The sequence below is a fragment of the Moraxella catarrhalis genome (assembly GCF_001656295.1).
GTDB classification, from domain to species: domain Bacteria; phylum Pseudomonadota; class Gammaproteobacteria; order Pseudomonadales; family Moraxellaceae; genus Moraxella; species Moraxella veridica.
In genome coordinates this window covers 1-110,331 of sequence record NZ_LXHE01000014.1, presented here as the reverse complement: position 1 = coordinate 110,331, position 110,331 = coordinate 1, and the positions used below count along the sequence as shown (strand labels likewise).

Annotated in this window: 140 protein-coding genes, 2 tRNA genes, 1 other RNA gene and 1 pseudogene (1 of these 144 only partly in view); 82 read left to right on the top strand and 62 right to left on the bottom strand. The window is 44.5% G+C overall.

From position 1 onward, the window contains the following. The 3 genes and pseudogenes from AO382_RS06675 to AO382_RS06665 all read right to left on the bottom strand — a co-directional run. Positions 1-968, bottom strand: a pseudogene (locus AO382_RS06675) (calcium/sodium antiporter); it reaches 38 nt to the left of the window's first position. A gap of 37 nt (positions 969-1,005) precedes the next feature. Beyond that, positions 1,006-1,587: an aminoacyl-tRNA hydrolase gene (pth, locus tag AO382_RS06670; RefSeq protein WP_064619273.1), complete on the bottom strand. Its 582-nt coding sequence runs from the start codon at positions 1,585-1,587 to the stop codon at positions 1,006-1,008. Between the two features lie 99 nt (positions 1,588-1,686). Continuing rightward, complete coding sequence (locus AO382_RS06665) at positions 1,687-2,352, bottom strand: 50S ribosomal protein L25/general stress protein Ctc (protein WP_064619270.1); 666 nt, start codon at positions 2,350-2,352, stop codon at positions 1,687-1,689. 437 nt (positions 2,353-2,789) lie between these two features. Between AO382_RS06665 and AO382_RS11460 the strand changes: the two genes are divergently transcribed. The 3 genes from AO382_RS11460 (at position 2,790) to rpsU (ending at position 4,944) form a co-directional block, all read left to right on the top strand. Beyond that, entirely contained in the window at positions 2,790-2,909 is a 120-nt protein-coding gene (locus AO382_RS11460; protein ID WP_155733943.1) for a hypothetical protein, read from the top strand. Further along, positions 2,878-4,320, top strand: a complete 1,443-nt coding sequence (gene putP / locus AO382_RS06660) for a sodium/proline symporter PutP (protein ID WP_400260292.1) — start codon at positions 2,878-2,880, stop codon at positions 4,318-4,320. The genes AO382_RS11460 and putP overlap by 32 nt, the downstream gene beginning before the upstream one ends. A 408-nt stretch (positions 4,321-4,728) precedes the next feature. Beyond that, on the top strand, positions 4,729-4,944 hold the full coding sequence (rpsU, locus tag AO382_RS06655) for a 30S ribosomal protein S21 (protein WP_003657016.1): 216 nt from the start codon (positions 4,729-4,731) through the stop codon (positions 4,942-4,944). Between the two features lie 154 nt (positions 4,945-5,098). On the opposite strand, the gene minE is transcribed toward rpsU, so the two are convergent. The 5 genes from minE to AO382_RS06630 all read right to left on the bottom strand — a co-directional run bounded on the left by minE (position 5,099) and on the right by AO382_RS06630 (position 9,456). Further along, positions 5,099-5,374, bottom strand: a complete 276-nt coding sequence (minE, locus tag AO382_RS06650; protein WP_064619264.1) for a cell division topological specificity factor MinE — start codon at positions 5,372-5,374, stop codon at positions 5,099-5,101. 2 nt (positions 5,375-5,376) lie between these two features. Next, positions 5,377-6,192, bottom strand: coding sequence for a septum site-determining protein MinD (gene minD, locus AO382_RS06645; RefSeq protein WP_064619261.1), 816 nt, complete (start codon positions 6,190-6,192; stop codon positions 5,377-5,379). 154 nt (positions 6,193-6,346) lie between these two features. After that, positions 6,347-7,141, bottom strand: a complete 795-nt coding sequence (minC, locus tag AO382_RS06640; protein WP_064619257.1) for a septum site-determining protein MinC — start codon at positions 7,139-7,141, stop codon at positions 6,347-6,349. 76 nt (positions 7,142-7,217) lie between these two features. Continuing rightward, positions 7,218-8,324 (bottom strand): hypothetical protein, encoded by a 1,107-nt coding sequence (locus tag AO382_RS06635; protein WP_201030221.1) that lies wholly within the window; start codon positions 8,322-8,324, stop codon positions 7,218-7,220. Between the two features lie 175 nt (positions 8,325-8,499). Continuing rightward, a complete protein-coding gene (locus AO382_RS06630) occupies positions 8,500-9,456 on the bottom strand; it encodes an acyltransferase (RefSeq protein ID WP_064619254.1) in 957 nt (318 codons plus the stop codon). A gap of 401 nt (positions 9,457-9,857) precedes the next feature. Between AO382_RS06630 and AO382_RS06625 the strand changes: the two genes are divergently transcribed. Both AO382_RS06625 and AO382_RS06620 read left to right on the top strand, forming a co-directional pair. Beyond that, entirely contained in the window at positions 9,858-10,532 is a 675-nt protein-coding gene (locus AO382_RS06625) for an OmpA family protein (protein ID WP_064619252.1), read from the top strand. 598 nt (positions 10,533-11,130) lie between these two features. Further along, a complete protein-coding gene (locus AO382_RS06620; protein WP_064619249.1) occupies positions 11,131-11,655 on the top strand; it encodes a c-type cytochrome in 525 nt (174 codons plus the stop codon). A gap of 268 nt (positions 11,656-11,923) precedes the next feature. On the opposite strand, the gene AO382_RS06615 is transcribed toward AO382_RS06620, so the two are convergent. From AO382_RS06615 to gatC, 8 genes are all read right to left on the bottom strand, one after another. Beyond that, positions 11,924-12,000: transfer RNA gene (locus AO382_RS06615), tRNA-Pro, on the bottom strand. Positions 12,001-12,209: 209 nt separating this feature from the next. After that, a complete protein-coding gene (gene gatB / locus AO382_RS06610) occupies positions 12,210-13,682 on the bottom strand; it encodes an Asp-tRNA(Asn)/Glu-tRNA(Gln) amidotransferase subunit GatB (protein ID WP_064619246.1) in 1,473 nt (490 codons plus the stop codon). 96 nt (positions 13,683-13,778) lie between these two features. Next, a complete protein-coding gene (locus AO382_RS06605) occupies positions 13,779-14,093 on the bottom strand; it encodes a type II toxin-antitoxin system VapC family toxin (protein WP_064619243.1) in 315 nt (104 codons plus the stop codon). Further along, complete coding sequence (locus AO382_RS06600) at positions 14,090-14,326, bottom strand: hypothetical protein (protein ID WP_064619240.1); 237 nt, start codon at positions 14,324-14,326, stop codon at positions 14,090-14,092. Before AO382_RS06600 ends, AO382_RS06605 begins: the two co-directional genes overlap by 4 nt. Beyond that, on the bottom strand, positions 14,301-14,831 hold the full coding sequence (locus tag AO382_RS06595) for a GNAT family N-acetyltransferase (protein WP_258865256.1): 531 nt from the start codon (positions 14,829-14,831) through the stop codon (positions 14,301-14,303). Before AO382_RS06595 ends, AO382_RS06600 begins: the two co-directional genes overlap by 26 nt. 175 nt (positions 14,832-15,006) lie before the next feature. Continuing rightward, positions 15,007-16,482, bottom strand: a complete 1,476-nt coding sequence (gatA, locus tag AO382_RS06590; RefSeq protein ID WP_064619237.1) for an Asp-tRNA(Asn)/Glu-tRNA(Gln) amidotransferase subunit GatA — start codon at positions 16,480-16,482, stop codon at positions 15,007-15,009. Positions 16,483-16,519: 37 nt separating this feature from the next. Then, positions 16,520-17,122 carry a hypothetical protein gene (locus AO382_RS06585; protein WP_064619233.1) on the bottom strand — a complete coding sequence of 201 codons (603 nt, stop codon included), beginning with the start codon at positions 17,120-17,122 and terminating at the stop codon, positions 16,520-16,522. Positions 17,123-17,124: 2 nt separating this feature from the next. Then, positions 17,125-17,412, bottom strand: a complete 288-nt coding sequence (gene gatC, locus AO382_RS06580; protein WP_064610384.1) for an Asp-tRNA(Asn)/Glu-tRNA(Gln) amidotransferase subunit GatC — start codon at positions 17,410-17,412, stop codon at positions 17,125-17,127. On the opposite strand from gatC, the gene AO382_RS10680 reads away from it, so the two are divergent. The 31 genes from AO382_RS10680 (at position 17,411) to rplQ (ending at position 34,309) form a co-directional block, all read left to right on the top strand. After that, a complete protein-coding gene (locus tag AO382_RS10680; RefSeq protein WP_154806260.1) occupies positions 17,411-17,551 on the top strand; it encodes a hypothetical protein in 141 nt (46 codons plus the stop codon). The two genes, gatC and AO382_RS10680, sit on opposite strands and share 2 nt — an antisense overlap. Positions 17,552-17,738: 187 nt before the next feature. Further along, on the top strand, positions 17,739-18,350 hold the full coding sequence (locus AO382_RS06575; protein WP_064619229.1) for a Maf family protein: 612 nt from the start codon (positions 17,739-17,741) through the stop codon (positions 18,348-18,350). Between the two features lie 188 nt (positions 18,351-18,538). Further along, positions 18,539-20,167, top strand: a complete 1,629-nt coding sequence (locus AO382_RS06570; RefSeq protein WP_064619226.1) for an Rne/Rng family ribonuclease — start codon at positions 18,539-18,541, stop codon at positions 20,165-20,167. A gap of 403 nt (positions 20,168-20,570) precedes the next feature. Further along, positions 20,571-20,882, top strand: a complete 312-nt coding sequence (rpsJ, locus tag AO382_RS06565) for a 30S ribosomal protein S10 (protein WP_003656991.1) — start codon at positions 20,571-20,573, stop codon at positions 20,880-20,882. 52 nt (positions 20,883-20,934) lie between these two features. Then, complete coding sequence (rplC, locus tag AO382_RS06560; RefSeq protein WP_003656990.1) at positions 20,935-21,573, top strand: 50S ribosomal protein L3; 639 nt, start codon at positions 20,935-20,937, stop codon at positions 21,571-21,573. 14 nt (positions 21,574-21,587) lie between these two features. After that, positions 21,588-22,190 carry a 50S ribosomal protein L4 gene (rplD, locus tag AO382_RS06555; protein ID WP_049236811.1) on the top strand — a complete coding sequence of 201 codons (603 nt, stop codon included), beginning with the start codon at positions 21,588-21,590 and terminating at the stop codon, positions 22,188-22,190. Then, positions 22,187-22,516: a 50S ribosomal protein L23 gene (gene rplW, locus AO382_RS06550; RefSeq protein ID WP_003656987.1), complete on the top strand. Its 330-nt coding sequence runs from the start codon at positions 22,187-22,189 to the stop codon at positions 22,514-22,516. Before rplD ends, rplW begins: the two co-directional genes overlap by 4 nt. 10 nt (positions 22,517-22,526) lie before the next feature. Next, the gene (gene rplB / locus AO382_RS06545; RefSeq protein WP_003656985.1) at positions 22,527-23,354 is read left to right on the top strand and encodes a 50S ribosomal protein L2; all 828 of its coding nucleotides are present in this window, start codon (positions 22,527-22,529) and stop codon (positions 23,352-23,354) included. 12 nt (positions 23,355-23,366) lie between these two features. After that, the gene (gene rpsS, locus AO382_RS06540; RefSeq protein ID WP_003656984.1) at positions 23,367-23,642 is read left to right on the top strand and encodes a 30S ribosomal protein S19; all 276 of its coding nucleotides are present in this window, start codon (positions 23,367-23,369) and stop codon (positions 23,640-23,642) included. Between the two features lie 9 nt (positions 23,643-23,651). After that, positions 23,652-23,981, top strand: a complete 330-nt coding sequence (gene rplV, locus AO382_RS06535; RefSeq protein ID WP_003656983.1) for a 50S ribosomal protein L22 — start codon at positions 23,652-23,654, stop codon at positions 23,979-23,981. 2 nt (positions 23,982-23,983) lie between these two features. Next, positions 23,984-24,706: a 30S ribosomal protein S3 gene (rpsC, locus tag AO382_RS06530; protein WP_064619223.1), complete on the top strand. Its 723-nt coding sequence runs from the start codon at positions 23,984-23,986 to the stop codon at positions 24,704-24,706. 3 nt (positions 24,707-24,709) lie between these two features. Further along, the gene (gene rplP / locus AO382_RS06525) at positions 24,710-25,123 is read left to right on the top strand and encodes a 50S ribosomal protein L16 (RefSeq protein ID WP_049236817.1); all 414 of its coding nucleotides are present in this window, start codon (positions 24,710-24,712) and stop codon (positions 25,121-25,123) included. Beyond that, positions 25,123-25,320, top strand: coding sequence for a 50S ribosomal protein L29 (gene rpmC, locus AO382_RS06520; RefSeq protein WP_049236819.1), 198 nt, complete (start codon positions 25,123-25,125; stop codon positions 25,318-25,320). Before rplP ends, rpmC begins: the two co-directional genes overlap by 1 nt. Continuing rightward, complete coding sequence (gene rpsQ / locus AO382_RS06515; RefSeq protein ID WP_064610278.1) at positions 25,317-25,589, top strand: 30S ribosomal protein S17; 273 nt, start codon at positions 25,317-25,319, stop codon at positions 25,587-25,589. Before rpmC ends, rpsQ begins: the two co-directional genes overlap by 4 nt. Positions 25,590-25,703: 114 nt before the next feature. Next, positions 25,704-26,072 carry a 50S ribosomal protein L14 gene (rplN, locus tag AO382_RS06510; protein ID WP_003656976.1) on the top strand — a complete coding sequence of 123 codons (369 nt, stop codon included), beginning with the start codon at positions 25,704-25,706 and terminating at the stop codon, positions 26,070-26,072. Between the two features lie 17 nt (positions 26,073-26,089). Beyond that, the gene (gene rplX / locus AO382_RS06505) at positions 26,090-26,407 is read left to right on the top strand and encodes a 50S ribosomal protein L24 (RefSeq protein ID WP_003658625.1); all 318 of its coding nucleotides are present in this window, start codon (positions 26,090-26,092) and stop codon (positions 26,405-26,407) included. Between the two features lie 20 nt (positions 26,408-26,427). Beyond that, complete coding sequence (rplE, locus tag AO382_RS06500) at positions 26,428-26,964, top strand: 50S ribosomal protein L5 (RefSeq protein WP_003656974.1); 537 nt, start codon at positions 26,428-26,430, stop codon at positions 26,962-26,964. An 11-nt stretch (positions 26,965-26,975) separates the two neighbouring features. Continuing rightward, a complete protein-coding gene (rpsN, locus tag AO382_RS06495) occupies positions 26,976-27,281 on the top strand; it encodes a 30S ribosomal protein S14 (protein ID WP_003656973.1) in 306 nt (101 codons plus the stop codon). 14 nt (positions 27,282-27,295) lie between these two features. Then, positions 27,296-27,694: a 30S ribosomal protein S8 gene (rpsH, locus tag AO382_RS06490; RefSeq protein ID WP_064619220.1), complete on the top strand. Its 399-nt coding sequence runs from the start codon at positions 27,296-27,298 to the stop codon at positions 27,692-27,694. A 151-nt stretch (positions 27,695-27,845) separates the two neighbouring features. After that, complete coding sequence (gene rplF / locus AO382_RS06485; protein ID WP_064610280.1) at positions 27,846-28,379, top strand: 50S ribosomal protein L6; 534 nt, start codon at positions 27,846-27,848, stop codon at positions 28,377-28,379. Between the two features lie 11 nt (positions 28,380-28,390). Beyond that, positions 28,391-28,741, top strand: coding sequence for a 50S ribosomal protein L18 (rplR, locus tag AO382_RS06480; protein WP_003656970.1), 351 nt, complete (start codon positions 28,391-28,393; stop codon positions 28,739-28,741). Between the two features lie 2 nt (positions 28,742-28,743). Then, a complete protein-coding gene (rpsE, locus tag AO382_RS06475; protein ID WP_003656969.1) occupies positions 28,744-29,241 on the top strand; it encodes a 30S ribosomal protein S5 in 498 nt (165 codons plus the stop codon). A 17-nt stretch (positions 29,242-29,258) separates the two neighbouring features. Next, the gene (gene rpmD, locus AO382_RS06470) at positions 29,259-29,438 is read left to right on the top strand and encodes a 50S ribosomal protein L30 (protein WP_003656968.1); all 180 of its coding nucleotides are present in this window, start codon (positions 29,259-29,261) and stop codon (positions 29,436-29,438) included. Then, the gene (gene rplO / locus AO382_RS06465) at positions 29,438-29,878 is read left to right on the top strand and encodes a 50S ribosomal protein L15 (RefSeq protein ID WP_064610282.1); all 441 of its coding nucleotides are present in this window, start codon (positions 29,438-29,440) and stop codon (positions 29,876-29,878) included. Before rpmD ends, rplO begins: the two co-directional genes overlap by 1 nt. 3 nt (positions 29,879-29,881) lie before the next feature. Beyond that, positions 29,882-31,207 carry a preprotein translocase subunit SecY gene (secY, locus tag AO382_RS06460; protein WP_064619218.1) on the top strand — a complete coding sequence of 442 codons (1,326 nt, stop codon included), beginning with the start codon at positions 29,882-29,884 and terminating at the stop codon, positions 31,205-31,207. 25 nt (positions 31,208-31,232) lie between these two features. Continuing rightward, positions 31,233-31,349 carry a 50S ribosomal protein L36 gene (gene rpmJ, locus AO382_RS06455; protein ID WP_049236838.1) on the top strand — a complete coding sequence of 39 codons (117 nt, stop codon included), beginning with the start codon at positions 31,233-31,235 and terminating at the stop codon, positions 31,347-31,349. A gap of 129 nt (positions 31,350-31,478) precedes the next feature. Continuing rightward, positions 31,479-31,835 carry a 30S ribosomal protein S13 gene (rpsM, locus tag AO382_RS06450; protein WP_049236841.1) on the top strand — a complete coding sequence of 119 codons (357 nt, stop codon included), beginning with the start codon at positions 31,479-31,481 and terminating at the stop codon, positions 31,833-31,835. Positions 31,836-31,855: 20 nt separating this feature from the next. Next, positions 31,856-32,248 carry a 30S ribosomal protein S11 gene (rpsK, locus tag AO382_RS06445; RefSeq protein ID WP_003656963.1) on the top strand — a complete coding sequence of 131 codons (393 nt, stop codon included), beginning with the start codon at positions 31,856-31,858 and terminating at the stop codon, positions 32,246-32,248. A 12-nt stretch (positions 32,249-32,260) separates the two neighbouring features. After that, positions 32,261-32,902 carry a 30S ribosomal protein S4 gene (rpsD, locus tag AO382_RS06440; protein ID WP_049236843.1) on the top strand — a complete coding sequence of 214 codons (642 nt, stop codon included), beginning with the start codon at positions 32,261-32,263 and terminating at the stop codon, positions 32,900-32,902. 24 nt (positions 32,903-32,926) lie between these two features. After that, positions 32,927-33,931, top strand: coding sequence for a DNA-directed RNA polymerase subunit alpha (locus tag AO382_RS06435; RefSeq protein ID WP_064619214.1), 1,005 nt, complete (start codon positions 32,927-32,929; stop codon positions 33,929-33,931). 18 nt (positions 33,932-33,949) lie between these two features. After that, positions 33,950-34,309 (top strand): 50S ribosomal protein L17, encoded by a 360-nt coding sequence (rplQ, locus tag AO382_RS06430; protein WP_003658620.1) that lies wholly within the window; start codon positions 33,950-33,952, stop codon positions 34,307-34,309. Positions 34,310-34,405: 96 nt separating this feature from the next. On the opposite strand, the gene AO382_RS06425 is transcribed toward rplQ, so the two are convergent. Then, entirely contained in the window at positions 34,406-34,969 is a 564-nt protein-coding gene (locus AO382_RS06425) for a Sua5/YciO/YrdC/YwlC family protein (RefSeq protein WP_064619212.1), read from the bottom strand. Positions 34,970-34,978: 9 nt separating this feature from the next. Continuing rightward, complete coding sequence (locus tag AO382_RS06420; RefSeq protein WP_064619209.1) at positions 34,979-35,719, bottom strand: elongation factor P hydroxylase; 741 nt, start codon at positions 35,717-35,719, stop codon at positions 34,979-34,981. Between the two features lie 138 nt (positions 35,720-35,857). Between AO382_RS06420 and AO382_RS06415 the strand changes: the two genes are divergently transcribed. From AO382_RS06415 to lysM, 6 genes are all read left to right on the top strand, one after another. Beyond that, complete coding sequence (locus tag AO382_RS06415; RefSeq protein WP_064619206.1) at positions 35,858-36,397, top strand: YceD family protein; 540 nt, start codon at positions 35,858-35,860, stop codon at positions 36,395-36,397. 238 nt (positions 36,398-36,635) lie between these two features. Next, positions 36,636-36,818, top strand: coding sequence for a 50S ribosomal protein L32 (rpmF, locus tag AO382_RS06410; protein ID WP_049236855.1), 183 nt, complete (start codon positions 36,636-36,638; stop codon positions 36,816-36,818). Between the two features lie 204 nt (positions 36,819-37,022). Next, entirely contained in the window at positions 37,023-37,979 is a 957-nt protein-coding gene (fabD, locus tag AO382_RS06400) for an ACP S-malonyltransferase (protein WP_064619203.1), read from the top strand. Then, positions 37,976-38,704: a 3-oxoacyl-ACP reductase FabG gene (gene fabG / locus AO382_RS06395; RefSeq protein WP_064619200.1), complete on the top strand. Its 729-nt coding sequence runs from the start codon at positions 37,976-37,978 to the stop codon at positions 38,702-38,704. Before fabD ends, fabG begins: the two co-directional genes overlap by 4 nt. Before the next feature lie 188 nt (positions 38,705-38,892). Continuing rightward, the gene (acpP, locus tag AO382_RS06390; protein ID WP_049236863.1) at positions 38,893-39,129 is read left to right on the top strand and encodes an acyl carrier protein; all 237 of its coding nucleotides are present in this window, start codon (positions 38,893-38,895) and stop codon (positions 39,127-39,129) included. A 229-nt stretch (positions 39,130-39,358) separates the two neighbouring features. Continuing rightward, complete coding sequence (gene lysM, locus AO382_RS06385; RefSeq protein WP_064619197.1) at positions 39,359-39,853, top strand: peptidoglycan-binding protein LysM; 495 nt, start codon at positions 39,359-39,361, stop codon at positions 39,851-39,853. A 164-nt stretch (positions 39,854-40,017) separates the two neighbouring features. On the opposite strand, the gene AO382_RS11455 is transcribed toward lysM, so the two are convergent. The 4 genes from AO382_RS11455 to AO382_RS06375 all read right to left on the bottom strand — a co-directional run bounded on the left by AO382_RS11455 (position 40,018) and on the right by AO382_RS06375 (position 41,554). Next, a complete protein-coding gene (locus AO382_RS11455; protein ID WP_400260269.1) occupies positions 40,018-40,401 on the bottom strand; it encodes a hypothetical protein in 384 nt (127 codons plus the stop codon). Beyond that, positions 40,352-40,582: a 4Fe-4S double cluster binding domain-containing protein gene (locus AO382_RS11450; RefSeq protein ID WP_400260268.1), complete on the bottom strand. Its 231-nt coding sequence runs from the start codon at positions 40,580-40,582 to the stop codon at positions 40,352-40,354. The genes AO382_RS11455 and AO382_RS11450 overlap by 50 nt, the downstream gene beginning before the upstream one ends. Positions 40,583-40,611: 29 nt before the next feature. Then, the gene (locus AO382_RS11445; RefSeq protein ID WP_400260267.1) at positions 40,612-41,058 is read right to left on the bottom strand and encodes a QueG-associated DUF1730 domain-containing protein; all 447 of its coding nucleotides are present in this window, start codon (positions 41,056-41,058) and stop codon (positions 40,612-40,614) included. Between the two features lie 118 nt (positions 41,059-41,176). Further along, a complete protein-coding gene (locus AO382_RS06375) occupies positions 41,177-41,554 on the bottom strand; it encodes a hypothetical protein (protein ID WP_064619393.1) in 378 nt (125 codons plus the stop codon). 629 nt (positions 41,555-42,183) lie between these two features. Here AO382_RS06375 and AO382_RS06370 point away from each other — a divergent pair. The 7 genes from AO382_RS06370 to AO382_RS06340 all read left to right on the top strand — a co-directional run bounded on the left by AO382_RS06370 (position 42,184) and on the right by AO382_RS06340 (position 49,097). Beyond that, positions 42,184-43,911, top strand: a complete 1,728-nt coding sequence (locus AO382_RS06370; protein WP_201030223.1) for an acetolactate synthase 3 large subunit — start codon at positions 42,184-42,186, stop codon at positions 43,909-43,911. Beyond that, complete coding sequence (ilvN, locus tag AO382_RS06365; protein ID WP_049236872.1) at positions 43,911-44,426, top strand: acetolactate synthase small subunit; 516 nt, start codon at positions 43,911-43,913, stop codon at positions 44,424-44,426. The genes AO382_RS06370 and ilvN overlap by 1 nt, the downstream gene beginning before the upstream one ends. A 163-nt stretch (positions 44,427-44,589) precedes the next feature. After that, the gene (gene ilvC / locus AO382_RS06360) at positions 44,590-45,612 is read left to right on the top strand and encodes a ketol-acid reductoisomerase (RefSeq protein WP_064619192.1); all 1,023 of its coding nucleotides are present in this window, start codon (positions 44,590-44,592) and stop codon (positions 45,610-45,612) included. Between the two features lie 112 nt (positions 45,613-45,724). Beyond that, a complete protein-coding gene (locus tag AO382_RS06355; RefSeq protein WP_064619189.1) occupies positions 45,725-46,135 on the top strand; it encodes a hypothetical protein in 411 nt (136 codons plus the stop codon). A 349-nt stretch (positions 46,136-46,484) separates the two neighbouring features. Beyond that, a complete protein-coding gene (locus AO382_RS06350) occupies positions 46,485-46,697 on the top strand; it encodes a cold-shock protein (RefSeq protein ID WP_003656932.1) in 213 nt (70 codons plus the stop codon). A 110-nt stretch (positions 46,698-46,807) separates the two neighbouring features. Then, on the top strand, positions 46,808-48,592 hold the full coding sequence (locus AO382_RS06345; RefSeq protein WP_064619186.1) for a DUF2157 domain-containing protein: 1,785 nt from the start codon (positions 46,808-46,810) through the stop codon (positions 48,590-48,592). After that, positions 48,579-49,097 carry a GDYXXLXY domain-containing protein gene (locus AO382_RS06340; protein ID WP_064619184.1) on the top strand — a complete coding sequence of 173 codons (519 nt, stop codon included), beginning with the start codon at positions 48,579-48,581 and terminating at the stop codon, positions 49,095-49,097. Before AO382_RS06345 ends, AO382_RS06340 begins: the two co-directional genes overlap by 14 nt. On the opposite strand, the gene ruvC is transcribed toward AO382_RS06340, so the two are convergent. Next, positions 49,094-49,684 (bottom strand): crossover junction endodeoxyribonuclease RuvC, encoded by a 591-nt coding sequence (gene ruvC, locus AO382_RS06335; RefSeq protein WP_064619180.1) that lies wholly within the window; start codon positions 49,682-49,684, stop codon positions 49,094-49,096. The two genes, AO382_RS06340 and ruvC, sit on opposite strands and share 4 nt — an antisense overlap. 170 nt (positions 49,685-49,854) lie before the next feature. On the opposite strand from ruvC, the gene AO382_RS06330 reads away from it, so the two are divergent. After that, entirely contained in the window at positions 49,855-50,436 is a 582-nt protein-coding gene (locus AO382_RS06330) for an FxsA family protein (RefSeq protein WP_064619390.1), read from the top strand. A 23-nt stretch (positions 50,437-50,459) separates the two neighbouring features. Here AO382_RS06330 and AO382_RS06325 read toward each other — a convergent pair whose 3' ends face one another. The 3 genes from AO382_RS06325 to murD all read right to left on the bottom strand — a co-directional run bounded on the left by AO382_RS06325 (position 50,460) and on the right by murD (position 54,730). Beyond that, a complete protein-coding gene (locus AO382_RS06325) occupies positions 50,460-51,854 on the bottom strand; it encodes an MATE family efflux transporter (protein WP_064619177.1) in 1,395 nt (464 codons plus the stop codon). A 126-nt stretch (positions 51,855-51,980) separates the two neighbouring features. Then, positions 51,981-53,156, bottom strand: coding sequence for an FtsW/RodA/SpoVE family cell cycle protein (locus tag AO382_RS06320; RefSeq protein WP_064619174.1), 1,176 nt, complete (start codon positions 53,154-53,156; stop codon positions 51,981-51,983). A gap of 173 nt (positions 53,157-53,329) precedes the next feature. Continuing rightward, the gene (murD, locus tag AO382_RS06315; protein ID WP_064619172.1) at positions 53,330-54,730 is read right to left on the bottom strand and encodes a UDP-N-acetylmuramoyl-L-alanine--D-glutamate ligase; all 1,401 of its coding nucleotides are present in this window, start codon (positions 54,728-54,730) and stop codon (positions 53,330-53,332) included. A gap of 198 nt (positions 54,731-54,928) precedes the next feature. Between murD and glnK the strand changes: the two genes are divergently transcribed. Then, positions 54,929-55,267, top strand: coding sequence for a P-II family nitrogen regulator (glnK, locus tag AO382_RS06310; RefSeq protein WP_064619169.1), 339 nt, complete (start codon positions 54,929-54,931; stop codon positions 55,265-55,267). 130 nt (positions 55,268-55,397) lie between these two features. Here glnK and AO382_RS06305 read toward each other — a convergent pair whose 3' ends face one another. The 3 genes from AO382_RS06305 to AO382_RS06295 all read right to left on the bottom strand — a co-directional run bounded on the left by AO382_RS06305 (position 55,398) and on the right by AO382_RS06295 (position 57,292). Next, the gene (locus AO382_RS06305; protein ID WP_064619164.1) at positions 55,398-55,763 is read right to left on the bottom strand and encodes a hypothetical protein; all 366 of its coding nucleotides are present in this window, start codon (positions 55,761-55,763) and stop codon (positions 55,398-55,400) included. Between the two features lie 199 nt (positions 55,764-55,962). Continuing rightward, positions 55,963-56,211 carry a hypothetical protein gene (locus AO382_RS06300; protein WP_064619387.1) on the bottom strand — a complete coding sequence of 83 codons (249 nt, stop codon included), beginning with the start codon at positions 56,209-56,211 and terminating at the stop codon, positions 55,963-55,965. A 28-nt stretch (positions 56,212-56,239) separates the two neighbouring features. Next, positions 56,240-57,292: a DNA/RNA non-specific endonuclease gene (locus AO382_RS06295; protein WP_064619161.1), complete on the bottom strand. Its 1,053-nt coding sequence runs from the start codon at positions 57,290-57,292 to the stop codon at positions 56,240-56,242. A gap of 97 nt (positions 57,293-57,389) precedes the next feature. Between AO382_RS06295 and mutY the strand changes: the two genes are divergently transcribed. Next, complete coding sequence (gene mutY / locus AO382_RS06290; RefSeq protein WP_064619158.1) at positions 57,390-58,622, top strand: A/G-specific adenine glycosylase; 1,233 nt, start codon at positions 57,390-57,392, stop codon at positions 58,620-58,622. Between the two features lie 30 nt (positions 58,623-58,652). Here the strand turns inward: mutY and AO382_RS06285 are convergent, their stop codons facing one another. Next, the gene (locus AO382_RS06285) at positions 58,653-59,642 is read right to left on the bottom strand and encodes a polyprenyl synthetase family protein (protein WP_064619155.1); all 990 of its coding nucleotides are present in this window, start codon (positions 59,640-59,642) and stop codon (positions 58,653-58,655) included. Positions 59,643-59,849: 207 nt separating this feature from the next. Between AO382_RS06285 and AO382_RS06280 the strand changes: the two genes are divergently transcribed. Then, a tRNA-Phe gene (locus AO382_RS06280) sits at positions 59,850-59,925 on the top strand. Between the two features lie 53 nt (positions 59,926-59,978). Here the strand turns inward: AO382_RS06280 and AO382_RS06275 are convergent. Next, complete coding sequence (locus tag AO382_RS06275; RefSeq protein ID WP_064619153.1) at positions 59,979-60,935, bottom strand: D-2-hydroxyacid dehydrogenase; 957 nt, start codon at positions 60,933-60,935, stop codon at positions 59,979-59,981. A 209-nt stretch (positions 60,936-61,144) separates the two neighbouring features. Here AO382_RS06275 and rapA point away from each other — a divergent pair, with 209 nt between their 5' ends. Both rapA and AO382_RS06260 read left to right on the top strand, forming a co-directional pair. Further along, positions 61,145-64,009, top strand: a complete 2,865-nt coding sequence (rapA, locus tag AO382_RS06265; RefSeq protein WP_064619150.1) for an RNA polymerase-associated protein RapA — start codon at positions 61,145-61,147, stop codon at positions 64,007-64,009. 86 nt (positions 64,010-64,095) lie between these two features. Beyond that, the gene (locus AO382_RS06260; protein WP_064619147.1) at positions 64,096-65,610 is read left to right on the top strand and encodes a YifB family Mg chelatase-like AAA ATPase; all 1,515 of its coding nucleotides are present in this window, start codon (positions 64,096-64,098) and stop codon (positions 65,608-65,610) included. Between the two features lie 101 nt (positions 65,611-65,711). On the opposite strand, the gene AO382_RS06255 is transcribed toward AO382_RS06260, so the two are convergent. Next, positions 65,712-67,862, bottom strand: coding sequence for an NADPH-dependent 2,4-dienoyl-CoA reductase (locus AO382_RS06255; protein ID WP_064619145.1), 2,151 nt, complete (start codon positions 67,860-67,862; stop codon positions 65,712-65,714). A 264-nt stretch (positions 67,863-68,126) separates the two neighbouring features. Between AO382_RS06255 and AO382_RS06250 the strand changes: the two genes are divergently transcribed. From AO382_RS06250 to AO382_RS06225, 6 genes are all read left to right on the top strand, one after another. Continuing rightward, positions 68,127-68,456, top strand: a complete 330-nt coding sequence (locus AO382_RS06250; protein WP_064619142.1) for a TIGR01244 family sulfur transferase — start codon at positions 68,127-68,129, stop codon at positions 68,454-68,456. Between the two features lie 148 nt (positions 68,457-68,604). After that, on the top strand, positions 68,605-69,393 hold the full coding sequence (map, locus tag AO382_RS06245; protein WP_064619139.1) for a type I methionyl aminopeptidase: 789 nt from the start codon (positions 68,605-68,607) through the stop codon (positions 69,391-69,393). 119 nt (positions 69,394-69,512) lie between these two features. Then, a complete protein-coding gene (gene glnD, locus AO382_RS06240; RefSeq protein ID WP_064619137.1) occupies positions 69,513-72,263 on the top strand; it encodes a [protein-PII] uridylyltransferase in 2,751 nt (916 codons plus the stop codon). A gap of 117 nt (positions 72,264-72,380) precedes the next feature. Beyond that, complete coding sequence (locus AO382_RS06235) at positions 72,381-73,223, top strand: WG repeat-containing protein (protein ID WP_064619135.1); 843 nt, start codon at positions 72,381-72,383, stop codon at positions 73,221-73,223. A 28-nt stretch (positions 73,224-73,251) separates the two neighbouring features. Next, positions 73,252-73,610: a transfer-messenger RNA gene (gene ssrA / locus AO382_RS06230) on the top strand. 193 nt (positions 73,611-73,803) lie between these two features. Then, positions 73,804-74,964 carry a tyrosine-type recombinase/integrase gene (locus tag AO382_RS06225; RefSeq protein ID WP_064619132.1) on the top strand — a complete coding sequence of 387 codons (1,161 nt, stop codon included), beginning with the start codon at positions 73,804-73,806 and terminating at the stop codon, positions 74,962-74,964. A gap of 36 nt (positions 74,965-75,000) precedes the next feature. Here the strand turns inward: AO382_RS06225 and AO382_RS06220 are convergent, their stop codons facing one another. The 8 genes from AO382_RS06220 to AO382_RS06190 all read right to left on the bottom strand — a co-directional run bounded on the left by AO382_RS06220 (position 75,001) and on the right by AO382_RS06190 (position 77,880). Next, positions 75,001-75,183 (bottom strand): hypothetical protein, encoded by a 183-nt coding sequence (locus AO382_RS06220; protein ID WP_064619130.1) that lies wholly within the window; start codon positions 75,181-75,183, stop codon positions 75,001-75,003. A 136-nt stretch (positions 75,184-75,319) separates the two neighbouring features. Next, positions 75,320-75,877 (bottom strand): hypothetical protein, encoded by a 558-nt coding sequence (locus tag AO382_RS06215; RefSeq protein ID WP_064619128.1) that lies wholly within the window; start codon positions 75,875-75,877, stop codon positions 75,320-75,322. Continuing rightward, complete coding sequence (locus AO382_RS06210; protein ID WP_064619126.1) at positions 75,874-76,269, bottom strand: DUF551 domain-containing protein; 396 nt, start codon at positions 76,267-76,269, stop codon at positions 75,874-75,876. Before AO382_RS06210 ends, AO382_RS06215 begins: the two co-directional genes overlap by 4 nt. 210 nt (positions 76,270-76,479) lie before the next feature. Continuing rightward, positions 76,480-76,962, bottom strand: a complete 483-nt coding sequence (locus AO382_RS06205) for a hypothetical protein (RefSeq protein WP_064619123.1) — start codon at positions 76,960-76,962, stop codon at positions 76,480-76,482. Beyond that, the gene (locus AO382_RS06200) at positions 76,959-77,177 is read right to left on the bottom strand and encodes a hypothetical protein (RefSeq protein ID WP_147286449.1); all 219 of its coding nucleotides are present in this window, start codon (positions 77,175-77,177) and stop codon (positions 76,959-76,961) included. Before AO382_RS06200 ends, AO382_RS06205 begins: the two co-directional genes overlap by 4 nt. After that, entirely contained in the window at positions 77,174-77,305 is a 132-nt protein-coding gene (locus AO382_RS11295) for a hypothetical protein (protein ID WP_258865250.1), read from the bottom strand. Before AO382_RS11295 ends, AO382_RS06200 begins: the two co-directional genes overlap by 4 nt. Before the next feature lie 51 nt (positions 77,306-77,356). After that, positions 77,357-77,689 (bottom strand): hypothetical protein, encoded by a 333-nt coding sequence (locus AO382_RS06195; RefSeq protein WP_064619120.1) that lies wholly within the window; start codon positions 77,687-77,689, stop codon positions 77,357-77,359. Further along, complete coding sequence (locus AO382_RS06190; protein ID WP_064619117.1) at positions 77,686-77,880, bottom strand: hypothetical protein; 195 nt, start codon at positions 77,878-77,880, stop codon at positions 77,686-77,688. Before AO382_RS06190 ends, AO382_RS06195 begins: the two co-directional genes overlap by 4 nt. Before the next feature lie 140 nt (positions 77,881-78,020). On the opposite strand from AO382_RS06190, the gene AO382_RS06185 reads away from it, so the two are divergent. Then, positions 78,021-78,710 carry a WYL domain-containing protein gene (locus tag AO382_RS06185; RefSeq protein ID WP_064619114.1) on the top strand — a complete coding sequence of 230 codons (690 nt, stop codon included), beginning with the start codon at positions 78,021-78,023 and terminating at the stop codon, positions 78,708-78,710. Positions 78,711-78,743: 33 nt separating this feature from the next. Here AO382_RS06185 and AO382_RS06180 read toward each other — a convergent pair whose 3' ends face one another. Next, a complete protein-coding gene (locus tag AO382_RS06180) occupies positions 78,744-79,505 on the bottom strand; it encodes a helix-turn-helix transcriptional regulator (protein ID WP_064619112.1) in 762 nt (253 codons plus the stop codon). Positions 79,506-79,622: 117 nt separating this feature from the next. On the opposite strand from AO382_RS06180, the gene AO382_RS06175 reads away from it, so the two are divergent. Genes AO382_RS06175 through AO382_RS06140 form a run of 9 tightly spaced genes read left to right on the top strand, consistent with a single transcriptional unit; the run spans position 79,623 to position 82,956 of the window. Next, positions 79,623-79,817 (top strand): helix-turn-helix domain-containing protein, encoded by a 195-nt coding sequence (locus AO382_RS06175; protein WP_064619110.1) that lies wholly within the window; start codon positions 79,623-79,625, stop codon positions 79,815-79,817. Beyond that, the gene (locus tag AO382_RS06170) at positions 79,814-80,038 is read left to right on the top strand and encodes a ribbon-helix-helix domain-containing protein (protein ID WP_064619106.1); all 225 of its coding nucleotides are present in this window, start codon (positions 79,814-79,816) and stop codon (positions 80,036-80,038) included. The genes AO382_RS06175 and AO382_RS06170 overlap by 4 nt, the downstream gene beginning before the upstream one ends. 25 nt (positions 80,039-80,063) lie before the next feature. Further along, the gene (locus tag AO382_RS06165; RefSeq protein WP_064619103.1) at positions 80,064-80,288 is read left to right on the top strand and encodes a helix-turn-helix domain-containing protein; all 225 of its coding nucleotides are present in this window, start codon (positions 80,064-80,066) and stop codon (positions 80,286-80,288) included. Continuing rightward, complete coding sequence (locus AO382_RS06160) at positions 80,285-80,707, top strand: hypothetical protein (protein ID WP_064619100.1); 423 nt, start codon at positions 80,285-80,287, stop codon at positions 80,705-80,707. The genes AO382_RS06165 and AO382_RS06160 overlap by 4 nt, the downstream gene beginning before the upstream one ends. Next, positions 80,704-81,738, top strand: a complete 1,035-nt coding sequence (locus AO382_RS06155) for a hypothetical protein (RefSeq protein WP_064619097.1) — start codon at positions 80,704-80,706, stop codon at positions 81,736-81,738. The genes AO382_RS06160 and AO382_RS06155 overlap by 4 nt, the downstream gene beginning before the upstream one ends. After that, positions 81,722-82,273 carry a hypothetical protein gene (locus AO382_RS10805; RefSeq protein ID WP_064619095.1) on the top strand — a complete coding sequence of 184 codons (552 nt, stop codon included), beginning with the start codon at positions 81,722-81,724 and terminating at the stop codon, positions 82,271-82,273. Before AO382_RS06155 ends, AO382_RS10805 begins: the two co-directional genes overlap by 17 nt. Continuing rightward, positions 82,270-82,437, top strand: a complete 168-nt coding sequence (locus tag AO382_RS10675) for a hypothetical protein (RefSeq protein ID WP_154806259.1) — start codon at positions 82,270-82,272, stop codon at positions 82,435-82,437. Before AO382_RS10805 ends, AO382_RS10675 begins: the two co-directional genes overlap by 4 nt. Positions 82,438-82,447: 10 nt before the next feature. After that, positions 82,448-82,711, top strand: coding sequence for a hypothetical protein (locus AO382_RS06145; RefSeq protein WP_064619092.1), 264 nt, complete (start codon positions 82,448-82,450; stop codon positions 82,709-82,711). A 32-nt stretch (positions 82,712-82,743) separates the two neighbouring features. Further along, the gene (locus tag AO382_RS06140; protein ID WP_064619089.1) at positions 82,744-82,956 is read left to right on the top strand and encodes a hypothetical protein; all 213 of its coding nucleotides are present in this window, start codon (positions 82,744-82,746) and stop codon (positions 82,954-82,956) included. Between the two features lie 105 nt (positions 82,957-83,061). Here AO382_RS06140 and AO382_RS06135 read toward each other — a convergent pair whose 3' ends face one another. From AO382_RS06135 to AO382_RS06115, 6 genes are all read right to left on the bottom strand, one after another. Beyond that, entirely contained in the window at positions 83,062-83,259 is a 198-nt protein-coding gene (locus AO382_RS06135) for a hypothetical protein (RefSeq protein WP_064619086.1), read from the bottom strand. A gap of 328 nt (positions 83,260-83,587) precedes the next feature. Continuing rightward, positions 83,588-84,469, bottom strand: coding sequence for a hypothetical protein (locus AO382_RS06130; RefSeq protein ID WP_064619082.1), 882 nt, complete (start codon positions 84,467-84,469; stop codon positions 83,588-83,590). Between the two features lie 96 nt (positions 84,470-84,565). Then, on the bottom strand, positions 84,566-84,793 hold the full coding sequence (locus AO382_RS11440) for an ogr/Delta-like zinc finger family protein (RefSeq protein ID WP_081261382.1): 228 nt from the start codon (positions 84,791-84,793) through the stop codon (positions 84,566-84,568). A gap of 54 nt (positions 84,794-84,847) precedes the next feature. Then, positions 84,848-86,098 carry a contractile injection system protein, VgrG/Pvc8 family gene (locus AO382_RS06125; RefSeq protein WP_162270578.1) on the bottom strand — a complete coding sequence of 417 codons (1,251 nt, stop codon included), beginning with the start codon at positions 86,096-86,098 and terminating at the stop codon, positions 84,848-84,850. Beyond that, positions 86,082-86,612 (bottom strand): phage tail protein, encoded by a 531-nt coding sequence (locus AO382_RS06120; protein ID WP_227513647.1) that lies wholly within the window; start codon positions 86,610-86,612, stop codon positions 86,082-86,084. Before AO382_RS06120 ends, AO382_RS06125 begins: the two co-directional genes overlap by 17 nt. A gap of 29 nt (positions 86,613-86,641) precedes the next feature. Then, complete coding sequence (locus tag AO382_RS06115) at positions 86,642-90,373, bottom strand: phage tail tape measure protein (RefSeq protein ID WP_064619076.1); 3,732 nt, start codon at positions 90,371-90,373, stop codon at positions 86,642-86,644. Positions 90,374-90,421: 48 nt separating this feature from the next. Here AO382_RS06115 and AO382_RS06110 point away from each other — a divergent pair, with 48 nt between their 5' ends. Continuing rightward, positions 90,422-90,643, top strand: a complete 222-nt coding sequence (locus tag AO382_RS06110) for a hypothetical protein (RefSeq protein ID WP_064619074.1) — start codon at positions 90,422-90,424, stop codon at positions 90,641-90,643. Between the two features lie 142 nt (positions 90,644-90,785). On the opposite strand, the gene AO382_RS06105 is transcribed toward AO382_RS06110, so the two are convergent. The 4 genes from AO382_RS06105 to AO382_RS06090 form a co-directional block, all read right to left on the bottom strand. Further along, positions 90,786-90,905 (bottom strand): GpE family phage tail protein, encoded by a 120-nt coding sequence (locus tag AO382_RS06105; protein WP_064619071.1) that lies wholly within the window; start codon positions 90,903-90,905, stop codon positions 90,786-90,788. A 5-nt stretch (positions 90,906-90,910) separates the two neighbouring features. Then, on the bottom strand, positions 90,911-91,216 hold the full coding sequence (locus AO382_RS06100) for a phage tail assembly protein (RefSeq protein ID WP_064619069.1): 306 nt from the start codon (positions 91,214-91,216) through the stop codon (positions 90,911-90,913). A 238-nt stretch (positions 91,217-91,454) separates the two neighbouring features. Then, positions 91,455-91,970, bottom strand: coding sequence for a phage major tail tube protein (locus AO382_RS06095; protein ID WP_064619066.1), 516 nt, complete (start codon positions 91,968-91,970; stop codon positions 91,455-91,457). A gap of 202 nt (positions 91,971-92,172) precedes the next feature. After that, the gene (locus AO382_RS06090; RefSeq protein ID WP_064619064.1) at positions 92,173-93,339 is read right to left on the bottom strand and encodes a phage tail sheath protein; all 1,167 of its coding nucleotides are present in this window, start codon (positions 93,337-93,339) and stop codon (positions 92,173-92,175) included. A gap of 154 nt (positions 93,340-93,493) precedes the next feature. Here AO382_RS06090 and AO382_RS06085 point away from each other — a divergent pair, with 154 nt between their 5' ends. From AO382_RS06085 to AO382_RS06050, 8 genes are read left to right on the top strand one after another with little or no spacing between them, the layout of a single operon-like run. Continuing rightward, positions 93,494-94,135, top strand: coding sequence for a phage baseplate assembly protein V (locus AO382_RS06085; RefSeq protein ID WP_064619061.1), 642 nt, complete (start codon positions 93,494-93,496; stop codon positions 94,133-94,135). Then, on the top strand, positions 94,132-94,464 hold the full coding sequence (locus AO382_RS06080) for a GPW/gp25 family protein (protein WP_064619058.1): 333 nt from the start codon (positions 94,132-94,134) through the stop codon (positions 94,462-94,464). Before AO382_RS06085 ends, AO382_RS06080 begins: the two co-directional genes overlap by 4 nt. 1 nt (position 94,465) lies before the next feature. Next, entirely contained in the window at positions 94,466-95,353 is an 888-nt protein-coding gene (locus AO382_RS06075; protein ID WP_064619056.1) for a baseplate J/gp47 family protein, read from the top strand. Further along, positions 95,354-95,902 (top strand): phage tail protein I, encoded by a 549-nt coding sequence (locus tag AO382_RS06070; RefSeq protein ID WP_227513641.1) that lies wholly within the window; start codon positions 95,354-95,356, stop codon positions 95,900-95,902. Continuing rightward, positions 95,899-98,286 carry a phage tail protein gene (locus AO382_RS06065; RefSeq protein ID WP_064619053.1) on the top strand — a complete coding sequence of 796 codons (2,388 nt, stop codon included), beginning with the start codon at positions 95,899-95,901 and terminating at the stop codon, positions 98,284-98,286. Before AO382_RS06070 ends, AO382_RS06065 begins: the two co-directional genes overlap by 4 nt. Beyond that, positions 98,286-98,816, top strand: a complete 531-nt coding sequence (locus AO382_RS06060; RefSeq protein ID WP_081261380.1) for a DUF4376 domain-containing protein — start codon at positions 98,286-98,288, stop codon at positions 98,814-98,816. The genes AO382_RS06065 and AO382_RS06060 overlap by 1 nt, the downstream gene beginning before the upstream one ends. Beyond that, on the top strand, positions 98,806-99,249 hold the full coding sequence (locus tag AO382_RS06055) for a hypothetical protein (RefSeq protein WP_064619050.1): 444 nt from the start codon (positions 98,806-98,808) through the stop codon (positions 99,247-99,249). Before AO382_RS06060 ends, AO382_RS06055 begins: the two co-directional genes overlap by 11 nt. Position 99,250: 1 nt before the next feature. After that, positions 99,251-99,727: a D-Ala-D-Ala carboxypeptidase family metallohydrolase gene (locus AO382_RS06050; RefSeq protein WP_064619047.1), complete on the top strand. Its 477-nt coding sequence runs from the start codon at positions 99,251-99,253 to the stop codon at positions 99,725-99,727. 67 nt (positions 99,728-99,794) lie between these two features. Here AO382_RS06050 and AO382_RS06045 read toward each other — a convergent pair whose 3' ends face one another. The 10 genes from AO382_RS06045 to AO382_RS06000 form a co-directional block, all read right to left on the bottom strand. Next, a complete protein-coding gene (locus AO382_RS06045; RefSeq protein WP_064619044.1) occupies positions 99,795-100,259 on the bottom strand; it encodes a phage virion morphogenesis protein in 465 nt (154 codons plus the stop codon). Positions 100,260-100,267: 8 nt separating this feature from the next. Continuing rightward, the gene (locus tag AO382_RS06040) at positions 100,268-100,798 is read right to left on the bottom strand and encodes a phage tail protein (protein WP_064619041.1); all 531 of its coding nucleotides are present in this window, start codon (positions 100,796-100,798) and stop codon (positions 100,268-100,270) included. Continuing rightward, on the bottom strand, positions 100,785-101,597 hold the full coding sequence (locus AO382_RS06035) for an N-acetylmuramidase domain-containing protein (protein ID WP_064619038.1): 813 nt from the start codon (positions 101,595-101,597) through the stop codon (positions 100,785-100,787). Before AO382_RS06035 ends, AO382_RS06040 begins: the two co-directional genes overlap by 14 nt. Next, a complete protein-coding gene (locus AO382_RS06030; RefSeq protein ID WP_064619036.1) occupies positions 101,598-101,852 on the bottom strand; it encodes a phage holin family protein in 255 nt (84 codons plus the stop codon). It abuts the gene before it with no gap. Next, a complete protein-coding gene (locus AO382_RS06025) occupies positions 101,852-102,205 on the bottom strand; it encodes a putative holin (protein WP_064619032.1) in 354 nt (117 codons plus the stop codon). The genes AO382_RS06030 and AO382_RS06025 overlap by 1 nt, the downstream gene beginning before the upstream one ends. A gap of 10 nt (positions 102,206-102,215) precedes the next feature. Further along, positions 102,216-102,422, bottom strand: coding sequence for a tail protein X (locus AO382_RS06020; protein WP_064619029.1), 207 nt, complete (start codon positions 102,420-102,422; stop codon positions 102,216-102,218). Next, positions 102,422-102,835 (bottom strand): head completion/stabilization protein, encoded by a 414-nt coding sequence (locus AO382_RS06015; RefSeq protein ID WP_064619026.1) that lies wholly within the window; start codon positions 102,833-102,835, stop codon positions 102,422-102,424. Before AO382_RS06015 ends, AO382_RS06020 begins: the two co-directional genes overlap by 1 nt. A 112-nt stretch (positions 102,836-102,947) precedes the next feature. Next, positions 102,948-103,625, bottom strand: a complete 678-nt coding sequence (gene gpM / locus AO382_RS06010; RefSeq protein WP_064619024.1) for a phage terminase small subunit — start codon at positions 103,623-103,625, stop codon at positions 102,948-102,950. 11 nt (positions 103,626-103,636) lie between these two features. Beyond that, positions 103,637-104,644 (bottom strand): phage major capsid protein, P2 family, encoded by a 1,008-nt coding sequence (locus tag AO382_RS06005; protein ID WP_064619021.1) that lies wholly within the window; start codon positions 104,642-104,644, stop codon positions 103,637-103,639. 11 nt (positions 104,645-104,655) lie between these two features. Next, positions 104,656-105,486, bottom strand: a complete 831-nt coding sequence (locus tag AO382_RS06000; protein ID WP_064619018.1) for a GPO family capsid scaffolding protein — start codon at positions 105,484-105,486, stop codon at positions 104,656-104,658. Between the two features lie 153 nt (positions 105,487-105,639). Here AO382_RS06000 and AO382_RS05995 point away from each other — a divergent pair, with 153 nt between their 5' ends. Then, entirely contained in the window at positions 105,640-107,403 is a 1,764-nt protein-coding gene (locus tag AO382_RS05995) for a terminase large subunit domain-containing protein (protein WP_064619015.1), read from the top strand. A gap of 124 nt (positions 107,404-107,527) precedes the next feature. Further along, a complete protein-coding gene (locus AO382_RS05990) occupies positions 107,528-108,514 on the top strand; it encodes a phage portal protein (RefSeq protein ID WP_064619004.1) in 987 nt (328 codons plus the stop codon). A gap of 478 nt (positions 108,515-108,992) precedes the next feature. Here AO382_RS05990 and AO382_RS05985 read toward each other — a convergent pair whose 3' ends face one another. Beyond that, on the bottom strand, positions 108,993-110,330 hold the full coding sequence (locus AO382_RS05985; protein ID WP_081261378.1) for an FAD-binding oxidoreductase: 1,338 nt from the start codon (positions 110,328-110,330) through the stop codon (positions 108,993-108,995). Position 110,331: the final 1 nt, after the last annotated feature.

Here is a 110,331-nt window from a genome sequence, read left to right as displayed (position 1 = left end):
CAATAAAGCAGCTGATAAACATGAGCCCAATGCCGCGCCCAATTTGACCGTCTCGCTTGAGTGCCAACGCACAAAGCGCAAATAGCAGTAAAGTCACGCCGCTCACTACCACCGCATCACGGCTGAGCATTGCAGGCTCAACTTGCATTGGCATGATAATCGCCGCCACACCAACGACCCCTAGGGTATTAAATAGGTTTGAGCCAAGCACATTACCCAAAGCCATCTCAAACTCTCCGCGTCTGGCTGCGATCACTGATGACACAAGCTCAGGTAAACTGGTGCCAATGGCGACAATGGTCAAGCCGATCAAATCAGATAAGCCCCATAGCTTGGCAAGCTCAACTGCACCCCAGGCGATGAGGCGTGAGCTGAGCACCAAGACAATCAAGCCAATGATCGGCTTGGCAAGGGATTTGGGGGTGCTGACGGTATTTGGGTCGGGCAGCTCATCTTCGGCAAGTTCATAGGCGTGTTCATCACTGGCAAGAATGGTGCTCTCTGAAGCAGCAGCGGCATGGCGCTTAGCATAGATGATTTGCATAGCGATATTGGCTGCCAATGCCAATAATAAAATCAGTGCATCAATTCGGCTCAAATGCCCATCTATCATCAATCCTAAAGTGATGATGGTGGCGCTAATCAGCCACACAAAGTCTGTTTTGAGCACTTGTTTTTGGATGACGATGGGGGGCTATCAAAGCGGTCACGCCCAGCACCAATAAAATATTGGCGATATTTGACCCAAAGGCATTACCCAAAGCAAGACCTGGGCTGCCAGCAAAGGCAGACAATGCCGAAACCACAATCTTGGGTGCTGAAGTACCCACTCCGATGATGAGCGCACCGATGAGCATTTTTGGCATATGATATTTGGTTGCGATAGCGACCGCGTCATCAATAAAAACGTCAGCGCTATAAATTAAGATAACCAGTCCTACAATGACCGCTAAGATAGATAACAGCATAATACAATCTTTTGATAAAAACTAAAGTCAGTACAGATCAGCTGGGAAGCTTAAAGCCGTTGATCTGATTGCGCGCACGCTCCAGATCACCAGACATAATCTCACCAAGTGACGACACAGCGCAATCGATGGCAGCATCAATGCTGATGCGCTCATCGGTAGGGGGCTTGCCAAGCACATAGCCGCTCACCTGAGATGAATGAGTAGGGCGACCGATACCGATTCGCAAGCGATGAAACTGAGCGCCAATGTGAGGCACGATGTCTTTTAAGCCATTGTGCCCGCCATGACCGCCGCCAGTTTTAAGTTTAATACTGCCTGCAGGGATATCCAGCTCATCATGAGCGATCAAAATGCTGCCTGTATCAATGCCATAAAACTTGGCAAAAGGTACCACGGACTGCCCCGAGCGATTCATAAAAGTTTCAGGTAGTAGCAGTCTAGCCTCTTGTCCGTGGATTAGTCCTCGTCCTACTTGACCATGAAATTTCTTATCAAAAGCCAAGCTGATGCTAAATTTATCGGCAAGCTGTTCAACAAACCAAAACCCTGCGTTATGCCGAGTGTGTTGATATTGTGCGCCCGGATTGCCAAGTCCGACAATGAGTTTGATGGTCATAGTCAATCGACTCCCGCTTTTTTGGTCAATTTGGATGTTCTCATAAATAAAAAACCAGTAAGCAAGTTACTGGTTTTTTGAACGCTCAAAGCAATCAGATTACTCTTCGGTTGCTTCTTCAGCTGGAGCCGCTGCTTCTTCAGCTGGAGCCGCTGCTTCTTCAGCAGTTTCTTCAGTACTTTCAGCCACAGCAGGCGCTTGCATGGTAGCGATGGTGCGGTTTAGGTCAGCTTCATCATGCGTCACCAAAGTCACCTCATTTGGCAGTGTTACATCGCTAAGATGAATAGAATCGCCGATGGCAAGGTTTGCTACATCAACTTCAATGGCTTCTGGTAGGTTGCGTGGTAAGCAATTCACTTCGATATCATTCACCAAGATTGTAAGAATACCACCTTCTTTTTTACCGACAGAGCTGTCTTCATTGATGATATTTACAGGGACATTGAAGTTCATGGTTTGACCGCGAACGATGCGTTGGAAGTCAACATGTAGCGGGAAGCCTTTTGATGGATGACGCTGAAGCGCTTTGATGATCACTTCGTGCTCAGCACCGTCTAAGTTGATGGCGATAACGCTAGAGAAGAAGGCTTCATTAGACAAGGCTTTAACGATTTCGTTAGTTTTTACACAAATCGCGACAGCCTCATCATTACCACCATAGATGATGGCTGGAACTAGATTTTCTTTACGCAGGCGGCGGCTCGCACCTTTACCCTGCTGCGATTCAGCACGCGCAACACCATTTAAAGTAAATTGGCTCATGAAAGATCCTTTTGGATAAGTAAATGTTAGACGAGCTTGCGACCAGCTCGCCAAGTGATGCCCAACTGGGCGTTTTATCATTTTGATCATACTTTGATAATCAAAATAAAAATAAGCCTAATATTATACCTAAGTTTTTTAAATTAACAAATCTTTTTTACAGGATTTTAATGGTTTAATCATAACATTTCTCCAAAGTCATCAAACGATAGAGGAATGATGATAATTTTATGAGAAAGTTTGAATTTGATTGCCGATTATAAACAAAACAAATGGGGCAGTTTGGTCATTTAATTAAAATTAAGTGAATAAATATTGATGGTATTCTGACAAATGATAATCATTTGTTATTTTTATGTTATAATGTGGACGTACATACACATTGTGTATGCATTTATTGATATTTGAACACATACATTTTACCAAAGACTGATACCATGCTTTGTGCTGGTTATCAAAAGGAGATTGACCATGCAATCTGTAGAAACAGGTGTATGGATTTCGTTGGCTGTCTATTTTATTTTGATGATTGCAATCGGAATTTATGCTTATTTTAAACAAAGAAATGACATTGAAGGATATATGCTTGGCGGACGCAATCTAAGTCCTGCTGTAACCGCATTATCTGCAGGTGCGTCTGATATGTCAGGCTGGCTTTTGCTGGGCTTGCCGGGATATATGTACGCTTCAGGCGTGGTGAGTATTTGGATTGCACTGGGTCTGACCATTGGTGCTTGTGCTAATTATCTGATTGTTGCACCGCGTTTGCGTGTTTATACCGAGCTTGCAGATAATGCTGTTACTTTACCAGATTATTTTTCAAATCGTTTTCATGATAAATCGCATCTTTTGCGTATCATGTCGGCGGTGGTCATCATCTTATTTTTTACGGTTTATACAGCAGCAAGCTTGGTGGCTGGTGGCAAACTGTTTGAAAGCTCATTGAATTTATCATATAGCATGGGTTTGTGGGTAACAGCAGGCGTTGTTGTGGCTTATACCTTGTTTGGTGGCTTTTTGGCAGTGTCATTAACTGACTTTGTCCAAGGCGTTATTATGCTGATTGCCATGCTCATTGTACCTGTGGTAGCATTTGGCGAGATTGGTGGTGTGTCTGAGGCGATGGCGATTGCCACACAGACAAATACCGAGGTCTTTAATTGGATGAATGGCGTGACTGTCATGGGTGTTATCTCTTTGATGGCATGGGGCTTTGGCTATTTTGGTCAGCCACACATTATTGTACGCTTTATGGCAATTCGCTCAGTTAAAGATGTTCCGACTGCCATGGTGATTGGCATGGGCTGGATGATTTTAAGCCTAATTGGTGCTTTGATGGTTGGCTTGGCAGGGATTGCTTATGTGGCACGCACAGGCATAGAGCTTAAGGACCCTGAAACCATCTTTTTGGTATTTTCACAAGTGCTGTTTCATCCGCTGATTTCAGGATTTTTGTTGGCGGCAATTTTAGCAGCAATTATGAGTACCATCTCAAGCCAATTGCTGGTGGTTTCAAGTTCACTGACACGAGATATTTATAAGTTATTTTTGGACAAACAAGCCTCAGAGGCACGCCAAGTGCTGATTGGCCGTATTTCGGTTGTTTTAGTTGCGGTCATTGCGATTATGTTGGCAGGCGATAGCAACAGTTCGGTATTGAATTTGGTATCACATGCTTGGGCAGGATTTGGGGCGGCATTTGGCCCATTGGTAATTTTAAGCCTGATGTGGAAGCGTATGAACCGAAATGGTGCTTTGGCTGGCATGATTGTGGGTGCATTGACGGTGATTATTTGGGTGTATGGTGGTTTTGAAATTGGCGGTCAGCCAGCTAATGATGCCATTTATTCAATTTTACCTGGTTTTGCTTTTAGTTTGGTGACAACCATTGCCGTGAGTCTGATGACAGCACCGCCGCCTGTTTATATTGTTCAAAAATTTGAGGACATGAAAAAGGGGCTAAAATAGTCTTTGTCATCATTAAACACTGCTTGATTATTTGATCATCAAGCAGTGTTTAACTTTTTAAACTGTGTATTTTAAACTGTGCGTTAGCTCAATCGGTTTAAATGGTGAAACTGGGTTGAAATTGATCAATGTTGCCTATATTGTAACAGTGTGGATGATGATAAAAATCAGTATTCATGGATAAAAAATTAGACCATATTAAACATGACTGCAATTCATCCTTGTTTTCTTATAAATATTCATGTATAATTTTCGCTGTTTTGTCCGCCTTGATAAAACAGACCATGTCACCAAAGGTGCATGGGTTTATTTTTCCGATCTGAGCTGATGCCCGTCCCAAGACAGCGGAGCTATATAGCGAATAATACAGCCAGATTGATGCCACCCGTCTTGAATATGGAGTAACCTATGCCTTCAGTAAAGGTAAAAGAGAACGAACCAGTTGATATCGCGATCCGTCGTTTTAAGCGTGCTTGTGAAAAAGCAGGTGTTCTAGCAGACGTTCGTAAAAAAGAATTCTTTGAGAAACCAACTCAAGAGCGTAAGCGTAAAAAAGCGGCTGCCGTTAAACGCTATAAGAAAAAAGTTTATCGTGAGCAAGTGCGTCATCAGCGTAAGTACTAATTATTGTACCGCTTGACCCACAAGCCATAAAGATTAAAACCCTAGAAAATTCTAGGGTTTTTATTTGGGCGTTAACCAGATCAAAGCAATTCATCTTAAGTCATATGAAAATAAAAACGCAAAGCACTGGTCTTTGCGTTTTTATTTATTCAGATTACTTGCGATCAGGTAAACTGATATTCATCTCAAGCACGTCTAAGTTATCTTCGTGACGGTGATTGATATTTAGATCATCGATATTGACGCCATTAACGTACTTATTGACGACAGCTAAGATCTCGCGCTTCATCTGCTCGATGCGATCAGCAGTCAAGCGGTTGTTTAGGCGATCGTGACTAGCGACAATGACTTTTAGACGGTCTTTGGCAATATCGGCACTGTTTGGGCCATTTTGATTGCCGAACAACGAACTCCAAAATCCTTTTTTCATGACTAGCCTCCAAATAAGCGTTCAAAGAAGCCTTTTTTCTTCACTTCTAGGTGACGCAGTGGTATGTCTTCACCCAAAAAACGAGAAACGATGTCTTCATAGCATTGACCCGCAGCTGAATCTGTAAAGTGAATGACTGGCTGCCCTTGGTTTGAAGCTTCTAAGACGGCATTACTTTCTGGAATGATACCAATCAAAGGCACGCGTAAAATTTCATCGGCGATGGTATGATAATCCATCATCTCACCTTCGGCGGCGCGCTGTGGATTGTAGCGAGTGATCACCAAATGCTCGCGTACGCTGCCACCTTCTTCTACTTTTTTGGTACGGCTTTGTAGGATACCAATGATACGATCAGAGTCGCGTACCGATGAAACTTCAGGATTGGTAACGATGAGTGCTTCATCAGCATGATACATGGCAAGTTGTGCACCTCGTTCAATGCCTGCAGGGCTGTCACAAATGATAAAATCAAAGTTCATATCATCTGACAGCTCTTTCATGACTTTAGCCACGCCTTCATCGGTCAGAGCGTCTTTGTCGCGCGTTTGCGATGCAGGCAAAATGTACAGATTTTCAAATTGTTTGTCTTTGACTAAGGCTTGTGCAAGCTTGGCATTACCACTGATCACATCGACAAAGTCATAGACGATGCGATTTTCACAACCCATAATTAGATCTAAATTACGCAAGCCGACATCAAAGTCAATGATGACTGTTTTAAAGCCACGCTTAGCAAGTCCTGCACCAAATGATGCACTGGTGGTGGTTTTGCCGACACCGCCCTTACCTGAAGTTACTACAACGATTTTTGCCACAATGGCACTCCTTAAAATAAGATAAAGCAAACAGCGATGATACAATCAGCGCACAAATTTACCCAAATTTAACATATTATTAGCATAGCATATTTAGGAATTTTCATCAATTCATGAGTAATTATTTGGATAAAATTATCCAAAAAATCCGTATTTATAATTGATTGAGTAGGGTGAATACCAATCCTTTTTCTTCATCATATGTGACCTGTACCGCCTGATCGATCATCTCGCTTGGGATGGCGTCTCTTAGGCAATACGTGCCTGCGACCGACACCAAAGATGGGTTAAATTTTTGGCAAAAAATACGCGCATCTTTATCACCCGTTGCACCTGCAACAAGTCGCCCCAAACCACGCCCATAAATGTGTAAACTGTTATCCGTAATGGCTTCTGCACCATCATTGACGCCACCAATGACCGTCAAATCACCCCCTAAGTGTTGTAGGCTTTGACCTGAACGCAGCATGTGCGTATGAATGCCACTGACCAGTGAGCGCTGATTGTCTTGAGCGGTTGATAGAGTAGATCCTTGCTGAATGCTTACAGCGGCAGCTGAGATCGGCTTGTCTGTGCCATGGTCGGGCGCCGATACTGCACTGCTTTGATTGGGATCAATTTTGGGGCTTGATTTGTCTTCGGTATTTGGCAGTCGCTCAATGCGTTTGCCATCAGCAGGAAAGATCGCCAAACGCAAATCGCGCGCTTGATCATCCAAAGGACCGCTCACCACACCGATGGGCTGCACATCCATCAGCCAAAGCATGTCAATCAATGCGTCAAGCTCAAGATCTACCGTGCTATCAATCACAATCGGTAAGCCACTGGCAATGGGATTGTCACTGAGTACTTGCATCAAATCCTTTCGAATCTCAGTCAAATCATCGGTATGGACTTTTAAGCGGCTAAATGTCAGCATCTTGCCAAATAAAGTGACAGCTTGAGTCATAAAATTGCGCCTTGATTGATGGGTGAATTACTTGCCATTGTAGCACTTTTTGAATGACGAAAAAAGTGCACGAGCTTTAAATGGGCAGCTGCTGCTTATGCTTCCATTGCTGGGTCTTGACCTGATCTTCAAAGGAGTTTAGCACCTCATCGACAATCTCTGCGATCAAGGTTTGGACTTCAGGGCGAGAAGTATCGACTTGAGCGACGCCATGCGCCACCGATGACATCAGATGATCCAAAGTGCGGTCATCAAACAAATGCTGATTGATGGCAGTGGTGACATTCTCACCGATCTGTCTGCCGATGGTGTGGATTTGCGACTCTATCATACCGCCAGCGATGGGGATGAGTTTGAGATATTTGCGAAGCTCAGGTGTGTCGTTGAGCGCTTTTTCTACCGCCTGCCCGATATCAATGGCAAGTTTTTCACCGTGATTTGCCAAAAGAGCGGATTGTAATTTGGGCGTCAGCTCATTGCGCAATAAGGTAAGTAAGGCAAGCTCAATTTGTGCACGATTGCGCTCAATGGTTTGGTGGACGACTTTAGCACCGCCAGAGCCATCGCGAGCGATTTGGGCGCGAAAATTATCAATGGCCGTCAAAATCACTCGATCAGACAGCTCCTCAAGTAAAAGATGATAATAAAATTTGGCAGAATCTACCCAGCGTTTGGGAATGACCTGAATACCCAATCGGTGTAATCTTTTGGTAATGACTGCAGCTCGCAAAAGTCGTAACGCACGCAACGCAGGAAATACGCCTAAAACCTCATACCAATGCACAAATGGAAAGAAAAACCAGCGGTAATAAGTTTTTTGATAAACTGCCAAACTCCAGCGTGTCAATAAATCTATTACCCAAAATAATGTAAAAAATCCGCCAAGTGCAGAGATATGCAAGTGATGATCGGTTTGGTAGGTTGTTAAAGCCTGTGATATCGTCAACCAATTGGCAATACTGAGTGCAAAACCACTCATTAAAATATTGTCAATGATCATTAAACTCAAATCGATGAATAATAATATCAACATGACAATATCATAGCCAAGCTTAAGGCGGCTGGGTGGGCGGTCGCTGTGTTTTTGAGTGCCATAAAACGGAATGACATCTTTTGGCAAGTCCGCTTGTTGTGGCGTGCCAAATTCTTCAAAATCTTTGGAGTTATTTGGGGGTACTTTCATGGTTTTGCCTAATCAATTGCATGGGTCATAAAGAGGTGATGCATGTATTTTATCCAAACCAAAACCAAAAACCAACCAAAACAAGCACAACAGGCTTTTCAATGAAGTATTAAAAAGCCCAACCTTGTTAAAATATTGTTTAACATATTGTGGTGGACTTTTGTTTATGGCTCAATTAAGACTGATGAAATTCCGCCAGTCTTTGACTTATTTTTTTATCTTTGGCTTGCCAAATTTCATCAAGCCAATCATAAAGTGCGTGTTTGATGGTTTGATTGGTATCGTATTCACCATGTTTAAGTGCTGTTAATAGCTCATCATTTGGGTGGATAAATTCAATATCTACCGATAGCCGTGTCAGTTTACCTGACCAAAGGTCGCTGTATTTCGGTGCACCATCTGGATAAACCAAAGTCATATCCAAAATACCATCAATCTCATCACCAAGGCTGGATAAAGCCAGTGCAAAACCACCCGCCTTAGGTCTTAGCAGATGCTCATACGGAGAAGATTGCTTGGTGTGTTTCTCAGCCGTAAAGCGTGTACCTTCTAAATAATTTAGTAAGACAAAAGGCTTATTTTTCAAAGATTGGCAGGCTCGTAATGCTTCATCCAAATCACGGCGAGCCAATTGAGGATTTTTGGCAATTTGTGCTTTGGTATGGCGTTTCATCATGGGAAAATCTAAAAAATAAAAGGCTTGACCAACAACTGGGATATAAATCAGTTCATGCTTGGTAAAGAATCGGGTGATGGGCAGTCGACCTTCGCTGATATACTGAATGATGCTGGTATCCACCCAAGATTGGTGATTACAAATTAGCAGATATTTGCCATTGGGATTTAAATTGTTGGGTAAAAAGATACGCCAATCTTTATGGGGTAAGACCTTATCAATCAGCAAATTATTGGTATGAATCCAGCGATTGGCAGCCGTGATGATGGTTTGATCGGCTAATTTTGAGTGAGTGAGTGTCTTAGCCAAGCCCGCCCCAATGACAGGTATACCCAATGCCAAACTATTGGCGGTGATGGCACTTGCGTTGGTGAGTAGTGAAAGTTTCTGGGCAAGTTTAGGTTGCTTGGTGTGCAGTTTTTTAAATAAAGGTAGCGTTTTGCGAGAGTTTATCATGAGTTACCTACATACAGTGATGCATATCATTTGACAGTATCTATAAAAGTTAATAAGAGTTGATTAAATTTGAAAAAAGCTTCATGATTAAGAACAGTTTACCAAAAACTGCTGAAAAATGCACAAAATTAACAAAGGTAATCTATCATTGACTATGTATTTTTGATTAAAAAATAATAAAAAGTGCACATCTGTGCTACAGTTATTATACAAATAAGTAAGAAATTTTGCTCATAATGCTTCATAATATAAGTAAGTAATCAACGACTACTGACATTTTGCATTTAGACGCAAAAATATTTTGTAAGCTTAAAATGTATTTGTAAGCTTAAAATTTAGAATGATTTGAATGATTTCACATTTGGTTTACATTTGGTTAGCCAAAAGCAAAAGGAGTTTTTATGAAAATTAAAGCATTGGGTATTGCACTCTTGGTATCAAGTATGGCTTTGGCAGGTTGTGCAAATACAGGCACAACTGGCAATGGCACAGGATTTGGTGGCGCTAATGTCAATAAGGCGGTGATCGGAGCTGTGGCAGGTGCACTTGGCGGTACGGCTATTTCAAAAGCAACTGGTGGCGAAAAAACAGGTCGTGATGCCATTTTGGGGGCGGCAGTTGGTGCAGCAGCAGGGGCGTATATGGAGCGTCAAGCCAAGCAGATTGAGCAACAAATGCAAGGAACGGGCGTGACTGTAACCCACGATACCGACACAGGTAATATTAATCTAACTATGCCAGGTAATATTACCTTTGCTCATGATGATGATACTTTAAACAGTGCATTTTTGGGTCGTTTAAATCAGCTGGCTAATACGATGAATCAGTATCATGAAACAACGATTGTAATCGCAGGGCATACAGACTCAACGGGACAAGCATCGTATAATCAAGAGCTATCTGAGCGTCGAGCGGATTCAGTGCGTCATTATTTGATTAATCAAGGCGTTGATCCATATCGTATTCAGACAGTGGGGTATGGCATGCGACAACCGATTGCATCGAATGCAACCGAAGCAGGTCGTGCTCAAAATCGCCGTGTTGAGCTGATTATTTTAGCACCGCAGGGTATGTAAAAATGCTTTGCTCGCCTGCCTAAAATAACATAGCGTTAATGAGATACAGATAATCATCATATGACTATATAAGATATGAATGTATAAAATCTGAGTATCGTGGTTGCAAGTTATTTGCGATAAAACCGTCAAATGTGGATTTGACGGTTTTTATTTTTAAGGTTTAAAATATTATCAAAGGTCGGTATGGCTTAATTTGATAATTAAATTTTAATGATTATCCACCAATAATCAAATTTTTTTGATAAAAAATAGTTAAAATAAAAAATTAATCAACCTTATATCAAAACCGTATTGTTTACCGTATTTTTATTTTGATTGACTTTCTAATGGCTATGGATTTCTTATTTTCATTAGGTTGTGGGCTATTATCTTTTGAATGGGATGGTTTTTTGGCTTTATGATTTGGTATGACAATTCCACATGATTTGTTTAAAATATTATTTGTTGTTAATATTAAATATGTTAAAATATTGATGTGATGGTAATAAACTATCACGGATGCATCCAGCACTCATAGTCAGCCTAAAGCAGAGTTGAATTTGGTGATCAAACCAAGTTCGCTGCAAAGTGCAAACCAAACTGTATCGGAGCAAATATGAAACACCAAAAACTAAAAGTACAGCCACTTATTTTTTCTTTGTGTTTGGGTCTTTGGTTGACAGGATGCGGCAGCGATAATTCAACATCCGCGCCTGCACCTGTTAATGAAACCCAGCCAAGTACACCAGCCAGTGAGCCTGCCCCAGTTCAGCCTGAACCCAGTGTTGAAACTCAAGTAACACCTGAGACGGCAGAAACCCAAGACGCCCCTGAAGCGGTGGAGGTGACTGAGCCAGTTGATGTTACTGCAAGTCATGCACCAGTGGAAGCTGCATCTATTGAGGTGGGTAAAGCCCGCTATGAAAAGACTTGTAAAGTATGTCATGATGCAGGCTTGCTTGAAGCACCAAAAATCACTGACAAAGCTGAATGGCAAAAACGCCTAAATGAAAAAGGTTTGGAGACATTACAGGCACACTCTGCCAAAGGATTTAACAAAATGCCAGCCCAAGCGATTGGTGATGTGACAGAATCTGAGGTTTATGCGGCGGTTAATTATATACTTGAGCAAGCCAAATAAACCCCATTGAGTCAATCTAAAATAAGCACATGGTTAATGGTTAATCATGTGCTTTTATGATAATACTGATGGCTGAAGCTTTTTTATTTGCGTATCGGTGAGCATTTTTATCCCTTGTTGGTATCATAAAATCGGATAGTAACCATGATACTAATGATTTGATTGGTTTTAAAGGGGAGTAAATGACGCTATTTGGGATAAGAAAAATACTAAAAGCATTGAAAATAAAAGGGTGTAACGCTGACTGCGACACCCTGAAATTAATATTTGGTCGGAATGATAGGATTTGAACCTACGACCCCTTGCACCCCATGCAAGTGCGCTACCAAGCTGCGCTACATTCCGTAATCTTTTATATTTTAACTGATTTTTGCCAATTTGCAAGATAATTTATAAGTTTTTTGATCTTAAGGTAAAATCATCAAAAAATTGTGCCATATGGTGATTGTATGATGTGCTTATCAAAACAAGTGCCACACCAAAGGATTGTTATTAGCCTTTGGCGTGGCATAAAACGAAACTTAAGTATGATGAAATTAAGCTTAGATTTTAAACTACAGCCCAATCATCTGTTTTAACAACGCATTGACCTGAGCGGGGTTTGCCTTGCCACGGCTTGCTTTCATCACTTGTCCGACCAGTCCATTAAAGGCTTTTTCTTTTCCGCCTTTGTATTCATCCACCATGGTTTGGTTATTGGCAAGCACATCGGCGATGATGGCTTGAATTGCCCCTGTGTCGGTCTCTTGTTTTAGCCCTTTTTCATTGATGATCTCATCAGCACTTTTGTCAGACTCCCACAGATGACCAAACACCTCTTTGGCGATTTTACCGCTGATGGTATCATCCAAAATTCGCACAATCAGCCCTGCCAAACGCTTGGCACTGATGGGTGATTGGTCAATGGTCAGCTCATTTTTATTCAGTGAGCCTGACAGCTCGCCCATGACCCAGTTGGCTGCGATTTTGGCGTTATTTTTGCCAATGATATCAAGTACTTGCAAGAAATAATCCGACAGTTCACGACTGCCATTTAGTACATTGGCATCATAGGCGGTCAAGCCAAATTCACTCACAAATCGCTCTTTGCGTACGCTTGGCAGTTCTGGCATATTGGCACGCACCTTGGCAAGTGTCTCATCTGATATGATGACAGGCAACAGGTCAGGGTCTGGAAAGTAGCGGTAATCGTTGGCTTCTTCTTTGGTACGCATGGCACGAGTTTCATCACGCTCAGGATCATATAGGCGTGTGGCTTGCACGACTTTGCCACCGTCTTCGATGACATCAATTTGCCGTTCAATCTCGGATTTAATGGCACGCTCAATAAAGCGGAACGAGTTTAGGTTTTTAAGTTCACAGCGAGTGCCAAAAGGCGTGTTTGGCTTATGTACCGACACGTTGATGTCCGCACGGAACGAGCCTTCTGCCATGATAGCGTCCGAGATACCAAGCCATGTAACCAGCTCGTGAATGGTCTTGACATAAGCAACCGCTTCGCCCACCGAACGCATGTCAGGTTCAGAGACAATCTCAATGAGTGGGGTGCCTGCACGGTTCAAATCCACACCCGTCATCTGTGGCACAGCGTCATGCACCGATTTGCCAGCGTCTTCTTCTAGGTGGGCTCTTGTGATGCCGATACGTTTGGTGTATTCGTCTTTTTGCCCTGCGTTTACAAGGATGTCAATGTAGCCACGTCCGACAATGGGGTTTGCCATTTGCGTGATTTGATAGCCTTTGGGTAGGTCGGGATAAAAGTAATTTTTGCGGTCAAAAGTGTTATAAGTGCCAAGTTTGGCATTGACACCCATGCCAAATTTTAAGGCACGCTCAATCACGCCTGTATTTAACACAGGCAACGCCCCAGGAAAGCCCAAATCCACAATGGTGGCTTGGGTGTTTGGTTCTTGCCCAAAGGCGGTGGGGGCGTTTGAAAAGATTTTGCTGTCAGTGTTTAATTGGCAGTGGATTTCAATACCAATCACAACTTCATAGCCGTCAATTAGGGGGGCTTGTTGGGTCATAGGGTTTCCTTGGATTTAAATCATTAAAATGGTTATGTCATCATATTGCTTGATTTTATCATCAGCCGTCATTAGGATGAACCGTTCGGTTTTGGCTTAGGTGATGAGCATTCTATCAAAAGGGTCTTTATGGATAAATGGCAAACACCCAACTTCACTGCTGTGTGTGCCGTTTATGGTTAATTCTTGATAGTTTTCTTGCAAAAGCGTTTGATATAATAAATCAGGGTCAATCAATTCATCATTTTTTACTTTACCGCTACTAAGTTTAATGGCAACTTCCCAAATACTGGCAGAACTAAACCATAATTCATTATTTGGATTGGTAATAATGTCTTTGGCTTGCTTGCTCAGTTTGGGGCTATTTTGCAATGCCCATAATAAAATGTGCGTGTCTAATAAATATCTCATACATCAAAATCCGTGATTTCAATGTCATCAAAATTATCAGGCACTTTAATATGGGATAATGCACCCAAACGGTAAGGGCGATTGTTTGGTGAAATTGGCGTATCCATTGTTTTATTTAATAAAAAATAAGGCTCGGAAATTTTTTGAAAAAACTCCGCCAAATTATCCTTACCGACTTGGTTAATTAACTCTTGATAATAAACATCATCAAATTGTAAAGTAATAGTTTGCATGATTACTCCTTAATTCTCGCCATCGTATAAGCATTGACAAATTCGCCATGTCTAAATGCAAATTTTTGATGCTCGCCTTCAATGACAAACCCAAATTTTTGATAAGGGGCAATGGCTTTTTGTTGTCGGTATAAACGGTCAATTCCACTCGCTTCAAATTCAGCCAATTATCCGTCAAATCCAAAATCGTCTGTATCAGCTGACTACCCACGCCTTGCCCTTGATGACTTTCGCTTACAGCAATCACAAAATTGCCGATATGCCGTCTTCTGGGGTTGGTTTCGGTGCGTAAAGAGACATTGCCAACAACATGTTCTGTGTCATTATCACAAACGACCGCCACAAATGAATGAGTGTGTTCTGGGATATTGCCAAGCCACTTTTTCCAATTATCTACCGATTGACTGGGTAAGTGCAAAGTTTGACTATATACGCTTTGATTGGTATAGAGCTTTTGTACGCCTTCTGCGTGTTTTTGTTCGGTACGGCAAATAATCACAGTCATGGGTTGTCCTTAATATTTTGGTGGTGTGATACTATCAATCCGTACTTTAATGAAATTGTCGGATAAATCGTGGATTGGTGGCAGGGTGCGTATGACGCACCAACATACCCTTTATTAAAAGGTGCGTGGAACGGCACCCTACGACTTACCCAGTGATTGATACGGCAATCTCATCTTAGCCCAAATTTGGCGTATCCTGATGAAACTTAGTATTTGCCTGATAAATATGAGCGGTTGTCAATAGCTCACTTTCCGCCCAGTGTTTGCCGATGAGCTGTAAGCCCACTGGCAAGCCGTTTGCCATGCCGACTGGGTGCGACAGTGCCGGCAAGCCTGCTAAGTTGACGCCAATGGTGTAGACATCGCCAAGGTAAATGCTGGCAGGGTCAAGGCTTTCACCCAGTTTATAGGCAACCGTTGGAGCGGTGGGACTTGCGATGATGTCGCATTTTTCAAAGGCTTTTTTGAAATCTTCCACAATCAGACGGCGTACCTTTTGAGCTTTGGTATAATAAGCGTCAAAATACCCTGCCGATAGGGCGTACGTTCCCATGATGATACGGCGTTGCACTTCTGCCCCAAAGCCTTCGGAGCGTGAACGGGTGTATAGGTCGTGCAAGTCTTTGGGATTTTCACAGCGATAGCCAAAACGTACGCCATCATAGCGAGATAGGTTTGAACTGGCTTCGGCGGGGGCGAGCAGATAATAAGTGGCAAGCGTTACGGCAGGGTCGGTAATATCTACTTCTACGATTTCCGCTCCCAGCTCTTCATATTTGGCTAGCGCGGTGCGAATGGATTTTTCTACCTCACTGTCAAGCCCTGCCCCAAAATAAGCTTTTGCCACACCGATTTTTTTGCCTGCCAAAGGTTTGCCGTCTGTGGCTGTTGCCAAAATGTCCGCCACATAATCCTCACTGGGGCGATTGATGGATGTGGCGTCTTTGTTGTCGTAGCCGCTCATCGGGTCAAGCAGGTAGGCACAGTCTAGGGCAGATTTACCAAAGGTGCCGGCTTGGTCTAGACTTGAAGCATAAGCAATCATGCCATAGCGAGACACACGCCCATAAGTGGGCTTAATGCCTGTGATGCCACAAAAACTGGCAGGCTGACGGATTGAGCCGCCGGTGTCTGAGCCTGTCGCCACTGGCACGAAGCCTGCCGCCACTGCCGCCGCCGAACCGCCTGACGAACCGCCTGGCACACGCCCTAAGTCCCAAGGGTTATGCACTGCCCCAAAGTGTGAGCTTTCGTTGTCCGAGCCCATGGCAAACTCGTCCATATTAAGCTTGCCAAGGCTGACAAATCCGCTGTTTGCGATGTTTTGTACCACGGTGGCATCATAAGGTGAGACAAAGTTATACAGCATTTTTGAGCCAGCGGTGGTCAATACGCCTTTGGTGCATAGGTTGTCTTTGTGAGCCATTGGCACGCCCAAAAGCGGTCGGTTGTCGCCGTCTGCTCTTTGCTTGTCGGCAAGTTTGGCTTGGGCTAGGGCATTCTCAAAATCTTTGGTGATAAAGCTGTTGATTTGTCCGTCCAAGCTGTCAATACGATTGATAAAATGCTCGGTCAGCTCTGTGCTTGAAAAAGACTGATTTTTTAGCCCTTGAACCAGTTCATGAACCGATAACTGATGAAATTGTGTCATAAAAACCCTTTAATTAACTCATATTTAACAATAAAAACTAAATCGTCCATTCGTCGGTGATGATTGCCACCAAATAAGGGCGACCTTGATAGGTTTCAAAAACCAGTCGCATACACCGCCAATCCATGCCAGCGCAGGTCTCGCTGCCAGCAGAATAAAATTCCACAAATTCATGCTCAGGATAGACGTCTGCCAAGTTATTTAGACTGTTGCCAGTGCCATAAAATTCGTTTACGCCAACCTTTTCAAAACGTGTATCACGCACCACCCAGTTTGCCAGATAAGTTGGTAAACTTACGATATATAAGTCGCCTGTGCCGTCCTTTTCGCCCCAGGTGAATTGGATTTTGGATTGGTTTAAATATTTATCAAACTCAGCTTGACTAAATACCTTATCTTTGTCAGGATTGACATACGCATATAGACTAAATCGCACGCCCTTAGTAGGGTGGATGTGGGGCGTGATTTTGTCGTATTGCTGATATTGTAGTGCGTATTTGACAGCAAAAGCAGAATCAATAAAGGCAGGCAGATGACCTGTTTGAGTCGAAGATTTGGCAGGCGCCCCAAAGGCGGCGTTGCCGATCATCAAGCCAAAGCTAAGCAATATACTGATGGCGACAGATCTAAGTAGAACCATGATCATTCAATCACTTGGGGCACTAAATACAGCCCATCTTGGGCTTTGGGGGCGATTGCTTGATAAGCTTCTCGGTCAATGTCAGGATTTGGTACATCAGCACGCAAATCGGTGCAGGCTTCGTGAATATTCGCCAAAGGCTTGATGTCGTCGGTATTCACGCTGTCTAAGACGTCCATCATAGCTAGGATTTTATCCAAATTGCCTGCATAGCTTTGTGCGGTTTGTTCATCAAGCGCAAGCCGTGATAAATTTGCACAGCCCAAAATATCTTCGGTGGTGATTGACATGAATACTCCTAAAAATCACACAAATTTTCCCAAAATGATCAGCCAAAATCAAGCAACTAAGCCACGCATTGATGGCTTGGTGGCAGCTTACTTACCGTCGCAGATGCCGCCAAAAGCTGATCATACTGATTGGGTCTGATGTGTCTTATAAAATTAACTGCATGAAGCCTAATAAAATAGCCTAATTGTACCATAGCTTGACACAGGCACAAAACAAACTTTCAAGTCTTAAGGGTTTTTACTTGTAAATATTTATCAGTGAGTCATTTGACCAAGCAAGCCAAAAAGCGGATAATGCGTTTGTTATCTACTATCTTAAACCGATTATGAATGATGTAAAAACTTTGCCCATTGTGTTGGCATCCACATCACCAAGACGCCAAGAGCTGCTTTTGGCGGCGGGCGTTGAATTTATTATGCGCTCAGTTGAGATTGATGAGTCTTGGCAAACTAAAGAGACGCCAACAGACTATATCAATCGTATGGTGCTGACCAAGGCGCAGCAAGCAAGCCTGCATGGCGATTTGCCGAATAAGTGCCTTTTGATCACTGCAGACACCATTGGCGTGATTGATGATTTGGTACTGACTAAGCCTAAAGATCGGGCAGATGCTTATCGTATGTGGCAAATGCTTTCAGAGACATCGCATGAGATTTGGACGGCAGTGTGTGTCAGCGTGATCGAGGCAGGTCAACTGATTGATCAGTCAGTGATTTGTGAGTGCACCAAAGTAACTTTTGTTAAAATCACCCAAGCGATGATGGCAACTTATTGGGCAAGCGGCGAAGCACAGGATAAGGCAGGTGCTTACGCCATTCAGGGCGGTGCGATGGCTTGGGTGCTATCGATTGATGGCAGTTATACCAATGTTGTTGGGCTGCCATTGGCGCAGACGCTTGCTTTGATTGATAAAATGGCTTTACAAACAGTCAATTAGCCCCATTTTGTTCATTGATTGCATTGACCGATAAATTTATATATGACGATGTTTAAATTGCATAGACTGATATCAGATTTATGAAATCAATAAACCCATCTAAGGGGCATTAAACTTGCACATTAAGAAAATATCACTTACCATAAGTATAAGATAAAGATTACCAAATTATAAATAAAGAGTAAATAATGTCAGAAGAATTATTAATTAATTATACACCCATGGAGTCACGCGTGGCGGTGCTGACTGATGGCGTTACCAGTGAAATTTTGATTGAACGCCACCAAAAATTGGGTTTGGTTGGCAATATTTATTTGGGTACTGTGGTGCGAGTTTTGCCGGGTATGCAGGCGGCGTTTGTGGATATTGGACAAGCCAGAACTGCATTTTTACATGCCAATGATATGCAAAAACCCAAGCGTAGTAGCGACAGCTTGGACGAAGCACCACCAGCACCAATTACACAGCTTCGCATAGCACATCAAAGTAACGCTTCTCAAGATGAGCGTGCCGAGCAAAATGGGTATAGCTCAGCCATCGATATCCAAAGACCTGCTTTACCCAAAAAACCTGAGTCACCAAACGCTGAATTAATTCAATATCGCCTAAGAGAAGGCGATAAAATTTTGGTGCAAGTCGTCAAAGATGAACTTGGTACAAAAGGTGCTCGCCTGACGACGAACATCTCTTTACCATCTCGTTATTTGGTGTATTTACCTACAAATGATGAGTATGTTGGGGTATCGATACGCATCGAAGAAACTGAAGAGCGGACACGATTAAAAGATATTCTGACGCAGCTTATGCAAAACGCCAACTTAAAAGGCGGACTGATTGCACGCACTGCCGCTGAGAAGATGAGTGAGTCTAAGCTTAAAGAGGACATTTATTATTTATTACAACTTTGGCAAACCATCATCGCCCGTCAAGCAGCGACACGGTTACATTCCAATAAACGCAGTGAGTTGATTTACCAAGAGCTATCACTGCCGCTTCGGTGTATCCGTGATTTGGTTAATGAAAAAACAACCAAAGTGCTGATTGATAATGAGATGATGTATCATGAGGTAGCACATTTTGCCCAAGAGTTTGTACCTTTCATTGCACCGATGGTGACGCATTATGCAGGCGAGATTCCTTTATTTGATTTATATCGTGTCGAAGAAGATCTGCAAAATGCCCTAAAACGCCGTGTTGAGCTTAAATCAGGTGGCTATTTAATCATTGACCAAACCGAAGCGATGACAACTATTGATGTCAATACAGGTTCTTATGTTGGTGCACGCTGTTTGGAGGATACGGTTTATAAAACCAACCTAGAGGCAACACACGCCATCGCTCGCCAAATTCGTCTGCGAAACCTTGGCGGTATCATTATTCTTGACTTTATCGATATGTCCGAAGAGGTGCACAGAGCCGATGTGCTGGCAAGCTTACAAGAGCAGCTCACCCATGACTATGCCAAAACGAATATCACTCAAGTCAGCGAGCTTGGTTTGGTAGAGATGACACGCAAGCGTACCAGAGAATCACTGCCACAACAGCTATGTGAGCCTTGCCCTGTCTGTGATGGCAAAGGTTATATTAAGACTGCAGAAACGGTATGCTTTGAGATATTTCGTGAAATCATGCGCTATGGACGCACCTTTAATACGCCTAAGCAATTCACCGTCATCGCTCATTCAAGCGTGATTGATATGATGCTATCTAGCGAAGCTGGTACAGTGGCAGACTTAGAATATTTGATTGGCAAACCCATTCGTTTTGAAATTGAAAACTTTTTCACGCCTGAGCAGTACAACATTGCGCTAGACTAAAATTGGTCATTAATTTTCTGAGTTGATTTGGGCTTTTAGAGACTCATTTATCAATCCAAAATTTAAGAAAAATTAGCAAAAAATCTAATAAACGCCTTGCATTCACGAATTTTTCGTGTATAATATGCAAATCATTTGAACTGCGTTGCACTTTTTGTAAAGAATGCAAAAAGTTTACTTCAACAATGAACCTTGTTCAACACAAAGGAAGTACTAAGACAACGCCACAGCCGAAGCATCGTTTTTGGCACTATTGAACAAACACCCCTGCTACCTTGCCTTTTGCATATGGTGGGCAGGGATAGGATTATTTTGCTTTTCATAATTTGAAAGTGAATTTTAACGGTTTAACTGACATCGTTTGATGGAAGTTTATAAAGCACTTAATTAGGAGCTTGTTGGCATGGCTAACCAGAGAATCCGTATCCGACTAAAATCGTTCGACCATCGTCTGATTGACCAGTCGGCACAAGAGATTGTCGATACTGCAAAGCGTACAGGCGCACAAGTTTGCGGTCCTGTACCGTTGCCGACTCGTATTGAGCGGTTCAACGTATTGACATCACCACACGTCAACAAAGACGCTCGTGACCAGTACGAAATTCGCACCCATAAGCGTATGATCGACATCGTGCAACCAACAGATAAGACTGTTGATGCATTGATGAAGCTGGATCTAGCAGCTGGTGTTGATGTTCAGATCGCTTTGGGCTAATGAACATAAGTCTGGTTTGAACTATTAAACTATTAATATAAAGAGGTCTAAAATGGCGATTGGTTTAGTCGGTAAAAAATGCGGCATGACCCGAGTCTTCACTGAAGCAGGCGTTTCTATTCCTGTCACAGTGGTTGAGGTTGATGCCAACCGCATCTCGCAAATCAAAACAGTAGACACCGATGGCTATAACGCAATCCAAATCACTACAGGTGAGCGTCGTGACAGCCGCGTGACTGCTGCTCAAAAAGGACACTTCGCAAAAGCTGGCGTTGCTGCTGGTCGTGGTGTTTGGGAATTCCGTGCAGAAGAAAGCGATCTTGAAGGTCGTGAAATCGGCGGTAATATCCTAGCTGATATCTTTGAAGTTGGTCAGTTGGTCGATGTCACTGGTCAAAGCAAGGGTAAAGGTTTCCAAGGTGGTGTGAAGCGTCACAACTTCCGCACTCAAGACGCAACTCACGGTAACTCTGTTTCTCACCGTGTATTGGGTTCTACAGGTCAAAACCAAACCCCAGGTCGCGTATTCAAAGGCAAAAAAATGCCAGGTCAAATGGGTAACAAACGAGTTACTGTTCAAGGCTTGGAAATTGTTTCTGTTGACGCCGAAAAAGGTGTACTAGTCATCAAAGGTGCTGTTCCAGGTGCTAATGGTGGTGACGTTATCGTACGTCCGTCAGTCAAAGCCTAGTAAAGGGGATTAACGTGAATTTAAAAACTGTTACAGGTGCAGCGGTTGAACTATCAGAGATCACTTTTGGTCGTGAGTTCAACGAAGCCTTGGTTCACCAAGTCGTAACTGCTTACCTAGCTGGTGCTCGTCAAGGCAGCCGCGCTCAAAAGACGCGTGCCGAAGTTTCTGGCGGTGGCAAAAAACCATGGCGTCAAAAAGGCACTGGTCGTGCTCGTGCAGGCTCTATCCGTAGCCCTATTTGGGTTGGTGGTGGTCGTGCATTTGCTGCTAAGCCACAAGATTGGTCTCAAAAAGTAAACCGCAAGATGTATCGCGGCGCAATGCAATGCATTTTGGCGGAATTGGTTCGTCAAGAGCGTTTGGTTTTGGTTGATGACATCGCTGTATCAGCACCAAAAACTAAAGAGCTTATCGCTAAGCTGGCAGAACTGAATGCACCACGTGCATTGATCGTAACTCATGAAGTTGACGAAAACTTGTACTTGGCTGCACGCAATATCCCATATGTGAATGTATTGGGTACTCGTGAAGTTGATCCAGTAAGCTTGGTTTCTTTTGACAAAGTGATTATGACTGTTGAAGCAGCCAAACAATTTGAGGAGACACTTGCATGAGCAACGCAAGACTATATCAGGTACTAAAAGCACCTGTATTTTCAGAAAAATCTCAGCGTCTGGGCGACACTCTTGGTGTGCAAGTTTTCAAAGTTGATAGCACTGCAACCAAGCGCGAAATCAAACAAGCTGTTGAGCTGATGTTTGAAGGTGTTGAAGTTGTCAAAGTAAACACACTTAACACCAAAGGCAAAACTAAGCGTTTTGGCCGTGTTGTTGGTAAGCGTTCTGACGTGAAAAAAGCGTATGTAACCTTAAAAGCTGGTTCAGACGTACAAATCGGTGCTGGTGAAGAAGCCACTGGCGAAACAGCGACTAACGAATAAGGAATAAAAAATGCCTATCGTAAAAGCAAAACCAACCTCACCAGGTCGCCGCTTTGTTGAAAAAGTAGTGCATCCACACCTTTATAAAGGTCGTCCATATGCACCGCTTGTCGAATCAAAAGCTAAAACTGGTGGTCGTAACAATAATGGTCGTATTACCACTCGCCACATCGGTGGTGGCCATAAGCAGCATTATCGCTTAATTGATTTTAAACGCAATAAAGATGGCATTCCAGCTGTAGTTGAGCGTATTGAATACGATCCAAACCGTACTGCACACATTGCTCTACTTAAGTATGCTGATGGTGAGCGTCGCTACATCATCGCACCAAAAAAATTGAGCGTTGGCGATCAAGTTCAATCTGGCGAAGGTTCTCCCATCCGTCCAGGTAACTGCTTACCACTTAAAAATATCCCTGTTGGTACAGTGATTCATAACATTGAACTTAAAATCGGTAAAGGTGCTCAAATTGCTCGCTCTGCTGGTGCAGCGGTTCAATTATTGGGTCGTGATGGCGCATATGTTATCGTACGTTTGCGTTCAGGTGAAACTCGTCGTATCCACGCGAATTGCCGTGCGGTTATTGGTGAAGTGTCTAATACTGAAAATAACCTAAAATCACTGGGTAAAGCAGGTGCAGCACGCTGGCGTGGTGTTCGTCCTACCGTTCGTGGTACAGCGATGAACCCGATTGACCACCCACACGGTGGTGGTGAAGGCCGCAACTTCGGTAAGCACCCAACCAGCCCATGGGGTCAGAAAGCTAAGGGTCTTAAGACTCGTTCTAACAAGCGTACTGACAGTATGATTATCCGTCGCCGCCGTGCCAAGAAATAAAGGAAAAGTTTCATGCCTCGTTCATTGAAAAAAGGTCCATTTATCGATGCGCATTTGTTTGCCAAGGTTGAAAATGCTCTAGAAAGCAACAGCCGCAAACCGATCAAAACTTGGTCACGCCGCTCGATGATTCTACCTCAAATGGTAGGTCTAACCATCTCAGTTCATAATGGTCGCACTCATGTGCCAGTTATTGTAAGTGAACAGATGGTTGGTCATAAACTCGGTGAATTCGCCCCGACCCGTTCTTATCGTGGTCATGGCGTTGATAAGAAATCTAAAAGATAAGGTGCTACCATGGAAGTAACTGCAAAATTACGTGGTGCCGCCATTTCGGCACAGAAAGTAAGATTGGTTGCGGACGAAGTTCGTGGTAAGCCAATTGAGCGCGCTTTGGACATTCTAACATTTAGCAACAAAAAAGGTGCTAAATTAGTTAAGAAATGCCTGGATTCAGCCATTGCTAATGCTGAGCATAACAATGGTTTGGACATCGATAAACTACGTGTTACAACCATTTATGTTGATGAAGGTATTACCTTAAAGCGTATCATGCCCCGTGCCAAGGGTCGTGCTGATCGTATCAGCAAACGCACTTGTCACATCACTGTTAAAGTAGGGGAATAATCATGGGTCAAAAAGTACATCCAATTGGTATTCGTTTGGGCGTTATCAAAAAGCACAACGCTAACTGGTATGCCAATCCTAAGCAATATTCAGAGTATTTGCTGAATGACTTCCAAGTTCGTAATTTTTTGCGTAAAAAATTGGAAGGTGCAATGGTTAGCCATATTTACATTGAGCGTCCAACTGGTGCTGCAAAAATCACGATTCATAGTGCACGCCCTGGTATTATCATTGGTAAAAAAGGCGAAGATATCGAAAGCCTACAAAAAGAACTGACTAAGCTAATGGGCGTTCCTGCTCAAGTTAACATCCAAGAGATCACTTCTCCAGATTTGGATGCTCGCTTGGTTGCTGAAGGTATCGCAAGTCAGCTTGAGCGCCGTGTGATGTTCCGCCGTGCGATGAAGCGCGCTGTTCAAAACAGCATGCGTTCAGGTGCTCAAGGTATTAAAGTTGAGCTTTCTGGTCGTTTAGGTGGTGCTGAGATTGCTCGTACAGAGTGGTACCGTGAAGGTCGTGTACCTTTGCATACCTTACGTGCTGACATTGATTATGCATCAGTGCGTGCAGAAACTACTTACGGTACTATCGGTGTTAAAGTTTGGATTTTCCGTGGTGAAGTTTTAGACGGTATGAATAGTGCCTACAACCCAGTTGTTGAAGATAAAACACGCGCACCAAAACGCCGTGGCCGTTCTAATCGCCGCAACACAGACAGAGGTTAAGCTATGTTACAACCAAAACGTACCAAGTTTCGCAAAATGCACAAAGGGCGTAACACTGGACTTGCCCAGCGTGGTAACACAGTTGCTTTTGGTGAAATTGGTCTAAAATCTATCGGTCGTGGTCGCATGACTGCGCGCCAAATTGAAGCTGCGCGTCGTACAATCACTCGTCGCATTAAGCGTGGCGGTAAAATCTGGATCCGTGTATTCCCAGACAAACCAATTACCGAAAAACCATTGGAAGTTCGTATGGGTAAAGGTAAAGGTCCTGTTGAGTACTGGGTTGCAGAAATCAAACCAGGCAAAATGCTTTATGAAATCCAAGGTGTTAGTGAAGAGCTAGCCCGTGAAGCACTTACGCTAGCGGCTGCTAAGCTTCCATTCAAGACTACCATTGTTAAACGGACGGTAATGTAATGAAAACCAACGAATTACGCGAAAAATCTGTAGATGAGTTGGCTCAATTGCTTGACGAAAAGCAACTTGATGCGTTCCGTCTGCGTATGGCTAAAGCCACGGGTCAGTTAGCTAATACTCACGAAATCAAAAACAATCGTCGTACGATTGCCAAGATTTTGACTTTGATTAATGAAAAACAAAGAGGTGATGCATGAGCGATAACACCCAAACCCAAGAAGTTGGCGTTGTAACTGGTAAAGTCGTCAGCAACAAGATGGATAAATCTATCGTTGTGCTGGTCGAGCGCCAAATCCGTCACCCAATGTATGGCAAGCAAGTTCGTCGTTCTACCAAAATTAAAGCGCATGACGAAAACAACGTTTGCCAAGAAGGTGATATCGTACGCATCAAAGAAACTCGTCCATTCTCCAAGACTAAGACTTGGGCTTTGGTGGATGTAGTTGAAACTGCTGTAAAAATTTAAGACATTTGCATTAAAAGTCATTTGAGAGTATAATATATGTCTTTTTAGATGTATATCCGCTACTTTTTTGGCGGCAAATGACTTTTATTGCTTTATTATTATTGGAGTAATGCGATGATTCAGACTGAAACAATGCTGGAAGTTGCAGATAACAGTGGTGCAAGACGCGTTCAGTGCATTAAAGTACTGGGTGGCTCACATCGTCGTTATGCATCTGTTGGCGACATCATCAAAGTAACAGTAAAAGAAGCCATTCCTCGCGGTCGTGTTAAAAAAGGCGACGTGATGAATGCAGTAGTTGTACGTACCAAAAAAGGCGTTCGTCGCCCAGATGGTTCAGTGCTTCGTTTTGACGACAATGCAGCAGTATTGTTGAATAATAACAAAGCACCAATCGCAACACGTATTTTTGGACCTGTTACTCGTGAACTGCGTAGTGAACAATTCATGAAAATTGTTTCATTGGCACCAGAAGTACTGTAATTGTTTAGAGGCTTATTATGGCAAAGTTACGTAAAGGCGACACCGTGGTTGTGATTGCTGGCAAAGATAAAGGCAAGCAAGGCACAATTTTGGCGGTGAAAGCAGACCGTGTAAAAGTTGAAGGCATTAACATTGTAACCAAACACCAAAAACCTAACCAAATGCTAGGCAAGGAAGGCGGTATCGTTAAGCAAGAAGCTTTTTTACATATTTCAAATGTTGCGATTTATAACGCAAACACCCAAAAAGCAGATCGTATTGCTTACCAAGTGAATGAAGATGGCAAAAAAGAGCGTATCTATCGTTCAACTGGTGAAGTAGTGGCGACTGCATAAAAAACTAAGGGTATATAGTAATGGCAAGATTAAAATCGTTATATAATGACAAGCTAAAACAGCAAATCAAAGAAGAGCTGGGTTTAGAAAATGTCATGCAAGTACCAAAAATCACCAAAATCACTCTAAATATGGGTGTTGGTGGTGCAGCACAAGATAAAAAATTACTTGAAGGTGCTTTGGCAGACATGACCGCAATTGCTGGTCAAAAACCTGTTGTAACCAAAGCACGCAAATCAGTTGCAGGCTTTAAAATCCGTGAAGAGTGGCCAATCGGCTGTAAAGTCACACTACGTGGCGAGCAAATGTACGAATTCCTAGATCGCTTAGTTGCCATTGCAATTCCGCGTATCCGTGACTTCCGTGGTTTTTCTGCCAAAGCATTTGATGGTCGTGGTAACTATTCATTAGGCATCAAAGAGCAGATCGTTTTCCCTGAAGTAGACTTTGATAAAATCGATCGTATTCGCGGTTTGGACGTGACTATCACAACCACTGCAGCAAATGATGATCAAGGTCGTGCATTGCTAAAAGCATTTGGCTTCCCATTCAGATAAGGTAAAACGTTATGGCTAAAAAAAGCATGATTAATCGCGAACTTAAACGCGAAAAAACTGTTGCTAAGTATGCTGAAAAGCGTGCTCAGCTAAAAGCTATCATTAGCGATACCAATGCTAGCGAAGAAGAGCGCTTAGATGCAATGTTAGCATTGCAAGCGCTACCACGTAACGCATCTCCAGTGCGTCTACGTAACCGTTGTGGCGTCACTGGTCGTCCTCATGGTTATTTCCGTAAATTTGGTCTTTCACGCAACATGTTGCGTTTACATGTAATGCAAGGCGATGTGCCTGGCGTTCGCAAAGCTAGCTGGTAATAAGGAGTTACGCTATGAGTATGCAAGATCCAGTTGCCGACATGCTAACTCGCATTCGCAACGCACAAGCAAGAAACAAACCATCTGTACAGATGCCAGCTTCTAAATTACGTAAATCAATTGCTGATTTATTAGTGGCTGAAGGCTATCTTACTTCTGCTGAAGTAAGCGAAGCTGAAAATGACAAAAAAGTCTTGGATATTGAATTAAAATATTATCAAGGCAAAGGTGTTATTGAGCAGCTGAAGCGCTATAGCCGCCCAGGTTTGCGTCAATATCGCGGTAAAGATGAACTTCCAAGCGTTCAAAAAGGCCTTGGTGTTGCCATCATCTCAACCAGTCGTGGTATCATGAGCGATCGTGCGGCACGTGAAGCTGGTATTGGTGGTGAAGTAATCGCATTGGTTGCATAATCAACTTAAAGCAATTACTTACAAAAATCTAGAAAATTTAGGTTTACACCTAAATGTAGATATGTTAAACTAGCAGGCTTTAATGCCTGTTAGTTTTTTATGGCTACCATTTACCTGATGGTAGTTTAGTTTTCATTTGAAGGAAATTCCTATGTCTCGTGTGGCTAAAGCCCCAGTAACGCTACCAGAAGGTACCAGCGTTACTTTGAACGATCGGCAGGTTGAAGTCAAAGGTAAGAATGGCACTTTATCTTTGAGCCTGCATGAATTGGTCGAGCTAAAACAAGAAGATGGTGTTGTTACACTATCTCCAGTTGCAGACACTAAAGAAGCGTGGATGCATACTGGTACAGTACGTGCTCTATTGAACAATATGGTTAAAGGTGTGAGCGAAGGTTTTGAGCGTCGCCTGCAACTGATTGGTGTTGGTTATCGTGCACAGGTTGCGGGTAACAAAGTAAACCTAAGTTTAGGTTTTTCTCACCCAATCGAATACACGCTACCTGAAGGTGTCACTGCTGAAAGCCCAAGCCAAACTGAAATTGTGCTGAAGTCAAGCGATAAACAAAAGCTTGGTCAAGCAGCTGCTAAAATTCGTAGCTTCCGTCCACCAGAGCCTTATAAAGGAAAAGGTGTTCGTTATAGCGATGAAGTTGTTCTTCGTAAAGAAGCTAAGAAAAAATAAGGTGAGCCATAATGTTCGATAAAAAATCAGCTCGTCTTCGTCGAGCGAAAAAAACTCGTGCACATATCCGTCATTTGGGCGTTGACCGTTTGACAGTAACCCGCACTCCTCGTCATATTTATGCACAAATCATCTCGCCAACTGGTGGTGTGGTTGTTGCTCAGGCATCTACTTTGGATGCAACTTTGCGCTCAGGTGCAACAGGTAATGTGGAAGCAGCTAAAGCTGTAGGCGCTTTGATTGCAGAGCGTGCAAAAGCTGCTGGCATCACCAAAGTTGCATTCGATCGTAGTGGTTTTAAATATCATGGCCGCGTAAAAGCACTTGCTGATGCTGCTCGCGAAAACGGATTGGAGTTCTAATCATGGCAAAAGTTGAACAAACTGACGGTTTGGTAGAAAAATTAGTTGCCGTTGACCGTGTAGCAAAAGTTGTTAAAGGTGGTCGAATTTTTTCTTTCACTGCATTGACTGTTGTTGGTGATGGTAACGGCCGTGTTGGTTTTGGTCGTGGTAAGGCTCGTGAAGTGCCTGCAGCCATCCAAAAAGCCCTAGAAGCTGCTAAGCGTAATATGATTACTGTAGATTTAGCTGGTCACACACTGCAGCACCCAATCAATGCTCGTCACGGCGCATCAAAAGTTTATATGCAGCCAGCTTCTGAAGGTACTGGCGTTATTGCCGGTGGTGCAATGCGTGCCGTACTTGAAGTTGCAGGTGTACAAAACGTATTGGCAAAATGCTATGGTTCTACCAATGCAGCTAATGTTGTACAAGCAACTTTTAAAGGTTTACGTGACATGACATCGCCAGAGCAAGTTGCCGCAAAGCGTGGCAAATCTGTCGAAGAAATTTTGGGCTAAGAAATAGGTGAGTTACGATGAAAAAAATGAAAGTTACTCAAGTAAAGTCGAGTGCCCATCGTTTGGCAAGTCATAAAGCTTGTTTGAAAGGTTTGGGACTTCGTCGCATCGGTCATACTGTTGAAGTTGAGGATACTCCATCAACTCGTGGTATGGTAAATCGTGTACATTACATGGTTAAAGTGGAGGAAGCGTAATGGGTCTTAAACTGAATGAACTATCACCAGCATTGGGTGCTAAGAAAAAAGCATTCCGTCGTGGTCGTGGTATTGGCTCAGGCTTAGGTAAAACTGGTGGTCGTGGTGTTAAGGGTCAAACCTCGCGTTCTGGCTCAAGTATTCCAGCAGGCTTTGAAGGTGGTCAAATGCCTATCTATCGTCGTTTACCAAAATTTGGTTTTACTTCGAAGATGGCTATGACTACTGCTGAAGTTCGTCTATCTGAACTTAATAAGATTGATGGCGATGTTGTGAGTCTAGATACTCTGAAAGCTGCGAACATCATTCGTGGTGACATGAAACGTGCACGCATTATTTTGTCTGGCGAAGTGAGCCGTGCATTGACCTTTAAAGGCGTAAAAGTTACAAAAGGTGCAAAACAAGCAATCGAAGCTGCCGGTGGTAGTGTCGAGGAGTAATCTATGTCAAGGCAGTCAGCATCTCGTTCTAGCATTCTATTAAATCCTTTTACTTTCATAAGAAAGTATGATGAGTTATGGACGCGCATGCTCTTTTTATTCGGGGCGCTGATTGTTTATCGACTTGGTTCGCATATACCTGTTCCGGGCATGAACCCTGTTAGCTTGGCTAACTTTTTCCAGAGCAATAGCAATACATTTTTAGGTATGTTTAATATGTTTTCTGGAGGGTCATTGGAGCGTATGTCTATTATGGCATTAGGCATTATGCCTTATATTTCTGCTTCGATTGTTGTGCAGATGATGTCTGCCATCGTACCTTCTCTTGAAGCGTTAAAAAAAGAAGGTGAGTCTGGACGCAGAACGTTAAATAAATATACGCGCCAAGGAACTTTAGCGCTTGCCTTTGTGCAAGCGGTTGGTATGTCTACTGGTTTAATCGCAGGTGGGTTGACACTGACAACCGGTTTGAGTTTTTATATTCCGGCAGTGACTTCTTTGGTGGCAGGCTCTATGTTTCTGATGTGGCTTGGTGAGCAAATTACTGAGCGAGGTGTGGGCAATGGTATTTCTATGCTTATTTTAGCAAGTATCATAGCTAGCGCACCAGGTATGATTTCACAGGCTTTCAGTCAAAATTTAAATTTGATTGTTATGCTTTTGTTTGCCGTATTAGGTATTGCAGTGACAGCAGCTATTGTTTTTATTGAGCGTGCACAGCGCCGCGTACCGGTGAATTATGCTCAAAAACAGCAGTTAGGGCGTAAAATTTACGCGCAGCAGCAGTCGCATTTGCCATTAAAAATTAATATGGCTGGCGTAATTCCAGCAATTTTTGCAAGCTCGCTACTGCTGCTTCCAGCCAGTTTGGGTCAATGGACTACTGTCAGCGAAAACCCAACACTGACCCAAGAGATTATTCAAAATATCACTTTGGTACTTCAGCCTGGACAGCCTTTATATTTGCTACTGTTTGGGGTGATGATCATATTTTTCTGTTATTTCTATACGGCATTGATGTTTAATCCTAAAGAAGTTGCAGAAAATTTGAAGCGAAGTGGTGCTTACATTCCAGGAATTCGACCAGGTCAGCAAACCAAGCGATACTTAGATTTTGTTTTAAACCGCCTGACTTTTATTGGTGCAATGTACATGACAATCATCTGTTTGATGCCGATGATCATCCAGTCTGCATTTAATGTACCTGTTCCACTAGGCGGGGCATCTTTATTGATTATGGTAGTTGTTTTGATGGACTTTATTGCTCAATTACAAGCGCATCTAATGACGCATCAATACCATGATCAGACAATCATTAAATCGTCATAATTGTACGATTCTTTAGGAGCGTGACATGAAAGTTCAAGCATCTGTTAAAAAAATCTGTGGCAGCTGTAAAATTGTGCGTCGCAAAGGTAAAGTACTTGTTATTTGCAGTGCAGAGCCACGCCACAAACAACGTCAAGGTTAATTTACAAATTAATACTTGATTTATCATAGCGGATAATGTATTATCCGCTTCTTGCCATGCTATCATTTAGTCAGATAGCGGTTAAACTTAGCAAATACAAATCGTATTTGTGCTAATGGAGAGAAATCAATGGCTCGTATTGCCGGTGTAAATATTCCGGACAACAAACATGCTGTGATTTCGCTAACTTACATTTTTGGTATTGGTCGTACAACTGCTAAGCAAATTCTTGCTGCTGTTGGTATCGATGAAACTACCAAAATTGGTTCGTTAGATGATTCACAACTGGATGCTGTTCGTGCAGAAGTTGCAAACTACACAGTAGAAGGTGATCTTCGTCGTGAAGTTTCAATGAATATCAAACGTTTGGTCGATCTTGGTTGCTATCGCGGTCTTCGTCATCGTCGTGGTCTACCAGTTAATGGTCAACGTACTAAAACAAACGCGCGTACCCGCAAAGGTCCACGCAAAGCAATTAAAAAGTAACTAACTTAGGAAGCTAAAAGATGGCAAAAGACACTCGTAGCCGCAAAAAAGTGGCTCGTCGTTCGGTATCTGAAGGTATCGCCCATATTCATGCGTCTTTTAATAACACCATTGTAACGATTACTGATCGTCAAGGTAATGCATTGGCTTGGGCCACTTCTGGTGGACAAGGCTTCCGCGGTTCACGCAAATCTACACCATTTGCAGCTCAGGTTGCAGCTGAGGTTGCAGGTAAAACTGCTCAAGAAACCTATGGTGTTAAGAATGTTGATGTCTTGGTAAAAGGTCCAGGACCAGGTCGTGAGTCTGCGGTTCGTGCATTAGGTGCATTGGGTTATAAAATTAACAGCATCAGCGATGTCACCCCAATTCCACACAACGGCTGCCGCCCACCTAAGAAGCGCCGCGTTTAAGGAGATAGACTTATGGCCCGTTATATTGGTCCAAAATTAAAACTATCACGTCGTGAAGGTACTGATTTACAATTAAAATCAGGTGTTAAGCCTTTTGATGTGAAGACAAAAAAAGCAGGTCGTGTACCTGGTCAGCATGGCAATAGCCAAAATAAAACTTCTGAATACGCATCGCAGCTTCGTGAAAAGCAAAAAGTTAAGCGCATGTACGGTGTATTAGAGCGTCAGTTTTCTAACTATTATAAAGAAGCAGCGCGTGAGCGTGGTGCGACTGGTGAAAACTTGTTGGTTACCCTTGAGCGCCGCCTAGATAACGTTGTTTATCGTATGGGCTTTGGTGCAACTCGTGCAGAAGCGCGTCAGTTGGTTAGCCACCGTGCAATCATGCTGAAAAAAGCTGGTCGTGATGAATTTGTTCGTGTGAACATTCCTTCAATCCAAGTTCAAGACGGTGATGTGATCGCAGTGCATGAAAAATCAAAAGAGCAACTTCGTATTAAAAATGCAGTTGAGCTTGCGACACAGCGTGGCATTCCAGCATGGTTAGAAGTTGATCACAGTAAACTACAAGGTACTTTCAAATCTGCGCCAGAGCGTAGCGATCTACCAGCTGAAATTAACGAAAGCTTGATCGTTGAGCTATATTCTAAATAATCCGAATTAAATCGAGGTGACACTATGACAAATGCAACTGAGTTTCTAACACCGAGCGCGATCAACGTCGATACGGTCAATGAAACGACTGCAAAGGTCACGCTCGAGCCGTTAGAACGCGGTTTTGGGCATACGCTAGGTAATGCTCTGCGCCGCATTCTACTTTCTTCGTTATCAGGTGCTGCAGTTGTAGAAGCTGAGATTGAAGGTGTTGATCATGAGTATTCAACACTAGAAGGCTTACAAGAAGATGTACTCGATCTTCTTTTAAATCTAAAGTCTTTGGCAATCATTCTGCATGACCAAAATGAAGCATATTTGACTTTGGATAAACAGGGTGCAGGTGTTGTTACTGCTGCCGATCTTGAGTTACCGCACAATGTCGAAATTGCCAATCCTGATTTGGTGCTTGGTACATTGAGTGAGCGTGGTCATCTGAAGATGCGCCTACGTGTAGTGACAGGTCGCGGCTATGAGCCTGCCAATCAGCGTCGTGAAGATGCCAGTTCTAAAATTATTGGCCGCTTAAAGCTTGATGCAAGCTTTAGCCCAATTATTAGAGTGGCTTATGATGTTGAAAATGCTCGTGTTGAACAGCGTACAGATCTTGATAAATTGATTATCGAGCTTGAGACCAACGGCACGATCGACCCAGAAGAAGCTATTCGCAAAGCTGCAACGATTCTACAACAGCAAATCGCTATTTTTGTGGATCTTGAAGCTGAAGAAGCGCCTGAGCCTATCAAAGAAAAAGAAGAGATTGATCCTGTGCTGTTACGCCCAGTGGATGATCTTGAGTTAACGGTTCGTTCGGCAAATTGCTTGAAAGCTGAAAATATTTATTACATCGGTGATTTGGTACAACGCTCAGAAACTGAGTTGTTGAAAACACCAAATCTTGGTAAGAAATCATTGACTGAGATTAAAGATGTGCTTGCATCTAAAAATCTTGAACTTGGTATGCGTTTAGATAACTGGCCGCCAAGTGATTTGCGTGTCGATGATCGTTTTTCTTATCGCAGCCGCTAATTTAAAGGATACTTGACCATGCGACATCGTAAAAGCGGAGTCAAGCTGGGTCGCACCAGCAGCCATCGTAAGGCTATGTTCCAAAACATGACTAATTCATTGTTTGAGCATGAGCTAATTAAAACTACTTTGCCAAAAGCAAAAGAGCTTCGCCGTGTGGCAGAGCCTTTGATTACTTTGGCAAAAGAAGATAGCGTTGCAAATCGCCGTCTAGCATTCAGCCGTATGCGTAATAAAGATATGGTTGGTAAATTGTTTAGCGAGCTTGGCCCTCGTTATCAAACTCGTCCAGGCGGATATCTACGCATTATCAAGTGCGGTTTCCGTGATGGCGATAATGCACCAATGGCATATGTAGAGCTTGTAGATCGCCCATAATGGGAATTCTAATGCTTTATTTAAAACCCTGATGACACCATCAGGGTTTTGTTTTTTGATGAATTGTGTGATTTTATTTTCTTTGAAACGATCATTCTAATCATTTAGCAATGAAATGAGTGGCGATGTTTTTAACGGTATCTCTCCTGCGTGTATAAACCCATCCACCAAATTCTCCATCGTCATTTCAAGTTCATAAATGCTGTCGTATTCCAATTTTTCACCGTTCATATAAATGGGCATGCTAATAAAAGGTGCATCGAGTATTTCTATCAAGCCTAGGGTAATTGGTGTGTGAGCGATATTGATGCAAATCGTTTTATCATTTGGATGGGTAAATTTCTTAGACAACGCTTTGGTTGGACTTAATAAAAAGTGAGTTGTTTTGTCATCAGTGCTTTTTAAAATACGATGGGCAAAATCGCTGATTGTGGCAAAGGTTGATATCTCGCTGATATTGCGGCAAATCAAACAAAATTCAGGTTCATTTTGACTCAGACGGAGTGCTTGAGTAAGCGATTGTTTGGCATCCAGTCTGAGCGCCAAGCGGTAGCCAGTCGGGTCAGGATAGACGACTAACTGATCGCTTTTTATTAGATCGGCAGCCTGAGTTAATAAGCGCATTTGGGGATTGTCAGGATGGATGTAGAATTTTTCCATTGGGTTACCTTACCTGATCGAGGTGTGATAGTTTGGATGGCTTAATGCCAAAAAAATCCATAATAAAACTTGCGCATCTGATGGCAGGGTCTGTGGTTTAGATAAATAAAGCTGGGCTTGATCAAACACATCTTTGCCAAAAGTACTTTTTGAAGTATCAAAATCGGCATTCAAATTGTCTTGAGAGACATAAAAATATCGACCACAAGCCAATGTTAGCAACGCTTCAACGGCTTGCGGCTTGATTTCTACTTGCTCAAACAAAGCTTGCGTGTGTTCATTTCTGCCATCAGATTCATACCAATACCCAAAATCATTGAGCTTACGGCGATTTTTACCGGCGATACACCAATGACTGATCTCATGTAGCGCACTTTGAAAAAAACCATGCGCAAATTCGATGCGGGCAGGGCGCTGATCGTCACTGGGAAAATATTCAGGCTCGCCACTGCCACGCACAAGCATCGTCGGCATCTGCTCAAGATGGGGGTTGTCAAAGAGTAAATTAAATAACTCAATCAGCCAGTCTGTCAAAAGCTGTTCATTTGTTGTGTCATCTTTAATGGCTTGCCACTTTTGATAGAGATTTTGCCATGTTTGAGCACTGAGTTGAGCAGTTGCATGATTGAGCTTTGAGATGGGATTTTGATGAAAATCTTGCCAAAGCTGCTGAATTTTTTGTGCGTGCTCAGCTGAACTTGTAGTTTGACATCGATCAAAATCAGGAGAGAGTTGGTTGAAATTTATCATAAATTAGGGGTTTTAAAATTTTGACTATTATAATGTATTTTTCATCAATTCTGAAACTTAGGATTTTTAAAAGTTGCTTTTGTCTGATGGTGATTTGTGCGATAATGGCAGTGACTTTTTTTGATGTAAGCCAAAATTATGACAACCAACAAATACCCTGAAAATCAAAACTTGCCTACAAATATCATGCTAGAAAAATGGGCGGATATCGGATTTGAATGGCAGGGCAATGTATCGACTGCCGAGATGGCGCGCCTGAAGGAGCAAACAGTTGCTGACTCCACCTTGCAGGTTATTTTTCGTTTGGTTAAGCAAGAAGGCATCGTTTGGCTCAATTATCAAGTGACAGGACAGGTTCAGGTTGCTTGTCAAAGATGCTTAGATCCGCTTGATGTCGATGTCTCAGGTGTGTATCACTTGGCGCTTTTGGAATCTAATGAGGCTGTAGGGCAGATCGGCGATGCTGAATATATTTTAATGGAGGAGCTTGGCACAGGAGCGACTCGAAAGCTGCCCATTAAAGACATTTTAGAAGATGAGCTGCTGCTTGTGTTGCCGCTGTCGCCTAAGCATGATGATTGTGATATGCCCGTTGAAATGGCTGACGAAGAAGAGGTCGTACAGGAACAGGAAAATCCTTTTGCAGCACTGGCGCAATTAAAAGGAAAATTGTCTTAATGCGACGTGCTTTTTGATAAAATTTAGAAAAAAATCCGGATTTTATCAAAAGAATTGTAAATTTATGCGATTAGGCTTTGAAATTCACAAGTTTTTTGAGTATAATACAGCGTTTATTGTGCACGGGTCTATGATGGACGGCGATTGATGCTAAATCGCATTGACACAAATTGACAAAGACGCACGAACCATTTTTCTTTATGGGCAGTTTTTGCCTGACTGATTATTAGGAGCTATCATGGCAGTTCAACAAAACCGCAAGAGCCGCTCACGCCGTGACATGCGTCGTTCACACGACCATATCGCTATCCCTGAGCTAAGCATCGATTCAACGACTGGCGAAAAACATCTTCGCCACCATGCGACCAAAGACGGTTTTTACCGTGGTCGTCAGCTATTCAAGGTAAGCCAAGATAGCTAAACACTAGTTAATAGTGAAAAAACCAAGCCAAGTTTCTAAATGGGCTTGGTTTTTTGTTGCCAAAAATTTTATCGTATTGATTATTTTGGGTAAACAATTGTTTATTTTTATGGTAAAATTGGCAAACTTCACGCCAATCTTTTTGGCATTTCACAGATTCAATGCGGCATCAGTCATGCCGTTAATAGTAAAAACAGGTGAATTATGACAGAAGCCAACACCAGTGTTAAGCGTTTGGCGGTGGTTTTTCCCGGTCAAGGCTCTCAAACTGTCGGTATGATGAATGAGCTTAGTGAAGCTTATGATGTCGTGCGTAAGACATTTGATGAGGCAAGTGATGCGCTAGGCTTTGATCTTTGGGCGATTACTCAGGATGAAGATCGCTTGAATAAGACCGAATACACCCAGCCTGCTTTGTTGACTTCCAGCATTGCCATCTGGCGAATCATTCAGCCCATGTTATCGAACAGATCTTTGGAGCCCATGTATTTGGCTGGGCATTCTTTGGGTGAGTACAGCGCATTGGTGGCAGCTGGCGTATTAAGTCTCGCTGATGCAGTCAAATTGGTACATGAGCGCGGTAAATTGATGACGGAAGCCGTTCAGGGTATGGATACTCAAATGGCTGCAGTGCTGGGCTTGGATGATGAGCAGGTCGAGAGCCTTTGTGAAGAGGTGAGCGGTTCGGCGGGTACGGTAAATGCTGCCAATTTTAACAGCCCAGGTCAGGTGGTCGTGGCAGGGACAACCGTTGGGGTGTCTGGTGTTTTATCGGCTGTTGAGGCACTTGGCAAAAAAGCAGTGCCACTAAAAGTTTCAGTGCCTTCGCACTGCGCCTTGATGAATCCTGCCAGCGATGCATTGGCAGCGCTACTCAACCAAACAGAGTTTGGCGAGGCGGATATTCCTGTCATTCAAAATCGCCATGCCAAAATTCATAAAGAAACGGTGGACATTAAATCTGCGTTGATTGAACAGCTGTCCATGCCTGTTCAGTGGTCCAAAACCATGCAAAAATTGGCAGAGCGTGATATTGATCTGATCATTGAGTGCGGTCCTGGTAATGTTCTGTCGAATTTGGCCAAACGGCAAAAGACACCGATCACCGCCTTGGCAACAGATAAATTGGCGCGCCTTGAAAAACTGGAGAATTTGGCATGAGTAGAAAGATTATATTGGTTACTGGAGCAAGTCGCGGTATTGGCAAGGCAATCGCCAAGCGCTTCGCCAAAGAAGGTCATTTTGTCATTGGCACAGCCACCAGCGAAAAAGGCGCTGAAGCCATCAGTGAGTACTTGAGCGAATCAGGCGGTATTGGGCGCGTGCTCGATGTGTGTAGCAATGAAGATGTTGACAAGCTGTTCGAAGAAATTGATAGCGTCTATGGCGGTATCAATGTACTGGTAAATAACGCTGGCATTACCAAAGATGGCTTGCTGATGCGTATGAAAGATGAAGATTGGGCGAGTGTGATTGACACTAATTTAACTTCTGTTTATCGCATGAGCCGCCGAGCAGTACGCGGTATGATGAAAGCGCGCCAAGGCCGGATTATTAATATTACCTCGGTCGTAGGACAGATGGGTAATGCAGGTCAAGCAAACTACGCTGCCACCAAAGCGGGCGTAGAAGGCTTCAGCCGTGCACTGGCTCGTGAGATCGGCTCTCGTGGCGTGACGGTGAATTGTGTGGCACCAGGATTTGTTGAAACAGACATGACCGAAGAGCTTGATGAGCGTCTCATCAGCTCTATGCTGGATGCGGTTCCGATGGGGCGCATGGCTCAGCCTGAAGAAGTCGCAGCGGCAGTATCATTCTTAGCCAGTGATGATGCTAGCTATATTACAGGTGCGGTCTTGGCGGTCAATGGTGGCATGTACATGTAGATGCACGGATTCTGTCAGTGAGTAATTCATTGACAGAATGCGCATTTGCCATTATCATGATAAAAAGTGAACATATGTACGCATAAATGCTTGCACTTTTTCAGCAAATGCATTATGATACTTGTTAAGTTTCATCCCAACCGATGTAGCGCGGTGCTACACGGCTAACCATTATAAAGGAAATTACCATGAGCGATATCGAAGCTAAAGTAAAAGACGCAGTAGCAGAACAGCTTGGTCTAAGCGTTGAAGAAATTAAAAATGAAGCATCTTTTATGGATGACTTGGGCGCCGACTCTTTGGATTTGGTTGAATTGGTTATGGCATTTGAAAGTAGCTTTGGCATCACCATTCCTGATGAAGATTCAGCCGAGCTGACCACAGTCCAAAAAGCCATCGACTATGTTTCTGCCAAGGTTGCCTAACCAAAGGCATGCTAAGTCTGACAGCAGATGATAGCTATCTCCGAAGATCACTTCTATTTGAAGTGATCTTTTTTTCTTAAGAAAATATTTGGTAGGCTAATTCTACACATTGTAACGCTTTTACTGTCAAATATCACTATGAAGTTTGCTTGCTTTGACTTAAGATAAACTTATGCACAATAATTTGTGCGTGTTTCAAGTGATAAAATTTACAACCAAGGAGAACGTCATGGGTGTTTTTAGTTTTGCAAAAGATATCGGTGATAAATTATTTAATCGTAACAAAAAACAAGAAGCCGCTCAGCCGAACGCTGCCCCAACCGCAGCACCTGCAGAGCCAACTGCTCAAGAGATTGCCAATTTGCTATTGGCTCGTATCCAAGCCCAAAATGTGAACATCAGTGGCTTAAAAGTCAATTATAATGCCGATACGGATACCGCCACGCTATCTGGGACTGCCAAGACTCAAGCGGATCGTGAAAGAGCGCGCCTAGCGGTGGGCAATGTGCAGCATGTCGAGACGGTCGTTGATGACATCGAAGTGGAATCAGCTGAACCTGAATCACGGTTTTATACTGTCAAATCAGGTGACAGCTTGTCAAAAATTGCTAAAGAAATGTATGGCAACGCCAATGATTATATGAAGATTTTTGATGCCAATAAGCCAATGCTGTCACATCCTGATAAGATTTATCCAGGGCAAGTACTTCGCATCCCACAATAACTGATGCTTTGTGTGCTACGAATGACGGGCTTTTAATGTAGTTTTTAATTAAGTGATGTCTTAAAAGCACATCGAATAATTCCAAAAATTCCAAGTGTCAAGAAGATACTTGGAATTTTTATTGGTATTTGAATAAAGTGTATAATAGTTGGTATGCCCAAATTTTATCCGTCCTGTCCGCTAAGCTCACTGATCGCCCAATTAATATGCTCATCAAGCATCCTATCCAAACCCAGTCTTGATTTTAGTGCATGAATTATCCTGTCTAATTCTATGCCTGTGGCTTGGCAATTCCCCAAAGTAATGGCGGTATTTCTTAAAAGATATAAATACCCAGTGCGGCGCAAGGGAGAGCCTTCGGTTTTGGCCAAAAAATCATCTTCGCTCCACGCCCATATTTCGGTGAGCTGAATGTCATCTAGACCATGACGCGGCGCATAATCACTGACTGTGGAGAGTTTGGCATAGCGATTCCAAGGGCGGATTAACTGACAATCATCACAGCCAAAAATACGATTGCCGATGGCTTTTTCTGTATTTGATATCAATACTGCCTTTGTGCTCAATGGTCAGATAAGAGATGCAGGCAGCGGCATCTAAAGTGTACGGCGCGATGATGGCACGCGTTGGGCAAATATCCATGCAGGCTTGGCAGCTGCCGCAGTGTGCCTTGACGGCATGGGTTTCATCATCACCTACAAGATCAAGACTGATGAATAATTCGCCCAAATTAAAAAAAGAGCCTGCTTGGCGATTGATTAATAAAGTGTGCTTGCCCGTCCATCCCAGTCCTGCTGCATCAGCAATAGGGCAGCAATAGGGCGCTCAAAGATGGGCGCTGAATCACTGAACGGGCGAAACACGAAAGGCTTATCGGCGCCAATGCTCAGATGTTGCCACTGGGGCAGCTCATTTTCGATGGCTTTGGCAAGTTTTTTGAGCTGCTGGCGCACGGTTTTGTGGTAGTCTCTTCCGCGAGCGTAGCGTGCGATGATGGCATGATTTGGGCGTGTATTATCCATGACGCTGCGAGGTTTGGGTAGATCATGTAGATAATCCATTCGCACTGTGATGATGGTTTTGGCGCCATCAACGAGCAGGGCAGGATTTGCGCGCTTGTCGTGATTTTCATGCATAAAGTCAAGCGTACCATTAAGACCTTGATCTAGCCATGCCTTGAGCGCCTTTGTTTGCTTGACAAACAAAGGGTGATGAACGCTTAAAAACCCACAGTCGCTAAAGCCAAATTCTGCTGCTTTGGCACAGATCTAGTCCTTAACACCGTCTTTGTCGATCGGTTGTACACAAACTGCCGGAATGCGCTTAGTCATGACAATGATCACTGATGGCGGCTTGGATATGGTGAATTTTTTGTTGAATCAGATCGGGTGTGAGCTTGGTTTGTTGACCGCTCTCGCCAAGTTCGTATATGGTACCCTCTGACTGCAAGGTGCTAAGATTGGTTTTTAGATAATGGCAGGCTTGCACATTGTGATGATTTTTTGGCGCGCTTAAATAATGTACTTTGATGGCTGAAGATGGCTTACCAATGGGCGCTATTTGACTAAAAACTGGCTCCCCAAACGCCCCTTCACTTTGAAAAATCATGGCGCTGTGAGCATGGCTGACACAGATGAGCCCCAGACCCAAAGCGGCTTGGTACACGGTATTTTTAGCTGTTTTTGTTGCTCGATCAGTCACACATACCACCAAAATCATAAACTGGCTGTATTGTATCATTAGGTTGGTGTCAAATTACAGCCATTTCATCGAATTTGGGGCAGATAATATTCAAAGAGCTATAAAATGGCAATTATAGCGCCAATGGATTTGATAATATAGCGCCAATGGATTTGATAAAATTTTTTAAAAAGCTCTAAAAACAGGTTGGCAAGGTGAAAGTTTTCAGGTAAGATAGGTGGCATTATTTTGATGGCGCTTATCGGAGATTTTGATCGGTGTCATCTGAAGTCGGCGTAGCTATTTATCAGGTGCTGCGTTTGTGCATTTGGTGCCATTGGATTACCGTTTGATGACGCACGGTTGCACATTGCAATAGGACTTACCGGTCTGCAAGACGCAAGAAATTTCCCTCTGCTGTTTTGGATTTTTCCAAGTCATCTTGTTGTAAGTTCATCTGCGTATGGCAGTCTATTGCCTGATATGAATCAATCACACGCTTTTCGTCTGAATATTGTCACTATGACAAAAGGATGTAACTTATGACGCAAACTACCCAATCCCCGAATATGACGGGGCATACTCAAACCAAAGATGCTGCTACGCACTTTCGCGAACTCCAAGATACCATCGCACGCGGTGAAACAGCCATGATGTCAGGCGCTGAGATGCTTGTTCAAGCATTGATTGACGAAGGTGTTGAGTACATTTTTGGTTATCCAGGCGGTGCGGTACTGCACATTTATGACGCCTTATTTAAGCAAGATAAAATCGAGCATGTACTGGTCAGGCATGAGCAAGCTGCAGGGCATATGGCTGATGCATACAGCCGCACAACGGGCAAGACAGGCGTTGTTTTGGCGACCTCAGGTCCAGGTGCCACCAACACTGTGACAGCCATTGCAACTGCTTATATGGATTCGATTCCAATGGTCGTATTGGCAGGTCAGGTGCCATCTAGCTTGATTGGCGATGACGCCTTCCAAGAATGTGATATGGTGGGTATCTCACGTCCGATCGTTAAGCACAGTTTCCAAGTTCGTCATGCCGAAGAAATTCCCACAATCATCAAAAAAGCGTTTTATATTGCAGGCTCTGGTCGCCCTGGTCCTGTTGTGGTTGATATTCCAAAAGACATGACCAACCCAAGCGATAAATTTGCTTATATCATGCCAAAGACAGTCAATATCAGATCTTATCAGCCAACCAATAAAGGGCATGGCGGACAAATCAAAAAAGCCATCGAAACGCTACTATCAGCCAAGCGTCCTGTACTTTATTCAGGTGGCGGGGTGGTGCTTGGTAATGCCAGTGAAGAGCTGCGCCAATTAGCCGATTTACTCAAGCTGCCAGTAACCAATACCTTGATGGGGCTGGGTGCTTATCCAGGCTCAGGGGAGCAGTTCATTGGTATGCTTGGTATGCACGGCACGTATGAAGCCAATATGACCATGCATCATGCCGATGTGATCTTGGCGGTAGGTGCGCGTTTTGATGACCGCGTTACCAATAATGTTAAAAAATTCTGCCCAAATGCTACGATCATTCACATCGATGTCGATCCAGCCAGCATCTCAAAGACCATCACCGCACACATTCCGATTGTTGGCGATGTGAAGCTGGTGCTCAATGAAATGCTTGTATTGCTATCAGAGACTGATAAGCGTATTGATGAACACGCACTCAATGACTGGTGGCAACAAATCAACGAATGGCGCAAACGCCACGGTTTACGCTATGGCGAAGATGATATGACTGCCGAAACGCACGCTATCAAGCCTCAGCATGTGGTTGAGACGCTGTATAAGCTGACCAATGGCGAAGCAATCATCACCTCCGACGTCGGTCAGCATCAGATGTTTGCTGCATTGTATTATAAGTATGATGAACCGCGCCAATGGCTAAACTCAGGCGGCTTAGGCACGATGGGTGTGGGTTTACCATACGCCATGGCAGCAAAATTAGCCCGCCCTGAAAAGACTGTGGTGTGTATCACTGGTGAAGGCTCAATCCAAATGAACATCCAAGAGCTGTCCACGTGTCTTCAGTATAATTTGCCAGTTAAAATTTTAAATCTTAATAACGCTCAGCTTGGCATGGTTAAACAGTGGCAGGATATGCTTTATGAAGGTCGCCATGCTCAATCATATATGAAATCTTTACCTGATTTTGTCAAATTGGCAGAAAGCTATGGTCATAAGGGCGTAAAAATTACCAACCCAGCCACCATGGAAGCAGAGTTGGCAGCGGCATTGGCATTAGAAGACCAATTGGTATTCATTGATGTCTATGTGGATAAAGGTGAGCATGTTTATCCGATGCAAGTTGCCGGACAGTCAATGCGTGATATGTGGTTATCAAAAGGGGAGCGTACCTAATGCCAAATCAAGTACATAAACATCTGATTTCTGTCTTAATGGAAAACGAAGCAGGTTCGCTGTCTCGTGTTGTGGGTTTATTTTCTCAGCGTGGCTATAATATTGATACGCTGAATGTGGCAGCAACAGACGACCCAACGATCTCGCGTCTGACTTTGACGACCACCACCACGAATGACAAAATTGAACAAATCACCAAACAGCTACATAAGCTGATTGAAGTGGTGAAAGTTCAAAATTTGTCTGAGCTTTCAGGTGGGAATCATGTTGAGCGTGAGCTGATGCTCATCAAGGTACGTGCGACAGGCTCGTATCGCGAAGAAGTCAAGCGTAATGCTGATATCTTCCGCGCCCAAATTGTCGATGTCAGCGCCAATTTGTACACGATTTTGATCACAGGCGATGCAGGCAAATTGGATGGGTTTATTGATGTGATCGGTCGCGACCGTATTTTGGAAGTGGTACGCTCAGGCGTGATTGGTATCGCGCGTGGTGAGAAGACTTTGGCGGTTTAATCCTATCAACCATGTTTTAGGCAGTTTATTGGTTTAAAAAATGTATTTTTATAAAATGAATTGACTGCCATGAATAATACCGTGATTAATCAGCGATCATTAATTAACCATAAATGAATTATTTTAACCCTGCCAATTTTGGCAAATTTTTAAGGAAATGTATATGAGCCTAAATATCTATTATGACAAAGATTGTGATTTGTCAATCATTCAAAGCAAAAAAGTCGCCATCATTGGCTATGGTTCACAAGGTCATGCGCACGCACTTAACCTAAAAGACAGCGGTGTGGATGTTACCGTCGGACTGCGCGAAGGTTCAAGCTCATGGAAAAAGGCTGAAAATTCTGGTCTTAAAGTAGCTGAGACGAGCGAAGCGGTTGCAGGTGCTGATGTGGTGATGATTTTGACGCCAGATGAGTTTCAGCGCGAGCTGTATAAAGAGGTGATTGAGCCAAATATCAAGCAAGGTGCAACTTTGGCATTTGCGCATGGTTTTGCGATTCACTACAACCAAGTTGAGCCACGCGCTGACTTAGATGTCATCATGGTTGCGCCAAAAGCACCAGGCCATACGGTTCGTTCTGAATTTACCAAAGGCGGCGGTATCCCTGATCTGATCGCTGTATGGCGCGACGCATCAGGCAATGCCAAGCAGCTTGCGCTATCTTATGCAGCAGGTGTGGGCGGCGGTCGCTCAGGTATCATCGAAACAACATTCAAAGATGAAACCGAAACCGATCTATTTGGCGAGCAAGCGGTACTTTGTGGCGGTGCAGTTGAGCTGGTCAAAATGGGCTTTGAGACTTTGGTTGAGGCAGGCTATGCACCTGAGATGGCATATTTTGAGTGCTTACATGAGCTAAAACTGATTGTGGATTTGATGTATGAAGGCGGTATCGCTGACATGAACTACTCAATCAGTAACAACGCTGAATATGGTGAATATGTGACTGGTCCTGAGGTTATCAATGAGCAATCTCGTGCCGCCATGCGTCATGCTTTGAAGCGTATCCAAGATGGTGAATATGCTAAGATGTTTATCGCTGAAGGTCAAACCAATTATCCATCGATGACCGCTCGCCGCCGCAATAACGCTGCACATCCTATCGAAACAACAGGCGAAAAATTGCGTGCGATGATGCCTTGGATTGGCGGTAATAAGATCATCGACAAAGAAAAGAACTGATTGATTTGTTTGGATCAATTTGTAAAACAGCTGCCTGATTGGCAGCTGTTTTTTTGAAATTATCATATGAAACCGCTATAATGAATGCTATTTTGATATTGATAAGTCTTTTATGCCTGATTTTTCTTTAGAAGTTGTATTTATTGCACTAAGCTTGATGATCGCCATCTTTGTGATGATTGAATCAACATTGCTTGAGCGTAACGGTGGCAAGCTACTGCTTAAAAATAGTACATTTATGTTCATCAGTCTATCAACCTCGGCATGGATGATGGTGGCGTGTTTAGCTTGGTATTTTTTGGATCTTGTCGGTTTGGGCTTGGTGGTGGCGATGGTGTATCCGCTGTATGGGCTTTTGGGCTTGGTGTATTCAGCGATGCTGATGCGCGGCATTGAGGTTGATGATCCTGCCGAAGTGGCATTACCCAAACAATACTTAAGCTTTTGTAAATCCTTTGGCTTGGTCTATAGCATCTTATGTTTGACTGCCTTACTTGAAAGTGTGGGCTTAATTCAAATTTAATTTGATTAAATGGTGGATTGAGTGCTTGGATTGCCGTGATTTTTGATGGTGATTACTTTATTAGTCATCAATGATGAAAAATAATTCCCTTTTTTAATAAAATTTGTTATAATGATTGTCATGGTATTTATGTACCCAAAGTTGGCTAATACTGGCCACTTTCCCAACTGCAGATAGACGCAGTGGTATCAAGCATTCTTTAGGCAAGACCAGTAAGTTTCTTATTTGGAAGATTGAATGAAGATGGGGCAACCCGCCTGTTATCCCGATCGTTTTTGTATGTTTTATTGCATGAATAGCATAAGTTGCGTTTTTACGCTTTTCATTCATCCAAATTAGGAAAATTGTTATGTCACAAAAAGTTCTTGGCACTGTAAAATGGTTCAACGAATCAAAAGGTTTTGGTTTTATCGCTCAAGATAATGGCGGTCAAGATGTATTTGCCCATTATAGCGCGATCACTGGCTCAGGTTTCAAAACCTTAGCAGAAGGCCAAAAAGTTGCTTTCATCTTAGGCGAAGGCAAAAAAGGTCCACAAGCTGAAGAAATCGAAAAAGTTTAATCGATCGATTTTATCAAAATACCGCTACTCATACAGTTGAGAGCGGTATTTTTTATGCTTGCTAGTTTTTGCTATAATAAATCTTGATCAATTGATTTTGGAGATGTGGTATGGCGCAGCTCGATTCATGGCGACACTCTCAAAGACCGTCTCAGTCCTCCTTTGATAGCTTATCGCAAGCACTGGTATCAGCTCAGATGCTTGGTGCCTTTAAGCTCTTTGGTGCGGCTTTGGTGGTGGTATCAGTGGTGTATCTGTTTGGAGCGAATTGGTTATTCTTGCCAAAAATCATTAAGCTTACCATGGCGCCAGTGCTGATGCTGCTATTAGCGCTGATCAGTTTGCACACAAGCGGCTTATGGATGAGCGTGCTGCATACTGCTGCAGGCGTGATGAGCGGCTTATCACTTGCTGCGGTGGGTCAAGTCTATCAGACAGGTGCTGACAGCTTTTGGTTATTTGTGATTTGGTCTATCCTACTTGTGCCTTGGCTGTACCGTAAAAACTTGGGCGTCTATTTGCTATTATCAGCCGTATCACAGACAGCACTTTGGTTATATTTTGATCAAAGTAATCATCAAATTCATACCTTGGCGCTGTCATCGGCGGCACTTTTTATCATTCAATATGTGCTTTTCGGTCGTGATAAGGCGTCATTATGGGTGATGAGTATTGGACTGGTTGGCTTATCTTTATTTGCTGCACTAAACTATCATCATCAAGGCACATGGGGGCAGCAGCTGCTTTGGCTTTTCATTGCCATGGTGCCTTTGGGTGTGCTCGTGCTCTCAAAGCGGCAGGTGCCATTGATGGCAACTGTTTTGACGGGCGTTATAACCAGTCTTTTTATATTGGTTTTGGCATATTTTAATGTGCGTAGTTTTTGGGTGTATGCATTGGCTGCACAGCTGTGGTTTGGGCTGTGTGCTTGGGGGCTTTATCGCTATTTTGGGGCGCATAAGAACAAGTATGCAATGCACATACCACTGCTTGCCATTGGGGGCTGGTTATCGTGTTTATTTGTCATTTTTGGATTAATAACTTGGATTGATGATACCTATGCTTTATGGGGCGCTTTGGCGACCATCGTGGGCTTAGGGGTGTTATGGCGTGGCAAGGTGGCTTATTTTCGTCATTTGGGCTACTCGTCTGTGATGATTGGGATGGGCCTGATTACACTTGGGCTATCTGAATCTTTTGAATTGAGCGCCTTAGGAATATTAAGCTTGGTTTGGCTACCCATCCTAGGCGTGTTGTATCGCTTGCGTGTGCATTGGCTGTATTTGCTGCTGCATATCTTGGGGTGGTATGGCGCACTCATGGGCTATGCGCTGTATCTAGATACGATGAGATCCAGTGAGCTATACGGGTCTTGGGGCGTTTGGTCGGCAATGGTGTACGGCTTGGGATTAATGGGATGCGTCTTATTGATGCGTGAAGGCGTGTATTGGCGCACGGTGAGCGGCTTTATCTTGTCAATTGCGGTAGGGTTTGGTGTGATGACCACATTACCCATTGGCATACCACCGTTTTGGTCGGCACTGGGCTTGTTAGCGATCTTGGGTGCTTTATTGATGCGACTGCCGCCATCACAGAGCCTAAAATTAAGCGTGCTTGGGCTTTTGGCTGGCATTGGCTTTGCGCCTATTTTGGCGGTCATCTTGGTGTTTGCTAGTGCGCTTAGCAGGCAAGATCGCCTAATGACGATCTTATCCATCCTTGTGGGGATTGGGCTATTATGGCTGATGTATTACCAGCTTTCTGTGCCATTTCTGGTGAAATTTATCATCATTTTGAGCAGTGGTCTATTGATGACGATCGTGGCAACTGTGTTAGATGAACGATCACAACATGGTGAGCTTGAACAAGCGGGGGTAAAAGATGCAAAAGCTTAAGTGGATGCCGCTCGCCATCGCAGGACTGACCTTAGTTGTGGTGATGGTGATGGTGCTGGGTTATGAAAAGCGGCTTGATCAGGGGCGGATTATTTATGCTAAGCTTGCGCCGCTTGATCCGCGCTCATTGATTCAGGGGGATTATATGAGTCTGGCGTATGAGATGAATGCTAAGGAAGGCGATGCCTATTTTGGCGAAAGAAAGCTTGGCTATGCGTCTTTGTCGCCACAAAATGTGATTACAAGTGTTCAGTGGGAGCCTAGCGCTGATCAAAAAATATGGCTAAAAAATCGCTGGAGACGCTGGCAGCTGCCCGTTGATAGCTTTATGTTTGCAGAAGGGTTGGCGGAGTGCTATGACAGTGCCCAGTTTGCCAAAATCTCTGTCACAGATGACGGTAAAATGATGCTGCTTGATTTGGTGGGCGACTCATTACAGGATCTGGATTGCCAAAGTCAGGCGTCATGGTGGCAGGGCGGATTGGTTAGGGTGCATCTAAATTAACGATTTTTGAGCTTAAGCAGTGATTCTTCGTCTAAGCGCCAGCGACCCTTTTTTTTGTTGCCAGTACGGCTGCTTAGGGTGCTTGCGCCAAATAACTTATGCATCGAGTGTGATGAGTGGGCATGGCAGATGGCACACGCCAAACCATCGGCGGCATCAGCTTGTGGGATAATATCCAATGATAAAATACGACAGACCATGGCAGTGACTTGGTCTTTATCGGCAGCACCATAGCCACAAACGGCTTGTTTGATTTGACGGGCGGTGTATTCGCTGACCTGTAAATCTTGAGCTGTCAATGCAGCGATGGCGGCGCCGCGAGCTTGCCCAAGCTTTAGGGCGGAGTCAGGATTGGACGCCATAAACACTTGCTCAATGGCAGCTTGTATGGGCTTATTACTGTATTTTTGATAATGATTGACAATCCGAGAAACTCCAGCAAAAATCTGAGCAATGCGTTCGGTGATGTCGCTGCTGTTTGTTCGGATGGTACCAGCATCTAAAAAGGTTAATTGATCATTGTTTGTACTGATAATACCATAACCTGTCAAGCGTGAACCAGGGTCAATGCCAATAATAAGTGTCATACAATGATTACCAAAAAATTATCATCAAAATTATTACTAAAAAAATTAGCACTAAAAATAATAAACAATAAAAAATACTTGAAAACTTGCCAAATGTCCTAATTTATTGATATTATAGCGTATTTTATTTATATATTTTCATTTATTTATTAGATTTAAAGGAGATGGGCGTGGGTGCATTGGTGGGTATTGCCCTGATTTGGTTTGTCATTGAAATGCTGCTTTGGTATTTGGTGGCACAATTTATCAGTGGTTGGTATGTGTTTTTTTGGTTCATCATCGCAGCGATCATTGGAATTATGATGATTAAAAAAGCAGCAAAATCGCTTAACCCAATGGCACAGCAAATGAAAGCCATGCAGCGTGGTGTGATACCCAATCCGAGCAATCAACCTGCTGAGTCAACACTGGTTAAATCCATCGCTATGGGTGTGGCAGGGCTGTTGTTGTTACTTCCAGGTCTTTTAACGGATGTTGTGGCTTTGGTATTATTAGTGCCATTTATCCAAACCAGACTTACCGCCGCCGCCAAAAATTATGCCGCCAAAAATCAAGATAAAATGATGCAGATGATGGCGCGACAAATGGGCGGTAAGAACCCTTTTGGGGGCATGGGTCAAAATCCATTTGGTCAAGGCGGGATGAAATCAAACCCTTTTGGCAAAAATAGCGGCTTTGGAACCACTGTGGATGGTGAAGCGAAGACGATTAATAAAGATGTCAAACGTATCAATTCTGCTAATGATGAATAAAAAATAGCCCTAAGTGGGCTATTTTATATGGTGCGAATGCGCGCTTGCGCGATGACTTTTTTACTGTGAATTTCAAGATACCAAAGCAGTAACACTGCCGCCACCCCAAGCGAAATCACCAATGCCGCCCAAAAGCCATAGATTCCCATACCGCCTTGAAATGCCATAAAATAGCCAGGAATCAAGCCGCAGCCCCAAAAAGCAATGATATGAATCACCATCGGAATGGTGGTGACCTTATATCCGCGCAGCACATAACTTGCCACGCATTGGACCGCATCGACCAGCTGAAAAGCCGCGGCATACAAAATAATACCGCCTGCTAAGGCAATGACCGCCATGTCATCGGTGTACATGCTCGCCAAAGGATAACGAAAAACTACCAAAAAAATTGCTGTGCCTACTGAAGCGACCATGGCGGTAACGATTGAGACGCCTGAAATATAGCGAGCACGGCTAAACTCTTCGCGCCCAAGGCTGTATCCAACGCGCACAGTTGCAGCACTGCCTAAACTTTGGGGAATCATGAAAATCAAGCTTGTCAGGCTAATGACCACCTGCTGAGCGGCGACATAATCTTCGGTATTGCCATCAAGTTTTGCAACCAAAAACATGATGCAGGTGAATAAACTAACTTCAATAAAAAATGATAAACCAATGGGAATCCCTAAGCGTGTCATCTCGATCAAGGCTTTGGGGTTGGGTAAGCTGAATTTATCCATCAGACCAAAGTGTTTAAGCTGTTTGTCCTTGACGATCAAAATCCATAAAATGAACGCATTGATCCAAAACACAATCGCTGTCGCCAGTCCGCAGCCTGCGCCGCCAAGTGCAGGCATGCCAAACTTACCGTACACAAAAATCCAGTTCAAAGGGATATTGATAAAAAAACACAGCCAACTGACCCACATGATGACTTTTGGCTTATTAAGGCTAGAAGCATAGGCATGCAAAGCACGATGTACCATTGCCGCAGGCATGGCAAGACCAATAAACCATAAATAACGCTCAGTAATGATAAAAGTGCTCTCACTGACATCAAGCCACAGCCGAAACGGTGTGATGGCAAGCCACATGAGCACCATCCCAAGTATGCCCATGATCAAACCATACCAAAGCCCTTGCCGTCCCATTTCACCAATCTCATGCGACTTTTTGGCACCAAATAGTTGTGCAATCATGGGATTGAGTGAGGTCATCACACCCATTAAGGTGACATAAACAGTAATAAACACACTGCTACCAAGCGCCACTGCCGCCAAATCGCCTTTGCCGGCGCCGCCTGCCATGACGGTGTCAATAAAACTGGTACCTACCTGTGCCACTTGTGCAAGCAAAATCGGCATCCCAAGGTGGATCAGGGCAGATAGCTCTTTTTTGTAGGTGGTGTACTGAAAACGGTTGATGTCTAATAACATATTGACACATCGATAAAAAATAAAAATATCGTCAGATAGGATGAATTATGCTAACAAATCGTAATGACAAATTGATAACATGCCAAGCAAAGGCAGCGAATCGCTCACGCTTGGCAGGGTATATGGTCAATATTTGTCGTTAAGGCGCTGATTGTGAATCTCAAGGCTTTCTTTATCCACTCGAAGCACAAAGCCAATCATAATCAAAAGCACGACCATAGAAGAGCCACCAAAGCTAAAAAACGGCATGGTTAAGCCTTTGGTGGGCGCAAGTCCCATGGTCATACCAGCATTGATGATGACCTGACCAAATATTACCACCGCAAAACCAAAAATGGTATAACTTAAGCGAAGTTGTCGGCGTTTTAATGCTCTTAGGCTAATGACCATAATACTAAGAATAATCAGCATCTCCAAAAATAAAACTGTTGCCACACCCAAAAAGCCAAGTTCCTCTCCTGTGATAGCAAGCAGAAAATCAGTGTGTGCTTCGGGTAGGTGTGATAATTTTTGGACGCTATCCCCATAACCAACACCGCTTAATTGCCCACGACCATAAGCAATCAAACTGCGTGCTAGCTGAAAATCTGAACCTTGAATGTCATCAAAAGCATCGGTAAAAGATAAAATTCGTTCACGGCGGTAAGGTTCAAGCCAAGCTGCGATGCCTCCCAAAACGATCGCCATGAATAAAATCCAAGCGTACTGTAGTGCAGGTGCACCACTGACAAAGATGATGACAATCAAGGTGGCAAATAGTACCAAGACAGTACCAAAATCTGGTTGAAATAGCAGCAGTCCGCCTACTGGTAAATACCATACCAATAGACGCACCCCTGTAAAAACATTGCTCCGTAGCTCTGCAGATCGACGCACGACATAATCTGCTGTCACAAACACCATGACAGCTTTGGCAACTTCACCAGCCTGTAAATTAAATATCCCAAGGTCAAGCCATCGCCGTGATCCATTAATCACATCACCAAACACTGCCGTAAGTATGAGTAGCCCAAAAGCGGTTGCCCACATCAAAAACACCACATTGATATGCGTTCGTTGATAATAAAATCTCAAAGGAATGCGATAAACAACCATTGCAATCATAGTACCGATGACGACATATGCCAACTGATACCAAAAAAACCTCAGTGATGCCAAATCACGAGCAGCAGAAAACGGAATGGATGCTGACGCAATCATCAAAAGGCTGATACAGATGATCAGGCTCAAACTGGTAAGCAATACCGTTCGTGGATTGAGCTTATCAAAAAAACCAAGAAATTTATCGGAGAATTGAGACATGAGTGCTGCTGTGAGTTGGTTTTGTATAAACTGTTTATTATAACGGATTTTTGAATTAAAAATGTGGAAATTTCAAGTGATTTGGTCAGGTTGCTCTGTTGTGGTAATCTGCTTGACAAAAGCGGTGCTTACAATTTATGTACCCAATCAAGCAGGGCGTTTGCATGGATGGGCTAAATGGGTGCATGGGCTAAAGCGTGAACCATGTTAACAAACTTATCGCCCCGTTCATTATAATTTTTAAATTGATCCATACTGGCACAAGCAGGCGACAAAAGCACAGCCCTAGCGGTGCTTTGACTGGCTGCCAATACTGCCTGATCAAGTGTACCAACCTGATATATTTTAGATGCCAAATGTGCGTCACCTTTGAGTAAAGCTTGCTCAATTATAGGGGCATCTTGACCGATTAAATACACACTATCCACCCACTGTGTAACATAGGCTGACAACTCACTAAAATCTTGACCTTTACCAAGCCCACCCAAAATTAATGCCAGTGATGATGTGCCATAAACCGTGCCAAGCCCATCAATTGCTGCCATGGTTGAGCCAATGTTTGTACCTTTTGAATCATTAAAATATGCCTTGCCATCAATATCATCAATATACTCACAGCGATGCGGTAGACCTTTGAAAGTCTTAAGGGTATCAAGCATAGCATCCATGGGGAGATTGGCAGCTGTGCCTAAGGCAAGTGCAGATAAGGCATTAAGTAGGTTATGCTTGCCTTTGATTTTTAATTGATGAATTGGTAAAAGTTTATTATTTTGATGATACAGTGCTATACCATCACCATCATCAAATAAATAAAAATCTGCTGTTTGGTGGGTAAGTGAGCTGTCTGTTGTGATGATGGTGTGATTTGGGGCAATGCTTGTCAGTGTGGTCAAGCATTGCTTAGCTAAATTGGCATCGTCTTGGCAGATGATAGCCGTTTGGCAATTTTCAAAAATACGCAATTTTTGTGCCAAATAATCCGCCATGCCATCGTGCCGATCAAGATGATCAGCGGAGAGATTTAAAATTGTTGCCCCTTGAGCTGCTAAATTTGAGATATGCTCAAGCTGAAAACTTGACAGCTCAAGCACCACCAAATCCATATTTTGAATGGTTAATAATTTAAGTGCAGGCGTGCCAATATTACCGCCGACACCAACAATCATACCTGCCCGTTTTGCCATCTCGCCCACCAATGTTGTAACAGTGCTTTTGGCATTTGAGCCTGTGATGGCGATGATTGGTGTGTTTGTCGCTTGAGCCAAATCTCGTGCTTTGAGTGTATCAATGAACAATTGAACATCGCTAACCACAGGAATGCCTTGAGCTTTGGCGGCGGCAATGCTCGGCGTTCTTGGGTCGATGCCGGGGCTTATGATGATCTGATCGGCTGAGCTTAAGAGTTCACTGTCCAAGCTGCCAAAATGACAATGAACGCCTGTGGGCAGTTTATCTGCCAAGGCGGGATTAGGATTGCCATCGATGATGCTAACTTTGTGACCGTGATTGACCAAAAAATTCACAGCTGACAGTCCAGAGCTGCCCAAACCGACGACGGCATATTTTTTTGACATAATATTTTCTCACAATAATAATCACGACCTATGGGCTATTTTAACAGGTATTGGCGGTAAGTGGTAGCAGGGTCGTGTGCTATATTAGCTGATATCAAAGCGGTGAATTGTTACAAAATGATGTTGTGAATTATTGCCTTGCCTTATATAATGATTTTGTTATGATTAATATACATTGCCAACCGCCAAGGAATATTTATGAAACTGATTTCTGCGATTATCAAGCCTTTTAAACTCGATGATGTGCGAGAAGCACTCTCAGAAATTGGCGTCAATGGTGTCACCGTCACTGAAGTCAAAGGCTTTGGTCGCCAAAAAGGTCATACCGAGATGTATCGTGGGGCGGAATATGTGGTTGATTTTTTACCAAAAATTAAAATTGAGATAGCATGTCGTGATGAGATGGTTGATTCAATTATTGAGTCAATCATTAAAGTTGCAAATACGGGTAAAATTGGCGATGGGAAGATTTTTGTCAGTCCGCTTGAGCGTGTCATTCGCATTCGAACTGGCGAATTTGATGAAAGTGCCTTATAAGGTAAAATTTGTAGCAGAATTGATGACCAATCGCTGACTGAATTAATCGTTGATTGAATTGAAAGCCAAAAAAAGCACTTGATTGATATTCAGTGCTTTTTTATTGGTTTTTTGCTACCACATGGTGTGGTTATTGTCTTACACCTGTTTGTGTGCCAGCGATGCTTTTAATGGTGATAGTATTGCCATTAACAGTAATATTAACAGTGCCTTTGATGGGTAGGGTAGGATGAGCACCTTTGCCTTTATATTTACCCTCACCTTGGCTTGAGATATTTGTCAATACGATGGTACCTTCACGCTTTTTGGCTTTATCGGTTAAGCCTTGTGTCATCACACCTTGATAGCCGTTGCCAGCTTGACTGATGGTAATGATGGCTTTTTCTTCACCTTTTTCGCTCATCTTCCACTTACCAACAATGGCATCATTGGCAAATGCTGAGACTGACAATAAAGCACCTGCACCTAGGGTAAGTAGTTTGGTAGATAGTTTCATATAAGCTCCTTTTATGTATTGATCCGTATTGCAAAACTCCGAAGAATGGTCGATCGACTTTGACTATACAAATTTGGATTGACCACTAATTTGCATTATAGCGAAGCTTAAGACCATTTGTAAATACTTAGTATGAAATTTTTATCATAAGTTGGCAAAGTGATTATCTGTCGCAATCATTTGAGTGACAATCCCTATGCTAAGCAAAAGGATTATCAACTTGTTCAGGTGGTAGCGTATCATGAGCTTGTATCTGATCTAAGGGCTCGTTTTCAAGTGCCGCTACTAACCGATTAGTAAACTCTTGTAAAGCCATCGCTTGAGTTAGACCATCTTGACATTTGGCGATAGAAAGCTCACCGAAGATTTGCACAACATCAAAATGATTTTCGATGGTCAGATCTCCAATAGTCAGTACTTGCTCATCATTCTTAAAAGGATGTATCATGGCGTATTCCTCAATGGTTTTTGTTTTATCAGGCACGGTTTAGTGTTTCAAAGACATAACGCATGGCACTGATGACCAAATCAAACCAGCTGCTTGGCTGATGATCAAGTACCTTTTGTTCTGGGTTTTTATTGCTACTAGGTCTGGGTAAATCGTAGGCAGTTTGGCGAATTTTAGTAGGTAGTGATGGCATGGCATTGATACCCGTCAGGCGGGTCAGCTCGTCTAGACTGATGATTTGATAATTTTCACTACTATCATTTGAAGAAAAATAGACACCAGCCGCCGATAAGCTTGGAATATATACCGCCTTAAAAAAATGACTGGGTACAAGCACTCGTCCGCCAATACGCTCAGAAGTCTTACCCAAAAAAGCAACGCCCGTCACAACATAAACTTCCCCATACTCGATTGCCAGTTGACGAGTCTGTGTTTCGATATGACGCCACAGATGGCGATTGTGTTCGCCATTTTGGGGTGCGATATTGGCTAGGCTAAAGCTGTCATACTGGGATTCGGTGGTTGCCATATCACCATTTGGGGCGATATGACCACGATCATAGCCTGAGCGTCGATAGTCAGACAGCTCAGCACGCTCATCGGCAGGCAGCCTAGGTTCTGCCCGAAAGCTATCAACACGCGCTAAGGTTCTGGCTTGATTGATGCGCGACTTGGTCAGATGAGATGCTGACCATAGCGGCGTGCGTGCGATACCTGAATGTAGGGTGGCGAATCCTTCAAAGCATAAAGCGCGTGCCATGGCGGACAGTCGTTTGCCTTGCTCACCGATCAGGGTTGGCGCTTGTCGATTGGCAAACTGATCCTGACAGTCGCTAAAGCTTGTATCAAATGAACGCACGCTGAAGATCTTATCGTCATGAGCTTGCTGATTGGGATCTTGATATAAGCGGTCGTTGTCTGTGCTTTTGACGATCGTTTGCTTAATGGTCGTGGTAATGTGATTTGTCAGCTGTTCTGCTGAACTGATGGTGCTGTCGTTGGCATGAGCAGAACTTGTCGTACTGATTATAGTAATCAGTAGCCAAGCCGACAGACGCTTTGGGCATTTAAAATGGATCATAGCATTGGTGTGTCATGACTTTTGGGTAGATATAGTCATTGTAATTCATTGATAAGGTTTTTATAATGGCGTTTTTAGATTTTAACAGCTTTTTGATATGACAACAACCAAAACGACAGGCGCTTGTGCGGCAGCTCAGATGAGCGAGCAGGGCGTTTATCCATCTGATGAGCAGCAGCATCACTTTGCTAAGCGGCTACTGTCATGGTTTGAGCGGCATGGTCGCCATGGACTGCCTTGGCAATACCATCATCAGTCATCGGCGGATATTTATGCTGTGTGGGTATCTGAAATTATGCTACAGCAAACACAAGTTGTGACAGTGCTGAAATTTTTTGAGCCGTTTTTGGCACGATTTACAACAGTCCAAGAGCTTGCTGTAGCAGATTGGCAAGAAGTAGCATCTTTTTGGGCAGGACTTGGCTATTATGCTCGGGCAAGGAATCTGCACGCAGGCGCGCAGCAGGTGGCTGATTTCATTGAGACTCACGGTAGATTTCCTGAAACGGTCGATGAATGGCAAACGATCAAAGGGGTAGGGCGATCGACAGCTGGCGCAATCGTTGCGATGGGCGTCAAGAAGTTCGGCGTCATCTGTGATGGTAATGTCAAGCGTGTTTTGACACGCCATCGTGGGATTTTGGGTGATATTACAAAAAGTGTGACCGATAAGCACCTTTGGGAGATTGCCACTGCTCTCACCCCAAAAGAGTACAGCGGACACTATGCCCAAGCGATGATGGATTTGGGTGCAACGATTTGTACGCGTACCCAGCCCAAATGCGATCTATGCCCTGTGTCGGACGACTGTATCGCTTATGCGCTGGGCGCACAAAGCAAAATGCCTGTCAAGAAAAAAGCACCACCCAAGCCGCATCGGCACAGTATTGCATTATCCTTGACACATTGTGGGCTGACTTTATGGCTACACCGCCAAAACGGTGGCGGTATTTGGGATGGGCTTTGGAGTTTACCGATTTTTATGTTGCCTTTGGATGATAATCAAAAGCTTGATAACAAAACCTTAAGTCATGCCATTTTCAAGGCGTGGCAAAGCGATGATAAAGCGCATGATTTGGCGCACAGCCAGCTCATTGAGATTTTGCCCATGCCCACCCAAACCTCAACAGTCTATTTACGCCATACGCTCACGCATGTTCATTGGCACCTTTATGAAATGTCACTGTGTCTTAATCATAGTCAATTTAACCAAATTAATCAAACGCTTACTGCTTTGGGCATCGACTATTTATGGACAGATGTGCCCCATGATTTACCGTTACCTGCTGCCATGCATAAGCTTTTGACGCTTAGCAATAGCTCCGCCTAAGCGGCTGATTTGGGCTGTTGCAATAACGCATCAAAATTTTCTTGTTTGGAGCCAATCTGTGATTTGAAGCAGTAGGTTGTTATTGCCCCAATGCTTAATCTTAACCTGTGCTCTGGCTTCCTCAAACAGCTCATTGGCGTAATCTTGAGCACCGTCTACACCCAGTAATTTGACATAAGTGGATTTTTCAAGTTTTTCATCACTGCCAGCTGGCTTGCCTAAAGTTATCGTATCGGCGGTGATATCCAGCACATCATCTTGCACCTGAAACGCCAGCCCAATCGTGCGAGCATAGAGCTTAAGATCACTTAAAGCTGCTGTTTGTGCGGCGCCTGCACAAATCGCACCCATCATCACTGATGCTTCGATGAGCGCGCCTGTTTTGTCACGATGGATGGCTTCTAGCTCATCTTGGGTAAGTATTTGATTCTCCCCTTTGATATCAAGCATTTGCCCTGATACCATGCGCCGAGCGCGAGTGCTTAAGATTTGAGTGAGCCTGTATGCCACAGCTTCATCGGCAGGTGCCTCTTCATAATATTCAGACAGCACCTCAAAAGCGATGGACTGAAGCGCATCGCCTGCAAGTAGGGCGATATCTTCACCATACACAATATGACAAGTCGGCTGCCCGCGGCGCAGCGCATCATCATCCATACAAGGCAAATCATCATGAATCAAAGAATAGCTGTGAATCAGCTCAACTGCCATCATGGCGCGACATACCATTTGTAATTTTTTGGTCAAATTATTTTTATGATTTTTATGATCGCCTGTTTGAATGAGCATCAAAAAAGTCGATAATGCCAAGAGCGGACGCACACGCTTGCCACCATTACTCATCGCATAGCGGCAGGCTGCGTTCAGTGGCTCAGGCAGGCTTGCCTGCGTTAGAATCAAGTCTAATAACTTGGGCAGGTGTTCGGTTTGCCACTGACGCACCTGATCAAGATGCTTGGCATTTTGGATGAAGGCAGTGGTGTGAGGCGTGCTAAAATCAAATATGAAATCGTTAGACATGATAAATTTAGATATTTTATGATAAATGGGCGACCGATAAGTGCTTTATCATACCTTAAATTGTTAAATTTTGGTATGATTTTGGTGGAGAAATTGCCTAAAAAATCTGAAAATTTGATAAAAATTCCCTATTTTTAAGAAAAATCTGTCATTTTAATGAAAAACACTTGACCACTGCCGCTTTTTTTGGTTTAATACGCCCACTTTGGCGTGATAGCTCAGTCGGTAGAGCAACGGATTGAAAATCCGTGTGTCGGCAGTTCGATCCTGCCTCTCGCCACCATTTTTAAAAGCCTTTCGATAACTCGAAAGGCTTTTTTAATGCGATCAGATAATTTAGGGCGTGTGGGTTGAATGATTGTTGATAAAATCGGTGATTTGATTGGCTAAAATTTCCCAAAGTTTTTCTTGAGCAGCAAGACTGCCCCAAGCGTTATGCGGTGTAAACAGTACGCGTGGATGATCAGCGATACCAAGCAGCGGGTCATTTTTGGCAAATGGTTCAGACTCAAACACATCGGATGCATAACCTAAGATGTGATCATTGATGAGTGCATCAACAATGTTCGCTCCGCATACTACGCCGCCACGAGCGACATTGATAATGAGTGGTTTTTTGTGCATTTTGGCGAGCGTGTCGGTATTGATTAGGTGCTTGGTAGCGTCAGTTAATGGGCAATGTAAACTGATGACATTGCTACTGTTTAGCACAGTTTCAAAATCGGTATATTCTGAACTACGCGGGGTTTTGCCTTGATGTTCGGCGTATAAAACATGCATGCCAAAAGCTTTTGCCAATTCGCCCACACGCCGCCCAATATTGCCTGCACCGATGATGCCTAAGGTTTGTCCATACAAATCAAACAGCGGCTCATTTAATAAACAAAATCGCCCATCTGCCTGCCAAGTGCCATCGGTTGCACGCTGATGATAGTATTTGGCACCACGCATAATCGCAAGCATCATCATCAAGGTGTGTTCAGGTACGCTATTGACCGAATAGCCTGCGACATTTTTAAGTGTTATGCCCAAGTCTTGGCAGGCTTGTTTATCCACATTATCCATACCAGTGGCAGTCAGCTGAATCAGCCTAAGCTTTGGCAGGGCTTTTAAAATATTGCGTGTGATGACCACTTTATTAGTAATCACAATCTGAGCATCGCAGCAACGCTGAATGATAATCTCGTCATCTTGTGGGGTTTGTGAATAGGTTTGATATTCTGTCACACCTTTGGGCGTGGGTAGGCACGCTTGCTTAGAGAATGTGCCAGCATCCAAAAAAACAGCTTTCATGTGTCATCTCCGTTGATTGATTTTATTCATGTGTTGATTTTTAATCATATCATGCGTAATTATATCATGTGTCATGCTTTTTAAATCTTGAAAATATTGCCCAAAAGAGCCATAAAGAAAATTAATGTAAATTCTGCTTATTTCAAGTAAAATAGTAAGTTTGCCAAAAAGCAAGCAATTTTGAAAACAACACATTAACTGAGTATTTTATGAGCGATAATTTTGCCATCGGCCAGCGTTATTTATCCGACAGTGAATCAAGCCTAGGGCTTGGTGTGGTGATTGATGTTGATGACCGCTGTGTCCATATCTTATTTCCCCAAAGCGAAGAAACACGCGTCTATGCCAAGGCATCTGCACTGCTGTCACGAGTGGTGTTTTCGGTGGGTGATGATATTACCGACCAAGAGGGTAACTTGTATCAAGTGGCACGCTGTGAAGAGATTTCAGGGGTGATGCGTTATCATTTGGCATGTGGCAAAAGCTTGATGGAGACACGGCTTGCGGCAAATATTACTTTATCAAAACCACTTGAGCGTCTGCTGGCGGGACGTATTGAAGGAGCGGATTGGTATGAGCTGCGCCAAGATGCACTGCGTATTCAGGCGATGCTTGCGCGTCATCCACTGCGTGGGCTAATTGGAGCTAGAGTTGATATCATTGCCCATCAGTTGTATATCGCCCATGAGGTGGGTAAGCGGCTTTCACCCCGCGTACTACTGGCAGATGAGGTGGGGCTGGGTAAGACCATTGAGGCAGGTCTGATTATACATCAGCAAATCTTGACAGGCAAGGTGAATCGTGTGCTTGTGCTTGTGCCTGACAGCTTGCAATATCAATGGATGATTGAGCTTAAGCGCCGCTTTAACTTAGATTTTGCGTTATTTGATTTGGTGCGCACCGCCGCCATCAAAGAGCATAATCCTGATCAAAATGTCTTTTTGACCGAGCAATTTATCATCGCAGGCATTGATTTATTGCTTGACCATCATGATTTGTATGAGCAAGCATATGCAGCGGGGTTTGATTTACTTGTGGTCGATGAGGCGCATCACCTGCATTGGGACGCCGAACAAGGCGGTAATGATAAGTATGACTTGGTCGCTGATTTTGCTGCCAGTATCGCAGGTGTGCTGCTATTGACCGCGACACCTGAGCAGTTGGGTGTAGAGAGTCATTTTGCGCGTCTGCGCCTGCTTGATCCGCACCGTTTTGATGATTTGGATGATTTTATTGCCGCTCAAGATGCCTTTGAAGATGTGGCGATGGTGGCGTCTTTGTTGATTGATGGTCAGGATTTGAGTGCCAAGCAAATCCGTGCAGTAGCAGGACTTTTGGGCTTTGAAGAAGTGGAGTTGGCTGATATTAATGCCAATGAACGCCTGCGCACGCATGTGATTAATGAGCTTTTGGATCGTCATGGCACAGGGCGTATTTTATTTCGTAATACGCGTGATAGCGTTCAAGGGTTTTTTGGGCGAACCAGTATCCCTTATCCGCTGCCTTTGCCAACGGCATGGCAAAATACACACTACACCCAAGGCAAATTGCGTGAGCAGTTGTGGGGTGAGGAGCAATATCCAGATGGTGCATGGCTTGAGCATGACCCTAAAGTGGCTTGGCTGATTGATTTACTACGCCATGAGCTTAAGCATAAAAAAGTATTACTCATCGCTCGCAGCGGCGCTACCATTGAAAGCTTGGAGGCAGTGCTTCGGTTACATGCAGGCATCAAGACGGCAATTTTTACAGAGCAGATGAGTTTACTTGAGCGTGACCAAGCGGCGGCATATTTTGCTGATGATGCTGGTGCACAGATTCTATTATGTTCTGAGATTGGCTCGGAGGGGCGTAATTTTCAGTTTGCTCAAGATTTGGTATTATTTGATTTACCTGCCAATCCTGATACGCTTGAGCAGCGCATTGGTCGCCTTGATCGTATCGGTCAGATTGCACAGATTCAGCTTCATGTGCCTTTTGTGATGGGTACTGCCCAAGAGCGTCTGTATAATTGGTATGATGGCGCACTGAATATCTTTAATCAAATCAGCCCAACGGCTCAATCTGTCCAAGACGCTTTTATCGCAGAGCTAAAGCCGCTGCTTGAAGGTGCTGACACGCCCCAAAATCGTGAAAATTTAGCCACACTCATCGCTCAAGCGTCTGTCTATCGCCAAGAGCTAGAAGAAGCGCTACAAGCAGGTCGTGACAGATTGCTTGAGTACAACTCATGCCGCCCGAATGTCGCAGCGCGCATTGAGGTCGCCATGCGTGAGCTTGATGATAACAAATTGCTGCCACTGTTTTTGGATCGTTATTTGACGGCGGTGGGCATGGATTATAGTGTGCAGCGTGATGGCTCATGGATTATCCATCCGATTGATGCCTCTGAAGTTGATGTGGAAGGCATCGAAAGCCTGCCTTTGGATGAAGATGGCATGACTTTGACCTTCAGCCGACAGCAGGCGCTTGCTCGTGAGGACATGCATTATATGACCTATGAGCATCCACTGATCCAAGCCATCCTTGAGATGATTTTGACAGGTACTTTTGGTAATACGCAAGTTGGGCTGCTCAAATCAGCGGCGCTACCAAAAGGGATGCTGATGATCGAAAATCAGTTTCGTATTGAGGCGATCTCCGCCAAGTCATTGAATTTATCGGCTTATTTGCCCAAGCAAAGCTTGCGCGTATTTTTGAGTGAACGAGGTGATGATCTAAGTCAAGTCGCCACCAGTGAAAAAATTCTACCACTCATTGACCGCTTGGATAAGGGGCGCGCTCGCCAAGTTGCCAAGGCGCGTGCAGCCGTCATCGACGCCAGAACCCAAGATGCCAAACGCATTGCAGGCGCGCAGCTTGATCAAATCAGCGCCCAAGCCAAAACTGCTTTTGGCGATTATATGAACAAAGAAATTGGGCGATTGGTTCGCCTTCAGGCGATCAATCCTAATGTCCGCGATGATGAGATTTTAGCACTTGAAAAGCTCAAAGCTCAAGGTTTGCAGGCGCTTGATAATTTATCGCTTGTGCCTGACAGCATTCGAGTGTTGGTGACGGTTGCGCCTGACTGAGTTTGGCAGTATGCATTTTTCCTCCCAAAAGCCGCACTGATCGGCGGCTTTTGGGCTTATTCTTTTATTATTAAGCGCTTATTTTTATGTCATTTGCCAAAGTTTTTACGCGTTCGGTTGTTGGATTGCAGGCGCCGCAAGTATTTGTTGAAGTTCATCTCTCCCAAGGGTTGCCAGCCTTAACCATCGTCGGGTTGCCTGAAGCTTCGGTACGCGAGAGTAAAGATCGGGTACGCTCAGCACTGATTAACTCAGGATATGAATTTCCCAATCGCCGCTTGACGATCAATCTTGCGCCTGCCGATCTGCCAAAGGATGGGGCGAGGCTGGATCTGCCGATTGCGATGGGTATTTTGGCGGCCAGCGGTCAGATTGATGATAAGGTCTTGGCAGATTTTGAATTTGTGGGAGAGCTTGCGCTCAATGGCGAGCTTAGACCTGTTTCTGGCGCACTTGCTATTGCTCGCGCCATTAAGTCTGCCCGTCATGATGACAAATCTCGCACGCTGATTATGCCAAGTATGAACGCCTGTGAAGCGGTGAAGGTGGGCGATATGACGGTGCTTGCTGCCGATCATCTGGCGGCGGTTTGTCGTCATTTGGATGTGGTGAGCGGCATCAGCCAAAATCAAGCGGATATCTTGCCGACAGCGACTTTGCCACATCAGCCCCAAGTGACGCAGTACGCGTATGATTTGGCAGATGTCAAAGGGCAGCATCACGCACGCCGAGCGCTTGAGATTGCAGCGGCTGGCGGTCACTCGATACTATTTACAGGGTCACCTGGATCAGGCAAGACTCTGATGGCATCGCGCCTGCCCAGTATTTTGCCGCCCCTGACCGAGGCAGAAGCCTTAGAGGTGGCGAGCATCTACTCGATTGCAGGCGCGGAGTATGCCTTTGGCGAGCGACCTTTTCGTGCCATCCACCACACCATCTCTGCGACCGCTTTGGTTGGTGGCGGCTCAAAACCCAAACCTGGTGAGATTAGCCTAGCCCACAAAGGCGCGATTTTCCTTGATGAGATTCCAGAATTTGATCGTAAAACACTCGAAACCTTGCGCCAGCCCATCGAGTCCAAGCAGATTACCATCTCTCGCGCTAATGCCCAGGTATCATTTCCTGCTGATTTTCAGCTGATCGCTGCCATGAACCCTTGCCCTTGTGGGTATCACGGCGACACCACGAACCGCTGCCGCTGCCGACCTGAGCAAATTAAAAAATATCAAGATAAACTGTCAGGACCTTTGCTAGATCGCATCGATTTACACATTACCGTACCTGCTTTGCCCATCGAGGATTTACAAAGCGCGCCAAAGGGTGAGTCATCAGATGAGGTCCGTCAAAGAGTTGTGGCAGCACGTGATATGGCAGTGGCTCGTCAAGGCAAAGCCAATTATGAGCTGACAGCCAGTGAACTTGATCAAGTCGCTATATTGGGTCAAAAAGAACAGCAAATGCTCAAGATGGCTCAATCCAAGCTCAACTTGTCTGCTCGCAGTTACCACCGCATCTTGCGCGTCGCGCGTACCATTGCAGATTTAGCCGCCAGCGAGCACATCAAAACAGCGCATGTGGCAGAAGCCTTAAGCTATCGATAATTAAATTCAAATAATCACGCTGACATGCTGCCTGATAAAATCTCCCAAGCTATAAAGCTTTGGGAGATTTTAATATGTTAAATGATTGAAAGATAAGGATTTTATAATCTTACAGCCAGCTCAAAACCTTCTCGAATGGCTCGCTTGGCATCGAGTCGAGCAGAAGATTTGGCACCACCAATCACCTGATAGTCTGCCTTGGGCGTGTCGCCAAGCTTTGGCATCAAGTCATTGACGGATTCTTGACCGACGCACAGCACAACCGTATCGACGCGCAGAAGTTGGGATTTGCCATCAATAGTGACCCACAAGCCTTCGTCGGTGACTTTATCATAATTAGCGCCTGCAATCTGAATAACGCCGGCTTGTTTGATGGCGGCTTTGTGCACCCATCCGGTGGTTTTATTTAATGTTTTACCTAGCTTACCTTCACTGCGCTGCAGCAGATACACTTGACGCGCAGGGCTGGCGTAATTGGGCTCAACCAGCGCACCTTTGGGCTGATAATGCGCCTGCTTATCCACGCCCCAATGTGTAAAAAATGCATCGGCATCCATTGCTTTGGGCTTATAAGTTGCATCATTGACAGCATCAGATACACTGCTGCCATGCGTCAAAAATTCAGCCACATCAAAGCCAATACCGCCTGCGCCAAGCACTGCTACACGTTCGCCTGCAACTTTTTGACCGGTCAAAAGCTCGCTATAGCTGATCACTTGTGGCAAATTTGCACCTTCAAGTGTAGGCAGCATGCGTGGAACCACACCTGTAGCAATAATCACATGGTCTGCCGCTTGTTGATCGAGCATGGTTTTATCTACCGCAGTGTTTAGGTGTACAGTGATATTTAGGTGCTTGATTTGTTCGCGGAAATATCGGATCGTCTCAAAGAACTCTTCTTTGCCTGGGATCACTTTAGCCATATTAAACTGACCGCCGATGTGCGCGCGCTGCTCATAGATTGTCACTTCATGCCCACGACTGGCGGCAGTTACAGCCGCTGACAGACCTGCTACCCCTGCACCAACGACGATGATTTTCTTGGGCTTTTTGGTGGGCTTGACGCTGATTTCGCTTTCAAAGCACGCCAAAGGATTGACCAAACAAGAGGCGCGCTGATTGGCAAAGGTGTGATCTAAACACGCTTGATTACAGCCAATGCAGGTGTTGATCAGATGTGCTTGATTGCTTGCAGCTTTATTCACCCAGTCGCTGTCCGCCAAAAAAGGACGCGCCATCTGCACCAAATCTGCCTGACCGCTCGATAAAATCTCTTCGGCAGTCTCAGGCATGTTGATGCGATTGGCGGCAATCACTGGGATGCTGACGGCGTGTTTGACGGCGGCGGTGTAGCGCGTAAACGCAGCTCTAGGTACGCTTGTGACGATGGTGGGAATGCGCGCTTCATGCCAGCCGATGCCAGTATTAATGATACTCACACCTGCCGACTCTAGGGCTTGGGCAAGTGCGATCACATCTTGCATGGTCGCGCCATCTTCGACCAGCTCGATCATCGATAGGCGAAAAGTGATGATAAAATCCACGCCTGCTGCTTTACGCACTGCACGGACCACTTCGACAGCAAATCTCATGCGATTTTCTAAGCTGCCACCGTACTCATCTTTGCGTTTATTGGTGCGTGCGGATAAGAATTGATTGATCAAATACCCTTCAGAACCCATGATTTCAACGCCATCATAGCCTGCTTTCTTGGCAAGTTTGGCGGTATGGGCATAATCAGCGATGGTTGATCGGATGTTGTTTTGGCTCATTTGCCGCGGCTTAAACAGTGAAATGGGCGATTTGATCGGGCTTGGTGCCACCACAAAAGGATGATACCCATAGCGTCCTGAATGTAGAATTTGTAATAAAATCTTAGCGCCATGCTTATGCACCGCTCGGGTCACGCGCGCATGATGTAACACATCGCCCAAGCGATTGAGCGTGCCGCCCACAGGCGTCAGCCATCCTTCACGGTTGGGCGCGATTCCGCCAGTGATGATGAGTCCCACGCCGCCTTTGGCTCGAGCTTCAAAATAAGTAGCCAGCTTGCCATAATTATAAAATCTGTCTTCAAGGCCTGTATGCATCGAACCCATCACAACACGATTTTTGAGTGTGGTAAAGCCCAAATCCAGCGGCTCAAATAAATGTGGATAGTTGCTATCCAGGCTTGATGTTTGGGGATTGGTATCAGGTGCTTTGGTTGGGATGATGTTGGCTAGACGCTGTTTTAAAAATAGTAATGGCATGGCTAATCCCTATCCTGTGGCTTGTCATCCCGCTGACAGATGGGCAGCGAGACTTGCTAAATTTACAAAAAGTGATTTGTAATGATAATAATATCCCCCAAATTTTAGCATATTTTTAAGACAATCAAACAGGATTTTTGGCATTTGACTCATGGGTCATCCGCACCTGCTCGATCCTATGGCGTAAACAGTGAAATGATTTGCCAAATCATCCAAATCAGAGTAAGCTAATATTAAATTTGGTTAAAATTTTAAGGAAAAATTATGAGCGAGCCGATCACCATTTCAGGTCAAATCACCCCCGATGATGTCAAAGCGTTGGCAGATCAAGGCTATAAAACGCTGGTAAACAACCGTCCAGATAACGAAGAACCCAATCAGCCTTTATCGGACGAGATCGCCAAGGCTGCCAAAGAGCATGGCATTGAGTATCGCCAGATTCCATTTTCAGGCGGGATGCTTGAGATGCATCATGTGCAAGAGTTTGCAGATTTTTATAATCAAAGTCAGCGTCCGCTTCATATTTTTTGCCGTACGGGCAACCGCTCAAGTGTGATTTTGCAAGCAGCGCGTGAGCATGATTTGCTTGACTGATCCTGACATCTGATTCTAAGCCCAGTCTGATTGTGCGACTGGGTTTTTTCATTGGCGCAGCCATAGCTGATCATACCAAAGATGGCATCCAAATGACTTTTGCGGTAAAATAGATGACGAACCCATTAAGATACTAAAGCTAACTATGATGAATAAAAATATCCCGATTTTAGATGATGCTGCCATTGAGAAAATGAAAATTGCCGGCAAACTGGCTGCTGATGTCTTGGTGATGCTAGATGAGCACGTCAAAGTTGGCGTCAGCACTGGCGCTCTTGATGACATCGCACACCAATATATTCTTGATCACGGTGCTATTCCTGCCCCACTGAATTATAACGGTTTCCCCAAGTCGATCTGTACTTCAATCAATCATGTGGTCTGCCACGGTATCCCTGATCACGAGCGTTTGTTAAAAGAAGGTGATATCATTAATATTGATATTACGGTCATTAAAGATGGCTACTATGGCGATACTTCTAAGATGTGGATCGTCGGTCAAGGTTCGGTCATGGCTGAGCGCATTTGCCGAGTGGCACAAGAAGCGTTGTATGCAGGCATGAAAGTGGTTAAAAATGGTGCTCATTTGGGTGATATTGGTGCTGCTATTCAAGCGGTGGTTGAGCCTGAGCGTTTTAGCATTGTGCGTGAGTTTTGTGGGCATGGCATCGGTCAGACCTTCCATGCCGAGCCCCAAGTTTTACATTATGGCAAGGCGGGTACAGGCATTGAACTTAAAACAGGCATGGCATTTACCATTGAGCCGATGATTAATCAAGGCGTGTGGCAGACCAAAATCATGAAAGATGGTTGGACGGCTATCACCAAAGACCGTAAGCTATCTGCTCAATGGGAACACACATTGATTGTCACAGATAATGGCTGCCTTGTAACAACAGCACGCCCTGATGAGGATTTAAGCTTTTTAAGCAGTTGATTACAATCATTTATGGTCTATTCATCTTTATTAAGGCAGCTTGGGGCTGCCTTGATTTTTCTTGTGAGTAATGATGGGTTTGTGCTAGGATGACGGATATTTGATACGCTGGATTTATCATGCCAAATTCTACCGCCCAAAAATTTAAGCACTTAGCCAAAACCTGCCACCTAAATATTGCGTTGCCGCCAACCATTCAAGATACATTCATAAGCAGCGAGCTGATTCAAGCCTATCTTAAGAAATTAAATCAAGCCATTGATGATCAAGTCGTCGCTTATGGCATGCATGCGGTTCATCATATCGCCAATCTGCTCAAAGTGCGTACACTTGCCATTGATATCATCTTAAGGCAGTTGTTTGATTTTTATCAATTTCCTAAAGATTTTGCGTTATTTGCGGTGGGCGGCTATGGTCGTAGCGAGCTTTTGCCAGCTTCAGATGTGGATATTTTATTGATTGGTGATGAGATTGGCAAAGCCACCAAGCCGATTGAATCTTTTGTGGCGATGCTTTGGGATATTGGTATCACGCCTGCTTTTTCGGTGCGAAGTGTCGATGAGCTGCGTGTTGCCGTCAGTGACCAAACCATTGCTTCTGCCATGCTTGAGGCAAGAGTTTTGGCAGGTAATGAAGATTTATCTTGGCAACCAATTCAGGCGGTTAAAGAGGTTTGGGATATAGGGTCTTTTTATGATGCCAAAATGGCAGAATCAAAAGCACGCTATTTGGCACATAATGCGACAGAATATAATCTTGAACCAAACATCAAAAACGCACCTGGCGGGCTTAGAGATATCCACATGATTGGATGGCTTGGGCGATTTTATTTTGGTAGCTCAGATATCAAAGTGCTTGCAACCACTGATTTTATCAACGAAAACGAATGTACCATCTTGCAGGCAGGTCAGCGATATCTATGGTGCATTCGCCATCATCTGCATACACTGGCGGGTCGTGGCGAAGATCGATTGTTATTTGATTATCAAAAAGCCATCGCTGAGCGATTTGGCTATTATACACGCACTTTAGATACCACTCATCAAGATGTCACACAAGCTCTAGAGATAATGATGCGTGTGTATTATCAGCATGCCATGAAAATTGCAGCGTTTTCAGAGGTGTTGTGCAAATATTTTTATGAAAATTATTTGTCAGCTGCTGCACGCCTGATTGATATTGATGAGACATTTTATTTGATACAGTCTGGCTCTGACCATCAATCTAGACCTGCTAAAATTGCTATCCGTCGCCCAGATGCTTTTTCGGCAGATCCAGCCAATTTATTAAAAATTTTTTTGGTCATGGGTCAGAAGGGTATTCGTCAGATCGCAGCAAGTACACTGCGGGCAATTTACGCTTCAAGTGATTTGATTGATGAAGAATACCGCAAAAATCCTGTACATCGCCAATTATTTTTAGCCAATTTACAAGAGTTAAATTATCTGTTTCATCGCTTGCGTCTGATGAAGCGTTTTGGGGTCTTGGGTAATTATCTACCCGCCTTCGGTAAAATTATGGGGCTGATGCAGTATGATTTGTTTCACCGCTACACGGTGGATGCACATACCTTATTATTGGTGCGTATTCTGCATCGCTTTGGTGATGATCGTCTTAATAATCAAGATAAATACGGGCTGGTAGCTGAGATTTATCAAAGAATTACCCGCAAGGACATTTTGGTCATTGCAGCGATTTTCCATGATATCGCCAAAGGTCGAGGGGGCGATCATTCTAAGCTTGGGGCGGCTGATGCTTACGAATTTTGTTTGACTCATGGCATGAGTGAGACAGACAGTAAGCTTGTGCGGTGGTTGGTATTAGAGCATTTGACGATGTCGCTGATTGCCCAAAAGCAAGACATCAGCGATCCTGAGGTTATTGCTAAATTTGCCGAATTTACCAGTTCCATCACTCGGCTAAATCATTTGTATGTCTTGACTGTGGCGGATATGAATGCGACCAACGGCCAACTTTGGAATACTTGGCGAGCGACACTGCTTAAGCAGCTGTACACCAGCGTCCACCAAGTACACAGTTTGGGCGTCCATGTTGTTGACAAAGATCGTGTGATTGATGATAGAAAAAATAAAGCACAAGACTTATTGCCAATGGTGGATAATCACCGACTAAAAGCCCTGTGGGATGGTTTTGGGGAAGAGTATTTTTTAAAGCAAAAGCATAGAGATATTGCTTGGCAATCAGCCGAAATCTTGGCGGCAGAACATCGGCTAAAACAAGGCAAGCCAATCATCGCCATCCGAGAGCATAGCGATGTGTCCTTGCGAGGGATGCAGCTGTTGATTTGTGCACCTGATCAGGATAATTTATTTGCCACGACGGTTTGTATTTTGGATCAGTTGGGTCTATCGGTACTTGATGCGACAATTTTATCAGCCGATATTGACGGCACGAGTACAGCAGTGGACTCTTATGTCATTATTGATCGATTGTTGCCAACGGACAGTAGTATACCATTATTATTAAGCCCTGAACGCACCAATCAGATGATATCAGGGCTTGAACAAGGTCTCAAAACTGGTGGCGTGCCAGTACCTTCGAGAGTTTTTGAAGTGGATGGTAAGCTTAAACATTTTATCGTACCGACCCAAGTCTACTTTTCAGAAGCGACATCATTGGCACACCAAGGGCATCATAAAATGCACCTGATCACCAAAGATCGACCATCATTACTTGCCAAAGTCGGTGCAGTATTTAGCGAGCTAAATATTCAAGTACATGGCGCACGCATTACCACTTTGGGCGAGCGAGCGGAAGATATCTTTTATTTAAGTGGTTTGCATGGCGTATCTTTGAATGATGATGCGTTAAATCAGCTAAAATCTGCCATCATTCAGGCGCTTAGCTAAAGCAAGATGATGCTATGCATTTTCATATCATCAAACTCAATCATGGTGATGGTAATTTGATGGTTTTTATGCCAAAATAGCTGTTTAAAAATTTGCGCTCAGATTGAGATTATCGTCATGAATATCAAACCTACCATAACCATACTACCGATCATCGCTTTGATGATGGCTGTGCCTACATTGGCAAATACCATCAGCACGCACAGCTTTGATGACGATGATTTGCCGGCTTGTGCTGCCACGCCGCTGCCAGAGGATACTGAATTTGCCACCATTGATTCTGATTGTGGCTATTCTGAAGGGCTTGCACCCATCGTCAAGGCGGGTAAATATGGCTATGTCGATTCAACAGGTAAGGTCGTGATTCCTGCGATCTATCAAGAGGCTTATCCTTTTAGTGATGGTTTGGCGCTATACCGTCACCGTGATAAATATGGCTACCTAAATAAATCTGGCAAAGTCGCCATCCACCCGCGGTTTACCGACGCTTGGGGATTTTGGGAAGGGCGTGCTAAGATCGAACAGGACGGGAAATATGGCTTCATTGATACTTCTGGTAACATCGTGATACGTCCAAAATATGAGGTCATTGGCGATTGGTTTGAAGAAGGTTTGGTGCTATTTAAACAAAAAGATAAATACGGATTTTTAGACAAATCCGGCAAAGTCGCCATCCGTCCACAGTTTGATTCTGCCAAAGACTTTTCAGAAGGTCTGGCAGCGGTGACGATGAAGTCTGGTCAAACTGATGAATATGGCGAGCCGCTGCATAAGTACGGCTTCATTGATAAGACGGGTAAGGTGGTGATTGATATTAAATACGATTTAGCCTACGATTTTTTGTCAGGTGCTGCTTATGTGGTTGACGGAGATGAGGCGTATTATATTGATAAATCTGGCAACCAAACTGTCATACCACGGTATATTGATCCTAAGATAGACAGCTCTCTTGACAAATAAGTCTTTAGCTGATATAGTGAAGAATCTAGGGGATGTTCTGGCTTCGACGCTGGTAGCGAAACCTAATGATGCATGTCAAGAGCGTGTGACTCTTGTAAATCAACATACATTTAAAATAGTCGCAAACGACGAAACTTACGCACTAGCAGCCTAAGGGCTGCTTGGGTCGGCACAGATTGCCTTTGGTCTGGTTGCTCACCCAGATGCGAACGCACAAAGGATAGCCAAAATTAGCGTTGCGATGATTTTGGCGAAATTCTTAGCAAATCGTCCAATCCATCCTGACTGTCGGTTCGGTGCGGATTAAAGCCATAGACAGAATCTAAGCATGTAGATTCATAGATGTAGTGCTGGCGGACGCGGGTTCGACTCCCGCCATCTCCACCAAATAAAAAAATTAAAGAAAATCAAAGTTAATCAAACTTAGTTAAAAACCCTTGAAATTACTAGATTTCAGGGGTTTTTTAATGTACAATCTTGGCATAACTTAATCATGTAAAATCAATCTTAATCAAGGTTAATCAAATAAAAACGTTACATTTTTGGTACATTAAATGTAACACATAAACAGACTAAGACCATGCTAACAGATTCACAAGTTAAGGCACTCAAACCTAAGGACAAGATGTACAGTCTAGCCGATGGCGAAGGGCTATCTATTGATGTGCTACCAAATGGCAAGAAAAAATGGACGCTGTCATATCGTGCTCACGGCAAGCAAAGCCGTAAGCGCATTGGTGATTATCCAGACATTGGCTGCAAGGATGCGCGTCGCATTGCCCGCGAAGTCAAAAAAGAACTCACAGGCAAAGCCATAAAACAAAAAACGCTCAAAGAAGTTATCGACGAATGGCTTGCGCTACAGACGCCTTATTGGACTAGCGACAAGTACCGAGACACCGTCATTTATCGTTTGAATTATATCAGCGCAAACTTCGGCGATAGACTGCTAGATGACATCACACGTCAAGATGTCTCAGCGAGCGTTAAGGCTATCGTAGCCAAAGGCACACTTGAGACTGCTACGCGTGCGTTGCGTCTACTAAATTCTGTTTTTAATTTTGCGATTTCTAGCGATTACACAGACAAAAACCCCTGCATCTTGGTAAATGAGATCATACCACCACACGATGTGCAGCATTATCCAAGCCTACCAGTGGAAGAGATGCCTGAATTCTTTCGGCGACTTAAATTTTACAGTGCGCATCCATCCACCAAAACGGCTCTCATCTTGGCGTGCTACACAGGTGTGCGTATCAGTGAGCTATTGAACGCACGATTTGACACAGGCGAATTTGATTTTGACAATAAGATTTGGACTATCCCAGCGTTTCGTATGAAGAAACGTAAAGACTTGCTTGTACCGCTGTCTGATGATGTATTAGCCATTTTTAAGACGCTGTATGATACCCGCATCGACGATGGCTATTTATTCAAGAATCGTAATGACCCACGCCGTGCCATGACATCAAACGCAGTATTACAAATCATCAAGCGCCTTGGGTATGAGGGCGAGATGGTCACGCACGGCTTTCGCACACTTTTTTCCACCCACGCAAATAATAGTAGGCGTTTTCGCACAGAGGTTATTGACTTCCAGATCGCACATGTTAACAAGTCCACCAAAGCAGATGCCACCAGCAAGATTTATAATCGTGCCGAATATTGGGATGAGCGTGTTGAGCTGATGGACTGGTATAGTGAGGAAGTCACCGCTTGGCTTGGCGATTTTTGGGATTGATGCGCAAAATAAAGCCCCGATCATTCGGGGCTTATATTATAAAGATAACTCTTGCTTGATTGTGGTTAGGCTCTTGTGAGTGTAGCCTTTGTAGTGGCTTGTCTCACGGTCAGGCGGAAACCGCTTCATGTAGTGTTTTTTAAATGTGTTCACACTCATGCCAAGCTCTTTTGCGAGCTGGCGTAGCGAGTACCAACGGACTTGTGGTTGTTCTGTCATATCATACCCCTATTTCTTTGCTTTCGTCCGCTTGTTATTACGCGGGTTATGTCTTACGTTATTGCTTGGGATTTTAAAATTTCTTTTCTCAAAGTCATTGGCGAATAGTGAAATAAAGACGCCAGCCATATATGGTTTATTTATTCTTGCCATCATAACTCTCTTCAATTTCTTCAAGAATGCGATAATAATCGCTTGCTTTGATTTCTTCTGTGTGTTCGTAAATTTCCACAGGTCTGTTTTCGACTTTAAAAATAATTACATCGTCCGAAAAATCTATACATGGTCTGACAGAGTTCCAGCCGTGATTATTTTTTATAATCAGGGTGTCGAATTCATCATAAGAAAATGGTACCTGCAATTTTCCATAACCATTCAAGAATTCAAATTCTTCCTTGATATTCTTATAAAATGCACGACATGACTTTTTGGGAATGTATTGAATTTCTCCATCTTTGCCAATTTTGGTCTTGTAAAACTGCAAATTAGCCGTCGTTGGGTTTGCGAATGCTTCAAGATTTATACCATAAGTTCTAGAATTATGACCGATGCATTTTTCAAAACCTAAATCTTTAGCAAGATTGTTGGCTCTGTTAAGTACTGCCTGTCTTTTAGCTAATAAGCTCTGAAATTTCTCTAAGACTTGCTCATCTTCGATTTTGTAGTAATAAAACTTTTCTCTAGTTGTATTCATTCTTCAATCTCCTTTGGCAGGCGAGGGATCGGTAACCAGTATTTAACGTCTTCAAATTCAGCACCTATCATATCTTCATGCTCATCAAACAAAGCGATTGATGCGCTATAGCTATTGCCCTCGTCATCTGTATAAGGTGCTTCGTCTGAGATGAGATACGCAAGCATTAAATTCAGATCACCCCTACCGGTTAAATCAACAGCTACAAGTACTCTTTCGTCAAAGGTTGGTAACTCATCTTTAACACTGATCCAGCCCGTATCTTCATGCTTTTTAATAATATTAATAGCAATAGCAATACCAGCAGCCACTGATTCACTTTTCTTAGTATCCATAGCTGAGATATACATATGGTGGGTTTTGAGTTCACTAATCAGTTTTCGTTTGTTCATTGTTAGTTTCCTTTAGTGTTATGCTCATTTAACTCTTCAAAAAACCATTAGCAATAGCAAAGCCAGAGCATATGATGAGACATATAGGAGCGAGAATAAATGTACCTACAAGGTACACAGATAAAGCTGACATAGTCAGCATACCTAATGCACCCAAGAGTGAATGCAGTAAGGCACTAGTAAAATTTGAAACATTAAATCGCATATTACTTACTCATCTTCTAGTTCCAATTTACCCTCTCTATAATCTACAATGATTTTGCCTGTGTAGTTATCTAAAGGTATTACCTGATCATAGTCGTAGTTACCGTACTCACCAAAGAGTAAATTGTCATCATAACCTCTGACAATATCTTTAACTACATTATTAGGCAGTAAGATGTTACAGATAACATAAGTATAGCCATCATCAAGCATCTTTTTAACGATTGCAGCAGGCGTTGGTTTTGGTTCTTCAAACTGTATATGTGGATATAAATTCGTTAAAAGCTCATACTTAACCTGAGTTGCATGGAAGAGACTCTCAGTCACATGTATGTCCGCTCGCTTACCATTTAGCTCAAATACAACAGGACCAAATAACTCTATATCTACATAAATAGTATTTTTACCATGTCTTTTTACTGTTAGAATTTTATCTGACATAAGGGGATAGTAAACTCTATCTCCTTCTTTAAATAATTGATTGTTCATTCTTCAATCTCACTAAATCTTTCAAAAAACTTCTCTTGGCTTGGGTAAAAGGCGTAACTCATACGCACACCGTCATCCGCGAAGACAACAAACATCCCAATTTGCGGTTCGCTGTTTTGGTAGCTAGAATCAAAATCAAAATCTCTAAAATATTCAGTATCAAGCATTGGACGTGCTTTGACGACTCTTGTACCATCTGAGTATTTTTTCATCATTCTTCAATCTCCGTGATTTCATTTTCATTGTCATCAATTAGCTGTGCGCCGTGCCAAACATTGCCAACACCGTCGATGTACTGCACATTGCCGTCTTTATCATCTTTGATGCAGACAATCAGCGCCATGGCGTCCCAATCGTAGCGATCACCAACTAGGCAAGGCGCAAATTTGGCGGTCTATAGTTTGTTTTCGATGACTTGACGTGGTGTTGGTTTTGGCTTAGGTTTTTCATCCTCCAGCTCCTTGATTGCTTTTAACACCACATACTCCTTACCGAAATCCCTTGCAGCATCTGCAAGTTCTTCAAGCATGGCGACCAGACCGTGCCTATCTAGTGTTTTAACCAATTTCTCGATATCGCCATCTTCGCCAGTAACGCCTTTTAAGACATTAATTTTGTTTTCGATTGGAAGACAGTCAATAAGTTTTATCACATTTTCATCGCTCAAGCTGCTTGCGATATCTTCAATATCGATATCTACATAAGTATTGACTGAAATGTAGCTCATCTTGACCCCCATAGGGCTTGCTCATCCATCGACATTAGCTCTGCATTGCGCCACTCTTGGATCAGTGCGTCTTGAGCTTCGTTGTATCGTGTAATGGATCTGTCAATGCCTTGTACCGTTAGTTTGGTGACAAGTACTAAAGCAATCGCTAAGCTAACCATCAATAGCGGTTTGATGATGATCGTATTCATAAGATTCTCCATCGTTTGGGTTGATTATTTTGATGGTTATAAGTTTAACACATTAAACTTTTGTGTCAATAAAAAAGTTTAAGATAATGAACTTTTTTTCTGCTAGCATTAAACAAAGCTGACCAGCCAAGGTATTTGTAATGTTTAAGTTGATTATTATCGCCTTTATCGGATTTTGTCTTTACAAGGCTTATGCACTGCACAAAGCCAAAAAACATCGCCAAGAAAGCAAGCCTGTGGAGCTACCTGTACCAAAGCAAATCAAAACCCCAGAGCAGGAATTGGAAGAAGAGCAAGCCTATCATGACAAAATTCGCAGAGCTGTAAGCGCTAGAACTGGGGTTGCTTTATCTAGAAACACCGCACCAGAATTAAGCGGTGATTTGCCACAGATTGGCTCAATTCAACGCGCACTGTACGAGATGGAACGCCAGCAGGCTGATGAAAAACAGGCAGAGATTGAGCGCAAAACGGCAGCTGAGAGAGAACTGGAAAGAAGTGAATCGGCTCGCCGAGCGCTCAGGGCAGTGAATGAAAAGAAAAAAGCCGACAGCCGTACCAAATATTACGACCCTTGGGATGATGAAATCGACGATGAACTCACCTGCTTCATCCGTTACACAAATGAAATTGGCGAATCCAGCGCCCGCCATATTAAGCCGATTAATGTTAGATTAAATAAAGCAGGAAATTGGACGGTATTTGCTTTTGACCACAGCGTCTCGGAATCAAGAACTTTTAGAATTGACAGAATTGTCTATTTGGAACACAAAGATGATTTATACACAGATTTTGACGAAATATTAAAATTTTTAAAAAGTATCACATAAAACAAAGGGCTTGAATCACTCAAGCCCTTTGTTTTACCAATTCAACATACTTTGGATATTCCACACCCAGCCAATCAATACAAAATTATTATCAATCTGATCTTGATAGCTGATAATACGCTCTGGGTAATCATCTTTGTTTGCGCTAACTATACGGATGGCATTATTTGGCTCCTTATATAGATATTTACATAAGAATAAGCCACCATACTCAAAGACAAAAATGCGGTCATTTTTGATGGTCTGTTTGGTACGATCCACCCATATTGTATCGCCGTCATTAATCACAGGGCTCATAGAGTTATCAAATGCTGTGGCAGCAAACACCATATCAGGTGTTGAGCGGATGCGTTCAATGGTTAGGCGGCTAATCATTAATTTTCGTGATTCGTTCTGCATTGCTTCACCAATTGCACCATTACCACAAGCGAAAGCTAAATCCTTGAAAAAAGGCACAGCAACAACCTCACCATCAAATTGCGTTTCATCATCCCAAGTTGTGATCGGCATAAAATGACCAACATTTGATACTGTTTCAGTGATTGGTACTGTGCCATCTGTTATCATCACGCTTGGTACAACCTCCTTACCTGTTGCCAACCATTGTAATGTTACCCCAAGTCGTTCCGCCAAGCGCTCCATTGTCACCACCGAATCTGGCTCGGTTTTACCACTCACCCAGTTCGACACCGTCCCCTTGCTAGCCTTTACATCATTAACAAGATCGACCTGCTTAATGCCTTTTGCCTTCATCGCATGTACTAAGCGACTTTGGAATGTGTCTAAGTCTTTCATAATCACACCTTGGTTTAAATCATTAAACAAATTTTAATGGATTGGATTGATTTCCGCCTAAACATATGGTTTAATATGTTGTACCTTTTAACCTAATTTGTTTAATTGGATAAACTTATGACTGTTGACGATTTAAAAGAATTCTTCCAAGTGATTTACGACAGCGAGCTGACAAGTAAGCTTGGTGTATCCAAAGGTACCATTAGCAACTGGCGAGCTCAGGGTATTCCATCCGAAAAACAAGCCATGTTACAGGTACAGACCGAAGGCAGATTACAAGCCAAAGTTCCTCCGCTAGGGTCACAAACATGAAAAAAACTCATCAAATCACCGTCCATTTGTCCGAAGAATGTGCCGAAGTCGTTGGTGCATTGGCAGATTTGTCGAATTTGTCGAAGTCTGAATGGTTGCGTCAGCTGATCGAATCAGACTTACATCGCCGCTACTGTCAAGCTCATGATGCCATGAGTTTATTAGCGCCACTACAAAACTATCAGAACTATCAGAAAGATTGGAACAAAGAGCACGGATAGAGCGAATAGATCTTAAGGATTTTTTATGATTCAGACACCCACACCAATACCCAAAGGTCAGTGCGGCATATTGCTTGAGCACCTAAAATCAGCACCCATCACACACCTTGAAGCTGTTAAGATGTATAACATCACAGGGTTTTTGGCGCGTATCAGTGAGCTACGCGCGATGGGCTATGCCATCACAGATACCTATCAGACAAGCCCAAAGGGCGCACGTTACAAAGTCTATCGCATGGGGGCGACATGACATTCAGCAGACCACGCCAGACCCAAGCACAGATTGATGAGGTGAGCGCCTGGATGGCAGCACATCCCGACTGCGTCACCATCTATCAGTCACACGCCCCAAAGCCTCGACCTGCGCATACAGTCAAGCCACCGTCTGCCATGGGCTACGACACTGCGCCGTCCTATCGCAGGAAGTATGACGGCAGAGCGAGGGGTAGCTATACCCTCAGCACAGCTGAGCGCATTTGGTATGACGCACTCAAGCAAGGTGCGGTCATCGCAGAGTGTGACGCCAAGAATGTCTATGGCATCCGTAGACCTGCGTCACTGATGGCTGATATTAATTTTCTACATCCAGAACAACCAATTACCACCACCATCGCCATCTCCAAGTCAGGGCGAAAGGTGCGTGCCTACACGATACAGAGGGCATCATGAGCACACTACTGATTAATGAGCCACCCCTGCAGGTGCTACCATCGCTTGCAGTCGCAATAGGTCTGAATGAAGCTATGGTGCTTCAACAGCTGCACTACTTGCTGGCATTCTCGACTACGACCGCAGGGGGGAGAAAATGGGTGTATAACAGCTATGAGTATTGGCAGAAGCAGCACTTTCCGTTTTGGAGCATCGATACCGTCAAACGCGCCTTTGCCAGTCTAAAAAATCAAGGCTTGGTGCAGTTCGAACAGCTACAAAAAAAATTGCGCAATAAAACCAATTTTTACACGATTAATTACCAAAAATTAGGTGAATTATCCACCGAAATCGAAAAAACCAAGCTCCAAAATGAGCAGGTAGATCAGGAAAACTACCCCGATCCATCAGGGCAAAATGCACTCATCCATCAGTGCAAAATGCCACGATGTCATCAGGGCAAAATGCACTCATCCATCAGTGCAAAATGCACCGATCCATCAGTGCAAAATGCACCGATGTCATCAGTGCAAAATGCCCCGATGTCATCAGTGCAAAATGCCCCACAACAAGAGAATACCAATAGAATACCAAGAGAATACATACAACAGATTGTTAGCGATGCTGAAATTCAAAACCAAGCTGCGCAAATTTCGCAGAAACCCAAAACCCAAAAAACCCACAAATCAAAAACCACATATGAACCGCCACAGGGATTCAAAGCCACAGCTGATCAGGTCGAACGCTGCAGACAGATGGGATTAGATCCAAACGATGAGCTTGTTAAATTTTTGGATTGGCACATATCCAGAGGTAACGGATTTGTTAACTGGGAGAGGGCATTTTCAAGCTGGATTAGAAATGCCAAAAAATATCAAAATCAACCGCAAACGCAGATAAACAAAGGATTCAGATATGACAACCAACAGCCACATCAGCCAAATTTTGACACGCGTACCACGGCAGGATATGCCGCAAAACTTGCACGAGACATGGCAAGCCAAGGACTCATCAGCGAACCCAAGCGAGGCACTAATGGCGGAGATTGGTAAGATGTTCATCGCTTGGAAAGCGTGGTTCAAAAACAAGATGCGTGGCGATGACTGGGGCAGTGAGACCGTCGCACTGTGGGCGCAGTATTTGACCGCCAAATCTATCACCAAGCGTGAATTTATGTTGGCAAAGAACGCCTCATTTGACTGTGATTTTCCGCCCAATAACGCGCGTGAGTTTTTGCAGATGGCACGCATGGCAAAATATCCTGACCCTGCCCAAGCCCTGAATATCGCACTCGATGCCGCTCATCAGCTGGGCTATGAGCCAAGCCTCACCAAGTGGCGCCATAGCGTGGTGTATGAGACAGCTCGGCGTATCGGTAGTTATGCGCTTTTGACAGACCCCAAAGTATCTGACAGATGGCATAAGATCTATGCCAAGGTTTGCCAAGAAGCGGATGACGGTCAAGTATTTAGCATACCCAAATATGCTCAAATTGAGCTAAAAACACCCAGCGCGTCAGCAGAAACGGTGTCAGGCATCATGGATAAACTGATGGCCATCGTCGGCAAAAAGGCGAATCACGCATGACTTACTACCACGACCCAAGCAGCGGACAAATCGCTCAAGTACTCAGCATTGATGCTCACGATATCGCCACCGTCGTGATTGATCAGATCAAGCAAAAGATGCCATGGCATGAGTTTTTACAGCAGTTTTGTTCGATGGCAACATTCAAACCCAGCAGATTTTAAGGAAAATATCATGAAAATCATCACCCACCACCCAAAGCAAAAAACGCCCATCATGCCACGCCGTGGTCAAGTCTGGCAGCCCAAAGATGCCGCCGCCAATGCCGTCGTGGTCGCTAATGTGGGCGATACGCGCGTATATCTGCAGTATGTCGATGCGCTTGATGTGTCGTTTTTAATGGACTTATCAGCTTTCATTCAGCACTACACCAAAAGCCCAAAGGACTACGCCCTACCAGCTGGTCAAATTGAGCAAATTCAGCCATTTTTTGCCTAAGCAAGCAAAAATGGCGCTTTTGCACCTCTGCAATGAAGCGCAAATGCCCCACAATCGCTCAAAATGCGCTCAGCACCCTAGATACCAAAAGGATCGCAGAAGATAGCCTACGGCGCGCGCACGCCCACCAAATGCAATCAAACAGACAGATTAAAAGCCCCCAGGCGGGCGAGGCGATTGCGCGGCATCGCTGTCGCGGTAGTGCTATTTGGCGTTTAGAGCGCGCAGGATCGATATTGAGCTAGTGCAGGTTAAAAGATACACAACTCATCAAAAAAGCGATTGTGGGGCAAATGGTGGGCAATTAGAGCATAAATAAAGCCCATCGGAGCGATGGGCTTTGGATAGTATCAGGATTTGATAGTCTTGGCGTATTCAAGCAATGCCATTTTAATTGCCCCTGCTTTGGATGTGTCATGATGTGCCATGATGGCTTCCAAAGCCTCTAAGACTTCAGGCTCGGTGTGGCTGATAACTAAAGCGATATTGGCTAGGGCTTTGGCTCTGTATGTGTTGGTGGCTTTTTGGTGCGCTGGACTGACAGACATTTGACAAACTCCCGAAGTGTGCTATGATAATCAAAAGGAGCGGTTAGGGTTAGCCCCTAACTCAAGCCCCAAAGTAGCTGCTACTACTTGTCGGGCTGTTGGCTTAGTAAGCGTGATTGCTTATGAGCGCCAACACAATGATAACGATGATCTTAATAAGCGTTGTCATTGTTTTTACTCCTGCAGTTGCCACCACTTACACAGGTCGGTGGCGGTAACCTACAAGGCAAGGCTTACTCCCTTGCCTTGATACTTATATTATATACTAGTATATAATATAAGTCAAGTTTTGAGCATAAAAAAGCCCATCAGAGCGATGGGCTTTTGGTTAATCTATGACGGTTTCAAGGGTGCGAATCACACCTAAAATATCATCTTGATCTGTCCAAGCTTGTCCGTTATGAGCTAAACATTCGATACGATCAACTCGAAAAGATTTAACCCGATTTGCGTTGATATCTACCGCACTCACCACCCAATTGCCTGATTGATTGGCTTTTAGGGCGCGTGGAATGATAGGGCGCGTCGATACCGCACCTTTTGAATCCCTATATTCCATCAAGCATACTTTGTCTTCGCCAAGTTCAAGATCGGCTTTGGCCTCAGGTTTCGGCGGCTGAGGCTTTGGTTTTGGCTTAATGTCGTCCAGCTGCTCTCGAGTCTGTGACAAGTCCATTCTTGTGCTTAGTAATTCTGCCTCAAGTGCAGCAATCCTATCATTGATCGCCTGTTGTTCTTTAGCAAAAGTCTGATCTTGTTCTGCTCTAATTTTTGCCTCTTGCTCGATAAGCATATGAGCTTCAGCGTCCGCCTCTTTGAATTCAGGTATAGACTCTTCTGCAGTTTGCAAAATTATTGGCGGCTGATCGGTTGTGCTATCAATGACAGGCGATGCCTTGCGCGCTTTTCCGATCTTTGCGCTACGGATAATTAGCCAGATTACCGCGCCAACACCTGCAAGCATTCCAATGATATCAATGGCTGATGGTTCAACAATACCGCCGTCAGGCATCAAAAAGCTTGCTATGGCAAAAATAATAATCCACCCTAATGCGGTGTAAAGCAGTACCTGTGGTCGGGTGAAATTGCCGTAAGGATTGCTGCTGGCGGCATTCTTGGGATTGGAAAACGGAAAAAATCGCGGTGCAATTAACCACCAAAACGATAAAATCCACCACCCAAAGAAGAGAAAGTTAAAGAAACTAGACATTGCTCAATCCATGTTAAGTTCAGTGAAATAAACATAACATATCATCAAAGCAACATGTTGGCAACATAAAGCCCGTATTTACACGGGCTTTATTGATTATAAATGGACTTCCTTGCGGCCTCTGTGCCTCTGAGGTAGTTTGATGTTAGAGTCTGGGATACCAGATGGCGACATCTCACCATCATACTCGCACGACATAGTACCAGACCAGCTGCATGACAAGTTGGTACATTGTACCCACATACGTCTTAGCAGCGCGTGCTCTTGACGACTTGAGCGTATGCGTACGCTATTTTTCTTACAGTGCGGACAGATCCAGCGCATTGTCTCCTCCTTTATTGTTTGTGCGAAGATTAACACGTGAATTACAAATGTGCTTCACTTTTTGCGGCTCTGTTTTTTAACCTGCCTAACTTGTCGGGCTTTGGCGGACTTGGCTTTTGGACCGGATGCCTCGGCGCTGTCCGTAGGCTTGGCTTCCGGCTTATCCTTGGGCTCGCCGATACGGATGGGCGGCATAATCTCGCTAATCTCACCGAGCGTACGCTCAAGCTCGATGTCGGTGGTGTAACCATTGTCGTCCAGATTATGTACAACATTAGTTAGCGTCCAATCCATAGCGTCAATGGTGGGCTTAAGTCCATAGACTAGTACAGGCATTTCAGGGATAAGCAAGGCATCACCCATCGCCAAAGAGTATGATAGGTGAGCTATCGCACGCTGTGCCTTGCGATATGCTGATACGGCGGTATCGGTAGCCGATGCTTGGTCACGATGCACATAGCGAATCTCTCGGACGGTATCGGTCTCATCTCCTGCCAGTATAGGGACTTTTTCTTTTTTGGCGGTATCATAAAAATAAGTGCGCACTCCTGTAATGACTTCATGCGTCTCGCTGTAGCGATGCCTATCGCCCAACTTGCGATTGATGATGACATGGGGTAAATCTTTGCCGCTGACGGTCTTGTGCTTGCCAATGGGCGTGAATAATAAAATATCATCCTTGATGCTGGCAGTGGCATCAAATTCTTCAGCAAGCCGTGTTAGTAGATTGATGTCGCTTTCGTTTTGATCTACATGATAGATGAATTTTTCTGACAGCTCATCTGCTATGCGCATCTCTAGACTGTGCTCATGAGCAATCTGGCTTATGATGTCGCCTAGCGTTTTCTGATCAAAAGATCGTTCTTTTTTGGTGGTGAGGCTGGTCTTTAGGTCTGCACTCATGGCTGTAATAGATAGTACATCTGGTGCGCCTGAGTGCTCAATTTCATTGACAATATACATGCCTTTATAGACAAGTCCTGTAGTATGCCAGCCTAGATATAGTTCAATTACCGCCCCTTTTGGCGGTATCTCAAGAGCACCATCATGATCTGATAATGAGACTTCTAGCGTATCAGCCTCAAGCCCTCGGTTGTCTGTAAGTGTCAGACTGATAAGCCTGCTATTAACACCGGTGCTAACATCGATACCATTAATAACCAGTTGCCACCTGGGGTGTGGATAAGCTCTTTCAAGCTCATCTTTGATGCGCCCAGTTGCAACGCTGACAAAATCCAGACCGGCATACAGCATTGTCTTACCCTGCGCCTGCAGTTGTGTGATGCGCTCATAATCCATTTGCATAACCTCCTGTCTGGCCATAGTCCACGCTTTCACCATTGGCTGCTCCAAATGCCGTCTGTGCAGCGCCTACCCAGACATCATCAACCCCATAGCTCTGCAGCGTCTCAGTGAGAGCGGCACCTACCGCCTTGATGGTGTTATTTTTGAGCGTCTTAGGTGTGCTGATCTGACGCAGTTCAATCGTGAATTCAATCTTACGAGGTGTACCATCTTTAAAGAATATGGTTTGAGTCTCTTCAATTTCTTCTATTACATATTGCCCCCAGACGCGGCGATTTCCGCTGATGAGAGGGTAGGCTTTGCCTTTATCTGCCATGTTTGACAGTTCGACCAGGCTCTTAGGTGAGCCCTTAAAGCCTGGCATGATTGAGCCTGACAATGTTAATGTATTATCTCCACGCCCAAGAAACTGGTAAGCGGGTAGGGTGCCTATGCGGCTATTCGACGTATGTCGCCAGCTGGTCTTATGACTTAGGTTTTGGTAGCTCACTTTGTTGAGTGAAAATACAAACATTCCAAGGATCATCATCATAATATGTACTCCTAATATCTATCAGTGAATGATTGGCGTGTGCGCTTGGCTTTTTTGCGCTCGTATTCTTCGATGACAGCACGAACTTGGTCAGCGATATCTCGTGCATCACCGCTTGGTGCATTGATATTAATCGTGATAGTGTCACCAGCATAATGACTGACTGCATTACCTTTTGATGCAGGTGCTAGAGTCTTAACTGGTACAATTCTTTGAGTGTTGACAGGTTGTTGTAATAGTCCAATATTTCGAGTGAAATTGCCAAGTAATGGCATGAATCCACGTGTTAGGCCCATGTCTAGACCTGCTGCCATGTCAGAACCGACCGCCGCCATCTTGCGTGAGGGGCTGTGCGTATCAGACTCAATGCGAGCGGAACGCTCTGCTGCAGCCGCTAGCCGGGCACCTGCAGCAAGGACGCGTCCAATACTTGACTCAATACCTGATGCTAAACCATTGCCAATATCTTGACCAATGACGAAAAATCGTCCCTTGACGCCATTCAGGTAGCTTAATGCCGCACTCATGGCTGACTGCAGTCGTGACAGAATTGGATTGCCGCTCATGGCACTACCCAGGCTGCGCCAACCTTGAGCGGTCACACTGCGCAGTCTAGTGAACCCTGAGCGCATGGTATTGATGACTGTTGCCATGCGAGCGGTGATAGTGCGTGCAATAACAGCCATGCCAGACGCTGTCGTTGCTGCCAATGCGATAAATATACCTGCCATCATCACAGGTAATCCGGCTAGAGTTACAGCGATTACAGCTGGTAGGGCGGCCACCGATGCAGCAACAACAGCGTCAATCCCCATGAATGCCGTGCTGATTATCATCGGCACTGTGGCAAGTATTGTCCCTATCCCTGTAACCATCACGCCAAAAATATTTATCACACCTTGGGCGGCAGTGGAGACGACAGCGATTACTCCCTGCATTGTTGTGCCAATGGTTGCAATGACGTTGATGCCATTAGCTCCCGATAAGCTAGATGTAATTGAGTTCCAGATCTCTGAAGCCTTGGCGGGTAGTGATTGCCTCGCCTCATCAAACTTCGCTTTAGCTGATTCCCACATGCTGCCAGCTTTTTCACTGATGCTCTGGCGCGCCGCCTCAAAACCTGATGCTAAAGATGAGAAGAAACCACCGCTATCACTTGAAGTGCTACCGCCGGCACCTGTATCGCCACCGATGGTAAATAAGCCTTTGAACTCTTCCCACAAACTCTTGGCTTTGTCTTTATACTCGGTGATTTTAGACATTAAGCCATCCCACTTCTCACGAAGTGGGGCGAAAATATCGCCGATTGATAGTGTGCCACTAAATAAGCCTGTTAGCTTATCCCACACCCACTTGCCTACTGCCCAAAGTGTGCGCAGTGGCAGGGTTGCGATCATAAATGACTTAGCCAAAAATCCGCCTACAGTCTGACCCAGACTGCGCGCGCTACCCTCGCCGACCTGAGTGAGGTTAAAGAACTGTCCAAGCCAATCGAGCACAGGCTGAATGGCATTACCAATGGTTTCAAAAATCGGCATGATAGGCTCAGCCGCCGCCTTGATACCATCCCAAACTCCTGCAAAAAATGCCTTGATCGGCTTCCAAAATTTATAAATCAAAAAGGCAGCACCGGCGATCAATGCGATTTTGAGCAGTAATGGTGCAGCCAGTGGTAGAAAGCCTTTAAAGGCCGTTAGCATCAAACCGCCCAATTTGCCGAAGCTTGTCAAAACCAGCATAAGACCCTTACCCAGGCCGCCCGCCAATAGGGGTATTATCTTGGCGATAGCACCGCCAAATACTGCAACTGCCTTGCCGATACCGCCAAGCGAACCGCCAAGCGTCAAAAATGACATTTTAAGCGCGGCAATTGGTATAACCACCGATGAGATAATCACGACCAAAGCCGCTATGACAGTAATAACGCCTGCCAGTACTGCACCAAATTTCACAATTCCATCAAACAACTTTGGATGGCGGTCAATCCAATCGCCCATCTTCTCACCAAGCGAGGTGAGCCACTTTGTCAATGACTCAACCCAAGGGGCGAGTGCTTCACCTGCGCGAGCCATCAAACTCGTGGCGGTACCGCCAGCAGCATCCCATAAGTTACGCAGCGTACCAAGCTGTGCTTGCACACGCTGATTAATGTCTGCTTGGCGTGCCATCTTGGCGACCACTTCATCATAGCCCGCTTGACCCTTTTCAATCATGATATTTAGAGCTTGGGCGACCTCAGCGTCATTGCCAAAAGCATCTGACAATATCTGGATACGTCTTTCGGTATCAATCCCTTTTAGCTGAGAGAGCTGAGCAAACATCTTCTCAAAGCCACCAAACTCCCCTTTGCCATCGGTAAAGTCGAACTTTATATTAACACCTGCATTTTTGAACGCCTCGTTAAAGATATCGGTGTCCATCATTTTTTGAAAAATTTTACGGTATGCGTTCCCTGCACTGTCGCCATTCATCCCTGCTTGGTCTGCCATGACGATGAGCGGTGCGACAGTATCGACAAACTCTTTGCCCTGCTTGCCGATCACGCTCATGCTTGATGATAAATTCTTAAAGCCGCCCAAGATATTGGTTGAATCCGCGCCAAGATAGTACATTTTTTGGACGGTATCCATCAGGCTCATCATATCTTTTTCGGTCGTCTTGGTAGCATCTTGTAGTTTGGCAGCAAACTCCGCCGCTTGGTCAAAAGGCATCTTGAGCAGTACCGCCAAATTACCTGCAGACTCACCCACACCGTCCAAAATCGACTGAAAGCTGATGCCCTGCTGCACTAGAACTGCCATCATTTGCTTAAAGTCTGCCGTTGTACCGGGCAGTCTGTTACCCATTTTCTCGGCAAGCTTTACGATGTTTTTATATTCTTTGGCGACGGTGCCATCGTCACTCATCATGGAGATTCTAAGCGTGGTCTCGGCATCTTGGCTATCGGCATATGCCTTGACCGCTAAGCCTGCACTACCTGCCACTGAGCCAGCTACACGCAAGGCTTCCATGCCATATTCACGGGCTTTTTGGGCTTTTTCGATGATGGCTTTTTGCCGCTCAATCTTTTTGCCCGTTTGTTCTATTTGCTTTTCAAGCTTTTCTTGGGCGGTTTTGGCTTTTGCCACAGCGGTGGCATGGTTACCATAGGCGTTATTGATACGGTTAAGCGTGCCTTGCTGTGACTCGATGGCGACTTCGGTCTTTTTGATGTCTGCTGCCACCTTGGCTTGAGCTTCGGACAGCTTCATGCCACCAAGTCCCACATTATTAAGCTCTTGGCGCATTTTCTTGAGCATCGGCGTATTTTTCTCCACCGTGTTTTGAAGCTTTTTGGCTTCTTTTTCTAGCTCAGAGAGTTGTTTTTTGATTGCACTATCAGCATTGCCGCTTGCCATTTGAGCCTTAAGTGCTTCAATCGATTTTTTGTGTTGGGTAAGCGCAGTACTGGCATCAAGGGTGTCTTTTTTAATTTTCTCGAAGCGATCTAGTTTTAGCTTAAGACTGTCTAATTTTTTTAGTTCATCGCTTAGACGCTCTGTTTCTTTGATGACGCCTTGGGCTTCGTCTTTGAGCTTGTCAAAAGCACTGGTGTCAATATCGGGCAATTTGAATTTTTCTACCGATTTTTTTAGGTCATCAAATTGGTCGCTCAGCTCTTGGGCAGGCTTAATGGCTTTTTCTAGCGCCTGTGATAACTTGTCATTAAGTGATAAATCAACGGATAATTGAAGCTTTGACATATAGCCACCTATGGTTTATGCTAACAGAATAGAAAAGGAACAAATGCTATGGGGCTAGATATCAACGAAATGCGACGCCAGCACGATGCGCTGATGAAATCATTTGACGAGCTTGATAGACTACAAAAAAGCAACGCCGAGCGAGCTGTGCGCCTATCCACTCCATCGCCCCGCCGCTCCCTAGGGTTGTTTGGTTCGCTTGTGGTAATGGCTTGCACCATCTTTATGATGCTTGCTTTGATTGTTTTGGCTGCTGCTATATTCTTATAACTTAATTAATCACCAAGGTTCGCCTATTTGATTTATCAAAAATTTTATTGATTGCGCTGAGTGTTTTGCCAGACCTGCTCATGATCAAGCGACATCCATCATAATCATGCCCAAGCCATCGCTGACTTGGGCATTTTGCGTTTTAAAGTTTGGCTTCTTGCCGCTCAATGGCGAGCTCATGCCACATCATCAGCTCGCCCACCGTCATTTCCCCACAGTCGGCAGGCGTCCAGCCAAAGACCACCGCCAAATTGGCAATCACTTCTTCTACTCGTCTGGGGTAGCCTCGGTCGCCGCATTCGTCAAAAAACCCAAGATCTCACCGCACAGGTGTAAAAAGTCGGTAAACTCGATCGTGTCAAAGGCTTGCTGTGGAATCATCGGGCTGGTGACGCGTGGAATGATTTTTGCGACTTCATCAAGCTGCATATCGATGAGCTTGGTGAGACTGACACCTTTTAGATGGCTCACCAATGGCTTGGTGATAGTGATCTGGGTGATGATGTTATCGCCAAGCTTCACTCCATGTTCAAGGGTGATGGTTTTGGTTGAGGGGGTGACAAGCGCTGTCATGATTAGCTCCTTAAAATTTGATGGCAAAAATAAGCACGCCGAGACCTGCACATACTGCGAAAATCAGCCAAGCCATCGCTTGGATTAAACCTGCCTTATCTGCACCTTGTTCGCTCATTTTTCCACCTATATTGACATTGTTACTGCTTTTTATGTTAAAATTCATCTATGGTTGTCCTTGCATCGAAAGGATAATCTAGAAAAAGCCTAAGCCTGTCCGCTTGGGCTTTTTTGCATATTAAGCACCGATATTCTTGCGATGCTCTGCCAGCATATCTTTGCCGTTGACGTTTTCGACAAGGTTCGGGATGTCAATTTCAATGACCACCTTGCCATTGATAGTCAGTTTGTAATAGCTCCAAATGGTCTTGATGCTGACTTCTGTGTCTTCACCCGATTGGGCAGAGCCGAGGTTAATCTCTTCATGGCGACCACGTACGACGATCTCCACCGCTGTGGTTTCGCCCGTGTCGTCCTGCTGATAAGAGCCTGCAAAACGCAAACCCACCCCTGACACAGTCGGCGTGGCGAACTGCTCAAGCACTTGGCTATCAATACCGCCCAATTTCCACTCAAATTCGTTGGTATCGTCTGATAAGCCTAGATCAACCTTGACGGTGCCGTTCATGCCGCCACCACGCCAATCCTCGAATTTACGGGCGAGCTTTGGTAAAGTGACTTCGCCTGTTTGCCCCATGTATGAATTGCCCTCATTGAACAAATTCATCAGTTTTAATTTTTTTGGTAAAGCCATGATCAGCTCCTGATTTATGATTACTTAGGGTGCATAGAAGTGCTACCACTCCTATGGATTTTGCTTTATAATGCTACTTCCTACCGCATAGGTAGCTTAGAAAATGTATGATCCACCTTCATTGAATAGGCTCATGTTCTCTATCACACAGATAGCTTAAATCCAAAAAACCGCCAAGCCGCACAACTTGGCGGTTTTTTATTTATGCCGTGATTCGGCTTGCAAACTCAGCCAGATAGCTGTCAGTGATACGCTGACGAAGTGTCAAGTTCTCAAGCGGTGGTACCGGCGTGTAGTCATAATCCAGGCGTAGCTGCCCATCTTTAAGCGTCTCTTTGGTGTTGAGCTCTGGATCGTACCAGCAATTAGCGTCGATGATATAGCCTTGAGCCTTTAGGTCACGGAATTTGGCATTGATGCCCTCGATGATGTCGCGGATTAGGCTTGGGTGCATTGGCTTATCCACTGCCCAAAGATGCGCCTCGGCGATGGTGTCTGCCAAGACCTGCGCGGTGCGCGTGTAATTCTCAAATGCAAATAATGGATCTTTGGTACAAGTACGAGAACCCCAGAATCTAAAGCCGTCACGCTGAATCAAGGTAGTGACTTCTTTTTCGTTTAAATAGCCAGCATCGGTAGCGGAGCTCTGTAGCTGCCAGTAGACATCTTTATCAATACCCACAACGCCATTAACCACGACATTGGATAGGGTTTTGTGCCAGCCTTGCTCTTGATCAATTTTGGCACGCAGTCCCAAAGCATAGGCAACCGCGGGTGCTGACTGGGTTTTTTTCGATGTGGTATCAAATGCCAAGAAATCAGGCCAAATCACCATAATCTCACGCCCACCCAGTGCATCACGAAACGCGGTAGCCTCCTCTTTGGTCTTACAGCCGTGTGCCGAAACATAACAAAATGCGCGCAGCTGCTGGGCAGCAGCGCCCAGTGCAGTCGCAACAGCGGCAGTGTCTAGACCTGGCGCACCTAAGATACGGGGCTTGACACCAAATTTGGCTTCGGCAGTCAAAAGCGCCTTAATACCCTTGTATTTACCTTCTTCAACACCGCCGACGACGGCCGCCGTTTGGGCTTCTTCTTCGTCACTGGCTGCCACACGCACCACCACGGTGATGGCATTGGTTTGATCTGCAATGGCTTGTAGTGACTTGGCGAGTGTGCCTTTTTTGCCCGCCTTGCCAACGGCGGCCTGTACATTTGTCAGCAGTACCGCTGTGTCAAGCGGAAAAGTGGTTGTATCTGCATCATCCGCAGTGGCAATCAGTCCGATTACTGCTGTGGCCACGGTCCGAATCGGACGAGTGCCTTCATTAATCTCTAAGACTTTGACGCCGTGATGATAATCTGTCATAGCTCTCTCCTGGTGTTAGGTTGCTAATTAGAATAATTAACAGCACCGCCTTTCGCTATCGTGCTTTGTTGTAAGACGCCAACTCACAACAAACCGAACTTTAATAGCGTTTAATTTTTTATAAAAATGGCGAAAAAGACAAACGGATATAACCATGAGCGATATTATCAGAAGGCTAGAGAACCTGATCCGTATTGGCACTGTCGCCAGTGTCGACCATGCTGCAGCACGCTGTATTGTGGACTGTGGCGGCATCGTCACCGCACCCCTGCCGTGGCTGACACTGCGAGCCGGTACCGACCGCACTTGGGACGCCCCAACTGCAGGTGAGCAGGTGGTGGTGCTCGCTCCTGGTGGTGAAATGATGCAAGCTGTGGTCATCATGGGGCTGTATCAGACCCAAGCACCAGCACCAGCTGCCCAAGCCCACATCAAGACCAGACATTTTGAGGATGGCGCGACCATCACCTACGACACCGCTGCCCATGCTCTGACGGCGATCTTGCCATCAGGTGGCACGGCTGTCATTACAGCAAATGGTGGCACCACCATTAACGCATCAGGCGGAATCACTATCAATGCGTCAGGCGGTGCGACCATCAATGGCAACACCAAAATCAACGGCAATCTGAACATATCAGGATCATTGGCTGGTGGCACAGGTGGCGGTGGCGGTGCGACCATCAATGGCACCATCAAGGCAACAGGCGATATCGTGGCAGGTAGCATCAGCGTCCAAAACCACAAGCACATCGAACAAGGTGATGGTAAACCAACATCGGCGGCGATAGCATGATAAGCAGAAATAACGGCGAAAAAATCGACTATGTCGATCAGATCCGCCAATCAATCACCGATATTTTGACTACGCCGATTGGTAGCCGAGTGATGCGGCGTGAGTACGGCTCACTGTTGCCAGAGCTGATTGATCAGCCATTTAATGATGCTGTGATTTTGATGTGCTACAGCGCCATTTATAGCGCTTTACATGATTGGGAGGACCGCATCGTCATTGAGCAGGTGGGCATTGAGCGCATGAGTCATGGGCAAGTTGTTGTCAATATTGACGCGTCATTTAGTGACTCAGGAGAAGCTGTGACGTTATCGGTAGACCTAGGAAGATGATATGAGTATTGATTTCAAGCAGCTACCTCCACCTCAAATGATTGAGGCTTTAGAGTATGAATCGCTGTTGCAAGTTAGAAAAGACGCGCTGATTTCAAGATTCGATGCGCATGAACAACCAGCCATCCGGGCGCTACTCGACCGAGAAAGCGAGCCTCTGACCAAGTTTATCGAGGAAAACTGTTATCGTGAGATGATCTTACGTCATCGTATTAATCAAGTAGCTAAGTCTACATTGCTGGCTTATGCAAAAGGATCGGACTTGGATAATGTGGCAGCCAATTTTAATGTTGTCCGGCTGATTACAAAACCTGCGACAGATAAAGAACCTGCCGTTTATGAATCTGATGAAGTTTTTCGTCTGCGTGTGCAGCGCGCTTTTGATCGGCTGTCGGTGGCTGGCCCTGAAGCGGCATATAAATATCATTGTTTATCGGCTGATGGACGTGTCGCTGATGTTACGGTGGTTAGCCCGTCACCTGCGGTAGTGACCATCACAATTTTACAAGGGGATAGCGAAAATGGTGCAGCAAGCCAGGAGCTCGTGGATATCGTCACTCAGGCAGTTAGCGCCGAATCGGTACGACCCATTGGCGACCGTGTTACGGTACAGAGCGCTCAGATTATTGACTATGCTGTCGTCGCCAAAATTCATACGAATAATAATCCTGAGTCTGCCACAGCACTTACCACTGCTCAAAATCTAGTGCGTGAATATGTCTATGCGCGCGCACGCATTGGACGATCAGTCAGGCTCTCGGCATTGTATGCCTGTCTGCATATTGACGGTGTAGCGAGAGTTGAGTTGATACAGCCAGCTGCCGACATCGAGATCAGCTCATCACAGGCGGCGTATTGCACCAATATTGAAATATCACTAGGGGGATAGGTGGTCATTATTAATGATTTATTGCCGCCGAATTCGACTGACTTCGAACATCGGGTCACGCTTGAGATGGCAAATAACACAGAACTGGCAGCGCCAATTGATACGCTTTCAAGCCCAAATGATGCACCAGCTGAATTTTTGTCTTTTCTAGCTTGGCAATATTCAGTGGATTCGTGGGATGTCGCTTGGCAGCCAAGCTTACAGCGTGCTTTGATTGGGCAATCGTTTCGCGGTCATCAAATCAAAGGTACCATTACAGCCATTCGTGAGATTCTGAGTAAGTTTGGCTATGAGGCAAAATTTACCGAGTGGTGGCAAACCAAGCCACCTTTGCCTGCTGGTTCATTTACACTTGAGCTATCTACAGCGGGTCGTGAATTGAGCGAGTCTGTTTATCAAGAGATAAATCGGCTGATTAATGATGCCAAACCAGTCAGTCGCCATCTAAAAAATTTACAAATCACTTTAACACCAAAGGCCATCATCTATTTAGGTGTGGCACTACATATGGGTGATGAGACCATTATTTATCCCAAAGAGGCCATATGAGCACCTATTACACAATTATCACCAATATCGGCAAAGAACAGTTTGCTACCGCAAGTCAAAACGCGACCAAAGTCACCATCACCCATCTTGCTTTAGGCGATGGCGGCGGTGTGATACCTACACCCAGTGCCGACCGCACCGCTTTAATTGCCGAAAAGGTGCGCGTGAATGTCAATCAAGTTGAACCACATCATACCAATAGAAACTGGATTGAAATTCACGCTATCATTCCCTCTGGATCAGGCGGTTACACCGTACGAGAAATTGGCTTGTATGCAGGCAATACATTGATTGCGATCGGATCTTTTCCTGCCACTTATAAACCCTCTGCGACCGAAGGTAGTGCTCGTGAAATGAGTATTAGGGTAGTGATTGCTGTCGAGAACGCCAGTGTAATCAATGTCACGCTCGATAATTCGCTAGTATATGTTACAAGAAAATGGGCAGAGGATAATTTTGTTAATCATAATGAAGTCATTAATACACTCTCCGCCACCGATACTAACAAGCCATTATCGGCGGCACAGGGCAAGGCTTTGCAGGATAATAAGGCGGAAAAAACCACAAATATCACAGCAGGCAACGGCCTAACAGGCGGTGGCACGCTACAAGCTAACCGCACACTGACACTGGGCACACCGTCGCAAATCACCGCAACCAGCACCAATGCAGTAACGGCCACCAGTCACACCCATGCCATCGATAAAGCAACAGATGCCCAAGCTGGCGTCGTCATGCTTTCTCACCTAACCGACGGTACAGACAAATCAAAGGCTGCTTCTGAATATGCACTTGGCGAAGTACGACGCCTTGCCAACCAGGCGCAAGTGTCTATTGATGGTATTGCGCTAACTTGGTCTAATATTGAAAATAAACCTGCTACTTATCCACCTGCTACTCACACGCATTCTTGGGACAGTATCACAGGTAAACCAAGCTCATTCAATCCAAGCCATCACACTCACCCTTGGAGCCAAATCACTGGGGTTCCAAGTGCCAGCACGTCAAGTTCAGGCGTCGTCATGCTTTCTCACCTAACCGACGGTACAGACAAATCAAAGGCTGCTTCTGAATATGCACTTGGCGAAGTACGACGCCTTGCCAACCAGGCGCAAGCATCTGCAAATGGCATCAGTTTGACCTGGGACAGTATCACAGGTAAACCTTCATTATTTCCCCCGTCTAGCCATACCCATACTATCAGTCAAATCAGTGGGCTGCAGTCGGAGCTCAACAACAAAGCTAATGCCAATCATATTCATCATTGGAATGACATTACAAATAAGCCAAGCTCATTCAATCCAAGCCATCACACTCACCCTTGGAGCCAAATCACTGGGGTTCCAAGTGCCAGCACGTCAAGTTCAGGCGTTGTATTATTGAGTAACTCTTTGAGCAACTCAAGCACCACCCAAGCAGCGACTGCCAATACGGTTAAGTTACTAAACGACAACAAGCTTGATAAAACCAATGTCATTACAAATGCTTCACAAATCACCACTGGTGATCTAAATAATTATACACGGCCTGGATATTATTATTGCAGCTCAGGCTCGCACGCTACCAATATTCGAAATACACCTGTCAATCGTGCGTTTTCATTGGAGATTACACAAACTGATGGTGTCATACAAACATTTAAAGAAGCCCATAATGCCAATGTTTGGATACGCACTTACAATTCATACTGGGATGAATGGAAAAAATTGGCTGCCACCACCGATAATGTCAGTAGTGCAACTCGCTTACAAAATGCCCGCACCATTTCATTGACTGGGGCGCTATCGGGCTCAGCAAGCTTTGACGGTTCATCAAATATCAGTCTTTACAGTACTATTCGCACAGCCACAACATCGGTTGCGGGTATTGTGCAGCTCAATAACTCCACTGATAGCACATCCACCACCCAAGCAGCGACTGCAAATGCTCTTAAAAGTGCCTATGATCTGGCCTTTGCCGCTGATAATAATGCCAATAGGAGGGTCTCTAGAAATGGCAGTGAGACTATTTATGGCGTTAAAACTTTTGATGCTTCGCCCAAAGCACCTACCCCTCATTTTGCAACTAATGATACTACGGTGGCAACCACAGCGTTTGTCAAATCTCAAATCAGTGTGCTCACTGGGACGATTAATCATGGTGGCACATTGCCACTACCCTCTGGATATAGTGAGTCACAGTGCCGCTTCATGGTATCAGTCAATAAAGATAATCCCGATAAAGCCGCTTGGGATATTAATGAAAATGGTTGGCATTTTCACTATGGCTTTGAGTGTTGGGCTAATGGGCGAGTTGTTCATGTCGGTGCTTATCTTGGGAATTATGGCAGTAGAACTAACTTTGTGGCAGGGGTTGCTAATTATATCGTTATCGGAGTGAGGTAATGTTCTATATCTTTAATGCTTCTGGAAAAAACATCGCAAGTTGTGATTTTGAGCCTGATCGTGAAGATCTGGTAAGTCGTGGCGAATTTGCGATTGAATATCACGACAGTTTTCATGGCGAACTTCAATTTACTAATGGAGAAATCAAAGTCATTGAAGCGGTGCAGTCTATAGAAAGTAAACAAGCTCAAGTTTGGGAAGCCATCAAACAAAAACGCCATGCCAACACCCGCGGGGGCGTATATATCAAATCCGTGGGCAAATGGTTTCATAACGATGACAGCTCTCGCACGCAGTATCTCGCCCTGCAAGTCTTGCCAAACCTGCCTGATAATCTGATGTGGAAAACGATGGATAACGAATTTGTGCCGATGACCAAAGATTTGCTCAATGAGATTGCGATGACGATGCTTGCTGAAGAACAAAGCGACTTCGCCAACGCTGAACGCCACCGCTTGGCGATGATGCAGGTGGATGATCCGCTAGATTATGACTATAGCACAGGATGGAGTCGGACGCATGGACAATAAAGTCTATTTGGCGTGCTATCACGGGCGCGCGGATAAAGTGGGTCATCGTTTGTGTGATGGCATCACGCGCTTTATAACCAAAGGCAAATATAGCCATTGTGAGATCGCTATTAAGGTGCAGGGTAATATTTATCACTGTTACTCATCAAGCATTCGTGATGGTGGCGTGCGGCGTAAGACGATGCTACTTGATGATAAATGGGATATCTTGCCCATAGATATACCGCCTGCGCAAGTAAAACAATATTTTGGCGCGACTACAGGATCGGGCTATGACCTGCTTGGTGCGCTTGGTGTGGTTTTTGGGCTAAGGCAGCATACAAGTAAGTATTTTTGTAGCGAGTGGTGCTATAACGCCATCTTTGGTAAGACAGGCGGTTGGCGGTTTAGCCCAAATGATTTATATGAGATAACTAAAGACGAAAGGGGGTAAAATGCAAATATCAAAAAACTTTCACTTGCTTGAGCTGATTCATTCTGATACAGCGATCGAGCGCGGTATCAAGAACACACCGAGCACGCAGCACAAGGCAAACTTGGTTGAAGCCACGCACCGCCTCTGGCAGCCAGTACGTGATCTACTTGGCGTCGCCATGCGTGTCAATAGCGGCTATCGTAGCCATGCGCTCAATCGCGCAGTGAATGGCTCGCAAACATCTGCGCATAGTCACGGTCTTGCGATTGACTTCGTCGCACCGAAGTTTGGTAACACACGGCAGATTGCTAAATTTCTTGCGTCAGAGCTGCCACGGCGTGGCATTCGCTTTGATCAGCTGATTTTGGAGCATCCAGATGCACTGCGTAGCTGGATACATCTGGGATACAAGCACCCCGACGGACGCCAACGCGGACAGCTACTTACCGCCGTAAAAAAAGGTGGTAAAACCGTGTATTTAAAAGGCTTGCATTAATGCAAAAAAAACCTGCCGTAGTGGCAGGTTTTATTATAAAATCGGAGCTTGTTATCTGTGAAGTAAGTCACAATTTTTCTATGTAATCCATCAGCTCTTCTTGTATCATCTGCCTATCTTCTTGGCTAAATCCAAGCAGCTTGCGCGATGGGAATTGTGCGTGTGATACCGTTTTACCGCCACCGATGCGCGCAGATAAGCCGAAATGATGCACTGCTGCGATACCTGCCACGCGATTTTTAGGCTCGATATAGAAACCATCGGCGGTGTGTTCCGTCCACATATTGGCTACCAGCCTGATTCTTTTCATCATTTTACTGCGCACTTGCTTTCTTGGCTTGCCGTTTCGATAGGTTCTCGGCTTTCGTGGTGCGTAGGATGAGCCGTCAGGATTCTGATTCGCGCCGATTCGTTTAGACTGTGAGCGACGCAATTTCATCGCGAGACGTTTTTTTAACTTGTCTATCTCTGCAGGCGACAAGTTCTCAACCATTCGCTGTAAGTGTTCGCTTAGTACTTCAATGTCACTCATATCTAACCTTATCGCAGATCTACCAATGGCATTTCCATCATCCAGTGCTGTTCTTCTGTACCAGTGGGGAATTGTCCAAGAACATCACCCGTCTTGGCGTCCACGATGCGCATCAGACGCGACTCTGATGGGCGTGTAGCGTGGGGCTCAGGCGGGTAGTCGATAGTTAGCTGTTCGCCGTCATTAACCTTAGCGATCACACGCTCAGTCAGCGGAATGGTGATAGATAGATCGGCGCGGCTGTTATCCAAGATGTCAGCGATAAATTTAACGTTATCGGCAGCCTTGTTTAAGTTTGCGAGTAGCTCAGGCTGATTTAGACGCAGCCACGCATATATCGCAAGAGTCAGCACCGCCATATCTTCTGAAAAATCAGTAATAATGATATTAAGTGTATAGCGATATTCAAAAGATAGCCCATTGGCGTGCGTGTTCACCATGCGCCCCTCATCGACGAATATCAATAGGCGGTCGGGGTTGTCAGCGAGCACTGGCAAGGATGATAGCAGATGATCGCGTAGGTCGTTAGGTTTTTTCATTGTGTAGCATCTCTAAGCGCCGCAGTTCACGCGTAAACTTCACATCATAGCCGAGCTTCTTATAGTTTCGGCCGTTATAGTACAAGAACACTTTGCTCCATTCGCCTTTTTGTAGAGCAGCTAATAGCCCCTTTTTATGCTCGATGAACCGCACGAACGCATCAAGTTGAGCTGCTTCTGACTCGTGCATCTTCATCACAAATTCGCTGATGGAAGCATAGCCGAGCGACTGCCAATTTTCACCCATGATCTGGAATTGCCCCCAGCTTGCAGACATATTTGCGCAATCTGCATCAATGGTGACCGCGATATTTAGACGCACATGTTCCGCTACGCCACCTTTGTAACCACCTGTTGCGGTGTTCACGATATTAGGGCGCAATGTCTTATGTTTATCTGCCACCACTTGTCCGTATTTCGCTTTTAGGTGAGCATACATCTTATGACGCTCGAATAGGATTTTTGGTTTGCCATGAGTATCAAAACCTGCCCCTGCGCTCTCTACAGCAGCAAATGCCTGAATGACAGGGATGGTGACACCGAGTCGCGCAGCTGCTGCCTCATAGTCTGCAGATGATAATAGTTGGCGGACTGGGCTGCTCCGGCCATGTAGCATTGACCAAGTCTTGTCCCCGACGATACCATCAGCGACCAGATTGTGCGACTTTTGAAATGCCAGTACAGATCTTTCGGTCTTAGCACCAAAATCACCATCAATGGCCAGGCTTGCTCCGTGGTCATTGAGTAGCTTCTGCAAGTGGGCGACTTTTTCGCCTTTTTTACCATATTTTAAAAGCATTTATACCTCCCAAAGTCGTGCCACATTACCTTTAGACTGCCATACTAAATAAGCAAAAATGGCTGAAAAAACCAACTCAAATAAGGTGACAGAATGCGAAATAAAGCCAATATATACTGCGTGTGCAAGGCTTGCAGCAATCATCAGCGCCGCAAGCAGCGCATGACGCCGACTGTGACGCTTCTCACCGCGTTCAAACCAAGTCAAGCGCGCACCGATAGCGACATTTAACAAAATGGCGATAAATTCAAACATCACATCCCTCCTTTTAGTCGTTTGATGATGTCAGTCAGCGCAGCAACCTCGACCCACCCCATCATCTTTAGTGAAATTGGTAAGCTAAACATTGCAGCCACCATTGACGCCAACGCCTCCCCATCAATAAAGCTATGCTCAATCACTTCAGGTCCAATATAGTAGCCGCACCCTGTGGATAGTAATAGTGTGCCAAGGCGTGATAGCGGTTTTAGGTCTTTCTTGGTGGTGGCGAATAATGCCGCACCAAGCACAGAGCCTAAGAGCGCATCACCATTCACAAACGGCAAAAATGCTGTTGCGCTCATGATGGCAGCGACGCTTGCTGCGCTCGTAGTAGATGGTTCGGCCATCGTTGTCTCCTTAATCCCATAATTGAATTGTTTGTTTTTTTGGCGCATCAACAATCATCGGTGGTATGATGACTGGCGTGCCAATAGGTAATATCGCACCATGTTCATGAATGCGTGGATTGGCTGACAGTATTAACTCTACTCGTGATGAGCCATAATAGCGGTAGCTGATTGCATCGATGCTGTCATGAAGCCTGCTATATATCACGCGTTGCATCAGATAAGCTCCGCCACAGTCTGGTTACGGCCAATCAGCTTAGATAGTGCCCACTGTTTGTTTCGGCGATATTCATCAATCGTTGCGCTCATATCGCGCGCTCTGGCATCGCCTTTGTTTGTGCTATCATAGTTGCGGTATATCTCGCAGACCTTGGCACCGACGCCATTGGCCACTGCTGAGAAGTACCAAACCTCCTGCGCTTCGCTTAGTGTAAACTTATCGAGTCGTGATAAAAGAATATGCTGCACATCAAGCAGCTCTTCGCCAATGAGTTGCATCAGTCGAGTATCTGTCACAGAGCTGTCTGTACGCAGAAAATCACGCACACGCTTGACGCTTAAAGGTGGAAAAAGCTTATCAGCAATAACCACCGTTGTATTTTCAATCTTGCCATTGGCAATTAGGCTCATATCTCACCCCATAAAATAAAAAACACGGGAACGGCTGACAGGCAGTGATCTATTGATAAATCATAAATCAAACCATCAGCAGACCCGTGTGGTGCGAGGCACGCTAGTGCCGCTAGGCGGCTAATTTCTTGGCGGCTGCTAGGTCTGCTTTGCCACCACATCGGTCATCGTATGATAGCGCTAGGCTTAATGCATCGACCGCAGAGGATGCAGAGACGGCATCACCGTCTTTGGCGCGCGCAAGATAGTGCTTACCGATGGCTAAATAAAGTTTGGCACGAACTGGATCAGGCATATCAATGACGGCATCTGTACCTGAGATAAACTCATGCAGACTCTCTAGTGTCTGAATGTCGACAGGCTGACCGCTTTTGATAAGTTTCAGCTCATTGTCTGCGATTTCTTCTACAATCAGCGTCGTTATTGTACGCTTGAATGCATCAGGCATGATCAAATTGTGTTTGATGGCATAGTATGCAATTGGCAGGGCGTCGCTGTACTGACGCAGGTCAATCAGCCATACCAGCGTATACATCAATACCTCATCTTGCACGCCAGAATCAGACGCTACGACACCTTGAGCATAACTCAGATAGTCAGCGATAATCTGTGATTTGAGCGCGATTTTTAGCTCAGTGCTTTGTACTTGTTTGAGTCTGTGCTTATCATTTGCCAGCTGTCTGAGCATCAGCTCATAGACAGTGGCGTGTTGCATCTCGCCATACTCAGCCGCTTTGGTAGCGGCTTGAGTAGCGGCATGCTTAAGAAAGTGCGCACGGGCCAAATTCATCAGCAACCTCCTTATGCGACCAGCTCAATGTTCTCAGCCATCGCACACAGACCTAGGTCCTCGATAAAGTATCCTTCATTGCTGCTCTCAAAATTCTCAATTTGATCGCGGCGTGGATTGTCAATTACAGTGCGGCGACGTGCGCCTTCTTGTACGTAGATTGACAGGTTGTCAAAAGTGGTGACAAGAATCACACCGTCTGGCATGAATGGTACGGTATACACAGGTAGATTGCCCATGCGTTTTTGACTGATAATGAGATCAGCCGCCAATGCTTCAGAGTTTGGCTGCTCCTTATTTACTAGCGGAAAATATTTATCCGCCGCCATCTTGCGACCTGTCATGACAACCAAGTCAGGGTTTGACTGGTGGACTTCATCAATCATCTCATCAACCAAATTCATAACCAGCGCATCCAGATTGTGATAGTCGCCACCATTGCCGATTCTGATTTTGCCAGATTCGCTACCTTCTTTTAGTACGCGGGCGCTATTTTCTTCACGCTGCTTTTGTAACCAGCCTTTGTTGACATCCTGAAGCTTCGGATTGCTGTCTAAGTTGGTTTTGGAAGCGACAGATTTACCATTAAAGCCGATCATGATGCGATCAAGCGCTTGGCGATGAATGATCGTATTACGAAAGCGGTTATAGAAGTAGGGGAATTTTGCCCATTGGTCAAGCTTTGCGTACTTGATGGCGGTGTCAAAGTCTGTCTTATGACATTCGTATTGACGCTCATCTAGTGCTGTTGGGTCAGTCGGTGTGCGCTCTTCAGAGTCCGTATTTGTGCGCGATGCGATAGGGCGCGCAATGCCCATACCTACCGCCTTGCCTTTCATATCTCGCACCAGATAGATGTTGATTTTTGACAAAAACTCGCTGGATTGCTGAATCTTGGTCTCTAAAGTCTGCTGCACAGAGGGTTCGACGGTGAACTGTTGACTGACGGTTGCCACTTTATTAATCGCAGCCAGCTGACTCATAGCGGCATTGAAAATTTCACGTGTAGTATTTTGCATCTTATTGCTCCTTAGCAATCAATAATCATGGTGTTTTCAGTAGATACCGCATCAGGTCGGGCAGGGTGCTGTGGGATAATATCCAACTGCGCGTTTAGCTTCTCGATCTGAGATGTCAGTGTGGCAAATTGACGCTCAACATCCGCACGATAATCTGCCTGCATCTCATACATCACAGCGGCAACTGCGGTGGCGGTCGCTTCAATGTTGTCAAAGTGTGCCTGCGCTTCGCTTTCTGTATCTTCGGTGTCCACTTGTGTGTCTTCAGGTGGTGTTACCTGCTCTTTTTCACTGAAGAATTCTTTGAGCTTGGCAACGATGCTGTCAGCCAGACTTGCATTACGCTCTGAAAAATCAAATTCAATGTCGATGGCAGCGGTGAATAAGTTGTCTGCTGACTGTTTCTTATGTGCCAGCGGATTGACTTGCGCATTTGCAGCGAACTTAAGCATCTCGGTACCTAGGCTTGCGGGGCTGTCCGTGACTGCCAAGCCCACCAAGTATGCTTTGCCAGTCTTAGCAAAGTTTGTATCAATCTCCACTGATGTGTAGATTTTTTGATTTTTGGCGTTTAATTCTTTGAGCTTGTCATTTGGAAGGATTTGAGCAAATAGTGCTAATTTATCTTCATTACCGACTTTAATCGTTTCAGCTTTGAGCGCCAGCACATCGCCATAAGCACCAAAATCACCGTCTGGCATAAAGCCACGAAAATGCTCGACATTAATACGTGCGCCATAGACATTCGGATCATAGCTTGCCGCCATCTGTTCAATCCACTCGGCGGCGATCTCACGCCCATCGGTCGTTTGGCCGGCGACGGCCACTCTATACCATTTCATAATATCTCCAATTGCAGGGTTTGGCTTAATTTACCCCTTGATTATCCTCTGCGACAATAGCGTCATGTTGTAAGACCTGCTCTTACAACAATGTAAGCGCCAAGCTAACGATAGGCTTTGGCATAATGCAGTATATTTTGATAAATTTTTCTTATGCCAATGTCTGATGTTGCTAATCTTGAGCTGATACTTGATAACCGCCTAAAAGCCAAATTCTTAGGGTGGATGGGTTGGCGCAACGCAGACATAGCCGCCGCCATTGGTGAGAATGAGAACACCATCGCAAGCTGGAAGCACCGCGATAAGTGGGACGAAATTCATGGCACGAACCGCGTCGAACAGGCGTTACAGATGCGTTTGATGACCCTGATTATGAAAGAAAAAAAGACGTCAGGCGACTATAAAGAGCTTGCCGAGTTATTCAAAAATTATAAAGAATTTGCACGCCTAGAGCGTTATCGAGCCGATGGCAATGAGGCAGATCTCAACCCCAAGCTATCAGAGCGTGGCAAGGCAAAAAAACGTAAGGCGAACACCTTCGATGACGAAGCAGTAGAGAAGCTTATTATCGCCTTTGAAGAATCATTATTTGATTATCAGCGAACTTGGTATCAGGCGGGCGGCGAACGCACGCGCGTCATTCTCAAGTCTCGTCAGATTGGGGCGACGTGGTATTTTGCTCGTGAGGCATTGATCGATGCTGTCACGACGGGACGCAATCAGATATTTTTATCAGCGTCAAAAGCCCAAGCGCACATTTTCAAAGAATATATCAAGCAGTTTGCTCACGAAGCCTGTGGGGTAGAGCTCTCAGGTGATCCAATCGTACTATCCAATGGCGCAAGTTTGACATTCTTAGGCACGAACGCGCGCACGGCACAGGGTCATCACGGCAATTTCTATTTTGATGAATTCTTCTGGGTGTATGGCTTTAATGAGCTGAACAAAGTGGCATCAGGTATGGCGATGCACAAAAAATGGCGCAAAACTTATTTTTCTACACCTTCAACCATCACGCACGAAGCTTATACATTCTGGACGGGTTCAAGGTTTAACAAGGGTAAGCCAAAAGAAAAGCACCTAAAAATTGACATTAGTCATGACGCACTCAAGAATGGCAAGCACTGTGAAGACAAGCTATGGCGTCAGATTGTCACCATCATGGATGCTCAAAATGGTGGCTGTGATTTATTTGACATTGACGAGCTGAAGTTTGAATACTCAGCGGCGGATTTTGCCAATCTTTTGATGTGTGAATTCGTTGATGACGGTGAAAGCGTATTTCCGCTAAACATGTTGCAGCCATGTATGGTCGATAGCTGGGAGATGTGGAGCGAAGATTTCAAGCCTCTGCATGCACGCCCATTTGGCAATAAACCTGTATGGGTTGGCTATGATCCTGCAGAATCAGGGGATAGTGCAGGGCTTGTGGTCGTTGCACCGCCAGCGGTGGTAAATGGCAAGTTTCGAGTGCTTGAGCGCCAACAATTTAAGGGCATGGACTTCGCAGCCCAAGCTGCAGTCATCCAAGGCGTCACCCATCGCTACAATGTTGCTTATATTGGTATTGACAGCACTGGGATGGGAACAGGTGTCGCGCAGCTCGTACGAGAGTTCTACCCAGCGCTGACCACTTTTAACTATTCGCCCGAGGTCAAGACACAGTTAGTGCTCAAGGCGTGGGATGTGGTCAAAAATGGGCGACTTGAGTTTGACGCAGGTCATACAGACCTCGCCCAAAGCCTGATGAGTATCAAAAAAACATTAACCGCCAGCCAAAGACAGATGACTTTTGTGTCTGCACGTTCAGAAGATATCGGACATGCTGACCTAGCTTGGGCGCTGATGCACGCACTGCACCATGAGCCGCTTGCTGGCCAAACAACGAACAACACCGGATTTATGGAGATAAGCTGATGAAAACAAGCCAACAATAAACCAAAGCCAAACAAGCTCAAATAGATAAAATAGATATTATTGAATGGCAGCTGTCCGAGCGCGAACGAGAGATTATTAAGAATTTAGCATAGGAATGATGAATATGACAATCACCCCACACGCCCAAGCATTTACTTTTGGCGACCCTGAGCCACTCTCAGGGCGTGAGATTTTCGACTATGTAGAATGTTATTATAATGGTAGATGGTATGAGCCGCCGACGAATCTGCATGCGCTCTCGCGCTGTTACAAGTCAATGCCGTATCTGTCAAGCGGGATTGTTTTTAAGCGCAATTTTTTAGCGAATTTATTTATCCCATCAAAACGCTTGAGTCGCAAGTCATTCGAACAAATTGCGCTTGATTTTACATGGTGTGGTAATGCCTATCTTGAAGAGATTCGCAGCGTCGGTGGTGGTGTCATAGAATACCGTCCAGCACTTGCAAAATATACGCGCCGTGGTCGTGACGGTGAGTTTTGGATGCTCTACAATGACGAACTTGGCAAAAATGAGTACAAATTTAAAAACCGTGTGCATCATGTCAAAGAATGCGACATAAACCAAGAAGTATATGGCGCACCTGAGTACTTTGCGACCTTGCAAAGCGCATGGCTAAATGAATCAGCAACTTTATTTCGACGCAAATACTACAACAATGGTAGTCATGCAGGTTTTATCTTATATGTGAATGATCCTGCCAACGATCCAAACGACATCGATGCACTACGCAAGGCACTCAAAGAATCCAAAGGGCCAGGCAATTTTCGCAATTTATTCTTTTACAGTCCTAACGGTAAAAAAGATGGCATTCAGATTATCCCTGTCTCTGAGATTGCTGCCAAAGATGATTTTGGCACAATCAAGAATATAACACGTGATGATGTGTTAAGCAGCTTGCGCATTCCGCCCCAGCTGATGGGGATTGTACCCGTCAATAGTGGTGGATTTGGTTCGATTAAGGACGCCTCAGAGATGTTTTGGTATAATGAGATATTGCCGATGCAGCGTAGAATATCTGCACTAAACGAACTGACAGGCGAAGAGTTGGTGCGCTTTAAAGATTATGATCTTCTCGAGCACAGTGGTTAAACAGACTGATCTTGTACCGCGATCTATGATAATTAGTTACATTTTCGGTACATTTATTTCTTGAATTTAGAAATATTTTATTAAAAATCAATGTGTTAAAAGATTACTTAAACTCCCGCCATCTCCACCATACCTATTACCAAGCATAACCACACATTAACATAAACCCTAAGCAAATCAAAGGCTTAGGGTTTTTTCATTACCTAATTTTTCACACACAGAATGAATGTTTATGCTATTTTATTCGATATATAGTTTTCACCTAACTTAATTTTTTTGCTATATTATAATTACTTCTGGCTATATTGAATGTCTTGAATTTCTTATTCAAAGATAGCATAGAAACCATTGCAATTGATATTAAGTGTATCTTATCGGCGTGAATGACGACATACAATCATTTGATAAATTTTTTGGTTTATAGGTGGTTATAGCTGTTTTACCTATTTCCCCAATCTGACATGAGTAGGATATTAACTCAATCAAAAATCTTCCCAGGATTGATGATGCCATTGGGGTCAAAGACGGCTTTGATGGCTTTCATATAGTCAATCTCAGTCTGGGTGCGTGTGTAGGTCAGATAAGGTTTTTTGGTCATGCCCACACCATGTTCAGCCGAGATGGAACCTTTGTATTTTTTGACGGTATCAAACACATAGGTATTGACCGTTTGACATTTTTCAAAGAACTCATCTTTGCTTAAATTGGCAGGCTTTAGGATATTTAAATGCAGATTCCCATCACCAATGTGTCCAAACCAGCAGATCTCAAAATCTGGATAATTGTCTTTGACGATCTGTTCGATATCACTGATGAAGTTTGCCAAATGGCTGATCAGTACTGACACATCATTTTTATAAGGGGTGAACACTGAAATGGTTTCAGAAATGCTTTCACGCAATTTCCAAAGCTCCTGAAGCTGACCGACACTTTGGCTCATCACGCCATCAATGATCAAGCCATCTTCGGCGCATTGCTCAAATACGCTCATCGCCAAATCCAGCACTTCTTCTGTCATCGCTTCAAATTCTAGCAATACATAAAAGGGTGCTTGGCTGTCAAAAGGTGCTTTGGTGTGACCTGCTGCGATGACTTTATCAACGGCAATTTGATCAAAAAATTCAAAAGCGGTTAAGCTCAGCGCCTTCCCAAAACGATCCAGCAGCGCCACAACGCTATTAAACTCAGGCACGCCCAGCACCATGGCGGTCAAGTTTACTGGCTGTTTTTCAAGCTTGATCAAAGCTTTGGTGACAAAGCCGAGCGTCCCTTCGGCACCGATGAACAGATGGCGAAGATCATAGCCTGTGGCGTTTTTAAGCATACCGCCGTTTAATTCTAAAATATCACCCTTGCCAGTGACGACGGTCAAGCCCAAAATTTGATTGCGCGTCATGCCATAGCGAATGACTTTGATGCCGCCAGCATTGGTGCCAATATTGCCGCCAATTTGACTTGAGCCAGATGACGCAAAATCCACCGCATAGTACAGATCTTTACTTGCGGCAAACTCTTGCAAAGCCTTGGTCACGACACCTGCTTCGACTTCTACCATACGATCGGCATCATAAAACTGCCCAATGTGATTCATCTTATCAAAACTAACCACCACTTCACCTTTTGATGCCACCGCCGCAGCCGACAGACCTGTGCGACCACCGCTAGGGACCAGGGGCGTGCCATGCTCATTAGCCAATCGGACAATGGTTGCCACCTCTTCGGTACTCTTTGGAAATAGCACCGCCTGGCAATCGGTGCTAAAGTGTACTGTCCAATCGCGTCCCCAGTGCTGCGTAGATTCGGTATCGGTTTTGATG

Bases quoted from the DNA above. Each gene is read 5' to 3' on its own strand.
- pth (WP_064619273.1), bottom strand. From the start codon at position 1,587: ATGACCATCAAACTCATTGTCGGACTTGGCAATCCGGGCGCACAATAT.
- AO382_RS06665 (WP_064619270.1), bottom strand. From the start codon at position 2,352: ATGAGCCAATTTACTTTAAATGGTGTTGCGCGTGCTGAATCGCAGCAG.
- AO382_RS11460 (WP_155733943.1), top strand. From the start codon at position 2,790: ATGCTTTGTGCTGGTTATCAAAAGGAGATTGACCATGCAATCTGTAGA.
- putP (WP_400260292.1), top strand. From the start codon at position 2,878: ATGATTGCAATCGGAATTTATGCTTATTTTAAACAAAGAAATGACATT.
- rpsU (WP_003657016.1), top strand. From the start codon at position 4,729: ATGCCTTCAGTAAAGGTAAAAGAGAACGAACCAGTTGATATCGCGATC.
- minE (WP_064619264.1), bottom strand. From the start codon at position 5,374: ATGAAAAAAGGATTTTGGAGTTCGTTGTTCGGCAATCAAAATGGCCCA.
- minC (WP_064619257.1), bottom strand. From the start codon at position 7,141: ATGACTCAAGCTGTCACTTTATTTGGCAAGATGCTGACATTTAGCCGC.
- AO382_RS06635 (WP_201030221.1), bottom strand. From the start codon at position 8,324: ATGAAAGTACCCCCAAATAACTCCAAAGATTTTGAAGAATTTGGCACG.
- AO382_RS06630 (WP_064619254.1), bottom strand. From the start codon at position 9,456: ATGATAAACTCTCGCAAAACGCTACCTTTATTTAAAAAACTGCACACC.
- AO382_RS06625 (WP_064619252.1), top strand. From the start codon at position 9,858: ATGAAAATTAAAGCATTGGGTATTGCACTCTTGGTATCAAGTATGGCT.
- AO382_RS06620 (WP_064619249.1), top strand. From the start codon at position 11,131: ATGAAACACCAAAAACTAAAAGTACAGCCACTTATTTTTTCTTTGTGT.
- gatB (WP_064619246.1), bottom strand. From the start codon at position 13,682: ATGACCCAACAAGCCCCCCTAATTGACGGCTATGAAGTTGTGATTGGT.
- AO382_RS06605 (WP_064619243.1), bottom strand. From the start codon at position 14,093: ATGAGATATTTATTAGACACGCACATTTTATTATGGGCATTGCAAAAT.
- AO382_RS06600 (WP_064619240.1), bottom strand. From the start codon at position 14,326: ATGCAAACTATTACTTTACAATTTGATGATGTTTATTATCAAGAGTTA.
- AO382_RS06595 (WP_258865256.1), bottom strand. From the start codon at position 14,831: ATGACTGTGATTATTTGCCGTACCGAACAAAAACACGCAGAAGGCGTA.
- gatA (WP_064619237.1), bottom strand. From the start codon at position 16,482: ATGACACAATTTCATCAGTTATCGGTTCATGAACTGGTTCAAGGGCTA.
- AO382_RS06585 (WP_064619233.1), bottom strand. From the start codon at position 17,122: ATGGTTCTACTTAGATCTGTCGCCATCAGTATATTGCTTAGCTTTGGC.
- AO382_RS10680 (WP_154806260.1), top strand. From the start codon at position 17,411: ATGAATACTCCTAAAAATCACACAAATTTTCCCAAAATGATCAGCCAA.
- gatC (WP_064610384.1), bottom strand. From the start codon at position 17,412: ATGTCAATCACCACCGAAGATATTTTGGGCTGTGCAAATTTATCACGG.
- AO382_RS06575 (WP_064619229.1), top strand. From the start codon at position 17,739: ATGAATGATGTAAAAACTTTGCCCATTGTGTTGGCATCCACATCACCA.
- AO382_RS06570 (WP_064619226.1), top strand. From the start codon at position 18,539: ATGTCAGAAGAATTATTAATTAATTATACACCCATGGAGTCACGCGTG.
- rpsJ (WP_003656991.1), top strand. From the start codon at position 20,571: ATGGCTAACCAGAGAATCCGTATCCGACTAAAATCGTTCGACCATCGT.
- rplC (WP_003656990.1), top strand. From the start codon at position 20,935: ATGGCGATTGGTTTAGTCGGTAAAAAATGCGGCATGACCCGAGTCTTC.
- rplW (WP_003656987.1), top strand. From the start codon at position 22,187: ATGAGCAACGCAAGACTATATCAGGTACTAAAAGCACCTGTATTTTCA.
- rplB (WP_003656985.1), top strand. From the start codon at position 22,527: ATGCCTATCGTAAAAGCAAAACCAACCTCACCAGGTCGCCGCTTTGTT.
- rpsS (WP_003656984.1), top strand. From the start codon at position 23,367: ATGCCTCGTTCATTGAAAAAAGGTCCATTTATCGATGCGCATTTGTTT.
- rplV (WP_003656983.1), top strand. From the start codon at position 23,652: ATGGAAGTAACTGCAAAATTACGTGGTGCCGCCATTTCGGCACAGAAA.
- rpsC (WP_064619223.1), top strand. From the start codon at position 23,984: ATGGGTCAAAAAGTACATCCAATTGGTATTCGTTTGGGCGTTATCAAA.
- rplP (WP_049236817.1), top strand. From the start codon at position 24,710: ATGTTACAACCAAAACGTACCAAGTTTCGCAAAATGCACAAAGGGCGT.
- rpmC (WP_049236819.1), top strand. From the start codon at position 25,123: ATGAAAACCAACGAATTACGCGAAAAATCTGTAGATGAGTTGGCTCAA.
- rpsQ (WP_064610278.1), top strand. From the start codon at position 25,317: ATGAGCGATAACACCCAAACCCAAGAAGTTGGCGTTGTAACTGGTAAA.
- rplN (WP_003656976.1), top strand. From the start codon at position 25,704: ATGATTCAGACTGAAACAATGCTGGAAGTTGCAGATAACAGTGGTGCA.
- rplX (WP_003658625.1), top strand. From the start codon at position 26,090: ATGGCAAAGTTACGTAAAGGCGACACCGTGGTTGTGATTGCTGGCAAA.
- rplE (WP_003656974.1), top strand. From the start codon at position 26,428: ATGGCAAGATTAAAATCGTTATATAATGACAAGCTAAAACAGCAAATC.
- rpsN (WP_003656973.1), top strand. From the start codon at position 26,976: ATGGCTAAAAAAAGCATGATTAATCGCGAACTTAAACGCGAAAAAACT.
- rpsH (WP_064619220.1), top strand. From the start codon at position 27,296: ATGAGTATGCAAGATCCAGTTGCCGACATGCTAACTCGCATTCGCAAC.
- rplF (WP_064610280.1), top strand. From the start codon at position 27,846: ATGTCTCGTGTGGCTAAAGCCCCAGTAACGCTACCAGAAGGTACCAGC.
- rplR (WP_003656970.1), top strand. From the start codon at position 28,391: ATGTTCGATAAAAAATCAGCTCGTCTTCGTCGAGCGAAAAAAACTCGT.
- rpsE (WP_003656969.1), top strand. From the start codon at position 28,744: ATGGCAAAAGTTGAACAAACTGACGGTTTGGTAGAAAAATTAGTTGCC.
- rpmD (WP_003656968.1), top strand. From the start codon at position 29,259: ATGAAAAAAATGAAAGTTACTCAAGTAAAGTCGAGTGCCCATCGTTTG.
- rplO (WP_064610282.1), top strand. From the start codon at position 29,438: ATGGGTCTTAAACTGAATGAACTATCACCAGCATTGGGTGCTAAGAAA.
- secY (WP_064619218.1), top strand. From the start codon at position 29,882: ATGTCAAGGCAGTCAGCATCTCGTTCTAGCATTCTATTAAATCCTTTT.
- rpmJ (WP_049236838.1), top strand. From the start codon at position 31,233: ATGAAAGTTCAAGCATCTGTTAAAAAAATCTGTGGCAGCTGTAAAATT.
- rpsM (WP_049236841.1), top strand. From the start codon at position 31,479: ATGGCTCGTATTGCCGGTGTAAATATTCCGGACAACAAACATGCTGTG.
- rpsK (WP_003656963.1), top strand. From the start codon at position 31,856: ATGGCAAAAGACACTCGTAGCCGCAAAAAAGTGGCTCGTCGTTCGGTA.
- rpsD (WP_049236843.1), top strand. From the start codon at position 32,261: ATGGCCCGTTATATTGGTCCAAAATTAAAACTATCACGTCGTGAAGGT.
- AO382_RS06435 (WP_064619214.1), top strand. From the start codon at position 32,927: ATGACAAATGCAACTGAGTTTCTAACACCGAGCGCGATCAACGTCGAT.
- rplQ (WP_003658620.1), top strand. From the start codon at position 33,950: ATGCGACATCGTAAAAGCGGAGTCAAGCTGGGTCGCACCAGCAGCCAT.
- AO382_RS06425 (WP_064619212.1), bottom strand. From the start codon at position 34,969: ATGGAAAAATTCTACATCCATCCTGACAATCCCCAAATGCGCTTATTA.
- AO382_RS06420 (WP_064619209.1), bottom strand. From the start codon at position 35,719: ATGATAAATTTCAACCAACTCTCTCCTGATTTTGATCGATGTCAAACT.
- AO382_RS06415 (WP_064619206.1), top strand. From the start codon at position 35,858: ATGACAACCAACAAATACCCTGAAAATCAAAACTTGCCTACAAATATC.
- rpmF (WP_049236855.1), top strand. From the start codon at position 36,636: ATGGCAGTTCAACAAAACCGCAAGAGCCGCTCACGCCGTGACATGCGT.
- fabD (WP_064619203.1), top strand. From the start codon at position 37,023: ATGACAGAAGCCAACACCAGTGTTAAGCGTTTGGCGGTGGTTTTTCCC.
- fabG (WP_064619200.1), top strand. From the start codon at position 37,976: ATGAGTAGAAAGATTATATTGGTTACTGGAGCAAGTCGCGGTATTGGC.
- acpP (WP_049236863.1), top strand. From the start codon at position 38,893: ATGAGCGATATCGAAGCTAAAGTAAAAGACGCAGTAGCAGAACAGCTT.
- lysM (WP_064619197.1), top strand. From the start codon at position 39,359: ATGGGTGTTTTTAGTTTTGCAAAAGATATCGGTGATAAATTATTTAAT.
- AO382_RS06370 (WP_201030223.1), top strand. From the start codon at position 42,184: ATGATGTCAGGCGCTGAGATGCTTGTTCAAGCATTGATTGACGAAGGT.
- ilvN (WP_049236872.1), top strand. From the start codon at position 43,911: ATGCCAAATCAAGTACATAAACATCTGATTTCTGTCTTAATGGAAAAC.
- ilvC (WP_064619192.1), top strand. From the start codon at position 44,590: ATGAGCCTAAATATCTATTATGACAAAGATTGTGATTTGTCAATCATT.
- AO382_RS06355 (WP_064619189.1), top strand. From the start codon at position 45,725: ATGCCTGATTTTTCTTTAGAAGTTGTATTTATTGCACTAAGCTTGATG.
- AO382_RS06350 (WP_003656932.1), top strand. From the start codon at position 46,485: ATGTCACAAAAAGTTCTTGGCACTGTAAAATGGTTCAACGAATCAAAA.
- AO382_RS06345 (WP_064619186.1), top strand. From the start codon at position 46,808: ATGGCGCAGCTCGATTCATGGCGACACTCTCAAAGACCGTCTCAGTCC.
- AO382_RS06340 (WP_064619184.1), top strand. From the start codon at position 48,579: ATGCAAAAGCTTAAGTGGATGCCGCTCGCCATCGCAGGACTGACCTTA.
- ruvC (WP_064619180.1), bottom strand. From the start codon at position 49,684: ATGACACTTATTATTGGCATTGACCCTGGTTCACGCTTGACAGGTTAT.
- AO382_RS06325 (WP_064619177.1), bottom strand. From the start codon at position 51,854: ATGTTATTAGACATCAACCGTTTTCAGTACACCACCTACAAAAAAGAG.
- AO382_RS06320 (WP_064619174.1), bottom strand. From the start codon at position 53,156: ATGTCTCAATTCTCCGATAAATTTCTTGGTTTTTTTGATAAGCTCAAT.
- murD (WP_064619172.1), bottom strand. From the start codon at position 54,730: ATGTCAAAAAAATATGCCGTCGTCGGTTTGGGCAGCTCTGGACTGTCA.
- glnK (WP_064619169.1), top strand. From the start codon at position 54,929: ATGAAACTGATTTCTGCGATTATCAAGCCTTTTAAACTCGATGATGTG.
- AO382_RS06305 (WP_064619164.1), bottom strand. From the start codon at position 55,763: ATGAAACTATCTACCAAACTACTTACCCTAGGTGCAGGTGCTTTATTG.
- AO382_RS06300 (WP_064619387.1), bottom strand. From the start codon at position 56,211: ATGATACATCCTTTTAAGAATGATGAGCAAGTACTGACTATTGGAGAT.
- AO382_RS06295 (WP_064619161.1), bottom strand. From the start codon at position 57,292: ATGATCCATTTTAAATGCCCAAAGCGTCTGTCGGCTTGGCTACTGATT.
- mutY (WP_064619158.1), top strand. From the start codon at position 57,390: ATGACAACAACCAAAACGACAGGCGCTTGTGCGGCAGCTCAGATGAGC.
- AO382_RS06285 (WP_064619155.1), bottom strand. From the start codon at position 59,642: ATGTCTAACGATTTCATATTTGATTTTAGCACGCCTCACACCACTGCC.
- AO382_RS06275 (WP_064619153.1), bottom strand. From the start codon at position 60,935: ATGAAAGCTGTTTTTTTGGATGCTGGCACATTCTCTAAGCAAGCGTGC.
- rapA (WP_064619150.1), top strand. From the start codon at position 61,145: ATGAGCGATAATTTTGCCATCGGCCAGCGTTATTTATCCGACAGTGAA.
- AO382_RS06260 (WP_064619147.1), top strand. From the start codon at position 64,096: ATGTCATTTGCCAAAGTTTTTACGCGTTCGGTTGTTGGATTGCAGGCG.
- AO382_RS06255 (WP_064619145.1), bottom strand. From the start codon at position 67,862: ATGCCATTACTATTTTTAAAACAGCGTCTAGCCAACATCATCCCAACC.
- AO382_RS06250 (WP_064619142.1), top strand. From the start codon at position 68,127: ATGAGCGAGCCGATCACCATTTCAGGTCAAATCACCCCCGATGATGTC.
- map (WP_064619139.1), top strand. From the start codon at position 68,605: ATGAATAAAAATATCCCGATTTTAGATGATGCTGCCATTGAGAAAATG.
- glnD (WP_064619137.1), top strand. From the start codon at position 69,513: ATGCCAAATTCTACCGCCCAAAAATTTAAGCACTTAGCCAAAACCTGC.
- AO382_RS06235 (WP_064619135.1), top strand. From the start codon at position 72,381: ATGAATATCAAACCTACCATAACCATACTACCGATCATCGCTTTGATG.
- AO382_RS06225 (WP_064619132.1), top strand. From the start codon at position 73,804: ATGCTAACAGATTCACAAGTTAAGGCACTCAAACCTAAGGACAAGATG.
- AO382_RS06220 (WP_064619130.1), bottom strand. From the start codon at position 75,183: ATGACAGAACAACCACAAGTCCGTTGGTACTCGCTACGCCAGCTCGCA.
- AO382_RS06215 (WP_064619128.1), bottom strand. From the start codon at position 75,877: ATGAATACAACTAGAGAAAAGTTTTATTACTACAAAATCGAAGATGAG.
- AO382_RS06210 (WP_064619126.1), bottom strand. From the start codon at position 76,269: ATGAACAAACGAAAACTGATTAGTGAACTCAAAACCCACCATATGTAT.
- AO382_RS06205 (WP_064619123.1), bottom strand. From the start codon at position 76,962: ATGAACAATCAATTATTTAAAGAAGGAGATAGAGTTTACTATCCCCTT.
- AO382_RS06200 (WP_147286449.1), bottom strand. From the start codon at position 77,177: ATGATGAAAAAATACTCAGATGGTACAAGAGTCGTCAAAGCACGTCCA.
- AO382_RS11295 (WP_258865250.1), bottom strand. From the start codon at position 77,305: ATGGCGCTGATTGTCTGCATCAAAGATGATAAAGACGGCAATGTGCAG.
- AO382_RS06195 (WP_064619120.1), bottom strand. From the start codon at position 77,689: ATGAGCTACATTTCAGTCAATACTTATGTAGATATCGATATTGAAGAT.
- AO382_RS06190 (WP_064619117.1), bottom strand. From the start codon at position 77,880: ATGAATACGATCATCATCAAACCGCTATTGATGGTTAGCTTAGCGATT.
- AO382_RS06185 (WP_064619114.1), top strand. From the start codon at position 78,021: ATGTTTAAGTTGATTATTATCGCCTTTATCGGATTTTGTCTTTACAAG.
- AO382_RS06180 (WP_064619112.1), bottom strand. From the start codon at position 79,505: ATGAAAGACTTAGACACATTCCAAAGTCGCTTAGTACATGCGATGAAG.
- AO382_RS06175 (WP_064619110.1), top strand. From the start codon at position 79,623: ATGACTGTTGACGATTTAAAAGAATTCTTCCAAGTGATTTACGACAGC.
- AO382_RS06170 (WP_064619106.1), top strand. From the start codon at position 79,814: ATGAAAAAAACTCATCAAATCACCGTCCATTTGTCCGAAGAATGTGCC.
- AO382_RS06165 (WP_064619103.1), top strand. From the start codon at position 80,064: ATGATTCAGACACCCACACCAATACCCAAAGGTCAGTGCGGCATATTG.
- AO382_RS06160 (WP_064619100.1), top strand. From the start codon at position 80,285: ATGACATTCAGCAGACCACGCCAGACCCAAGCACAGATTGATGAGGTG.
- AO382_RS06155 (WP_064619097.1), top strand. From the start codon at position 80,704: ATGAGCACACTACTGATTAATGAGCCACCCCTGCAGGTGCTACCATCG.
- AO382_RS10805 (WP_064619095.1), top strand. From the start codon at position 81,722: ATGGCGGAGATTGGTAAGATGTTCATCGCTTGGAAAGCGTGGTTCAAA.
- AO382_RS10675 (WP_154806259.1), top strand. From the start codon at position 82,270: ATGACTTACTACCACGACCCAAGCAGCGGACAAATCGCTCAAGTACTC.
- AO382_RS06145 (WP_064619092.1), top strand. From the start codon at position 82,448: ATGAAAATCATCACCCACCACCCAAAGCAAAAAACGCCCATCATGCCA.
- AO382_RS06140 (WP_064619089.1), top strand. From the start codon at position 82,744: ATGAAGCGCAAATGCCCCACAATCGCTCAAAATGCGCTCAGCACCCTA.
- AO382_RS06135 (WP_064619086.1), bottom strand. From the start codon at position 83,259: ATGTCTGTCAGTCCAGCGCACCAAAAAGCCACCAACACATACAGAGCC.
- AO382_RS06130 (WP_064619082.1), bottom strand. From the start codon at position 84,469: ATGTCTAGTTTCTTTAACTTTCTCTTCTTTGGGTGGTGGATTTTATCG.
- AO382_RS11440 (WP_081261382.1), bottom strand. From the start codon at position 84,793: ATGCGCTGGATCTGTCCGCACTGTAAGAAAAATAGCGTACGCATACGC.
- AO382_RS06125 (WP_162270578.1), bottom strand. From the start codon at position 86,098: ATGCAAATGGATTATGAGCGCATCACACAACTGCAGGCGCAGGGTAAG.
- AO382_RS06120 (WP_227513647.1), bottom strand. From the start codon at position 86,612: ATGTTTGTATTTTCACTCAACAAAGTGAGCTACCAAAACCTAAGTCAT.
- AO382_RS06115 (WP_064619076.1), bottom strand. From the start codon at position 90,373: ATGTCAAAGCTTCAATTATCCGTTGATTTATCACTTAATGACAAGTTA.
- AO382_RS06110 (WP_064619074.1), top strand. From the start codon at position 90,422: ATGGGGCTAGATATCAACGAAATGCGACGCCAGCACGATGCGCTGATG.
- AO382_RS06100 (WP_064619069.1), bottom strand. From the start codon at position 91,216: ATGACAGCGCTTGTCACCCCCTCAACCAAAACCATCACCCTTGAACAT.
- AO382_RS06095 (WP_064619066.1), bottom strand. From the start codon at position 91,970: ATGGCTTTACCAAAAAAATTAAAACTGATGAATTTGTTCAATGAGGGC.
- AO382_RS06090 (WP_064619064.1), bottom strand. From the start codon at position 93,339: ATGACAGATTATCATCACGGCGTCAAAGTCTTAGAGATTAATGAAGGC.
- AO382_RS06085 (WP_064619061.1), top strand. From the start codon at position 93,494: ATGAGCGATATTATCAGAAGGCTAGAGAACCTGATCCGTATTGGCACT.
- AO382_RS06080 (WP_064619058.1), top strand. From the start codon at position 94,132: ATGATAAGCAGAAATAACGGCGAAAAAATCGACTATGTCGATCAGATC.
- AO382_RS06075 (WP_064619056.1), top strand. From the start codon at position 94,466: ATGAGTATTGATTTCAAGCAGCTACCTCCACCTCAAATGATTGAGGCT.
- AO382_RS06065 (WP_064619053.1), top strand. From the start codon at position 95,899: ATGAGCACCTATTACACAATTATCACCAATATCGGCAAAGAACAGTTT.
- AO382_RS06060 (WP_081261380.1), top strand. From the start codon at position 98,286: ATGTTCTATATCTTTAATGCTTCTGGAAAAAACATCGCAAGTTGTGAT.
- AO382_RS06055 (WP_064619050.1), top strand. From the start codon at position 98,806: ATGGACAATAAAGTCTATTTGGCGTGCTATCACGGGCGCGCGGATAAA.
- AO382_RS06050 (WP_064619047.1), top strand. From the start codon at position 99,251: ATGCAAATATCAAAAAACTTTCACTTGCTTGAGCTGATTCATTCTGAT.
- AO382_RS06045 (WP_064619044.1), bottom strand. From the start codon at position 100,259: ATGAGTGACATTGAAGTACTAAGCGAACACTTACAGCGAATGGTTGAG.
- AO382_RS06040 (WP_064619041.1), bottom strand. From the start codon at position 100,798: ATGAAAAAACCTAACGACCTACGCGATCATCTGCTATCATCCTTGCCA.
- AO382_RS06035 (WP_064619038.1), bottom strand. From the start codon at position 101,597: ATGCTTTTAAAATATGGTAAAAAAGGCGAAAAAGTCGCCCACTTGCAG.
- AO382_RS06030 (WP_064619036.1), bottom strand. From the start codon at position 101,852: ATGTTTGAATTTATCGCCATTTTGTTAAATGTCGCTATCGGTGCGCGC.
- AO382_RS06025 (WP_064619032.1), bottom strand. From the start codon at position 102,205: ATGGCCGAACCATCTACTACGAGCGCAGCAAGCGTCGCTGCCATCATG.
- AO382_RS06020 (WP_064619029.1), bottom strand. From the start codon at position 102,422: ATGCAACGCGTGATATATAGCAGGCTTCATGACAGCATCGATGCAATC.
- AO382_RS06015 (WP_064619026.1), bottom strand. From the start codon at position 102,835: ATGAGCCTAATTGCCAATGGCAAGATTGAAAATACAACGGTGGTTATT.
- gpM (WP_064619024.1), bottom strand. From the start codon at position 103,625: ATGAATTTGGCCCGTGCGCACTTTCTTAAGCATGCCGCTACTCAAGCC.
- AO382_RS06005 (WP_064619021.1), bottom strand. From the start codon at position 104,644: ATGCAAAATACTACACGTGAAATTTTCAATGCCGCTATGAGTCAGCTG.
- AO382_RS06000 (WP_064619018.1), bottom strand. From the start codon at position 105,486: ATGAAATGGTATAGAGTGGCCGTCGCCGGCCAAACGACCGATGGGCGT.
- AO382_RS05995 (WP_064619015.1), top strand. From the start codon at position 105,640: ATGCCAATGTCTGATGTTGCTAATCTTGAGCTGATACTTGATAACCGC.
- AO382_RS05990 (WP_064619004.1), top strand. From the start codon at position 107,528: ATGACAATCACCCCACACGCCCAAGCATTTACTTTTGGCGACCCTGAG.